This window comes from Saccharopolyspora sp. NPDC003752 (assembly GCF_053605825.1).
In genome coordinates, this window is sequence record NZ_JBSGJZ010000001.1 from 1 (window position 1) to 113,948 (window position 113,948).

At 71.5% G+C, this 113,948-nt stretch carries 102 protein-coding genes, 1 tRNA gene, 1 other RNA gene, 2 pseudogenes and 1 riboswitch (1 of these 107 running past the window's edge); of the genes and pseudogenes, 40 read left to right on the plus strand and 66 right to left on the minus strand.

The features are described from left to right. Window positions 1-71 precede the first annotated feature (71 nt). Both ACWEV3_RS00005 and ACWEV3_RS00010 read right to left on the minus strand, forming a co-directional pair. Window positions 72-1,415 (minus strand): glutamine synthetase family protein, encoded by a 1,344-nt coding sequence (locus ACWEV3_RS00005; protein WP_358389822.1) that lies wholly within the window; start codon window positions 1,413-1,415, stop codon window positions 72-74. Window positions 1,416-1,559: 144 nt separating this feature from the next. Then, window positions 1,560-3,146, minus strand: coding sequence for an alpha/beta hydrolase (locus ACWEV3_RS00010; protein ID WP_452611742.1), 1,587 nt, complete (start codon window positions 3,144-3,146; stop codon window positions 1,560-1,562). Between the two features lie 83 nt (window positions 3,147-3,229). Here ACWEV3_RS00010 and ACWEV3_RS00015 point away from each other — a divergent pair, with 83 nt between their 5' ends. The 3 genes from ACWEV3_RS00015 to ACWEV3_RS00025 all read left to right on the plus strand — a co-directional run bounded on the left by ACWEV3_RS00015 (window position 3,230) and on the right by ACWEV3_RS00025 (window position 8,901). After that, window positions 3,230-4,975 carry an NAD+ synthase gene (locus ACWEV3_RS00015; RefSeq protein ID WP_358579239.1) on the plus strand — a complete coding sequence of 582 codons (1,746 nt, stop codon included), beginning with the start codon at window positions 3,230-3,232 and terminating at the stop codon, window positions 4,973-4,975. Window positions 4,976-5,096: 121 nt separating this feature from the next. Beyond that, on the plus strand, window positions 5,097-8,084 hold the full coding sequence (locus ACWEV3_RS00020) for an SNF2-related protein (protein ID WP_452611743.1): 2,988 nt from the start codon (window positions 5,097-5,099) through the stop codon (window positions 8,082-8,084). Next, complete coding sequence (locus ACWEV3_RS00025; protein ID WP_452611744.1) at window positions 8,077-8,901, plus strand: SWIM zinc finger family protein; 825 nt, start codon at window positions 8,077-8,079, stop codon at window positions 8,899-8,901. The genes ACWEV3_RS00020 and ACWEV3_RS00025 overlap by 8 nt, the downstream gene beginning before the upstream one ends. Window positions 8,902-9,131: 230 nt before the next feature. Here ACWEV3_RS00025 and ACWEV3_RS00030 read toward each other — a convergent pair whose 3' ends face one another. Further along, a complete protein-coding gene (locus ACWEV3_RS00030) occupies window positions 9,132-9,581 on the minus strand; it encodes a VOC family protein (RefSeq protein ID WP_452611745.1) in 450 nt (149 codons plus the stop codon). 282 nt (window positions 9,582-9,863) lie between these two features. Next, the gene (locus ACWEV3_RS00035; protein ID WP_452611746.1) at window positions 9,864-10,133 is read right to left on the minus strand and encodes a DUF1905 domain-containing protein; all 270 of its coding nucleotides are present in this window, start codon (window positions 10,131-10,133) and stop codon (window positions 9,864-9,866) included. A 124-nt stretch (window positions 10,134-10,257) separates the two neighbouring features. On the opposite strand from ACWEV3_RS00035, the gene ACWEV3_RS00040 reads away from it, so the two are divergent. Then, on the plus strand, window positions 10,258-11,058 hold the full coding sequence (locus ACWEV3_RS00040) for a transporter substrate-binding domain-containing protein (RefSeq protein ID WP_358579174.1): 801 nt from the start codon (window positions 10,258-10,260) through the stop codon (window positions 11,056-11,058). 122 nt (window positions 11,059-11,180) lie between these two features. Then, window positions 11,181-12,035, plus strand: coding sequence for a 3-methyl-2-oxobutanoate hydroxymethyltransferase (gene panB, locus ACWEV3_RS00045; protein WP_452611747.1), 855 nt, complete (start codon window positions 11,181-11,183; stop codon window positions 12,033-12,035). A 40-nt stretch (window positions 12,036-12,075) separates the two neighbouring features. Here panB and ACWEV3_RS00050 read toward each other — a convergent pair whose 3' ends face one another. Then, the gene (locus ACWEV3_RS00050) at window positions 12,076-13,029 is read right to left on the minus strand and encodes a helix-turn-helix transcriptional regulator (RefSeq protein ID WP_452611748.1); all 954 of its coding nucleotides are present in this window, start codon (window positions 13,027-13,029) and stop codon (window positions 12,076-12,078) included. Window positions 13,030-13,346: 317 nt separating this feature from the next. Between ACWEV3_RS00050 and ACWEV3_RS00055 the strand changes: the two genes are divergently transcribed. Beyond that, on the plus strand, window positions 13,347-14,231 hold the full coding sequence (locus ACWEV3_RS00055) for an NmrA family NAD(P)-binding protein (protein WP_452611749.1): 885 nt from the start codon (window positions 13,347-13,349) through the stop codon (window positions 14,229-14,231). A gap of 51 nt (window positions 14,232-14,282) precedes the next feature. Here the strand turns inward: ACWEV3_RS00055 and ACWEV3_RS00060 are convergent, their stop codons facing one another. Then, complete coding sequence (locus ACWEV3_RS00060) at window positions 14,283-15,260, minus strand: glutathione S-transferase family protein (RefSeq protein ID WP_452611750.1); 978 nt, start codon at window positions 15,258-15,260, stop codon at window positions 14,283-14,285. A gap of 174 nt (window positions 15,261-15,434) precedes the next feature. Here ACWEV3_RS00060 and ACWEV3_RS00065 point away from each other — a divergent pair, with 174 nt between their 5' ends. After that, complete coding sequence (locus ACWEV3_RS00065; protein ID WP_452611751.1) at window positions 15,435-16,181, plus strand: SDR family NAD(P)-dependent oxidoreductase; 747 nt, start codon at window positions 15,435-15,437, stop codon at window positions 16,179-16,181. Window positions 16,182-16,299: 118 nt separating this feature from the next. Here ACWEV3_RS00065 and ACWEV3_RS00070 read toward each other — a convergent pair whose 3' ends face one another. From ACWEV3_RS00070 to ACWEV3_RS00125, 12 genes are all read right to left on the minus strand, one after another. Beyond that, on the minus strand, window positions 16,300-16,686 hold the full coding sequence (locus tag ACWEV3_RS00070; RefSeq protein WP_452612220.1) for a DUF4326 domain-containing protein: 387 nt from the start codon (window positions 16,684-16,686) through the stop codon (window positions 16,300-16,302). Between the two features lie 162 nt (window positions 16,687-16,848). Continuing rightward, entirely contained in the window at window positions 16,849-17,514 is a 666-nt protein-coding gene (npdG, locus tag ACWEV3_RS00075; protein ID WP_452611752.1) for an NADPH-dependent F420 reductase, read from the minus strand. 78 nt (window positions 17,515-17,592) lie between these two features. Next, window positions 17,593-19,056, minus strand: coding sequence for an RNB domain-containing ribonuclease (locus ACWEV3_RS00080; RefSeq protein ID WP_452611753.1), 1,464 nt, complete (start codon window positions 19,054-19,056; stop codon window positions 17,593-17,595). Between the two features lie 4 nt (window positions 19,057-19,060). After that, a complete protein-coding gene (locus ACWEV3_RS00085; RefSeq protein WP_093272913.1) occupies window positions 19,061-19,246 on the minus strand; it encodes a hypothetical protein in 186 nt (61 codons plus the stop codon). A 70-nt stretch (window positions 19,247-19,316) separates the two neighbouring features. Beyond that, the gene (locus ACWEV3_RS00090) at window positions 19,317-19,775 is read right to left on the minus strand and encodes a hypothetical protein (RefSeq protein ID WP_397526294.1); all 459 of its coding nucleotides are present in this window, start codon (window positions 19,773-19,775) and stop codon (window positions 19,317-19,319) included. A gap of 43 nt (window positions 19,776-19,818) precedes the next feature. Then, a complete protein-coding gene (locus ACWEV3_RS00095; RefSeq protein WP_452611754.1) occupies window positions 19,819-20,913 on the minus strand; it encodes a C40 family peptidase in 1,095 nt (364 codons plus the stop codon). A 1-nt stretch (window position 20,914) separates the two neighbouring features. After that, window positions 20,915-21,493, minus strand: a complete 579-nt coding sequence (locus tag ACWEV3_RS00100; RefSeq protein WP_452611755.1) for a hypothetical protein — start codon at window positions 21,491-21,493, stop codon at window positions 20,915-20,917. Window positions 21,494-21,596: 103 nt separating this feature from the next. Then, window positions 21,597-23,528 (minus strand): hypothetical protein, encoded by a 1,932-nt coding sequence (locus ACWEV3_RS00105; RefSeq protein WP_452611756.1) that lies wholly within the window; start codon window positions 23,526-23,528, stop codon window positions 21,597-21,599. Beyond that, window positions 23,525-26,410, minus strand: a complete 2,886-nt coding sequence (locus tag ACWEV3_RS00110) for an ATP-binding protein (protein WP_452611757.1) — start codon at window positions 26,408-26,410, stop codon at window positions 23,525-23,527. Before ACWEV3_RS00110 ends, ACWEV3_RS00105 begins: the two co-directional genes overlap by 4 nt. After that, complete coding sequence (locus tag ACWEV3_RS00115) at window positions 26,385-26,891, minus strand: hypothetical protein (RefSeq protein ID WP_452611758.1); 507 nt, start codon at window positions 26,889-26,891, stop codon at window positions 26,385-26,387. The genes ACWEV3_RS00110 and ACWEV3_RS00115 overlap by 26 nt, the downstream gene beginning before the upstream one ends. Before the next feature lie 6 nt (window positions 26,892-26,897). Then, window positions 26,898-27,191 carry a hypothetical protein gene (locus ACWEV3_RS00120; protein WP_132488124.1) on the minus strand — a complete coding sequence of 98 codons (294 nt, stop codon included), beginning with the start codon at window positions 27,189-27,191 and terminating at the stop codon, window positions 26,898-26,900. 547 nt (window positions 27,192-27,738) lie between these two features. Further along, entirely contained in the window at window positions 27,739-29,955 is a 2,217-nt protein-coding gene (locus tag ACWEV3_RS00125; RefSeq protein ID WP_452611759.1) for an ArnT family glycosyltransferase, read from the minus strand. Between the two features lie 344 nt (window positions 29,956-30,299). Here ACWEV3_RS00125 and rnpB point away from each other — a divergent pair. Beyond that, window positions 30,300-30,694: RNase P RNA component class A (rnpB, locus tag ACWEV3_RS00130), an RNA gene on the plus strand. Between the two features lie 64 nt (window positions 30,695-30,758). On the opposite strand, the gene ACWEV3_RS00135 is transcribed toward rnpB, so the two are convergent. From ACWEV3_RS00135 to cobC, 10 genes are all read right to left on the minus strand, one after another. Further along, window positions 30,759-31,754 (minus strand): N-acetylglucosamine kinase, encoded by a 996-nt coding sequence (locus tag ACWEV3_RS00135; protein WP_452612221.1) that lies wholly within the window; start codon window positions 31,752-31,754, stop codon window positions 30,759-30,761. Next, on the minus strand, window positions 31,751-33,004 hold the full coding sequence (locus tag ACWEV3_RS00140) for a 6-phospho-beta-glucosidase (RefSeq protein ID WP_452611760.1): 1,254 nt from the start codon (window positions 33,002-33,004) through the stop codon (window positions 31,751-31,753). Before ACWEV3_RS00140 ends, ACWEV3_RS00135 begins: the two co-directional genes overlap by 4 nt. 6 nt (window positions 33,005-33,010) lie before the next feature. Next, a complete protein-coding gene (locus tag ACWEV3_RS00145; protein WP_452611761.1) occupies window positions 33,011-33,835 on the minus strand; it encodes a carbohydrate ABC transporter permease in 825 nt (274 codons plus the stop codon). Then, a complete protein-coding gene (locus ACWEV3_RS00150) occupies window positions 33,835-34,812 on the minus strand; it encodes a carbohydrate ABC transporter permease (protein ID WP_452611762.1) in 978 nt (325 codons plus the stop codon). Before ACWEV3_RS00150 ends, ACWEV3_RS00145 begins: the two co-directional genes overlap by 1 nt. A gap of 4 nt (window positions 34,813-34,816) precedes the next feature. Continuing rightward, a complete protein-coding gene (locus ACWEV3_RS00155; protein WP_452611763.1) occupies window positions 34,817-36,190 on the minus strand; it encodes an extracellular solute-binding protein in 1,374 nt (457 codons plus the stop codon). Continuing rightward, window positions 36,187-37,422, minus strand: a complete 1,236-nt coding sequence (locus ACWEV3_RS00160) for an ROK family transcriptional regulator (protein WP_358579130.1) — start codon at window positions 37,420-37,422, stop codon at window positions 36,187-36,189. Before ACWEV3_RS00160 ends, ACWEV3_RS00155 begins: the two co-directional genes overlap by 4 nt. A gap of 622 nt (window positions 37,423-38,044) precedes the next feature. Further along, entirely contained in the window at window positions 38,045-39,178 is a 1,134-nt protein-coding gene (locus ACWEV3_RS00165) for a bifunctional RNase H/acid phosphatase (RefSeq protein ID WP_452611764.1), read from the minus strand. Then, window positions 39,175-39,906: a zinc ribbon domain-containing protein gene (locus ACWEV3_RS00170; protein ID WP_452611765.1), complete on the minus strand. Its 732-nt coding sequence runs from the start codon at window positions 39,904-39,906 to the stop codon at window positions 39,175-39,177. The genes ACWEV3_RS00165 and ACWEV3_RS00170 overlap by 4 nt, the downstream gene beginning before the upstream one ends. Beyond that, on the minus strand, window positions 39,903-40,757 hold the full coding sequence (locus ACWEV3_RS00175; protein ID WP_452611766.1) for a Nif3-like dinuclear metal center hexameric protein: 855 nt from the start codon (window positions 40,755-40,757) through the stop codon (window positions 39,903-39,905). Before ACWEV3_RS00175 ends, ACWEV3_RS00170 begins: the two co-directional genes overlap by 4 nt. A gap of 7 nt (window positions 40,758-40,764) precedes the next feature. Beyond that, entirely contained in the window at window positions 40,765-41,814 is a 1,050-nt protein-coding gene (gene cobC, locus ACWEV3_RS00180) for an Rv2231c family pyridoxal phosphate-dependent protein CobC (RefSeq protein ID WP_452611767.1), read from the minus strand. A 210-nt stretch (window positions 41,815-42,024) separates the two neighbouring features. Between cobC and ACWEV3_RS00185 the strand changes: the two genes are divergently transcribed. The 3 genes from ACWEV3_RS00185 (at window position 42,025) to ACWEV3_RS00195 (ending at window position 44,478) form a co-directional block, all read left to right on the plus strand. After that, the gene (locus tag ACWEV3_RS00185) at window positions 42,025-42,483 is read left to right on the plus strand and encodes a low molecular weight protein-tyrosine-phosphatase (protein ID WP_452611768.1); all 459 of its coding nucleotides are present in this window, start codon (window positions 42,025-42,027) and stop codon (window positions 42,481-42,483) included. Window positions 42,484-42,488: 5 nt separating this feature from the next. Then, complete coding sequence (locus ACWEV3_RS00190; RefSeq protein ID WP_452611769.1) at window positions 42,489-43,358, plus strand: fructosamine kinase family protein; 870 nt, start codon at window positions 42,489-42,491, stop codon at window positions 43,356-43,358. Between the two features lie 187 nt (window positions 43,359-43,545). Then, window positions 43,546-44,478, plus strand: coding sequence for an SURF1 family cytochrome oxidase biogenesis protein (locus tag ACWEV3_RS00195; RefSeq protein WP_452611770.1), 933 nt, complete (start codon window positions 43,546-43,548; stop codon window positions 44,476-44,478). 160 nt (window positions 44,479-44,638) lie between these two features. On the opposite strand, the gene ACWEV3_RS00200 is transcribed toward ACWEV3_RS00195, so the two are convergent. Beyond that, entirely contained in the window at window positions 44,639-45,595 is a 957-nt protein-coding gene (locus ACWEV3_RS00200) for a cobalamin biosynthesis protein (RefSeq protein WP_452611771.1), read from the minus strand. Between the two features lie 276 nt (window positions 45,596-45,871). Here ACWEV3_RS00200 and ACWEV3_RS00205 point away from each other — a divergent pair, with 276 nt between their 5' ends. From ACWEV3_RS00205 to ACWEV3_RS00220, 4 genes are all read left to right on the plus strand, one after another. Beyond that, window positions 45,872-47,524, plus strand: coding sequence for a TIGR02677 family protein (locus tag ACWEV3_RS00205; RefSeq protein WP_452611772.1), 1,653 nt, complete (start codon window positions 45,872-45,874; stop codon window positions 47,522-47,524). Next, a complete protein-coding gene (locus ACWEV3_RS00210; protein ID WP_452611773.1) occupies window positions 47,521-48,738 on the plus strand; it encodes a TIGR02678 family protein in 1,218 nt (405 codons plus the stop codon). The genes ACWEV3_RS00205 and ACWEV3_RS00210 overlap by 4 nt, the downstream gene beginning before the upstream one ends. After that, window positions 48,735-52,838: a TIGR02680 family protein gene (locus ACWEV3_RS00215; protein ID WP_452611774.1), complete on the plus strand. Its 4,104-nt coding sequence runs from the start codon at window positions 48,735-48,737 to the stop codon at window positions 52,836-52,838. Before ACWEV3_RS00210 ends, ACWEV3_RS00215 begins: the two co-directional genes overlap by 4 nt. A gap of 254 nt (window positions 52,839-53,092) precedes the next feature. Beyond that, window positions 53,093-54,361: a TIGR02679 family protein gene (locus ACWEV3_RS00220; RefSeq protein ID WP_452611775.1), complete on the plus strand. Its 1,269-nt coding sequence runs from the start codon at window positions 53,093-53,095 to the stop codon at window positions 54,359-54,361. Window positions 54,362-54,461: 100 nt separating this feature from the next. Here ACWEV3_RS00220 and ACWEV3_RS00225 read toward each other — a convergent pair whose 3' ends face one another. Further along, window positions 54,462-54,947: an N-acetyltransferase family protein gene (locus tag ACWEV3_RS00225; RefSeq protein ID WP_452611776.1), complete on the minus strand. Its 486-nt coding sequence runs from the start codon at window positions 54,945-54,947 to the stop codon at window positions 54,462-54,464. A gap of 96 nt (window positions 54,948-55,043) precedes the next feature. On the opposite strand from ACWEV3_RS00225, the gene ACWEV3_RS00230 reads away from it, so the two are divergent. Next, window positions 55,044-55,604, plus strand: coding sequence for a VOC family protein (locus ACWEV3_RS00230; protein ID WP_452611777.1), 561 nt, complete (start codon window positions 55,044-55,046; stop codon window positions 55,602-55,604). A gap of 30 nt (window positions 55,605-55,634) precedes the next feature. On the opposite strand, the gene ACWEV3_RS00235 is transcribed toward ACWEV3_RS00230, so the two are convergent. Then, window positions 55,635-56,690, minus strand: coding sequence for a saccharopine dehydrogenase family protein (locus ACWEV3_RS00235; RefSeq protein WP_452611778.1), 1,056 nt, complete (start codon window positions 56,688-56,690; stop codon window positions 55,635-55,637). Window positions 56,691-56,799: 109 nt separating this feature from the next. Continuing rightward, entirely contained in the window at window positions 56,800-57,546 is a 747-nt protein-coding gene (locus ACWEV3_RS00240; protein ID WP_452611779.1) for an IclR family transcriptional regulator, read from the minus strand. A gap of 330 nt (window positions 57,547-57,876) precedes the next feature. Between ACWEV3_RS00240 and ACWEV3_RS00245 the strand changes: the two genes are divergently transcribed. Continuing rightward, a complete protein-coding gene (locus tag ACWEV3_RS00245; RefSeq protein ID WP_452611780.1) occupies window positions 57,877-58,263 on the plus strand; it encodes a hypothetical protein in 387 nt (128 codons plus the stop codon). A gap of 359 nt (window positions 58,264-58,622) precedes the next feature. Here the strand turns inward: ACWEV3_RS00245 and ACWEV3_RS00250 are convergent, their stop codons facing one another. From ACWEV3_RS00250 to ACWEV3_RS00280, 7 genes are all read right to left on the minus strand, one after another. Beyond that, window positions 58,623-59,090: a hypothetical protein gene (locus tag ACWEV3_RS00250; RefSeq protein WP_452611781.1), complete on the minus strand. Its 468-nt coding sequence runs from the start codon at window positions 59,088-59,090 to the stop codon at window positions 58,623-58,625. A gap of 336 nt (window positions 59,091-59,426) precedes the next feature. Then, window positions 59,427-60,965 (minus strand): alpha/beta hydrolase, encoded by a 1,539-nt coding sequence (locus ACWEV3_RS00255; RefSeq protein WP_452612222.1) that lies wholly within the window; start codon window positions 60,963-60,965, stop codon window positions 59,427-59,429. Between the two features lie 227 nt (window positions 60,966-61,192). After that, the gene (locus tag ACWEV3_RS00260; RefSeq protein ID WP_452611782.1) at window positions 61,193-61,975 is read right to left on the minus strand and encodes a putative hydro-lyase; all 783 of its coding nucleotides are present in this window, start codon (window positions 61,973-61,975) and stop codon (window positions 61,193-61,195) included. A gap of 148 nt (window positions 61,976-62,123) precedes the next feature. Beyond that, window positions 62,124-62,999: a 5-oxoprolinase subunit C family protein gene (locus ACWEV3_RS00265; protein WP_452611783.1), complete on the minus strand. Its 876-nt coding sequence runs from the start codon at window positions 62,997-62,999 to the stop codon at window positions 62,124-62,126. After that, complete coding sequence (gene pxpB / locus ACWEV3_RS00270; RefSeq protein WP_452611784.1) at window positions 62,996-63,607, minus strand: 5-oxoprolinase subunit PxpB; 612 nt, start codon at window positions 63,605-63,607, stop codon at window positions 62,996-62,998. Before pxpB ends, ACWEV3_RS00265 begins: the two co-directional genes overlap by 4 nt. After that, window positions 63,607-64,368 (minus strand): LamB/YcsF family protein, encoded by a 762-nt coding sequence (locus ACWEV3_RS00275; RefSeq protein ID WP_452611785.1) that lies wholly within the window; start codon window positions 64,366-64,368, stop codon window positions 63,607-63,609. The genes pxpB and ACWEV3_RS00275 overlap by 1 nt, the downstream gene beginning before the upstream one ends. Before the next feature lie 7 nt (window positions 64,369-64,375). Continuing rightward, complete coding sequence (locus ACWEV3_RS00280) at window positions 64,376-65,596, minus strand: NRAMP family divalent metal transporter (RefSeq protein ID WP_452611786.1); 1,221 nt, start codon at window positions 65,594-65,596, stop codon at window positions 64,376-64,378. 177 nt (window positions 65,597-65,773) lie between these two features. On the opposite strand from ACWEV3_RS00280, the gene ACWEV3_RS00285 reads away from it, so the two are divergent. Then, entirely contained in the window at window positions 65,774-66,475 is a 702-nt protein-coding gene (locus ACWEV3_RS00285) for a GntR family transcriptional regulator (RefSeq protein ID WP_452611787.1), read from the plus strand. A 41-nt stretch (window positions 66,476-66,516) separates the two neighbouring features. Then, the gene (locus ACWEV3_RS00290) at window positions 66,517-67,233 is read left to right on the plus strand and encodes a maleylpyruvate isomerase family mycothiol-dependent enzyme (protein ID WP_452611788.1); all 717 of its coding nucleotides are present in this window, start codon (window positions 66,517-66,519) and stop codon (window positions 67,231-67,233) included. A 112-nt stretch (window positions 67,234-67,345) separates the two neighbouring features. Here the strand turns inward: ACWEV3_RS00290 and mshB are convergent, their stop codons facing one another. Continuing rightward, window positions 67,346-68,170 (minus strand): N-acetyl-1-D-myo-inositol-2-amino-2-deoxy-alpha-D-glucopyranoside deacetylase, encoded by an 825-nt coding sequence (gene mshB, locus ACWEV3_RS00295; protein ID WP_452612223.1) that lies wholly within the window; start codon window positions 68,168-68,170, stop codon window positions 67,346-67,348. Between the two features lie 176 nt (window positions 68,171-68,346). On the opposite strand from mshB, the gene ACWEV3_RS00300 reads away from it, so the two are divergent. After that, complete coding sequence (locus tag ACWEV3_RS00300; RefSeq protein WP_452611789.1) at window positions 68,347-69,264, plus strand: endonuclease/exonuclease/phosphatase family protein; 918 nt, start codon at window positions 68,347-68,349, stop codon at window positions 69,262-69,264. 111 nt (window positions 69,265-69,375) lie between these two features. On the opposite strand, the gene ACWEV3_RS00305 is transcribed toward ACWEV3_RS00300, so the two are convergent. The 6 genes from ACWEV3_RS00305 to ACWEV3_RS00330 form a co-directional block, all read right to left on the minus strand. Continuing rightward, window positions 69,376-70,113: an SRPBCC family protein gene (locus ACWEV3_RS00305; protein ID WP_452611790.1), complete on the minus strand. Its 738-nt coding sequence runs from the start codon at window positions 70,111-70,113 to the stop codon at window positions 69,376-69,378. 5 nt (window positions 70,114-70,118) lie between these two features. Then, the gene (locus ACWEV3_RS00310) at window positions 70,119-70,529 is read right to left on the minus strand and encodes a VOC family protein (protein WP_452611791.1); all 411 of its coding nucleotides are present in this window, start codon (window positions 70,527-70,529) and stop codon (window positions 70,119-70,121) included. A gap of 2 nt (window positions 70,530-70,531) precedes the next feature. Then, window positions 70,532-71,125, minus strand: coding sequence for an ArsR/SmtB family transcription factor (locus ACWEV3_RS00315; protein WP_452611792.1), 594 nt, complete (start codon window positions 71,123-71,125; stop codon window positions 70,532-70,534). A gap of 71 nt (window positions 71,126-71,196) precedes the next feature. Next, a complete protein-coding gene (locus tag ACWEV3_RS00320) occupies window positions 71,197-72,165 on the minus strand; it encodes a DUF3048 domain-containing protein (protein ID WP_452611793.1) in 969 nt (322 codons plus the stop codon). A gap of 72 nt (window positions 72,166-72,237) precedes the next feature. Further along, window positions 72,238-72,807 carry an NADPH-dependent FMN reductase gene (locus ACWEV3_RS00325; RefSeq protein ID WP_452611794.1) on the minus strand — a complete coding sequence of 190 codons (570 nt, stop codon included), beginning with the start codon at window positions 72,805-72,807 and terminating at the stop codon, window positions 72,238-72,240. 63 nt (window positions 72,808-72,870) lie between these two features. Beyond that, the gene (locus tag ACWEV3_RS00330) at window positions 72,871-73,704 is read right to left on the minus strand and encodes an arylamine N-acetyltransferase family protein (protein WP_452611795.1); all 834 of its coding nucleotides are present in this window, start codon (window positions 73,702-73,704) and stop codon (window positions 72,871-72,873) included. 317 nt (window positions 73,705-74,021) lie between these two features. Between ACWEV3_RS00330 and ACWEV3_RS00335 the strand changes: the two genes are divergently transcribed. Beyond that, window positions 74,022-75,557 carry a UxaA family hydrolase gene (locus ACWEV3_RS00335; RefSeq protein WP_452611796.1) on the plus strand — a complete coding sequence of 512 codons (1,536 nt, stop codon included), beginning with the start codon at window positions 74,022-74,024 and terminating at the stop codon, window positions 75,555-75,557. 143 nt (window positions 75,558-75,700) lie between these two features. Continuing rightward, window positions 75,701-76,459, plus strand: a complete 759-nt coding sequence (locus ACWEV3_RS00340; RefSeq protein WP_452611797.1) for a hypothetical protein — start codon at window positions 75,701-75,703, stop codon at window positions 76,457-76,459. 4 nt (window positions 76,460-76,463) lie between these two features. On the opposite strand, the gene ACWEV3_RS00345 is transcribed toward ACWEV3_RS00340, so the two are convergent. Together ACWEV3_RS00345 and ACWEV3_RS00350 are read right to left on the minus strand one after the other, a co-directional pair. Next, complete coding sequence (locus tag ACWEV3_RS00345) at window positions 76,464-76,802, minus strand: hypothetical protein (RefSeq protein WP_452611798.1); 339 nt, start codon at window positions 76,800-76,802, stop codon at window positions 76,464-76,466. A 167-nt stretch (window positions 76,803-76,969) separates the two neighbouring features. After that, window positions 76,970-77,419, minus strand: a complete 450-nt coding sequence (locus ACWEV3_RS00350; protein WP_358581579.1) for an Lrp/AsnC family transcriptional regulator — start codon at window positions 77,417-77,419, stop codon at window positions 76,970-76,972. A 150-nt stretch (window positions 77,420-77,569) separates the two neighbouring features. Between ACWEV3_RS00350 and ACWEV3_RS00355 the strand changes: the two are divergent. Next, window positions 77,570-81,016: pseudogene (locus ACWEV3_RS00355) on the plus strand (indolepyruvate ferredoxin oxidoreductase family protein); the annotation flags it as partial. A gap of 60 nt (window positions 81,017-81,076) precedes the next feature. Here ACWEV3_RS00355 and ACWEV3_RS00360 read toward each other — a convergent pair. From ACWEV3_RS00360 to ACWEV3_RS00370, 3 genes are all read right to left on the minus strand, one after another. Beyond that, the gene (locus tag ACWEV3_RS00360) at window positions 81,077-81,535 is read right to left on the minus strand and encodes a GreA/GreB family elongation factor (protein ID WP_452611799.1); all 459 of its coding nucleotides are present in this window, start codon (window positions 81,533-81,535) and stop codon (window positions 81,077-81,079) included. A gap of 129 nt (window positions 81,536-81,664) precedes the next feature. Further along, window positions 81,665-82,390 carry a Clp protease N-terminal domain-containing protein gene (locus tag ACWEV3_RS00365; protein ID WP_452611800.1) on the minus strand — a complete coding sequence of 242 codons (726 nt, stop codon included), beginning with the start codon at window positions 82,388-82,390 and terminating at the stop codon, window positions 81,665-81,667. Between the two features lie 21 nt (window positions 82,391-82,411). Beyond that, a complete protein-coding gene (locus tag ACWEV3_RS00370; protein WP_452611801.1) occupies window positions 82,412-82,978 on the minus strand; it encodes a hypothetical protein in 567 nt (188 codons plus the stop codon). A 14-nt stretch (window positions 82,979-82,992) separates the two neighbouring features. Between ACWEV3_RS00370 and ACWEV3_RS00375 the strand changes: the two genes are divergently transcribed. Beyond that, entirely contained in the window at window positions 82,993-83,196 is a 204-nt protein-coding gene (locus tag ACWEV3_RS00375) for a cold-shock protein (protein ID WP_093273004.1), read from the plus strand. A 240-nt stretch (window positions 83,197-83,436) separates the two neighbouring features. Here the strand turns inward: ACWEV3_RS00375 and ACWEV3_RS00380 are convergent. Further along, window positions 83,437-83,685: pseudogene (locus ACWEV3_RS00380) on the minus strand (hypothetical protein); the annotation flags it as partial. Between the two features lie 159 nt (window positions 83,686-83,844). Then, entirely contained in the window at window positions 83,845-84,150 is a 306-nt protein-coding gene (locus tag ACWEV3_RS00385) for a hypothetical protein (protein ID WP_452611802.1), read from the minus strand. Window positions 84,151-84,406: 256 nt separating this feature from the next. Between ACWEV3_RS00385 and ACWEV3_RS00390 the strand changes: the two genes are divergently transcribed. Together ACWEV3_RS00390 and ACWEV3_RS00395 are read left to right on the plus strand one after the other, a co-directional pair. Continuing rightward, window positions 84,407-85,072: a response regulator transcription factor gene (locus tag ACWEV3_RS00390; protein ID WP_452611803.1), complete on the plus strand. Its 666-nt coding sequence runs from the start codon at window positions 84,407-84,409 to the stop codon at window positions 85,070-85,072. Then, window positions 85,069-86,208 carry a sensor histidine kinase gene (locus ACWEV3_RS00395; protein ID WP_452611804.1) on the plus strand — a complete coding sequence of 380 codons (1,140 nt, stop codon included), beginning with the start codon at window positions 85,069-85,071 and terminating at the stop codon, window positions 86,206-86,208. The genes ACWEV3_RS00390 and ACWEV3_RS00395 overlap by 4 nt, the downstream gene beginning before the upstream one ends. Window positions 86,209-86,333: 125 nt before the next feature. On the opposite strand, the gene ACWEV3_RS00400 is transcribed toward ACWEV3_RS00395, so the two are convergent. From ACWEV3_RS00400 to ACWEV3_RS00410, 3 genes are all read right to left on the minus strand, one after another. Next, window positions 86,334-86,408, minus strand: a tRNA-Val gene (locus tag ACWEV3_RS00400). 95 nt (window positions 86,409-86,503) lie between these two features. Further along, the gene (locus ACWEV3_RS00405; RefSeq protein WP_093273006.1) at window positions 86,504-86,968 is read right to left on the minus strand and encodes a peroxiredoxin; all 465 of its coding nucleotides are present in this window, start codon (window positions 86,966-86,968) and stop codon (window positions 86,504-86,506) included. Window positions 86,969-87,094: 126 nt separating this feature from the next. Next, window positions 87,095-87,529 (minus strand): DUF3052 domain-containing protein, encoded by a 435-nt coding sequence (locus ACWEV3_RS00410; RefSeq protein ID WP_093273008.1) that lies wholly within the window; start codon window positions 87,527-87,529, stop codon window positions 87,095-87,097. Between the two features lie 310 nt (window positions 87,530-87,839). On the opposite strand from ACWEV3_RS00410, the gene aceE reads away from it, so the two are divergent. After that, entirely contained in the window at window positions 87,840-90,578 is a 2,739-nt protein-coding gene (gene aceE / locus ACWEV3_RS00415) for a pyruvate dehydrogenase (acetyl-transferring), homodimeric type (protein WP_452612224.1), read from the plus strand. 63 nt (window positions 90,579-90,641) lie between these two features. Here the strand turns inward: aceE and ACWEV3_RS00420 are convergent, their stop codons facing one another. Together ACWEV3_RS00420 and ACWEV3_RS00425 are read right to left on the minus strand one after the other, a co-directional pair. After that, complete coding sequence (locus ACWEV3_RS00420) at window positions 90,642-92,207, minus strand: alkaline phosphatase D family protein (protein WP_452611805.1); 1,566 nt, start codon at window positions 92,205-92,207, stop codon at window positions 90,642-90,644. A gap of 143 nt (window positions 92,208-92,350) precedes the next feature. Continuing rightward, a complete protein-coding gene (locus tag ACWEV3_RS00425; protein WP_452611806.1) occupies window positions 92,351-92,998 on the minus strand; it encodes a nicotinamide mononucleotide transporter family protein in 648 nt (215 codons plus the stop codon). A gap of 98 nt (window positions 92,999-93,096) precedes the next feature. Beyond that, a riboswitch (FMN riboswitch) is annotated at window positions 93,097-93,232 on the minus strand. A gap of 170 nt (window positions 93,233-93,402) precedes the next feature. Here ACWEV3_RS00425 and ACWEV3_RS00430 point away from each other — a divergent pair. The 3 genes from ACWEV3_RS00430 to ACWEV3_RS00440 all read left to right on the plus strand — a co-directional run bounded on the left by ACWEV3_RS00430 (window position 93,403) and on the right by ACWEV3_RS00440 (window position 95,710). Then, a complete protein-coding gene (locus ACWEV3_RS00430; RefSeq protein ID WP_452611807.1) occupies window positions 93,403-94,584 on the plus strand; it encodes an MFS transporter in 1,182 nt (393 codons plus the stop codon). Window positions 94,585-94,686: 102 nt separating this feature from the next. Further along, window positions 94,687-94,920 (plus strand): DUF3263 domain-containing protein, encoded by a 234-nt coding sequence (locus ACWEV3_RS00435; protein ID WP_132488029.1) that lies wholly within the window; start codon window positions 94,687-94,689, stop codon window positions 94,918-94,920. Window positions 94,921-95,092: 172 nt separating this feature from the next. After that, window positions 95,093-95,710 carry an SDR family oxidoreductase gene (locus ACWEV3_RS00440; RefSeq protein ID WP_452611808.1) on the plus strand — a complete coding sequence of 206 codons (618 nt, stop codon included), beginning with the start codon at window positions 95,093-95,095 and terminating at the stop codon, window positions 95,708-95,710. Here the strand turns inward: ACWEV3_RS00440 and ACWEV3_RS00445 are convergent. Together ACWEV3_RS00445 and ACWEV3_RS00450 are read right to left on the minus strand one after the other, a co-directional pair. Then, window positions 95,673-96,557 (minus strand): peptidoglycan recognition protein family protein, encoded by an 885-nt coding sequence (locus ACWEV3_RS00445; RefSeq protein ID WP_452611809.1) that lies wholly within the window; start codon window positions 96,555-96,557, stop codon window positions 95,673-95,675. The two genes, ACWEV3_RS00440 and ACWEV3_RS00445, sit on opposite strands and share 38 nt — an antisense overlap. A 136-nt stretch (window positions 96,558-96,693) precedes the next feature. Further along, window positions 96,694-97,452 carry a membrane protein gene (locus tag ACWEV3_RS00450; protein ID WP_452611810.1) on the minus strand — a complete coding sequence of 253 codons (759 nt, stop codon included), beginning with the start codon at window positions 97,450-97,452 and terminating at the stop codon, window positions 96,694-96,696. Window positions 97,453-97,748: 296 nt separating this feature from the next. Here ACWEV3_RS00450 and ACWEV3_RS00455 point away from each other — a divergent pair, with 296 nt between their 5' ends. The 6 genes from ACWEV3_RS00455 (at window position 97,749) to ACWEV3_RS00480 (ending at window position 104,188) form a co-directional block, all read left to right on the plus strand. After that, a complete protein-coding gene (locus ACWEV3_RS00455) occupies window positions 97,749-98,963 on the plus strand; it encodes a PucR family transcriptional regulator (protein WP_358581635.1) in 1,215 nt (404 codons plus the stop codon). 195 nt (window positions 98,964-99,158) lie between these two features. Then, window positions 99,159-100,079 (plus strand): ACP S-malonyltransferase, encoded by a 921-nt coding sequence (locus tag ACWEV3_RS00460; RefSeq protein WP_452611811.1) that lies wholly within the window; start codon window positions 99,159-99,161, stop codon window positions 100,077-100,079. After that, entirely contained in the window at window positions 100,076-101,056 is a 981-nt protein-coding gene (locus ACWEV3_RS00465) for a beta-ketoacyl-ACP synthase III (protein WP_452611812.1), read from the plus strand. The genes ACWEV3_RS00460 and ACWEV3_RS00465 overlap by 4 nt, the downstream gene beginning before the upstream one ends. Before the next feature lie 69 nt (window positions 101,057-101,125). Further along, the gene (locus tag ACWEV3_RS00470; protein WP_452611813.1) at window positions 101,126-101,365 is read left to right on the plus strand and encodes an acyl carrier protein; all 240 of its coding nucleotides are present in this window, start codon (window positions 101,126-101,128) and stop codon (window positions 101,363-101,365) included. After that, window positions 101,362-102,606, plus strand: coding sequence for a beta-ketoacyl-[acyl-carrier-protein] synthase family protein (locus ACWEV3_RS00475; protein ID WP_452611814.1), 1,245 nt, complete (start codon window positions 101,362-101,364; stop codon window positions 102,604-102,606). Before ACWEV3_RS00470 ends, ACWEV3_RS00475 begins: the two co-directional genes overlap by 4 nt. Before the next feature lie 145 nt (window positions 102,607-102,751). Further along, complete coding sequence (locus ACWEV3_RS00480) at window positions 102,752-104,188, plus strand: acyl-CoA carboxylase subunit beta (RefSeq protein WP_452611815.1); 1,437 nt, start codon at window positions 102,752-102,754, stop codon at window positions 104,186-104,188. A gap of 66 nt (window positions 104,189-104,254) precedes the next feature. On the opposite strand, the gene ACWEV3_RS00485 is transcribed toward ACWEV3_RS00480, so the two are convergent. Continuing rightward, a complete protein-coding gene (locus ACWEV3_RS00485; protein WP_452611816.1) occupies window positions 104,255-105,085 on the minus strand; it encodes an NmrA family transcriptional regulator in 831 nt (276 codons plus the stop codon). An 80-nt stretch (window positions 105,086-105,165) separates the two neighbouring features. On the opposite strand from ACWEV3_RS00485, the gene ACWEV3_RS00490 reads away from it, so the two are divergent. Further along, the gene (locus ACWEV3_RS00490; RefSeq protein WP_452611817.1) at window positions 105,166-106,107 is read left to right on the plus strand and encodes a cupin domain-containing protein; all 942 of its coding nucleotides are present in this window, start codon (window positions 105,166-105,168) and stop codon (window positions 106,105-106,107) included. A 15-nt stretch (window positions 106,108-106,122) separates the two neighbouring features. Here ACWEV3_RS00490 and ACWEV3_RS00495 read toward each other — a convergent pair whose 3' ends face one another. Then, window positions 106,123-106,695: a hypothetical protein gene (locus ACWEV3_RS00495; RefSeq protein ID WP_452611818.1), complete on the minus strand. Its 573-nt coding sequence runs from the start codon at window positions 106,693-106,695 to the stop codon at window positions 106,123-106,125. A 63-nt stretch (window positions 106,696-106,758) separates the two neighbouring features. Beyond that, complete coding sequence (locus ACWEV3_RS00500; protein ID WP_452611819.1) at window positions 106,759-107,235, minus strand: DUF3145 domain-containing protein; 477 nt, start codon at window positions 107,233-107,235, stop codon at window positions 106,759-106,761. 411 nt (window positions 107,236-107,646) lie between these two features. On the opposite strand from ACWEV3_RS00500, the gene ACWEV3_RS00505 reads away from it, so the two are divergent. After that, window positions 107,647-108,891: a hypothetical protein gene (locus tag ACWEV3_RS00505; RefSeq protein WP_452611820.1), complete on the plus strand. Its 1,245-nt coding sequence runs from the start codon at window positions 107,647-107,649 to the stop codon at window positions 108,889-108,891. A 346-nt stretch (window positions 108,892-109,237) separates the two neighbouring features. On the opposite strand, the gene ACWEV3_RS00510 is transcribed toward ACWEV3_RS00505, so the two are convergent. From ACWEV3_RS00510 to ACWEV3_RS00520, 3 genes are all read right to left on the minus strand, one after another. Further along, window positions 109,238-109,924 carry a hypothetical protein gene (locus tag ACWEV3_RS00510; protein WP_452611821.1) on the minus strand — a complete coding sequence of 229 codons (687 nt, stop codon included), beginning with the start codon at window positions 109,922-109,924 and terminating at the stop codon, window positions 109,238-109,240. A gap of 115 nt (window positions 109,925-110,039) precedes the next feature. Further along, window positions 110,040-111,068 carry a hypothetical protein gene (locus ACWEV3_RS00515; RefSeq protein ID WP_452611822.1) on the minus strand — a complete coding sequence of 343 codons (1,029 nt, stop codon included), beginning with the start codon at window positions 111,066-111,068 and terminating at the stop codon, window positions 110,040-110,042. After that, window positions 111,065-111,607 carry a SigE family RNA polymerase sigma factor gene (locus tag ACWEV3_RS00520; protein WP_235884220.1) on the minus strand — a complete coding sequence of 181 codons (543 nt, stop codon included), beginning with the start codon at window positions 111,605-111,607 and terminating at the stop codon, window positions 111,065-111,067. The genes ACWEV3_RS00515 and ACWEV3_RS00520 overlap by 4 nt, the downstream gene beginning before the upstream one ends. A gap of 329 nt (window positions 111,608-111,936) precedes the next feature. On the opposite strand from ACWEV3_RS00520, the gene ACWEV3_RS00525 reads away from it, so the two are divergent. Together ACWEV3_RS00525 and ACWEV3_RS00530 are read left to right on the plus strand one after the other, a co-directional pair. Further along, window positions 111,937-112,761, plus strand: coding sequence for an LLM class F420-dependent oxidoreductase (locus ACWEV3_RS00525; protein WP_452611823.1), 825 nt, complete (start codon window positions 111,937-111,939; stop codon window positions 112,759-112,761). Window positions 112,762-113,003: 242 nt separating this feature from the next. After that, on the plus strand, window positions 113,004-113,948 hold the 5' end (the start) of the coding sequence (locus ACWEV3_RS00530) for a carbon starvation CstA family protein (RefSeq protein WP_452611824.1). Its footprint extends 1,215 nt past the window's final position; the window shows 945 of its 2,160 coding nt (coding positions 1-945); its start codon is at window positions 113,004-113,006; the stop codon falls past the right edge of the window.

Consider the following 113,948-nt stretch of genomic DNA (forward strand, 5'->3'; position numbering starts at 1 on the left):
TGAGTACGTTGGATCGCCATGGCGATCCAACGTACTCACGACCCCATGAGCAGGCCGAACTCCTGCCCCGCTCAGAGCATCGGCATCAGGGTGCGGAGCTCGTACGGCGTGACGTGGCTGCGGTAGGCGTTCCACTCCTCGCGCTTGTTGCGCAGGAAGAAGTCGAACACGTGCTCGCCGAGGGTTTCCGCGACCAGCTCGGAGGATTCCATCTCGGCCAGCGCCTCGGTGAGGTTCTGCGGCAGGTTCGCGTAGCCCGCCGCCTTCCGCTCCCGTTCGGTCAGGCCCCACACGTCGTCCTCGGTGGCGGGCGGCAGCTCGTAGCCCTTCTGCACGCCGCGCAGCCCGGCCGCGAGGATCACCGCGTAGGCCAGGTACGGGTTGCAGGCCGAGTCCAGGTTGCGGACCTCGACGCGACGCGAGGACGCCTTGCCCGGCGAGTACATCGGCACCCGGACCAGCGCGGACCGGTTCGCGTGGCCCCAGCAGACCGCGGTCGGCGCCTCGCCGCCGACGACCAGCCGCTTGTAGGAGTTCACCCACTGGTTGGTCACGGCGCTGATCTCGCGGGCGTGGTGCAGGATCCCGGCCACGAACGCCCGGCCGATGTCGGACAGCTCGAACGGGTTCTCCGGGTGGTAGAAGGCGTTCTGGTCGCCCTCGAACAGGCTGAAGTGGGTGTGCATGCCCGAGCCGGGCTGCCCGCTGAAGGGCTTCGGCATGAACGAGGCGCGCACGCCCTGGGTGATCGCGACCTCCTTGACCACGTACCGGAACGTCATCACGTTGTCGGCCATGGTCAGCGCGTCGGCGTAGCGCAGGTCGATCTCCTGCTGGCCGGGCGCGCCCTCGTGGTGGCTGAACTCCACCGAGATCCCCATCGCCTCCAGGGTCTCGATGGCGTTGCGCCGGAAGTGCGGGGCGGCGTCGTGGCTGGACTGGTCGAAGTAGCCGCCGGAGTCGGCGGGTACCGGTTCGGTGCCGTCGTCCGGCAGGTTCTTCAGCAGGAAGAACTCGATCTCCGGGTGCACGTAGCAGGTGAAACCGGACTCGGTGGCCTTGGCCAGGGTGCGGCGCAGCACGTGCCGCGGGTCGGCCCAGCAGGGCGAGCCGTCGGGCATGTGGATGTCGCAGAACATTCGCGCCGAGTAGTGCTCGCCGTCCGGGGTCTCCCACGGCAGCACCTGGAAGGTGGCGGGGTCCGGCTTGGCGACCATGTCCGATTCGTAGACCCGGGCGAAGCCCTCGATGGCCGAGCCGTCGAACCCGATGCCCTCGGCGAAGGCACCCTCTAGCTCGGCGGGCGAGATCGCCACCGACTTGAGCATGCCCAGGACGTCGGTGAACCACAGCCGCACGAAGCGGATGTCACGTTCCTCCAAGGTGCGGAGCACGAACTCCTGCTGGCGGTTCATGCACGCAGCCTAAGAGTTCCGACTGCGAATTGCGTAACTGGTCCATGAACGCGGCGCTACCCGCTTCCGGCCGGCCGCGGTCCGGTGTGGCGAAGGGCATCCCGGGGCGACTTCACCGCCCGGAGATGCCCTTCGCCGCCGAGGTCACCCGTTCGAGGTGCAGCGGGTTCCTTCGGCCGGGAGGGTCAGGTCGACCAGGTACTTCGTGGTCGCGTCGTCGACGCAGGTGACGCCCTGCATGAAGACCGTGTGCTGGGTGCCCTCGAAGGTCAGCAGGCGGCCGTGCAGGGCATCCGCGAGCTTCACGCCGGCCTGGTAGGGCGTGGCGGGGTCGCCGGTCGTGGAGATGACCAGCGTCGGCGGCAGCGCCCCCACCTCCGGCTCGGTGGTCTCGCCGGTGACCGGGACCGGCCAGAACGCGCACTTGTCGCGCGCCGCGCTGGGCGGGTTCCCGTTGTCCAGGAACGGAGCCACCTCGCGGTAGCGGCGGTCCGCCTCGCGGAGGATCGCCGGGTCCTCGACGCGCTGGTCGTCGACGCAGTGCACGGCGTCGAACGCGTCGGTGGTGTTGGTGTACTGCCCGTTGCTCTCGCGGCTGAAGTAGTTGTCCGCGAGGGCCAGCAGCCGCCGGCCGCTGCCCTGCCGGAGCTCGTTGAGCCCGTTGTCCAGCTGGTCCCAGAGGCTCGGCGCGTACAGCGCCTGGATCGCCGCCATGGTGGCGTCCTTGTAGGACAGCTCACGGCCGTCACCGGCCGGGGCCGGGTGGTCCACCAGCGGGCGGGTGAGCTGCTGGAACACCGCGACGGCCTGCGCCGGGTCGGAGCCCAGGGAGCACCGCTGGCGCTTGGCGCACCAGGCGGCGAAGTCGTTGAAGGCGCGCTGGAAACCGGCGCCCTGGGCGACCAGCTGGTCGACCGTGGACTGCCCGGGGTCGACCGCGCCGTCGAGCACCATCGCCCGCACGTTGCCGGGGAAGGTCTCCGCGTACTCCGCGCCGATCCGGGTGCCGTAGGAGTAGCCGAGGTAGGTCAGCTTCTGGTCGCCGAGCACCGAACGCAGCACGTCCATGTCCTTGGCGACCTCGCGGCTGCCGACGTTGGCCAGCATCTGGGTACCGGTGCGCTCCGCGCACTTGCCCGCGTAGTCGCGCTCCTCCTGCTCGGTCGCGGCGATCCCGGCGGGCGAGGTGTCCGCGTCGGAGTCGAGCCGCTCGGCGTCGCGCTCCGGGCCGGTCAGGCAGCTCACCCTCGGCTCGGAGGCGCCGATGCCGCGCGGGTCGAACCCGATCAGGTCGAACCGCTCACCCAGGTCGGTCTGCTCGACCGACGAGGCGACGCTCGCGGCCGCGCTCATCCCGGACGCTCCCGGGCCGCCCGGGTTCAGCATCAGCGAGCCGATCCGGTGCCCCGGGTCGGTGCCCGGCTTGCGCAGGATGCCGAGCGTGATCGCCTGCCCCTGGGGTTCGGCGTAGTCCATCGGGACTTCCAGCCGCGCGCACTCCAGGCCGGTGTCGTCGAAGGCGGTTCGGTCGCTGTCGGACGTCGCGTACGGGGCGCAGGGCCCCCAGGACAATGTCTGCCCGTAGTACCGCTCCAAGCCCGCCGGCACCGGTCCGGCCGGGCCCTTGCGCTCGGTGTGCGGCTGCAGCGGTGCTGTATCTCGCGTGGGCGGGCTGCACGCGGCCGCGCCCAGCAGGGCCACCACGGACAGCACGGTCAGTAGGCGGTTCACTCACGAATCGTGACACGCATCGCGCGGCGCGGCTCACAGTGGGCAGCACGACGCAGGCGTGCGGCGTGCGCGAAGATGGGTGCATGCCCCAGCTGCGCATCGCACTCGCACAGGTCAACGCATGCGTCGGCGACATCGCCGGCAACAGTTCGATGGTCTTGGACTGGACCCGCCGCGCCGTGCAGGACGGCGCCCACCTCGTGGCCTTCCCCGAGATGGTGCTCTCCGGCTATCCGGTCGAGGATCTCGCGCTGCGCAAGTCGTTCGCTGCCGCGAACCTCTCCGAGCTGGAGGTGCTGGCCCGGCGCTTGCAGGACGCCGGCTGCGGTGACGCGCTGGTCGTCGTCGGGCACCTCGGTCGCGACGACGAAGGGCCGCGCAACTCGGCGTCGCTGCTCTACGGCGGCGAGGTCGTCACGACCTACCACAAGCACCACCTGCCGAACTACGGCGTGTTCGACGAGGCCCGCTACTTCGCGCCCGGCTTCGACCTGCCGATCGTGCGGCTGCACGGCCTGGACGTCGGCGTGGTCATCTGCGAGGACATCTGGCAGAACGGCGGGCCGGTGGCCGCGCTGGGCAAGGTCGGCGTGGACCTCGTGGTGTGCATCAACGGTTCGCCGTACGAACGTGCCAAGGACGACGTGCGCACCCCGCTGGTCATCCGGCGGGCCGCCGAGGCGGGCGCGCCGATGGCGTACGTGAACCTGGTCGGCGCGCAGGACGAGCTGGTGTTCGACGGCGATTCCATGGTCGCCACGCCGGACGGCGAGATCCTCGCGCGGGCGCCGCAGTTCGCCGAGCACCTCACGCTGCTGGACCTGGAGCTGACCGCGGGCGGGCACACCTCGACCACCGTGCCCGCCGAGCCGGGCCCGATGCGGATGCCCGCCTTCGACGTCCAGCGGATCGTGCTGCAGCCGGAGCCGCTGCCGCACTACGAGCCGGTGCCCGCGCTGCCGCCCGCCGAGCGGCTCGACGACGTGGCCGAGGTGTGGTCGGCGCTGGTCACCGGGCTGCGCGACTACGTGCACAAGAACGGGTTCCGGTCGGTGACCTTCGGCTTCTCCGGCGGGATCGACTCCGCGGTGGTCGCCGCGCTGGCCGCCGATGCGCTCGGCGCGGACGCCGTGCACGGGGTGTCGATGCCGTCGAACTACTCGTCGGAGCACTCGCGGTCGGACGCCGCCGAGCTGGCGAAGCGGATCGGCTGCCACTTCGAGGTGCACCCGATCGCCGACATGGTCGACGTGTACGTGCGGCAGCTGGAGCTGACCGGGCTCGCCGAGGAGAACGTGCAGGCGCGCGCCCGGGGCGTGCTGCTGATGGCGCTGTCGAACCAGCGGGGGCACCTGGTGCTGGCCACCGGGAACAAGACCGAGCTGGCGGTGGGTTACTCGACGATCTACGGCGACGCGGTGGGCGCGTTCGCGCCGATCAAGGACGTGCCGAAGACGCTGGTGTGGAAGCTGGCGAAGTGGCGCAACGCCGATGCGGAGAAGCGCGGCGAAGTGCCGCCGATCCCGGAGAACTCGATCACCAAGGCGCCGTCGGCGGAGCTGCGGCCGGACCAGGTGGACCAGGATTCGCTGCCGGAGTACGACGTGCTGGACGTGGTGCTGGACGGCTACGTGGAGGGCGACCGCGGTTACGCGGACCTGATCGCGGACGGGTTCGACGCCGAGCTGGTCGAGCGGGTGCTGCAGATGGTGGACCGGGCGGAGTACAAGCGCCGGCAGTACCCGCCGGGCACCAAGATCACGTTCAAGGCGTTCGGCCGGGACCGGCGGCTGCCGCTGACCAACCGCTGGCGGGAGATCGCGCCGTGACGGGCCCCGGTGTCCGCGGTTTCAATTGAAACTGCGGACACCGGGGGGATCATCCGCGGTGTCAGATGGAACCGCGGGCGTGGTCGGGTGACGTTTCGCGACCACCTAAGGAGGTTCGGCCGTGTGGGCCGTGCACGGATTGTGCACTGTGGATGGACGCCTGGTGCTGTGGGCGGAGGATTCCGGGCTTCCGGCACGGGTGGCCGGGCGCGCGCCGAGCGGCACCGTGGCACATCCCTTCGCCGTGCCCGGCGAGGCGCTTCGGGACGCGCTGCCCGGTGATCAGCTCAAGGTCGACTCCGTCCGGCTCCAGCTGCCCTCCTACGCCTCCGCGCCGGTCGCATCTCCCGAGCTGGTGCGGGATCCGCTGACGGCCGGGCCGACGCCGCGCGGCAAGCTGCGGCTGCGGGAATGGCTCGTTCCTGCCGTGTCGTGCAGCCCCGCGGCCGTGCTCGCGCTGCTCGATGAGGGCGTGCCTGGCGCCCGGTTGGGCGCGTCCGCGCATTTCCTGCACAGCGTCGCCGGATTCGCCGAGCAGGTGGTGTCGCAGGGTCGGGTGCTGCCCGCGCTGGTCTTCGAGGCCGAGCGGCCCGCAGCGCGCTGGCGTGCCGCGTTGTCCGGCACGGATTCGGCGCGGTTCGTGGCGCTGCGGGATTCCATGCCGCAGGCCTTCCGCTGCGAACGCGGCGACCCACCCGCCGACGTCCTGCGCACGGCTCTCGACTCGCTGGTCGACGGCATCGCCCGCGCCCGGGTCGCCGACGTCGGGATGCCCGGCGGCCGGACCGTCGCCGCGGCGTGGCTGAACGCGCTGGCCCACGAGCCGCGGTTCGACGGCGATCCCGCGCAGATGCGGAAGCTCGCCCGCCGGCTGGAGACCTGGCGCGCCAGTGGTGCCCGGGAAAGCCCGGTGCGGACCTGCTTCCGGTTGCACGCCCCGGAGGACGACGACCAGTGGCGGCTGGAGTTCCTGCTCCAGGCCGTCGACGACCCGAGCGTCCTCGTGTCCGCGAACGAGGTGTGGCGGGAGGAAAGCCGGGTCCTGCAGCGGTGGGTCGCCCAGCCGCAGGAGTTGCTGCTCGCCGACCTCGGCAAGGCGAGCCGGGTCTTCCCCGGGCTCGACGCGGCGCTGGTCGTCCCGCACCCCACCGAGTTGTTCCTGGACGCCGACGGGGCGTACGAGTTCCTCACCAGCGCGGCGCTGCTGGACCAGGCCGGTTTCGGCGTGCTCCTGCCGTCCTGGTGGGGCCGCACGCAGCAGCTCGGGCTGAAGCTGACCGCGACCAGTTCCGGCGCCGCCGGGACAGTGTCGAAGGAGTCCGGGCTCGGCATGGACGCCGTCGTCGACTACCGCTGGGACCTCGCGCTGGGCAACGAGCGGCTGACCGAGTCCGAGCTGGCGGAGCTGGCCGCCGCGAAGGTCCCGCTGGTGCGGGTGCGCGGCAGGTGGGTCCAGGTCGACCGCAAGCGGCTGGCCGCCGGGCTGGCGTTCCTGCAGCGCTCCGGCACCGGCCAGATGACCGCCGGCGAGGTGCTGCTGCAGGCCGGGACGCATTCCGAGGACGGCGACCTGCCGATGCCGGTGGTCGAGGTGAGCGGGCACGGGTGGCTCGGGGACCTGCTGTCCGGGCAGGCCGAGCAGTACCTGGAACCCGTTGAGCCGCCAGCGGGTTTCACCGCGACGCTGCGCCCGTACCAGCGCCGCGGCCTGGCCTGGCTGGCGTTCCTGGACCGGCTGGGCCTGGGCGCCTGCCTCGCCGACGACATGGGCCTCGGCAAGACCGTGCAGCTGCTGGCGCTGGAAGCGCTGGCTCGCTCGGAGGGCTCGCGCGGCCCGACGCTGCTGGTCTGCCCCATGTCGGTGGTCGGCAACTGGCAGCGGGAGGCGGCCAGGTTCGCGCCGGCGCTGAAGGTGCACGTCCACCACGGCGGCGGGCGGCTCGGCGGCGAGGACCTGATGGAGGAGGTCGGCGGGCAGGACCTCGTCATCACGACGTATCCGCTGGCCGCGCGGGATTCGGCCGTGCTGCGGGAGATCCGCTGGGAGCGGGTGGTGCTCGACGAGGCGCAGAACATCAAGAACAGCGCCTCCCGGCAGGCCAAGGCGGTGCGCGGCCTGTCGGCCCGGCAGCGGATCGCGCTGACCGGCACGCCGGTGGAGAACCGGCTCGCCGAGCTGTGGTCCATCATGGACTTCGCGAACCCCGGCGTGCTGGGCTCGCTGAACACGTTCCGGGCCCGGTTCGCGGTGCCGGTGGAACGCGACGGCGACACCGACGCCGCGGCCCGGTTGCGGCGCATCACCGGGCCCTTCGTGCTGCGGCGGCTGAAGACCGACCCGGCGATCATCGACGACCTGCCGGACAAGATCGAGATGAAGCAGCTGTGCAACCTCACCGCCGAGCAGGCGTCGCTGTACCAGGCGGCGGTCGACGACATGCTGGCGCGCATCGACGACAGCGTTGGCATGGAGCGCCGCGGGCTGGTGCTGGCGACGATGTCCAAGCTCAAGCAGGTGTGCAACCACCCGGCGCAGCTGCTCGGCGACGGCTCGCCGCTGCCCGGCCGGTCGGGGAAGTTGTTGCGGCTGGAGGAAATCCTCGAATCCGTGCTGGCCGACGGCGACAAGGCGCTGTGCTTCACGCAGTTCGCCGGGTTCGGCGGGATGCTGGTGCCGCACCTGTCGGCGCGGTTCGACACCGAGGTGCTGTTCCTGCACGGCGGCACGCCGAAGAAGGCCCGCGACGAGATGGTCCGACGGTTCCAGGAGGCCGACGGGCCGTCGATCTTCCTGCTGTCGCTGAAGGCCGGCGGCACCGGGCTGACGCTCACCGCCGCCAACCACGTCATCCACCTGGACCGGTGGTGGAACCCGGCCGTCGAGGACCAGGCCACCGACCGGGCGTTCCGCATCGGCCAGCGCCGGGACGTGCAGGTCCGCAAGCTGACCTGCATCGGCACCCTGGAGGAGAAGATCGACCGGATGATCGAGGACAAGAAGGCGTTGGCGCAGCTGGTCGTCGGCTCCGGCGAGAACTGGCTGACCGAGCTGTCCACCCGCGAGCTGCGCGACCTGGTCGCGCTGGAAGCGGAGGCCATCGGTGAATGAGTGGCGCCGGTTCCCGCCCGGCGCGAAGCCGATCCGCGTCGAGGGCGGCATCAAGGCGCGCAGCAAGCGCGGCGAGATCGCGCAGACCTGGTGGTCGCGGCGGTTCATCGAGGTGCTGGAGTCCTTCGGCATGGGCGGCCGGCTGCAGCGCGGCAAGCGGTACGCGCGCGCCGGGCAGGTGCTCAGCCTGACGCTGTCGACCAGCCTGGTGGTCGCGCTGGTACAGGGTTCCCGCCCGGAGCCCTACCGGGCGCGGATCGCGATCAAGGCGTTCACCGCGGACGAGTGGGAGCGGATCGAGCGGGCGCTGGCCGGGCAGGCGCTGTACGCGGCGAAGCTGCTTGCCGGGGAGATGCCGACGGACGTCGAGCGGGTCTTCGACGAGCTCGGGCTGCAGCTGTTCCCGACGACGATGCGGGAACTGACGATGGATTGTTCCTGTCCGGACTGGGAAATTCCGTGCAAGCACCTGGCGGCGGCCTGCTACCTGGTGGCCGAGTCGTTCGACGAGGACCCGTTCCAGATCCTCGCCTGGCGCGGCCGGGGGCGCGAGGAGCTGCTGGACCGGCTGCGAGCGCTGCGCGGCAGCGTGTCGGGTCCGGCGGCGGAGGGGCCCGACGAGGCGGCGCCGCTGTCGGAACGCCCGGAAACCTTCTGGGGCGCACCGGAATCCCCGGCGGCGCCTGCGACTCCCGGCACTGAGTCGACCGCGCCGGACGCGCTGCTCGACGAGCTCGACCCGCTGCCGGTGCAGATCGGCGGGACGGATGCGACCGACGCGCTCCGCCCCGCCTATCGCGCGATGCGGGGCTCGTGAGCGTTCGTTCCGGTCCTGCGAACGTCCACAGAGGACCGGGTTTCGGCCCTTCTGGTCCTCGTCCGTCATCGGCGGCCCGGCCGCCAGCGGAAGATCCCGGATTCGGCGAAGGGGTGGGAGGGGATCGAGCGAAGCCACCCCGCCGACCACAGGAAGCTGACCGCATCCACCAAGATCGCTACCGGCGCGGACAACCACAGGTGCCGGGCCCGAGGGGCACCTTCATCTCGTCAGGGATGTTCGTCGATGGCGGGCATCGGGGCACCGGTCGGGTTCCACGCCTGCAGGAACTGCGGCTGGCGGGATGCGTCGACGAGCTCGATGCGGGCCCCGATCGAGTCCATCCGGTGGTACGCGAAGGCCCTGCCGTACGGGCAGCCGGAGAACTCCTCCGGCAAGCCCTGGTCGGCGAGCCGGCGCGCGCCGGCCTCCAGCGAACTCGTCCAGTAGCCGAGGTGGTCGAACCTGGCGCCCGCGGACGCGTCCCACGGGCTGCCCGGCGGGCCCTCGATCAGCTCGATGAACGGCGCCCCGCCCTTGGTGAAGACGATCCGGTAGTCCCAGTCCCCGAGCCGGGCGGCCTGCGGTTCGTTCCACTCGACGCCCGCGGACGACTCGAAGTCGCGCATCGCCTTCTCGACGTCGGGCACGACGAAGCACACGTGGTAGAAGGCAGTCACCGGGGCAGTATCCCCTCGAAGAGCTCGGCCGGCGGGAGGGAGGCACCCCCAGTTGCCTCCCTCCCGCGCTCCCACGCGCTCCCGGTCATTAGACGCCCGGAAGGCCGTTTGGTTGCATCGTTGTTTTTCCCGTTATTGCCGGAGGTCGAGCCTCAGAAGCCGCCGGTGCCGAGGTCGCGGCAGGTCGTCGGGTAGTCGCCCAGGCCCAGGCCGACTTCGTCGCTCCATTGCGGTCACGTCCGTGGGACGGTGCGAGCCGAGGAGCGGTTGTGCCGACCGGCCTCAGTCGAAGATCCGCTCCAGCAGGCGGACGGTCACCTCGGCGCCGGCCTCCTTCCCGATCGCCTTGCGGACGTCGGCCTTCACCGGAAGTTTGTGCGTGCCGTCGCCCAGCGCCATGAACGAGCTGCGGAACGGCCGGCCGTCGATCGCGCCCCGGACCTTCACGAGGCCGCGGGTGCCGAAGTACTCGGCCGAACGCGGCCAGACCACATAGGTCCAGCCGCCCCGGTTCGGGCTCTTCTGCAGCGTCGCGGTGAACTGCTCGTCCATCGTGTGCTCCTCTCGCGAACCGCTCCTGGAGGTGCAGACCGCGCGGTGCCGCGGAACTCATCGCTCTGGTCTTCCCGGGTCCGAGCGGTTATGCATGTTCCGCGAAGATCGAAAGGCGGACGTCATGCAGTGGAAGAAGTTCGGTTCCGGGTTGGCCGCGGCGGCCGTCGTCGCCCTGAGCACGGCGTGCTCCGCGACGCCGGTCGAGCCGGCGAAGCCCGCGGCGAGCCGGCTGGACGACGTCGTCCAGCGCGGTGAGCTGCGGGTGTGCAGCACCGGGGACTACCGGCCGTTCACCTACCGGGACGCGGCGGGCGCCTGGAGCGGCATCGACATCGACATGGCGCACGACCTCGCGGGCAGGCTCGGCATCAAGGCGACGATCGTGCCCACCACCTGGAAGACGCTGGTCGCCGACTTCAACGCGCAGTGCGACATCGCCGTCGGCGGCGTGTCGATCACCTTGGACCGCGCGAAGCAGGCCTTCTTCAGCACCGCTTACGTGGTCGACGGCAAGACGCCGATCACCCGCTGCGAGAACGCCGCGCGGTTCCAGACGTTGCAGCAGATCGACCAGCCCGGCGTCCGCGCCGTCGTCAACCCCGGCGGCACCAACGAGCAGTTCGCCAAGCAGAACCTCAAGCAGGCCACCATCGTCGAGCACCCGGACAACAACACGATCTTCCAGCAGATCCTCGACGGCAAGGCCGACCTGATGATGACCGACGCCGCCGAGACCAAGTGGCAGGCCAGGCAGCACCCGGAGCTGTGCTCGGTGCACCCCGACCAGCCGTTCACCTTCAGCGAGAAGGCGTACCTGCTGCCGAAGGGCGACGTCGTGTTCCAGCAGTACGTGGACCAGTGGCTCAACCTCGCGCTGCGCGACGGCACCTACGCGCGCATCGCGGAGCCCTGGATCGGCTGAACTGTGATGTTGGCCCTCGGGGTGTGTCGGCGGGGTTGAGCGCGTGCGACGCTTTTCCCCGCAACCATCCGCAACTACCCGGGGACCCGCGATGCGGGCCTCGAGGAAAAGGACGGTCAACGATGACTGCTGCCCAGAACCAGGGTGAGACGGCGGCGCCGTACGGATCCACGCCGGCCAAGCGGCGCGTGCGCATCCACCACCTCCAGCAGCTGAAGGAGCGCGGCGAGCCCTGGCCGATGCTCACCTCCTACGACATGTACACCGCGCGGATCTTCGACCAGGCCGGCATCCCGGTGCTGCTGGTCGGCGACTCGGCCGCCAACAACGTCTACGGCTACGAGTCGTCGCTACCGGTGACCGTGGACGAGCTGCTGCCGCTGGTCCGCGCCGTGACCCGGTCGGCGGAGCGGGCCCTGGTGGTGGCAGACCTGCCGTTCGGCTCCTACCAGGCGTCGCCGGAGCAGGCGCTGGCCACCGCGACGCGGTTCATGAAGGAAGGCCGCGCGCACGCGGTCAAGCTCGAAGGCGGCCGCCGCTACGCCCCGCAGATCGAGGCGCTGGTATCGGCGGGCATCCCGGTGATGGCCCACATCGGTTTCACGCCGCAGAGCGAGCACGGCCTCGGCGGCTACCGGGTGCAGGGCCGCGGCGACAAGGCCGACGAGCTGCTCGCGGACGCGCTCGCGGTGCAGGAGGCCGGCGCGTTCTCCGTGGTGCTGGAGATGGTGTCGGCGGACGCCGCGAAGCGGGTGACCGGGGAGCTGCGCATCCCGACGGTCGGCATCGGGGCCGGGCCCGACTGCGACGCCCAGGTGCTGGTCTGGACGGACATGTCGGGCATGAACACCGGTCGCACGGCGAAGTTCGTGAAGCGCTACGCCGACGTGGGCGGGATCCTGGCCGACGCCGCCGGCCGCTTCGCGGACGAAGTCCGCGGCCACGCCTTCCCCGCCGAGGAGCACTCCTTCCACTGAGGTGACACCGGGGTGCGCGGCGTCGGTCGCGCACCCCGGATCAGCCGCCGGCGGCCCGGGCGATGCGATCGGCCAGCTCCCGCGAGTAGTCGATGAGCTCGGGCGGGGACTCGATCGTGTAAGGCACGCCGACGGTGGCGAGGGCGACCGACAACCACTCCCAGGACTCGACGCTGGTGACGTAGCGGCAGCTGGTGTCGTCGATGGCTTCGAGCGATCCGGCTTCGGCGATCAGCCGATCGGAGACCACCGAGACCGGCGCCGCGAAGCGCACCACGCCGCGCCGCCCGCGGGGGAACCGGGCGCTGTCCTGGACGAAGCTCACCGGATCGTCGGCGGGCAGCTCGCGCGGAGCGAAGGTGGTGCCCGGAACGCCGAGCTCGCCGATCCGGTCGATGCGGTAGGTGCGCCAGTCGGCGCGATCGCGATCCCAGCCCAGCAGGTACCAGCGGCGGTCGAACAGCACCTGGCGGTAGGGCTCCACGCGGCGTTCGGTGTGCTCCCCGCTGCGGCTCGTGTAGTCGAATCGCACGTCCTGGTGCATGTGCGCTGCGGTCGCGAGCAGCTGCACGGTTCGCAGATCCAGTGCCTGGGTGGCGCGGGCGGTCGTCTCGGTCGCCGAGGTGAGCGCCTGAATCCGGGCGCGCAGCCGGGTCGGCACGACGCGTTCGAGCTTGCGCAGGGCACCTTCGGCAGCATCGTCGGCCCCGCCCATCTGGGTGAGCGCGGCGATCCGCAGGCCGACGACGGTGGCGACCGCCTCGTCGTCGGTGAGCAGCAGCGGCGGCATGGCCCGACCGGCGACGAGCTGGTAGTTCCCGCCCGGTCCGCGCGTCGAGGAGACCGGGTAGCCGAGCTCGCGCAGGCGGTCGAGGTCGCGCCGCAGGGTGCGCGGTGATGCGCCCAGCCGCGCGGCCAGTTCAGCCCCGGGCCAGCTCCGGCCGCTCTGCAGCAGCGAGAGCAACTCCAACAGCCGTGTGCTCGGATCCGTCATCGCATTGATTGTTTTTCATCCTAGTCGGCCCGCAGCTGCGGGCCGCAAAGTTTCACGTCGATGGGGTGTCGCATGCGCCGCAGGCGCATAGCCCACCTACGACACCCGCACCGCCGCGGGTTCTCAGAGGCTTCCTGGCGAGGACGGCCCCTCCGCCGTGTATTGGGGACATACATCAGGAGGGGCACCCACAGACCAGGGAGCCTCTGAGGTTCCGCCACCCGCACCGCCATCCAAATTGAGGCTGGAAAACCTCATTCGAACCTAACCGGAATTGTGGCCAGGATTCGACCACAACCGGCCGTAGCGTCCCTGGCATGGCACATGAACCCGAGAAGATCGTCGTCACCACACCCACCGGACACGTGGGATCCCGAGTCGTGCAACTGCTCGTGCAGGCGGGCGTGCGCCCGACGTTGCTGATGCGCGAACCCGCCAAGCTCGACGCGGCGACGCGCGACCGGGTCGACGTCGTGCAGGGCGACCAGGGTGATGCCGATTTCGTCCTCCGCGCGACGAAGGGCGCTGACCGCCTCTTCTGGGTGGACCCGCCCACCCTGGACGACGACCCGGCCGCCGGCTACGCCCGCATGGGCGCCAACGCGGCGCGAGCGGTGCGGGAGAACGGCATCGCCCGCACCGTGTTCCTCAGCAGCGTCGGCGCGGAGAAGCGCCACGGAGCCGGCGAGATCGATGGCCTGGCCCGGACCGAGGAGCAGCTGGATGCCACCGGCGCCGACGTGCTGCACCTGCGCTGCGGGTACTTCTTCACCAACCTGCTCATGGAGCTCGACGGCTTGCGAGAGGGCGTGCTCCGCACCACGTGGCCCCTCGACTTCTCGATGCCCTGGGTCGATCCCCGCGACATCGGCGAAGTGGTGGCCGCTCGGCTGCTCTCGGACGGTTGGTCGGGACGCCACGTGCAGGCCGTGCACGGGCCCGAAGACCTGACGTTCCCGCAGGTGGCCGAAATCCTGAGCCACGCGGTGGGACGCGAGGTGCGCGCCGAGCGGATCTCCGATGACGAGTTCCGCGCCTCGCTGCGATCAGCAGGCTTGAGCAACGGACAGGTTGAGGGCGTCGTCGGCATGTCGACCGGGCTGCGCGAGAACTTCGTCCCCGAGAACGAGCGCAGCATCCTCACCACGACGCCGACCGCTCTCGCCGCCTGGGCCCACGCGCACCTCCGGCCCCTGCTCTGATCCGCGCGTGTGCAGGGGGCTGTGCGCACGGCTCCCTGCACGCCTGCGGCTCTAGGCGGGCGGAGTGCCGGTGCCGAAGGGCTTGCTGCCCAAGGCTTCCCGGCCGTGCGGCGTGCCCCAGCCGGACAGGTCCGGGCCCGCCGGGACGATGCCGGTCGGGTTGATCTGGTGGTGCGTCGCGTAGTAGTGGCGCTTGATGTGGTCGAAGTCGACCGTGTCGCCGAAGCCCGGCGTCTGGAACAGATCCCGGGCGTACGCCCACAGGACCGGCATCTCGGCGAGCTTCTGGCGGTTGCACTTGAAGTGCCCGTGGTAGACGGCGTCGAAGCGCACCAGCGTGGTGAACAGCCGGACGTCGGCCTCGGTGATCGCGTCGCCGACCAGGTAGCGGCGATCCGCCAGGCGCTCGGAAAGCCTGTCCAGGCGCGCGAAAAGCCGCTCGAAGGCCTGCTCGTAAGCCTGCTGCGAGGTGGCGAAGCCGCAGCGGTAGACGCCGTTGTTCACGTCGGCGTAGACGCCCGCGTTGACCTCGTCGATCTCCGCGCGCAGGTGCTCCGGGTACAGCTGCGGCGCGCCCTCGCGGTGGTGCGCGGCCCATTCCGTGGACAGGTCGAGCGTCAGCTGCGGGTAGTCGTTGGTGACCACCTTGCGCTCCGCGACGTCCAGGACCGCGGGAACCGTGTAGCGGCCGGCGAACTCGGGATCGGCGGTCAGGTACGCCTCGGAGAGGAAGGCGATCCCGGTCGCCGGGTCCTTCTCCCCCGGATCGAGGGTGAAGCGCCAGCCGCGCTCGTCGCGGATCGGGTCGACGATCCCCAGCGACAGCACGTCCTCCAGCCCGAGCAGGCGGCGCACGATCACCGACCGGTGCGCCCACGGGCATGCCAGGCTCACCACCAGCCGGTACCGGCCCGGCTCCACCGGCCACCGGGACGAGCCGTCCGCGGTGATCCGCTCGGTGAACCGGTTCGCCTGCCGCACCCACTCGCCCCGAGTCGAGGTCTCCGCCGCGAACTGCGCTTCGGCCATGCACCCACCCTAGGCCCGGCGCGGACCCGGTTCCGGTTGAAACCGGGGTTTCCCAGCAAGTGGACGCGCCCGTCGGGGTTCCGGCGCAGTTTCAATTGAAACCGCGGGTCACCGAGCCCGGTTCCGGATGGTGGAATATTCCGGTTTCCGGCGGTGCGGATTAGGGTGCCGGGCATGGATCTCGATCTCTCCGGCCGCTGCTTCCTCGTCACCGGCGCCAGCAAGGGGCTCGGCTTCGCCACCGCCCGCGCGCTCGTCGACGAGGGCGCCGACGTCGTCGTGTCGTCCTCGTCCGAGGACAACACCGCTGCCGCAGTCGACGCGCTCGGCGACCGCGCTCGCGGGCTCGCCGCCGACCTCACCGACCCCGCCGCCCCGCGCCGCCTGATCGACTACGCGCGGGAGCAGTTCGGACGGCTGGACGGCCTGTTCGTCAGCCACGGCGGCCCGCCCGCCGGGCTGCCCAGCGGGCTCGACGACGACGCGCTGCGCCGCGGCCTGGAGATCGCCACCATCGCCCCGATCCGGATCGCCCGCGAGGTCGCCGCCGAACTCGGCGACGGCGGTTCGATCGTGGTCCTGACCTCCACCTCCGGCGCGGAGCCGCTGACCGGGCTGGCCAGCTCGAACGTCGCCCGGCCCGCGACGCAGGGCTTCGTGAAGGACCTCGCCAACGAGGTGGGGCCGCGCGGGATCCGGGTCAACGCGCTGCTGCCCGGCCGCTTCGAGACGGAACGAGCCCGCGAACTGGCCGCGCAGAACCCGAAAGCCCAGGAGCAGGCCGAGCAGGCGGCGGCGCTGCGCCGGTCCGGCGACCCGGCGGAACTGGCCGCCGTCGCCGCATTCCTGTTGTCCCCCAAGGCTTCCTACGTCACCGGCGCGGCCTGGACGGTGGACGGCGGGCGACGCGCCGAGATGTGATCAGACGACGCCGTGCTCGTCGAGCCCGGATCCGGCGGGGCCGTGCGCCCTGCGCCCAGCCGAGGCGGCTATGCGCGGGACCGCCCGGTCAGCCCGCGCTATGCGCGGGACCGCCCGGTCAGCCCGCGCGTTTGGCGAGCACGTCGGCGTGGCACGGCTTGGGCGCGCACCAGCAGCCCAGCGCGCGGCCGTTCAGCACGCCCTCGCGGAGCTCCGCGAGCAGTTTCGGCTGCTCGTCCAGCCACTGCTCGTAGTGCCGGACCATCGCCTCGCGATCGATCTTCGCCTCCTTGAGGAACGGGCTGGCGAACTCCGACTCCGGCCAGTGGTGCCGCGGTCCCGCGTGCCCCACGTAGGTCAGCAGGCCCTGCTCCTCCAGCCACGGCACCAGGTGCTTGTGCGGGCCGTCCTTGCGCACGTTGACCACGATGGTGTGCCCGTCGAGCAGGGCGTCCGCCCGCTCCCGCTCGTCGTCGTTCCAACTGCTCGCCTCGTCCGGCAGCACCACGAACCACCTCCGCCGCTCAGGGTGCCGTGCCCGGCGGCGGGGGACAATTTCGCGCCGCACGACGCCGATCACCCGGAGCCGGCGCGACTCCCGGGGAATCGCGCCGGCTCCGGGTGATCGAGGCCGATGGTGGTGACGCGCGGTGGGCGCGTCGCCCGATCAGACGTCGGTGATGCGGAGGCCCGCGTGCGCCTTGTAGCGGCGGTTGATCGCGATCAGGTTCGCCGTGAGCGCCTCCACCTGGTGGGCGTTGCGCAGGCGCCCGCCGTAGATGCCGCGCACGCCCGGGATCACGTCGGCCAGCTCGCGGACCACGTCGGTGGCCTCCCGGTCGTCGCCGAGCACCAGGACGTCCAGGTCCACGTGGGTGACCGCGAGATCGGCCAGGGTCACCGCGGAGACGTGGTGGAACGCCGCCGTCACCCGGGACTCCGGCAGCAGCTGCTCGGCCTGCTGCGCCGCACTGCCCTCCGGCACCGGCAGCGCGTACGGCCCCAACTTGTCGAAGCCGAGCGGGTTGACGCAGTCGATCACGATCTTGCCGGCGAGCTCAGCCTGCAACGACTTCAGCGTCTCCGCGTGGCCCTCCCACGGCAGCGCGGCCAGCACGATGTCCGATGCCGCCGCGCAACCCGCGTTGTCCTGGCCGGAGACGTCGCCGCCCGCGATCTCGACGATCTCGGCCGCCGCCTGCTGGGCGCGCTCGGCGTTGCGCGAGCCGATCACGACCTTCAGGCCCGCCTTCGCCCACCGGATCGCCAGCCCCCGGCCCTGCGCACCGGTGCCGCCCAGCACTCCGACCGTCATCTCCCGCACCTCAGCCACCCTCGGCCCCTTTCGTCGCCATCGACCGTGCTCGATCCACGATCGACCCGAGGAGAGCAATTCGCCACGGGGTGTGGGTCAGGCCACTTCGAACGCGACGTCGCGGCGCACCGGATCGGCCTCCACGAGCCGCACCCGGACCTGCTGGCCCTCGCCGAGGCCGGTGCCGCTGCACCGCGCGATGACCGGCGGATCGGCCACGAACACCTCGCCTGCCGTGCCGTTGGGCACCCGCAGCACCGTCGCGGCGAACTCCTCGCCCACCCGCGGCGCCAGCGACCAGGCCTGCGCCTGCGCGATGCAGGCCCGCTCCACCTGCCCGGCCACCCGGTCGGAGCTGCCCATCGCCGAAGGCAGCCCGGCCAGCGCCTCGTGCACCCACTCCGGTACTTCCCGGTCCGATGCCACCGCCAGGCAGACCTCGGCGCTGTAGCGATCGACCAGTCGCCGCAGCGGGGCCGTGACGTGCGCGTACGAGGCTCCGATGCCCGCGTGGTTGGCCTTCGCCGGCGCCCCGTCGCCGAAGGCGGTGTAGCCGGCGCCGCGAAGCAGGCGGGTCGCCGCCACATGCACGGCCAGCGCCTCCGGGCGGATCGGGTCGAGCCCGGCGAGCGCGGCCGCGGGCGGCGTGTCCACCGGCCAGTGCACGCCGAGCCGGGTCGCCGACCGGCGCAGCCCGGCCACCGTCTCCGGCTCCGGATCGGGCACCGTGCGCAGCACGCCGATCCCGGCCGACAGCATCATCTCCGCCGCGCACATGCCGGTGAGCAGCGAGATCTCGGCGTTCCACGCCTCGACCACCAGCCGCGGCCGCAGCACCAGCCGCCACCCACCGCCCCCGTCGGATTCCACCTGCTGCTCGGGCAGGCCGAGTTCGATCGCGCCGCGCAGCACCGCCTGCTCTCGGCGCAGCCGCCCGACTTCCGGCAGCAGCTCGATGGACGGATGCGGGACACCGAGCCGCAGCGAGCGCTGCACCCAGTCGTAGTCCAGCTGCGCGACCGACCGCACCAGCGCCCGCCGGACGTCCACGCGCACCGGCAGACCGCCGGAATCCAGATCGATCGTCCACAGCACCGCCGCTCGCACCTGATCGGGCAGCAGGCTCGCGGCGTCTTCGGACAGCCGCGTCGGGTGCAGCGGGATGTTGCCGTCCGGCAGGTAGAGCGTCTGCCCGCGCCGCCGCGCCTCCACGTCCAGCGCGCCGCCGGGCACCACGAACGCGGCCACGTCGGCGATCGCGTAGTGGATCCGGTAGCCGCCGCGCCGCCGCCGGACCAGCACCGCCTGGTCGAGGTCCTTCGCGCCGGGCGGATCGACCGTCACCAGCGGGAGGTCGGTGGCATCCACCCGCGCGCCGGTCGGCACCTGCTGCGCGACGGTCTGCTCCACCTCGGCCAGCGCGGCGGTCGGGTAGTCGACGGGCAACCCCAGCTCGGCGCGGATCGCCGAGAAGTCCAAGCCCAGTTCCGGCCGGCTTCGGCCGGTCGGTAAGGCGGCGGCAACTCCGGTGCCACCCGGTGAGGTCCCCGCCGCCGCCACGAGCTCAGTCCTCGCTGTTCCAGCGCTGGTCGGCCTCGTCGGCCGCCTTGGTCCGCTCCTCGGCTATCTCTAGCGCGCGAGCCGCGGTCTCCCGGTCCGGGTACGGCCCCAGGCGCTCCGCAGCCCGGCAGCCCGCCTTCGGCTCGACCTGCCGATGCGTCAAACAGAAGTACCAGCTTCCGCGCCCCATGCATCGAGCCTCGCACGACGGCGCGCACCTGTCACGCGCCAGGCGGCGACACGACCGGTATGTCCCAACCTCACCAGGCCGGCGGTGGCGGCGCCGCCGGGGTCGGCTGCGAGCCGCCGGGAGTCTGGCGCGGGATCGGGTCCAGGCAGGACACCAGCACCTGGTGCGTCTCCGGGTTGTCGATGCGGCGCCCGTCCCGCATCCGGTACTCCAGCTCGCCGTTGTCGTCGACCTCGACGGTGCACCCGACCTCGGCGAGCTGGTCGTCGTCGAGATCCACCAGCCGCTCGTAGCGGGACGGGACCACCCGGTACACCGGCCACTGCAGGTGCCCGAACGCCTGGTGGAACTCCGCCAGCAGGTTGCTCATCTGGTGCTGCCACGGCAGCGGCATCGCCTCGGCCAGCGATCGCGGCAGGACCGCGTACCCGGCGTCCACGCCGGGCAGGGGCCGGGCCAGGTAGTCCCCGAGCGGAGTGCTCGACGCGGGCGGACCGGACGGCCGCGGAATCGGGTCTGGTGTGAACATGGTCAACCCTTTCCGAAGGTCAGCAGGCCGCCGCCATTCTTACCTACCGCGCACCCCCGGCGGCAGGAGCTTGCACGCCCGTCGACGGCGTGTCGGCAGGCGGTGCGGGCCCGTCGGCAGGCGGAACCGGCGCGGTCGACGGCGGCGCGGTCTGGGCCGCCGGCGGTGGATCGGTGGCCGGGCGCACCACCGTGGGCAGCAGCTGACCGCCGTCCCACAGCTTCGTCACCTCGACCGATTCGCCGGGCTGCGGCGCGTGCAGGACCTCGTTGTCGCCCAGGTAGAGCGCCACGTGGTGGATGCCCTTCGGGTCCCGGCCGTAGCCCCAGAACACCAGGTCACCGGGCTGCGCCTGGGCCAGCGGGACGTGCACGCCGCCCTGGAAGTACTGCGTCTGCGAGTACTTCGGGATCTCCACCCCGGCCGCCTTCCACGCCTGCTGCGTCAGGCCCGAGCAGTCGAAGGAGTCCGGCCCCGCCGCGCCCCACACGTACGGCTTGCCGAGCTGGGTCTGGGCGTACTTGATGGCCTGATCGGCGAGCACGCCCGCGCTGGGCAGGTCCTCGCAGCCGCTGATGCCCTCGACGTCGCCCTCCACGCTCACCAGGTGCGCCGCCATCGGCTCCCACTTGTGGTAGCGCAGCGGGAACGCCGAGCGCTCCACCCGCTGGGCGGCCTCGCCGAACCGCATCTCCTCCCAGCCGGGCACTTCGAGCAGCACGTCGTAGAACTTGTTGATCTGGTAGTCCACGTCGGTGACCTGCTGCACCGTGCCCCAGCCCATGGACGGCCGCATCTGGAAGATGCCCAGCGAGTCCCGGTCGCCGTGGAACAGGTTCGCCAGGTTCGACTCGGTCTTGCCCGCCTGGATGGCGATCTGCCAGGCCCGCGGCGGCAGGCCGCGCTGCTTGCCGATCTCGATGATGCGCTGGGCGATGCCGACCGACTCGTCGGTGAGCGTCGAGGCGTCCCGCTCCCCGCGCCCCTCGCCGTCGCCCCACGGCCCCAGGTCGGCGCTGCAATTCGACCAGCCGGCGCCGCGACCGCCGCTGCCGACCAGCAGCGCGGTCACCGCGCCGACGCCGATCAGACCTGCGAAACCCGCGAGCACGACGACCGCAACCACGAGCTTCCGCATGTCAGCCTTCCTTGTCGTACTGGGCGACTCGCCAACCGGCCGGCGTCTTGTTCACGGTCACCGCCAGCGCGCCGATGTCGGTCGGCAGCCGCACCACCATCGAGCCCGAGGTGGAGCTGATCGCGCTGGCCGCGCCGGTGATCACGTTGCCCGCGTTGCTCGGGTCCACCGACGACATCTCGGTGAGGAACTCGTCGGTGGTGTACGGGCGGAGCTTGGCCAGCCACTGCTGGCGGTCGGCGCCGACGGGGTGGTCCACCCACGCCTTGCCCCACTGCTCGACGACGACCAGCCCGGCCGGGTCCGGGGCGACGGGAGTCGGGGCGGCCTGCGGCACCGAGATCGTCGGCGGCGCCTTCGTCCGGGTCGGCGGCGGCACGACCGCCGAGTGCTCGGCGGCCCTGGTGCGGGAGGCGGCCATGTTCGTGCTCGGCGCCGGCTCGGGCAGCAGGTAGCCGACGACGGTGGCCACCGCGGCGAGCGCGACCACCGCGCCCACCAGGTGCTTCGGGGAGCGCAGCGGCCAGCCCCACAACCTGCGGTACACCGCGGCCCGCCCGCGGTGCGTGCGGATCGGCATCAGCTCCCCCTCCTGCGCCAGGTGCCACCTTCGAAGCGGCGAAACCGCTTGGCCCGCCTACGCAACTCGCACCGCCGCGCAAGACGAGCCCGTCGACAATTCCTCAGCCATCTGCGACCTCCAGGCCTCTGGACGGCCGGTAGACCACGTAGACCGGACGTCCGGCCACGACCTCCATCTCCGCTCGGCGCGGTCCCGGTGGCTCCGCCGCTGGGCCGGGCACCGGGGAGCCCGCCGTGCGCGACGGGATCAGCACCGGATCTTCGTCGATCCCATCCCATTTGGCATCCGCCACCGGGTTGGTGTCGACGACCCGGCTCGTGCTCCGCGCCTCCGGCAGCGCCGCCGCACCACCCGGTCGGCGCACCGCGCCTCCGATGGGCAGAGCGGCGCTCGCGCCCGGCGCGACCGCCGCCGGCGCGTCGCGATCCAACCGCTGCGCGGTCGCGACCGACATGTGCTGCGCCTCCGGCCGGCTCCGCCAGCGGCCGCGCTGCGGCGTCCCGGACTCCTCGTCGGGGTCCATGCCGCGGACCTGCTCCCAGAAGTTGCCGCCCTCTTCGTCCTGCTTGGGGCGCCCGCGGAACCGCGAGAACAACCCCTGCGGGGCGCGCGGCACGGCGCGGCTGACGGTGCCCACCGACAGCTGGACCATCTGGCCGATCCGCCGCACGGGCTTGGCGACCAGCAGGAACACGATCGTCACCAGCGCGGCGAGCAGGATCTGGGTCAGCGCGGAGAAGTTGCGCAGCGGGTCGAAGACCCAGGTCAGGATGAGGGTGTGCAACCCGGCCAGCGCCGAGATCATGACCACGTTGAGCAATGCCGCGCCGGCGACGCGGCCGATGGTGCGCAACACTTGGTGGTAGATCAACGCCACCAGGCCGATCAGCGGCCCGGCCAGGATCAGCACCCGCAGCAGCACTTGGGCGAGCAGGATCGTCGCCTTGGCCAGCAGCTGGAACGCCGCGTAGGAGAAACCCTGCACCAGCGCCAGCACGCCGGCGCCGACGCGGCTGCCGTCGACGCCCTGGAAGTAGCCGTAGGAGCTGCCCATCTTCCCGGCGACGTCCTCGAACGCCTGCTTCTTCGGTTCCGGGGAGCCTTCATCTGCTCCGGCGTCGGCCTCCTGCCTGCTCCACGCCTGGGCCCGCAACAGTTCCCGGCCGAGTTCCTTGGCCTGGGGCGAATCGGGCGAGCCGAATTCCCCGCGCAGCCAGTTGCGGTAGACGACCTGGTCGTGCAGCAGAGTGGGCAGCGCATGCCGCTCATCGACGCCGACTTCCCGGAGGAACCCGGCCTGCACCGCCGACGTTCCCTTGATCACCACGTCGTCCAGCGCGTGCGTGTAGACCAGCGGTGTCAGGTAAGTCGCGGAGGCGAACCAGAGCCCTGCCAGCGCCCACATGCCGCGCTTGCCGATGGAGGCCAGGTCGCCCGACCAGATGTAGCGGAACAGCACTATCGCCAGCACCAGCGCGACCAGTCCGAACCACGGGGTGAACACGCTGTCGTAGAGCGCGACGGTGCCGGTGGCGATGACGTCGTCCAGCGGGGTCATCAGGTCGCGGTCGAGCAGCGCGTAGTGCAGGCCATTGGTGGCGCCGACGAGGTTCTTGGCGATGTTGAACATCTCGTTGCCGAGCCACGTGTCGACCAGCGCGTTCGGGTTCGTCACGCCCTGCGGGCCGCAGCCGAGGTCGTAGGTGTGCCAGACCAGCCCTGCGTACCCGACCTCGTTGTAGGCACTGCCCGGATACCCGGTGCCGAGCGAGCCCGGATCCAGCGCGCCGACCATGCCCGAGCCGGGGCGCTCCGGGTTCGGCGCTTCCTTGCAGTCCAGGCCCTGACCCCAGGCCGGGGCCCCGATCAGCGCCTGGATGGCGATCAGCCCGGCGACGAGCGCGAACGCGCGGCGCTTCGGAGCTCCCGCGGCGAGCCGCTCACGCCGCTTCCGGTGGCGGCGGAACAGCATCGCGACCACCAGCGCGAACAGCGCGGTCGCGAGCGCAGCGCCGCTGATCTGGCCGTTCACCGCGCGTCTTCCCCACCCCGCTCGCCCGGCCGGCCGGTCGAGCGCTCGCTGCCGTCCTCGGCGTAGCCGATGCCGACCGTTTCGAGCTCGAACTCGTCGAACGATTCGTAGTCGTCCGGGTATTCGTCGCCCGACCCCAGCGCGGGGACGCCGGAGTCGGAGTTCGCCCCGTCGGCGGCGGGCGCCAGGGACCGGTGCTCGGCGTAGTCCTCGGCGGCCGGCGTGGTGTCCAACGCGTCGCGCAGGTGCTCCAGGTGGGGGCCGGAGAAGTCGATGCGGATCTTCTCCACGCCGCCGGCGCCGTCACCGAAGATGAACTGGCGCGGCGAGCGGTCGCGTTCGGTGGCGTTGCGGGCCGGGCCCGGCCGGCGGCCGAGCGCCGCCACCACCTGCTCGTACCCGGCGCCGACCGGCACCTTGAGCAGCCGCAGCGCGTCGGCTTGCGCTTGCTCGTCGTCCAGCCGGCCGATGAACACCGAGTCCAGCAGGGACACGAAGCCCTGGATGCGCAGGAAGTCGGCCGGGATCTGGCTGGACAGCAGGACCCGGACGTTCCACTTCCGGGAGTCGCGGGCGAACCGGTTCATCAGCACGCGGCCGGTCGGCACCTCGGAGAGGAAGAACGCCTCGTCGATCCACACGCCCTTGCGCTCGTTCTTGGGCCGCTCGTAGATCGACCGCTGCGTCAGCCAGGCGGCCAGGTTGAGCATCTCGACGCCGAGCGCCTCCGCGTCGGTCCAGTGCTCCCGGCCGACGCCGTCCTTCGGCAGCGTCAGGCCGGCCATGGTCAGCACCGTGAGCCGGTCCTCGCGCCGCTCCGAGTACGGGTCGGCGTTGACCTCGGGGATCAGCAGCGACATCCGTTCCCGGATCTCGTCGAGGAAGTCGGCCACCACCACCGCGTGCTCGTGGTGCTCGCTCGCGTCGCGGCGCAGCGCCTCGAAGACCATGCCCGGGTGGGCGTCCGGCCGACCGCCGACGGCGCGGACCGCGCGCAGCAGCACGATCCGGGTCTGCGGCAGCCTCGCCACCTCGTACGGCAGCAGGCCGGTCAGCACGTCGAGCACCAGGCGGCGCCGGGTGGCCGCGGCCAGCGCGCGTTCGCGGCGCCAGCTGCGCTCCGGATCCTCCTCGTCGACGAAGTGCTCCAGGTCCGGTTCGGCCACCACCCGGTACGGGTTGAGGATGCCGGGCTGGGCGTTGAGCAGGTTGATCGGCCGGGCGTAGGGCCGCAGCTCGGGCAGCGTGCACAGCTCCGCGAGCGGGCCGGACGGGTCCAGCAGCGTCCAGTGCGCTCCGGAGCGCAGCGTCTTGTAGACGATTCCGCCGCCCAGGAAGGACTTCCCGCCGCCGAGCCCGGCGACCATCGCGGTCAGGCCGGAGGCATCGCGGATCTCCTGCGCCATCCACGGGTCCCAGGCCACCGGACGCCGGGTCGCGGTGCAGGTCTCGCCGAGCAGCGCGCCGCGCCGGTCACCGACCTCCGCAGTCGCCTGCGGCACCGCGGACGCCGCCCAGACCACCGAGCCGCGGCGCAGGTAGGCGCTGTTGGCCAGCGGCTCGCCCGGGATGAATTCGCGCGCCATCGCGTACTGCGCTTCGGGATGCTCTATGGCGATCTTGGGCTTGTAGAGGTCGAGGATCTGCTGCGCCAGCCGCAGCGCGTCCCGCTCGGTGGGGCCGGACACCGCCAGCCGCCACCAGGACTTGACGCGCGTGGCCAGGGCGGTGAAGCCGGAGGTCATCTCGTCGTCGACCTCGAGCACCCGGCCCGCCTGCCGGGCCAGCGAGGTCGGCGGCTCCAGGCCGTGCTCCTCGGTGTAGTGCCGGACCTGGGAGCGCACCTTGTTCATCTGCCGCTGCAGCTCGCCGCCGACGTCCTCGGGACGGCGCACGTAGATCCGCGCGGACCACTCGACCGGCGCGGGCAGCCGGTCGGAGTGCTGCACCCACGGGTCGTCGATCTCCGGGATCTGCAGGCCGTGCGTCTGCCCGACGGTGAGCACCGCGAGGTGGCGGGTGACGCCCGCGTTCGAGCCGGTGCGGCCGCGCACGGTCACCGTCGGCGCGTACGGGTCCTGGTGCATGTCGGAGGCGTCGGTGAAGGACGCGAGGTCTTCGGGTTCCCACGGCGCGCCGGGCACCGCGGGCAGGTTGCGGGGCGCGGGCAGTCCCAGCGAGCACGAGCGGTGCATCAGCCAGGAGATCTCCTCGGCGGTCACCGGGCGCCCGTCGAGCCCGGCCGAGCCGATCACCTGGTCCAGGTGCTCGACCTCGCTGTCCAGCGCGACGAGTTCGGCGTCCACCGCCTCCGGGAACACCCGGCGCAGCAGCGGCGCGGCGCGCTCCACGGCGCGGTCCACCACGTTGCGGGTCTGCACCTGGACACCCAGGTAGACCTCTTTCTCCGCCATCGAGCGGCCCATCAGCTGCTGCTGCTCGCCGACCATGTAGTCGTCGAAGGACAGCGCGCCGGGCGTGTCCGGCAGCGGGTAGCGCGAGTTGTGCACGTGCGCCTCGGCCCACATCCGGATCGGATACGGCCGGTTGGTCACGCGCAGGTGCATCCAGCGGCCCTGCAGCTCGGCGTACTGGCCGGCGATCGCCGCGATCAGGTCCTGGCGCTGCGAGTCGGAGCGGAAGGACCAGCGCTGCGGGGAGAGCCGGTACCAGGCGAACACGTCCTGACCGGTGCGCAGCAGGTGGCCGTCGATGGACCGCGCGGCGATCGACGGCGTGTAGTTCGGGATCGACTGCTCGTCGCCGGGCCCGCGGCCGCGTTTGCCCGGCTTGGCCTTCGCGCTGCGGACCTTGCCGTTCGAGCCGCGGGGACCCGGAACCTGGTGCGTGTTGCGCTCACGGCCTGGCCGGCGACCGAACACCGCGAACCTCCTTGCTACGCGTGCGCCTGCTGGGAACCGTGCTGCGGGCGGCCGGCTGCTGCCTGGGCCGGGCGGGCCGCTGCTGCGGCACCGGGCGTCCCCGCTTGGACTTCTTGGGGCGAGGCCGCTGCGCCCGCACCTTGATCCGGGCGGCGCTGGCGGCGCCGCCCGTGCCGGACGTCTTCTCCCGGGGTGCGGTGAGTTCGCGCAGCCACATCACCAGCACCGCGCCCAGCGGTCGTTCGTGCCCGATCCGGGAGCAGATGATCCGGGTCACGACGATCGTGATGATCACGGCCCACGCGGTGGAGAAGAAGTCGAAGCCGATGTTCATCCGGCGTTCCACGGCGAGCACGAGCAGGAACACCACGAGGCCCACGCCCCAGGCGACGTAGCGGGCGCGCCACGGGAAGGTCGCCTTGGGCGGGCCGAGCCAGACCGCGTCGACCCGGTAGATCTCGTCGTCGGTCCGTATTCGCACGCCGGATCACCCGCCGGTGGTGCTGAACAGGCCCGCGATGAACGTGCCGATGTTCACGCCCGCCCCGTTCACCGCCAGGCCGATGATCGCGAGCGCGACGATCACCCCGCCGACGCGGCGCATGACGCCCGCGTTGTCGCCCTTGCCGCCGCCCAGCCAAAGCAGCAGGACCGCGACGGTGAGCAGCAGGAGCGGCAGCAGGTTCTCGAGGATCCAGCTCTGAATGCCTCCGGTGCCCACCTGCGTCTGCTGTGCCAGTACGTCCAGTTGCGCCAGTGTTTCCAGCGGCATGGCGGTCATCTCTTTACCCCTGATTGCGCGGAGTGTCGTCGGGTCGGTACCTCAGCCCGCCGGGCCCGGCCCGGCACGCAGGTACGAGTAGAACATGACATGGTCACCAGAAGTAGTGGTTGCGAGTTCCGGTGTGGCGGAAACGGTGTCGCGGAGTCCTCGCCGTCACGCCGCGAATAGGCCGTTCGGGCAGGCCGCTTTCGGCAGATCACCGGGAAAAGGTCGCCCACCAGGCCGGTTCTGGTCTGGATTCGTGTGGCTGTTCACCCGCTTGCGAGCCCCTTCGTAACACACCGTGCATGACTCCGGTGAGCCAGTGGATTTCCGCACATCGCGTCATGATGCACCCGACCGGATCACGCGAATGTGAAGCCACGGAGCCGGATCGAAACAAGGTGATCTTGACGCGCCAACTCAGGGTAGCGGTTCGGGTACAGCGCCCGACGGGCAGGGCGGCCGCTGCGACCGGCAGGATTGTGCACAGTGGACGCTCCACCGGCCGGAATGCCGAAACGCCCCAGCCACGACGGCCGGGGCGTTGGCATCCGCGAGTCGGCTACTGGCTCACCCAGTAGGCGTAGGACTGGTAATCCGGGTAGGGGCCGAGGAAATCCTGCAACGGGCCCAGTTCGACGGTCAGCGTCGAGTCGGTGACCAGCTCGGCCGGGATCTCGAAGGTGCTCTCGACCCAGCCGCGCGGGTCGGCGTCGAAGTTCCAGACGCCCGCGACCTCCCCGTGCACCGAGACCTGGACGGCGCGGGAGCCGGTCGGTTCGGCCCCGAGCGGCTCGGTCGCGTCGACGCGGCCGGTGATCGTCACCGCGCGGCCGGGGATCAGGTCGTGGAAGGCGAAGGTCTCGCCGCCGACGACGTGCCGCCCGCTGTCGACGACGTCGCCGCCGTCGGGCCCGGTGACCGTCTTGACGTGGGTGCGCGGCTGGAAGCCCTGGTGCGCCGGGACGACCTGGTAGTCGTGCCGCTCCTCGTCGCGCAGGTCGGCGACGTTGAGCCGGTCGCGGATCTGCCCGTCGACGGCCAGCAACGGCTGGTCGCCGGAGCCCAGCGCGTTCCAGTCGGCCTGGTAGATGGTCACCTTGCTGCAGGTCCGCGCGGCCTGGCAGGCCGACATCCCGCCGAGCGTGGTGTGCGAGAACGTCGGCGACTTCAGCTCGAAGGTGATCAGCTCGCGGCCGAACAGGCCGGCCTCGCCGAGGCCGTGCACGCTCCACGAGTCGAAGATGGCGAAGTAGTCCGGTCGCCGATCCTCCGGCAGGTACCGCAGTTCCTCGTAGAGGCTGCCGGCGCCGTGCAGGTTCGGGGTGGCGAACCCGGTGGTGGCCAGCCCGATCAGGTCGACCACGTAGCGGTCCGACAAGTAGGTGATGGCGCCGACGTCGTTGACCGCGACGTTCGCCCCGCGCGGCAGGTTCCCCTTGATCCAGTGGGCGATGCTCACCTGCTGGTCCCGGATGCCGGCCGCCTGCTGGGCCTGCCGCAGGCTCCACGCGGGCAGCTGGGAGACCGTGAACAGCAGCGCCAGCACGACACCGCCGGCCAGCACGGAGCGCCGGGCCCCGCCGGTGAACAGCTGGGCCGCGGTGTGGATGCCGACGACGGCGAACAGCAGCAGGATCGGCATCAGCGGCTGCACGTAGCGCATGTGGTGGACGTCGGCGAACTCCAGCGTCGACACCGAGGCCAGCACCAGCACGACGCCGATCCCGGCGGCCAGCGCCAGGCCGCGCCACTGCGGGGACCGCCGGAACAGGCCGATCACGCCGATCACCGCGAGCAGCAGCGCGCCGGGGAAGACGTAGTCCTGAGTGGACAGTCCCGAGAAGGCGGTCAGGAAGGTGCGGAAGTTGCTGAACACCTTGTCCGCGACTTCCAGCGGGTACACCGCGGGCATGTGCAGCAGCGACTTGGCGAGCACGCCGTTCTGCTCCGCCGAACCCGTCACCGCCCAGTAGAACGCGTAGAGCCCGGCGGCGGCGTAGACCGGCAGGCCGATCCAGGCGATCCGCCCGATCACGCGCGGCCAGGCGGCGCGGGTGCCGCGGGCGTGCGCGATCACGTGCCAGATCATCGCCAGGCTGAGCACGCCGGCGAACAGCAGCGCCTCGGTCCGGGTCAGCGCGGCCACCACCGCGACCAGCGGCGTCCACAGGAACCGGTTCGTCGCGCGCTCGGCGGTGAACACCAGCAGCAGCGCGACGAGCAGGAGGGCGACGAACGCGATCTCCATGCCGCTGGTGGCACCCCAGGCGAGCGGGCCGCTCAGCGCGACGAGCAGCCCGGCCCAGATGCCGACCTGGCGGCCGGCCAGCCGGGTGCCGAGCCGGTAGGTGAGCGCGGCGGTCAGCGCCATGCACAGCGCGCCGAACAGCATCGCGAACGGCAGGAAGGCCCCGCCCGGCAAGCCCAGCGCGTAGGCACCGCCGAGGATCAGCACGTAGAGCAGGCTGCTCGCGCCGGTGCTGATCGGATCTCCGGTGTTGTACTGCAGGAAGTGCCCGGTGCCGATCTGCCGCGCGTACTGCAGGTGGATGTACGCGTCGTCGACGGGCGGGATGAAGTGCCACTGGTTGTAGGCCAGGTTGACCACCAGGAACAGCGCGGTGACGAGTAACGACAGCCCGCCGATGAGCCACGCGGCGGCGTCCCGCAAGGGCCGGCCGGCCGGACGGGCGGTCGTCCCGGCCGCGGCTTCGGCGGGTGCCCCGGCCGGTATCTCGTCGTGTTCGTCGGCGCTGGGCGCCACGAATCTCGTCATGCTCGCTCCGAACGGTGGATCAGCGCGTTCCGATTTCGACGCGCGAGAAGAAAGGAGGACGCCGGCTGGCGGCGCGAAGCGCGGCGCGGCGACTGCGGACTCCCGAGGAACCGACGCCGGACCGGCACCGATTCGCCCCGACCTCAAGAACCCAACGCCGTCACCCTCCGCAACTGAACGCACACGCTGGGGACCTTCGCAAAACGCCCATCCGCGTGCACCCAGAGATTAGCCCTCCCGGGGGATCCGCCGATTGCCGGGTCGATCTTGTGCGGCGGCGTCCGGCCCCGCGTCGACCACCTGCGCGGAAAGCCCTCCGGACCCTCTAGACTCGAATGCGCGGATGAGTCGGCCGGGTGACCGCGGCGGGAGCGATCTCGTCGAGGAAAGTCCGGACTCCACAGAGCAGGGTGGTTGCTAACGGCAACCCGGGGCGACCCGCGGGACAGTGCCACAGAGAACAGACCGCCCGGCGTTTTCGCCGGGTAAGGGTGAAACGGTGGTGTAAGAGACCACCAGCACCCCGGGTGACCGGGGTGGCTCGGTAAACCCCACCCGGAGCAAGGCCAAGAGGACGCCTTCGCGGCGTCTGCGCGGACGTTCGAGGGCTGCTCGCCCGATGTTCGCGGGTAGGCCGCACCGAGCCTGCCGGCGACGGCAGGCCCAGATGGATGGTCACCGACCGGGCCGGCCGCAAGGCTCCCGAGAACAGAATCCGGCTTACAGGCCGGCTCATCCGCCCACGTCTTCCCCGGGATCGGTGGGTCCGTCAGTTTCAATTGAAACTGCGGACCCACCGGTGCTCAGGTGCCTTGGTCGACGGGCCGGGGCTCGGCCCGGGCCAGGCTGCGCAGGGCGGCCGGGCCGGCGCCGATCCGGTCGAGGCCGAGCAATCCCGCGCCGATCACCGGTGGCGCCTCGACGACCCGGACCTCCACCTCCGGCGAGACCTTCGCGCAGCGCCGCGTGATGTCCGGCAGCAGCCGCCGCCCGGCCCCGGCGAGCACCCCGCCGCCGAGGACCACCACCGCGGGCCCGCCGAGCAGTCCGAGGCGGCGCAGCGTCACGGTGGCGAGCAGCCCGATCTCCTCGGCGAGCCGGTCGACCAGCGCGCAGGCGATCGCGTCGCCGCCCTCGGCGACCTCGAACAGCACCGGGCACAGCCCGTGCAGCGCGGTCGCGGGCAGTTCGTCGAAGTGCAGCGCCTCGACGACCTCCGCGGCAGTGCGCGCCCCGAAGTGGGCCAGCACCGCGGGCAGCAGCTCGGTCGGTGCGCCGCGACCGTCTTCGGCGCGCACCGCCCACCACAGCGCCTCCTGCCCGAGGAACGCACCGCCGCCCCAGTCGCCGGAGATCCGGCCGATCGCCGGGAACCGGGAGGTCCGGCCGTCGGGCGCGACCCCGACGGCGTTGATCCCGGCGCCGCAGACGACCGCGACGCCGACGCCGTCGTCGGTACCCGCGCGCAGCAACGCGAAGGTGTCGTTGTCCACCGTCGCCGAGTCGGACCAGCCGCGTTCTTCGATCGCCCGGCGGAGTTCGGCTTCCTCCCGGGGCAGATCGGCCCCGGCCAGGCATGCCGCGGTGTGCACCGCGAACGGCTCCGCGGCCGGCAACCCGGCCAGGGCGGCGGCCCGTCGCGCCAGGTCCGCGAGGCTGTCCAGGCACCGCCGCACGCCGACGTGCTGGGGCGATGCGCCGGGCCCGCGCACGGCGGCCAGCACCGAACCGTCGGCCGCGACGAGCAGCACGTCGGTCTTGCTGTTGCCGCCGTCGATGGCCAGCACCGCGGGCTTCATCGGGTCCACGGCAGGAACGGTGCGTTGCGCCGGACGAGTTCGTCCGCCAGCTGGTCGGCGACGGCGTGCTGGCCGATCAGCGGATGTGCGAGCAGCGCATCGGCGACCCGGTCGCGGCCGCCGCGCAACGCGGCGTCCAGGGCCAGCTGCTCGTACCCGGCGACGTGGCCGATCAGGCCCGCCAGCGAGGGCTCCACCGGCCGCACCGGCAGCGGCCCGGCCCCCGTGGAGTCCACAGTGGAGTTCGTTTCGACCACCATATCGTCCGGCAGGAACGGCAGCGCGCCGTCGTTGCGCACGTTCACCACGTGTTCCGCCGGGCCGCCCGCGGTCAGGGCGTGCACCAGCTGCACCGCGGCCTCCGAGTAGTAAGCCCCGCCGCGCTTCGTCAGCTCCTCCGGCTTCCGCGTCACCGACGGGTCCGCGTACCGCTTGAGGAGGTCCCGTTCGACGTCGGCGACCACCGCCGCGCGGGGCGGGGATTTGCGTTGCTGCGCCAGCACTTCGTCGTGGGCGTAGAAGTACTTCAGGTAGTAGGACGGCACCATGCCGAGCCGCCGCATCAGGCCGGGCGGCAGGCCGATGTGCCCGGCCAGCGCGTCGGCGTGCTCGGCCAGCAGCTCCGGCAGGACGTCGCGGCCGTCGACGCGGACCCCGCGCACCCAGGTGAGGTGGTTCAGGCCGGTGTGCTCCAGCCGGACCGCGTCGGGCGTGACGTCGAGCAGCTGCGCGATCCAGCGGCTGAAGGTGATCGCGACGTTGCACAGCCCGACCGCGCGATGTCCCTCCGCCAGCAGGGCGCGGGTGACGATGCCGACCGGGTTGGTGAAGTTGACGATCCAGGCGTCCGGCGCGACGGCCCGCACGTGCTCGGCGATGTCCAGCACCACCGGAACGGTCCGCAGCGCCTTCGCGAGGCCGCCCGCCCCGGTGGTCTCCTGCCCGATGCAGCCGCAGTCCAGCGGGAACGTCTCGTCCCCGAAGCGCGCTTCCTGGCCGCCGACGCGCAGCTGCAACAGCACGGCCGATGCCCCGCTGGCGGCTTCCACGACGTCCGGCGTGGTGCGCAGCCGCGCCGGGTGGCCCGCCTCCTGCAGCAGCCGGCGGCAGAACGCGGCGACGACCTCCAGCCGCTCCGCGTCCGGATCGACCAGCACGATCTCGTCGATGGCCGGCTCCCGCCGGACCGCGAGACCGTCGATGAGTTCGGGCGTGTAGGTGGAACCGCCGCCCACCACGGTCAGTTTCATCGCTCGCTACCCCTTGACTCCGGTGAAGGTGATACCGCGGACGAAGGCTCGTTGCGCGAACAGGAAGAGCACGATGACCGGCAGCATCACCAGCACGGTCGCGGCCATCGTCAGGTTCCACTCCACCCGGTGCATGCCGCGGAACGACGCCAGCCCGATCGACAGCGTCCAGGACTGCTGGCTCTCGCCGGCGTAGAGCAGTGGGCCGAAGAAGTCGTTCCAGGTGTAGAGGAAGCAGAACAGCGCCGCCGCCGCGATGCCGGGGCGCGCCATCGGCAGCACGACCCGCAGCATCGCGGTGAACTCGGAACAGCCGTCCACCTTCGCGGCGTCCACATAGGACTGCGGGATGGTCAGGAAGAACTGGCGCAGCAGGAAGATGCTGAACGCGTCGCCGAACAGGTACGGGATGATCAGCGGCCAGATCGTGCCGGTGAGCTCGAAGCGGGTCCACACGATGTACAGCGGCACCGCGGTGACCTGCGGCGGCAGCATCATGGCCGCGATCACCAGCACGAACGCGGCGTTGCGGCCCCGCCAGCGCAGCTTCGCCAGCGCGTAGGCCACCGGGATGCTGGAGATCAGCATGAAGACCGTGGCCAGCACCGAGTAGAGCAGGCTGTTGGCCAGGTACTGCAGCATCGGTGCCTTGGTGAAGACCTCGCCGAAGTTCTCCCAGTGCCACTCCCGCGGCCACAGGTCGGCGGTGAGCGCCTGCTGGTCGGACATCGCCGCGGTGAGGAACACGAAGACCAGCGGCAGCAAGAACATCAGCCCGAGCGCGATCCCGATGCTGTGCACCGCGACCCAGTACAACCGCCCGTGCGACATCAGCTCACCTCCTCGGCGTTGGTGCCGCCGCGCATCCGGCGGATGAGCAACGCGGTGAAACCGAGGGAGAACACGAACAGCACGACCGCCATCGCCGCCGCGTAACCCATGTTGTAGTAGTGGAATCCCTGCTGGTAGAGCCAGGCCGGGAAGGTCAGCGTCGCGTTGTCCGGGTAGCCCAGGACCTTGCTGCTGCCCACCACCTCCGCCTGCCCGGAGGCCACCGAACCGGCGACCACGGCCTGGGTGAAGTACTGCAGCGCGAAGATGATCGAGTTGACCACGCCGAACAGCAGCACCGGCGCGATCGACGGCAGCGTGATGTGCCAGAACCGGCGTGCCGGGCCCGCGCCGTCCAGCGCCGCCGCCTCGTGCAGCTCGTGCGGCACGTCCAGCAGCGCGGCCAGCATGATGATCATCAGCTCGCCGCTGCCCCACAGCGTGAGCAGCGTCAGGGCGGGCTTGGCCCACGCCGGGTCGTTGAACCACAGCGGTCCGTCGATGCCCAGCAGCCCCAGCAACCCGTTCACCGGCCCGGTGCCGGGGTTGAACAGGAAGGTGAAGGCCAGCGTGGCCGCCACCGGAGGCGCGAGCGCGGGCAGGTAGCAGAGGGTGCGCAGCAGCCCGACGCCGCTGCGCACCCGGGCGAGCACGGCGGCGACGCCGAGCGCGAACACCACGCGCAGCACCGTGAGGACCACGACCAGCCAGATCGTGTTCACCGCGGCGATGCGCACCACCGGGTCGCCGAAGAGCAGGTACGCGTAGTTGCGCAGCCCGACCCATTCCGGCGGGGTCAGCAGGTCGTAGCCGGTGAACGAGAAGAACACCGTGGCCAGCAGCGGATACGCGAAGAAGCAGCTGAACCCGATGATCCACGGAGCCATGAAGCCCAGCACCCGCAGGCGGTTGCGCGCCGTGCGGGCGCGGGCCGGGGCAGCCCGCCCCGGCCGCGTCCGTTCCAACGTCGCCACCATGCCGTCAGCCGCCGCCCAGCGCCTTGGCCGCGTCGATCTGGGCGTCCAGTTCCCGCAACGCCCCGCCGAGATCGGTGACCTGACCGCTCTGCCACTTCACCGAGAAGTCCTCGGTGGACTTCATGTAGGCGCCGCCGTTCGGGCTGGGCGGGCTGGCCACCAGCTGCGGGTTGTCGAACAGGTCCAGGAAGGTCTGGTACTGCTCGCTGCTCTCCAACCGGGGATCGTGCAGCGCCGCGGTGGTGGTCGGCACGTTCTTCAGGCCGTTGGCCAGGTCCACCAGCGCCGTCGTGTCGGTGGTCAGGTAGCGGACGAGTTCCCAGGCCGCGCCGGCGTTCTCCGCGCCGCGCGGGATGCCGATGATCGTGCCGGTCACGAAGCCGGTGCCGTAGAGCTCGGGCTTGTTGTCCGAGACGGGGAACGGCGCGGTGCCGAAGCGCAGGTTCGGCGCGTCGTCCTCGATGAACCCGGTGCGGTACTCGCCGTCGATCATCATCGCGACCTTGCCCTGCTGGAAGGCGTTGTCCGCGGAGTACTGCTGGCCGAGACCGGCGGTGAACTGCACCAGCTTGTCCCAGCCGTAGAAGTCGACGAGTTCCTTCTGCCAGCGGTACATCTCCTGCCAGGCCGGGTCCTGGCCCAGCACCGACTTGCCCTGCGCGTCCATCCACGTCGCGCCGAAGTGCGGCGCCCAGTTCCACGGGTGGTTGGCCTGCGAGGTCAGCACCGGCAGGAAGCCGGCGACCTTGATCGAGCCGTCCGGGTTGAACTCGGTGAGCCGCTTGGCGAGATCGGTCAGCTCGGACGTGGTCTTCGGCGGCGCGGTGATGCCCGCCTTGGCGAACAGGTCGGCGTTGTAGTACATGCCGTAGACGTCGGCCAGCAGCGGCATCGCGCAGCGCTTGCCCTGGAACTGCGTGTACTCCTGGACGACCTTCGGAATCTGGTTCAGGTCGACCTGGTCGCGCTGCAGGTAGGGGCCGAGGTCCTGCCAGGCGCCGCTGGAGCAGAACTGGCCGAGGTTGATCGTCTCCGCCGAGAGCGCCACGTCCGGCGGGTTGCCGCCGCGGATGGCCTGGGTGATCTTGTCGTCGTCCTGGTTGCCCTGGCTGTTGATGGTGATGTTCGGGTGCTTGGCGCGGAACCCGTCGAGCACCCGGTTGAGCACGTCGAGCTCGCGATCGGTGAACTGGCTGGACACCGTGACGGTGACCTGCTGGTCCGGTCCCGGCGCGGGCTGCGGACCGTCCGATGTGGAGCCCGCCGTGCAGGACGCGGCGACCAGCGCCGCCACCGCCGTTCCCGCCGCCGCTAATGCTCGTGAGCGATAGTTCCGGTTCTCACCGGAACGGCCGCTCACGACCGTTGACCGTCTCATCGCGCCTCCTCCAACTGGACTTCCGGGTCGGATCGGATTCCCACCGCCGTGGCGGGCAGGCCGAAGACCTGCTCCCGGGCGAGGCCGAGGGCTACTTGCAGGGCACCCGCACGCACCGCGCGCTCGGTGCACTCCGCCGGTTCCACGGGGGTGCGCGGCACGACGAGGCGGTGCAGCTCGGCGGCGACCAGGTCGGCGAACTGCCGGCCGCCGACCTGCGCGATCTCGGCGGTCAGCAGCACGAGTTCGGGATCGAGGACGCTGACGACCCCGGCGACGCCGGTGGCGACGCGGCGCGCCAGGTCGGCGAGGAACGCCTGACCGGCGGCGCCCGCGGCGTGCGCCGCCTGCACGGCCGCCGCTCCGTTGCGGGCCTTCAGGCCGTGCGCGCGGGCGAGCTTGTTGATCGACCGGTAGCTCAGCAGGCCGCCCAGCCGCGAGCCGGTGCGGTCCACGCCGGTGTCCAGCCGGGCCCGGTCGGGCGCGCGCATCCAGTCGATCTCGCCCGCGCCGCCGGTGACCCCGCGGTGCAGCACGCGGTCGATCACCACGGCGGCGCCGAGCCCGTCGCTGAGCCAGACCAGCACGAAGTCCCGGACCTGCTGGGCCCGCCCGGCGGTCATCTCCACGAGCGCGACCAGGTTGACGTCGTTGTCGACGATCACGTCGGTGCCCAGTTCGGCGCGCAGCCGGCCGGGCAGGTCGAAGCCCTCCCAGCCGGGCAGGTGCGGGGCGAAGCCGAGGTGCCCGGTGGCCGGGTCGACCGCGCCCGGCGAGCCGATCACGACCTTGGCGAGCTGGTCGGGGCGCAGCTCGGCGCGGGCGGCGGCCTCGGTCATCGCGGTGGCGAACGCCAGCGGCGCGTCGTTGCCGGACGGCAGCGCGCTGCGGTGCTCCACGCGGATCTCGCCGGTGATGTCGGCGATCACGATGTCGACCTCGTCGGGGGTCAGGCTCACGCCCGCGACGTGCGCGAGGGCGCCGTTCACCGACCACATCTGGGCGGCGGGCCCGCGATTCCCGCCGCGCAGCTTGCCGCGGCGCACCATGCCGGCCTTCTCCAGCCGGGCGAGCAGCGCGACGGTCGCGGGCTTGGACAGGCCGATGACGGCTTCGAGCTCGGCCCGGGTCAGCGCGCCCCGCCGCAGCATCGCCTCGATCGCGGCCCGATCGTTGATCGCCCGCAGCAGCCGCGGGCTCCCGTCCCGCGCCGCCCCTGCTTCCCGCGCCACCGAAACCCCTATCCGTTAACTTCCTATACGGTTTCAGGGCACGCTAGTAACCCACCTCACACATGTCAATGGTCTGAACCAGGGACGCTGCGGGACGGCTCAGCTGCGCCGGGTGATCACACGGCGAGCGCACACCCACCCAGCCCAACCCCTTCGGCGCCGCACAACCACGAGGCGACGCTGGAACCAGTCGAGTGCCCGTGTGCATTTTGTGTTGCTATGGCGACACAAAATGCACACGGGAGAGCCGCCTTCCACACCGGTGCCGGTGCCGGAACGCCGCAATTTCAATGGAAATCGAACCTCTGATTTCCATTGAAATTGCGGACCTCCGGGTCAACCCGCAGCCGCGGGTCGCAAAGCCGCATGTCGATGGGGTGTCGCATGCGCCGCAGGCGCATAGCCCACCTACGACACCCGCACCGCCGCGGGTTCTCAGAGGTTCCCTGGCGAGGACGGCCCCTCTGCCGTGTATCGGACATACATCAGGAGGGGCACCCACAGACCAGGGAGCCTCTGAGGTTCCGCCACCCGCACCGCCACGCAAAACGAGGATGGAAAAACCTCATTGAAATTGCGGGACGGACAGCGGCGCCCACGGGGTGCGGCGGTGGGGAGGTCGTTACGACCAGTGGGAGATGTCGTTGACCAGGCGGACCGATGCGTTGCCGTCCGGGTAGAACTCCACGATCGACAGCGACGCCAGGTCGAGGTGCAGCCGGTAGAACATCGACGGGCCGACGTCCAGGGCGAGGCGCAGCAGCGCCTTGATCGGCGTCACGTGGCTGACCACGATGATCGTCTGCCCCGCGTACCGGGCCACGAGGTCGTCGCGGGCCGCCGTGACCCGCTCGAAGACCGCGTCGAGGCTTTCGCCGCCCGGCGGCACGATGCTCGGGTCGCCGAGCCACTTCCGGTGCAGCTGCGGGAACTGCTCGGAGGCCTCCCCGAAGGTGAGGCCCTCCCAGTCGCCGAAGTCGGTTTCCAGCAGGCCGTCGTGGAAGTGCAGTTCGCCGCCGGTCGCGTCGGCCACGGCCTGCGCGGACTGCCGGGTCCTGGTCAGCGGCGAGGCGATCACCGGTGCGATGCCGTCCGGCGTGATCACGCCGTCCATCGCGGCCAGGCGCTTGCCCGCCGCGCGCACCTGCCGCTCCCCCAGCGGGGTCAGCGCGACGTCGCCCCGGCCGGAGTAGCGCCGGTCCACCGACATCGGCGTCTGCCCGTGGCGCAGCAGCAGCATCTTCGTCGGCGTGCCGTCGGCGCCGAGCCATCCGGACGGCCGGATGCGCGCGGAGCTCGTGCTCGCCTCACCCGACGTCGACGTGCCGCTCGACCGCTCGGCACCGCCGGCCTGCCGGTCCATCGCCTCGTTGGCCAGCCGGTCGGCGTGCGCGTTCTGGGCGCGCGGCACCCACTGCAGGTCCACGCGGCCGAACCCGGCGATCAGCTGCCGCGCCTCGGCGGCCAGCGGCTGCAGGTTGACGTGCTTGACCTTCCAGCGCCCCGCCAGCTGCTCGATGACCAGCTTGGAGTCCATCCGCACCTCGAGCTCGGCGGCGCCGAGCTCGGCGGCGGCCCGCAGGCCCGCGATCACGCCCTGGTACTCGGCGACGTTGTTGGTCGTCACGCCCAGCCCGATGGAACGCTCGGCGAGCACCTCGCCGGACTCGGCGTCGCGAACCACCGCGCCGCATCCGGCCGGGCCCGGGTTGCCGCGCGATCCGCCGTCGGCCTCGACGACGACCCGCGAGCTCACCGGTTCTCCCCGGTCCGCACCAGGATCGCGCCGCACTCCTCGCAGCGGACCACATCGTCGGCCGCGGCCTCGCGCACCTCGGTCAGCGCGGAGCGGTCGAGCTCGATCCGGCAGGCGCCGCACCGGGCGCCCTGCAGCAGCCCGGCCGCGACGCCGCGCTGCGCGCGGATGCGCTCGTAGAGCGCGAGGAGGTCCGCCGGCATCGCCTTGGTGATCAGGTCCCGCTCCGTCTTGCGGCGAGTCTCCGCCACCTCCAGGTCGGCGAGCGCCTCGTCGCGGCGGGACTGGATGTCCGCGAGCCGCTCCTCGGCGGCGGCGACGGCCTCGCGCGACTTCGTCACGTTCGTTTCGAGGGCCTCGCGCTGCTCCATGACCTCGAGCTGCTCGTCCTCCAGGATGCCCTGGCGGCGGGCGAGCGTCTGCAGCTCGTGCTCCAGGTCTTCGAGCTGCTTGGCGGACGCCCCGGCCGCCATCAGGTCGCGGTCCCGCCGCTCCCGGGCGCGCACCTGGTCGACCTCGTTCTCCAGCCGCTTGACCTCGCGGTCCAGGTCGCTGAACGCGGTCTGGGCGACCACCAGCTCATCGCGCTTGGCGCGCACCTCGCCCTCGGCCTGGCCGATCTGCTCCAGCTCCGGCAGCGTGCGCCTGCGGTGCTCGACGCGGTTGAGTTCCGCGTCCGCCTCCGCGAGATCGAGCAGCCGTCGCTGAACGGCGGGGTCGGCTTTCACGCGAGCGCCCTCCCTGGGTCGGATGCCGCGCCGGCGTGAACGGTCCACGGGTCGGTGCGGCGGGTGGAAACGAGGACTTCGACTGTATCCGGCAGCGCGGCGGCGACGATGTCCGCGGCCTGTTGGCACCACGGCCACTCGCTCGCCCAGTGCGCCACGTCCACCAGGGCGGGCACCTCCGCACCGGGCACGTCGGCCCGGGCCAGGTGCTCGCCGGCCGGGTGGTGCCGCAGGTCGGCGGTCACGTAGGCGTCGACGCCCGCCGCGGCCGCGGTCGCCAGGTAGGAATCGCCCGCACCGCCGCACACCGCGACGGTGCGGATCGGCCGCTCCGGGTCGCCCGCACCGCGCACGCCCCAGGCCGTGGTGGGCAGGTTCTGCGCGACGCGGTTCACGAAGTCGCGGAACGGCTCGGCCTCGGGCAGCTCGCCGATGCGCCCGAGCCCGGTCTCGGCGCCCTCCGCGCGCGGCACCAGCGGCCGGCGCACGGTCAGGCCGATCGCCGCGGCCAGCGCATCCGACACGCCCTGCACCGCGCTGTCGGCGTTGGTGTGCGCGCAGTACAGGCCGATGCCGGAGCGGATCAGCCGGTGCACGATCCGCCCCTTGGGGTCGTCCGCGGGCACCCCGTGCACGCCGCGCAGCAGCAGCGGGTGGTGCGAAACCACCAGCTGCGCGCCGAAATCCACCGCCTCGTCCACAGTGGCCTCGACCGGGTCCACGCAGAACAGCACCCGCTGCACGACCGCGTCCGGGTCGCCGCACGCCAGGCCGACCGCGTCCCAGCTCTCCGCCAGCTCGGTCGGATACGCCTCCTCCAGCGCGCCGATCACCTCTCGAAGCCGCACCACCACCGGCTCACCCCCGTCCCAAGATGTCGCGTAATGCCTTCACCAGCAAAGCGTTCTGCGCCGGATCGCGAACCGCGACCCGGAGGTGATCGGGTCCGAGACCGGGGAACGTGTCACCCCGGCGGACCGCGATTCCGTGCTGCCGCAACGCCTCCCGCACCTCCGCCCCGCCGGCCACCTGCAGCAGCAGGAACGGGGCGCGGGCGGGCAGCGCGATCCGCAGCCCCGGGATGCCGTCGAGCTCCGCGACCAGCCCGGCGCGGTGCTCGTCGAACTCGGCCGCCGCCTGCTCCGATTCGGCCAGCGCCGCCGGCTCGCAGCAGGCGATCATCGCCTCCAGCACCAGCGCGTTGACCGGCCAATGTGGACGATAACGGGACAGCCGCCGCAGCAGCTCCGGATCCCCCAAGGCATACCCCGCGCGCAGCCCCGGCAGCCCCCACATCTTCGTCAGGCTGCGGAACACCAGCAGCCCCGGTTCCCGGCAGCCCGCGAGCGACTCCGGCTCGCCCGGCACGGTGTCGGCGAACGCCTCGTCGACGAGCACCACCCGGCCCGGCCGCAGCAGCCGTCGGATCTCCGCCGCCGGATGCAGCACCGACGTCGGGTTGGTCGGGTTGCCCAGCACCACGAGATCCGCCTGCTCCGGCACCGCGGTCGCGTCCAGGCGGTAGCCGTCCGCCGGATCCAGCTGCACCCGAGCCACCTCGACACCGGCGGTGCGCAGCGCCAGCTCGGGTTCGGTGAACGAAGGGTGCACCAGCGCGGCGAGGCGGGGGCGCAGCGACGGCAGGAGCGCGAAGCCCTCCGCGGCCCCGGCCAGCGGCAGGACCTCGTCGGCGGTGCGGCCGTGGCGGGCGGCGGCAGCCGACCGAGCGGCCAGGTCGTCGGCGGCCGACGGGTAGCGGCCGAGGCGGTCCAGCGCCGCCGCGAGGCGGTGGCGGAGCCATGCCGGGGGGCGGTCGAGGCGGACGTTCACCGCGAAGTCGAGCAGGCCGTGCTCGGCGTCGACGTCGCCGTGGTGGCGCAACGAATCCCGGTCGTCCCCGCTGTTCATCCCGGGCAGTCTAACCAGGACCGACTCGGGGCCGTGCGCCCCGAAGGCAGCGGTGATCCGACCGTCCCCCGGCGAGTGCGCCGCGCCGGGCGGGGCGAGGCCCGCGAGGTGAACGGACCGTTCGTCCCGATAGGCGGAGCGAACGGTCCGTTCACTCCTCCGGTCCCTGCGGCCCCGGCCGGGCGCGGGCGATCCGTACCCTCGGGAAACGTGCACATCTCCTTCATCTGTACCGGCAACATCTGCCGTTCCCCGATGGCCGCCCTGGTGTTCCGCGAGCAGCTGCGGCGGGCCGGGCTGGACGGGCAGGTCGAGGTCACCAGTGCCGGGACCGGGCCGTGGCACGTCGGCGAGCCGGCCGATCCGCGCACCGCGAAGGTGCTCGCCGACCACGGCTACCCCACCGAGCACGTCGCGGCCCAGGTCGACGACCACCACCTGGACGCCGACCTGCTCGTCGCGATGGACGCCGGACACCTGCGCGCGGTGCGCCGCCTCGTCGACGGCTCGACCGAGGTGCGGCTGCTGCGCTCCTTCGACCCGGACTCGTCCGACGACGCCGAGGTCCCGGACCCGTACTACGGCGGGCCGAACGGGTTCGACGACGTGCTGGCGATGATCGAGGCCGCGGCGCCGGGCCTGCTGGCCTGGGTCCGCGAACGGCTGTGACTGCCATGCGCGACCAAGCCCGGGCGGTGGCAGCGAAGATCACCGGGCGGACACCGGCCGACGTGCGCCGGCTCAGCGGCGGCGACACCTCGGCCGCGTTCGCGATCCGCCTCGACGACGGCACGACGGTCTTCGCCAAGACCGCACCGATGCCCGGCGCCATCGCGGCCGAAGCGGCATCGCTGGCCTGGCTCGCCGAGCCCGACGCCATCGCCGTCCCCGAGGTGCACGGCCACGACGAGAACTGGCTGGTCACCGAGCACATCCCGGCGGCGGCGCCGAACGCGCTCGCCGCCGAGCGCCTCGGCCGCGAGCTCGCCGCGCTGCACGCGGCCGGTGCGCCCGCCTTCGGCGCAGCGCCGCCGGGTGGTCCGGCGGACGCGTGGATCGGCCTCGCCCGGATGCGCAACGAACCGGACGAGCAGTGGCCCGCGTTCTACGCCCGGCACCGGGTCGAGCCGTACCTGCGCCGCGCCGTCGACGCGGGGACGCTCAGCGCCGAGGGCAGCGCGGTGATCTCGCTGGTGTGCGCGCAGGTCGACGAACTCGCCGGACCAGCCGAGCCGCCGGCGCGGCTGCACGGCGACCTGTGGAGCGGCAACGTGCACTGGGGTGCGCAGCGGGCTTGGCTGATCGATCCGGCCGCGCACGGCGGGCACCGCGAGACCGACCTCGCCATGCTGCGCCTGTTCGGCTGCCCCCACCTGGACCGCGTCGTGGCGGCGTACCAGGAGGTCAGCCCGCTGGCCGAGGGCTGGGAGCACCGGATCGGACTGCACCAGCTGTTCCCGCTGCTGGTGCACGCGGTGCTCTTCGGCGGCAGCTACGCGGGCCAGGCCGTCGCCGCCGCCCGCTCCGCCCTCCGCGCCAGGTAGGCGGTACCCGAAGACGGCCACCGCGTCCCACGCGCTTCGGCCGACGACTACGTCACACCGGCAGGACCGGCCGTCCGGGCGGCGCCCGGTCGTGCGCGCGTCCCGGGCAAAACGGGCGCTGACCTGCCACGATCCGGCTCCCACAACCGAAAACCGCAGGTCAGATTGCTTCGGTTACCGTGTAGGAGTGCGCCTGAAGTTCTTGCTACGACCCGGTTGGCTCGGCCTGATCGCACTGGTCGTGGTGTTCGCGTCGCTGTGCTTCACGCTCCTCGCCCCCTGGCAGTTCAGCCGCAGCGACGAAGCGCAGACGCGCAACAACGCCATCGCCGAGTCGTTCCACGCGCCGCCGAAGCCGCTCGCGGAGGTGCTGCCCGCAGGGCAGGCGCCGGACCAGCGGACCGAGTGGTCGCAGGTCGTGCTGCGCGGCCAGTACGTGCCGGAGGGCGAAACGCTGGCCTGGCAGCGCACGGTGCTCGGCGAGCCCGCGTTCGAGGTGCTGACCCCGTTCCGGCTCGACGACGGCACGACGGTGCTGGTCGACCGGGGCTTCATCCGCCCCGTCGACGGCACCCGGGCACCGGACTACGCGGCCGCGCCGACCGGCGACATCTCGGTGACCGCCCGCGTCCGGACCGACGAGCAGGACAGCAAGCAGCGCCCGCTGTTCGAGCACGACGGGCACCGCTGGGCCTACGCGGTGAACGCGGAGACCATTTCGAACGGCACCGGCCTCGCCCTGCGGCCGGGTTACGTGGTGCTCAACGAAGGCCAGCCGGGCGTGCTGGGCGCCATGCCGCTGCCGCGCCTGGAATCGGGGCCGTACTTCTCCTACGCCCTGCAGTGGATCGCCTTCGGCATCATGGCGATCATCGCCATCGGCTACCTGGTGTACTCGGAGCTGCGCCCCGACGCCCGCCCTGCCTGGCAGAACGCACCGGCCGGGGAGAAGTCCGCCGGCGGGCCGGAGCCCGGCGCGAAGGGCGGCCGCCGCCGGAAGATCTCGGTGGCCGAGGCGGTCGCCGAGGAAGAGCGCCGGGAACGCGAAGAAGAGGCCCGCCGCAAGGCCGAATCCCAGGCCCCGGCCGACGACGCGGCCCACCAGACCAACCACGCCTGACGACGCCACGAGGCCCGCCCGATTTCGCCTGGAATCGGGATCCGGCCCACCCATCGAGGGCATGCGCTCAGATCTTCGCATTTCCGCAGGTCAGCTCCCGTGAGCACTTTGGGTCGCTATAACAGCACAAAACACTCACGACGCCTGACCAGGCGGAACGTCAGCGGTTACGGCGGTCCTTTCGGATGCCGCGGGTCAGGGCGAACGCCGCCGTCAAGACTCCCGTGACCGTGCCGATCACCCGCGAGAGCTCGACGCTGCGGGTCACGTCGCCCGCGTCCGCCGTCCGGCCCTCCCCCAGCACCGGGCGCTGCTCCACCACATGGCCGTAAATCGTCCGGCCGCCGAGCCGGATCTGGAGGGCACCGGCGAACGCCGCCTCCACCTGGCCCGCGTTCGGGCTCGGGTGCGCCGAGGCGTCCTGCCGCCAGGTCCGCCACGCGCCGCCCGCCGAGCCACCGACCACCGGCGCGCACGCCGAGGTCAGCACGGCCGCCAGGCGCGACGGCACCAGGTTCAGCACGTCGTCCAGGCGCGCCGACGCCCAGCCGAAGTTGCGGTAGCGCGGCGAGCGGTGGCCGACCATGGCGTCGAGCGTGTTGGCCGCGCGGTAGCCGATCAGCCCCGGCACCCCGGCGATCGCTCCCCACACCAGCGGCGCCACCACCGCGTCGGAGGTGTTCTCGGCGACCGACTCGACCGTGGCCCTGGCCAGGCCCTGGCCGTCCAGCACCGCCGAGTCCCGGCCGCACAGGTTGCGCAGCCGCACCCGTGCCGCGTCGATCTCGCCCGCGTCGAGCATCCGGGCCATCGCGGTGCCCTCGTCGGCCAGCGACGAGCCGCCGAGCACCACCCAGGTGGCCAGCCCGGTGACGGCGGCCTCCAGCACCGGGCTGCGCCGGGACAGCCGCTGCGCCAGGACCCCGACGCCGACCGTGCCGCCGACCAGCAGGCCGGTGTAGGCAATGCCGGCCAGCCGCTGGTCCCGGTGCAGCGCCCGCTCGGCGGCCTGGGCGGCCTTGCCGAAGAGCGCGACCGGATGCCCGTCCTTCGGGTCGCCGATCGCCGCGTCCGCGGCCACTCCGAGTAGCAGTCCGACCGCACGTCCCGCGCTCACCGGTGCCGTTCCTCCAAATCGATCCGATGCCCACCAACAAGCCCGGAAACCCGGCGTTCGCGCTGGTGATCGGTCGTGAGCGCGGCTGGTCGCCAGGACGGCCAAAGGCGCTCACGAGCCCCGCTCACCGCGGGTTCCCGGCATTGCGAGTGGCCCGGTCACGGGCACCCCCGACCTCGCAAAGCTCCCCGGAACGCTACCGCTGGGGCTGGTGGGGCCGGTCACCGCATGCCAGGTGACCAGCCGTGTCGGCCGGACGGGATATCGTGGCGGACCGTGACGGCCCCGGACCACGAAGCCGATGTGCTGCGCGCGGGCGTCGCGGGAACCACCGCGACGGACGCGCCGGCCACGCAGGCTCCCGAGCAGACCCGCGACGGCGGGCAGCGCCTGCAGCTCTTCGCCTACCTGCAGGCGCCCGAGCACCGCACCTACCTGGCGATCATGCGGCTGTTCACCTCGACGCTGCTGGCCGACCTGTCCGCCGGCGAGGTGGGCGCGGCGCTGGCCGCCGCCGAGCGGGAAGGCCGGGTGGCCGCCGGGGAGTCCGATGTGGACACCGTGATCGACCGGCTCAAGCAGCTGGTCAAGTGGGGCAACCTGGTGGTGGGCCGCCGCGAGACGATCGCGTCGAGCATCGCCGAGTTCCAGCACGGCAGCGTGCGCTACCAGGTCAGCAAGCTCGCGGTCCGGGTGCAGCGGGACGTCGACGCGCTGCTGCGGGTCCCCGAGGGCGCCCGCGAGGTGTCGCGCGAGCTGCTGCCCGCCATCGACCGCGGCCTGTCCGGGATCGGCGAGGCGCTTTCCGCGGCCCTGACCGCCGAGAGCCGCGATCCGCGGGCGAAACCCGCGCGGCAGGCGCGGGAACGGCTCGCCGAGCAGGTCACCACGGTGTTCCTGCAGCACGCCGAGCTCGCCGCCACGGTGCGCGACTTCTACGCCTACCTCGGCCAGGTCGTCACCCGCCACCAGCTGGCGCCCGACGAGATCTCCGGGTTCCGGAACCTGCTGGTCGAGTACATCCAGATGGTCGTCGAGGACGTGCTGCGGCACACCGGGACGATCGCGGGTTCGCTGGCCGGGCTGGCCGGCGTCCGCGGCGAGCTGCTCCGGCTGCTGGGCCCGGCCGACCAGCTGGGGATCGACGTGGAGCGGGCGCGGGGCCGCACCGCCGCGGACTGGCAGGAGCTGACCGACTGGTTCGTCGACTCGCCGGGCCGGCCGAGCCAGGTCGCGGCGCTGCGCGAGGCCACCGCCCGCGCGATCGGCTCGCTGCTGGCCAGCGTCAAGCGCGCCACCTCCGGCGGCGGGCTGGTGCCGGGGCGGCGCGGCGAGCTGCTGAAGCTGGCGAAGTGGTTCGACGGCGCCGACGAAACCACCGCCCACCAGGTGTATTCGGCCGCGTTCGGCCTGCACTCGGCGCGGCACCTGCTGCCCGCGCCGGACTACGACAGCGACAACGACAAGGTGTCGTGGCGCGACGGCCCGGTGCTCGACGTGACGGTGAGCGTGCGCAGCCGCGGAGATCGCGGAGCGCGCGGGCGGACCTCGCGGGTGCTCGACGACCCGATGACCGAGGAAACCCTGCTGGCACAAGCCCGGCAGGCCGACGAGCGGCGCTCCACCGCGGTCGCCGAGCTCGCCGCGGCGAGCTCTCGGCTGGACGAACAGCGGCTGTCGGCCGATGCTCTCGGCGTGCTGTGCGAACTGCTGACGCTGGCGATGGCGCAGCGCGACGGCTCCGACGACGCGGGCACGGCGCTCGACCCGGTGCACCGGCTGCGCGTCACGGTCCGCCCCGAAGCGGGCCAGGAGACCCGGATCTCCAGCGCCGCAGGCACTTTGACGCTCCGGGACACGGTGCTCGAAGTCTCCGGCGACGGCGCCATCCCGGACACCTCGGAGCCACTGCCCGGAGCCGCCCGATGATCAAGACCTTCGACGAACTCCCGGACATCGACGCGGCGAACGCGGTCCGCTGCGCGCGCGTGCTGCTGCGCCGACCGCTGCTGCGACCCGGTGGCCCGGACGGCGACCTGCTGCCGATGATCTACCGGCAGCGCGTGGTGCTCCAAGAGATCTTCTCGTCGCTGCTGGGCTACCGCCTGGTGGTGGAGCGCCGCTTCGCGCGGCTGTACAAGTCCGGGCCGGGCGTGGACGCCACCCGCGGTGAGGCGTCGTTGTCGCCGCGCGGCTACGCGTACCTGGCGCTGACGCTGGCGGCGCTGACCGGAATCGGCCGCCAGGTGCTGCTGTCGCGCCTGGTCAGCGATGTCCGCGCGGCCGCGGCCGAGGCCGGGATCCAGGTGGTCGACGACCCGGCGGACCGGCGCGCCCTCACCGCGGCGCTGCGGCACCTGGTGGCGCTCGGCGTGATCACCGAAACCGAGGGCTCGGTGGCCGCGGAGGCCACCGCCGAGGCGCTGATCACCATCGACACCGACCTGCTCGGCCAGCTCGTCTCCGGGCCGCTCGCCGAGGCGGAAAGCCCCGAGCAGCTGGTCGAGCTGGCCTCCGCCGCCGGGCCCCGGAACCTGGAGCACGCGGTGCGGCGCCGGCTGGTCGAGGACCCGGTCGTGCTCTACTCCGACCTGCCGGCCGAGCACTCTTCGTGGCTGCGCGAGCACGTGACCGGCGAATCCCGCCTGCTGGAGCGGTTCTTCGGCCTGGTCAGCGAGTGCCGCGCGGAGGGCGTGGTGGTCTGCGACCCGGAGGACTACCTCACCGACCTGGTCTTCCCCGGCCCCGGCACGGTCGCGCGCATCGCGCTGCTGGCGCTGCCGGAGCTGCTGGGCCGCGCGGAGCCGGACGCGGCGGGCAAGCATCCGGTGACCTGGCAGGACTTCGTCGACGTCTGCCAGGAACTGGTCGACTCCTATCCGGCCGCCTGGTCCCGGCAGGCCACCGAGGACCACCAGGCGCTGGTGCACTCGGTGGTCGCGCTGCTGCGCCGGCTCGGCCTGCTGCGGGAGCTCGACGGCCGATGGCTGCTCAGCCCGGCGGCGCACCGCTGGCTGCCGCAGCCGGACGCCACCCCGGCCCCGGGCCGGGAGCCGGAACCGGCGGCCCCGGAGCCACCGGGCTGGTCGCTGTTCGACGAGATGACGGTGTTGGACGAGATGCAAGGGGACGGTCAACGGTGAGCGCGGACAGCACGGAATCGGTGCCCACTGCCAACCGCTGGCGGCTGCACCGCGGCGGGATCGTCAACATCTGGCAGTACGCCGAGACGACCTTCGACCTGGGCGGCGGCCGGGCGATCTTCCAGGGCACCAACGGTTCCGGCAAGTCCCGCACCCTGGAGCTGCTGCTGCCGCTGTGCCTGGACGGCGACCTCCGCCAGCTGGGTTCGAAGGGCTTCGACACGGTCAGCATCCGGCGCCTGATGCTCGACGAGTACCCGGGCGGGCCGAACCGGATCGGCTACGCCTGGATCGAGCTGCACCGCGAAACCCCGGGCGGCGGCGAGGAATTTCTCACCTGCGGCATCGGCGTGAAGGCGTCGAAGACCTCGCAGTCGATCAGCGACTCGTGGCGGTTCATCACCAGCCGCCGGGTCGGCATCAACCTCTACCTGGTCGGCGCGGACCGGGTGCCGCTGGGTTCGGCGCAGCTGCGCGAGCTGCTCGGCGCCGACTGCGTCCTCGACGACCAGGCGTTCCGCGCGAAGGTCGCCGCCTCGGTCTACGGCGTGCCCGCCGCGCGCTACGGCGACCTGCTGCACCTGCAGCGCACGCTGCGCAACCCCGACGTCGGCCTGAAGGTCCTGGAAGGCCAGCTGGAGCAGATCCTGTCGGACGCGCTGCCGCCGCTGGACCCGGGCCTGATCGAGCGGCTGGCGACGTCGTTCGACGACCTGGAGTCGATCCGGGAGAACATCGTCCGGCTGACCGGCGCGGACAAGGCGCTGACCGCGTTCTTGTCCACCTATTCCGGCTACGCCTTCGGCGCCCTGCGCGACCGCGCCGATGCGATGCGCACCGCGCAGGACAGGCTGCGTGCGCTGCGCAAGGAGCTGACCGGCCTGGAGAAGCAGGTGGCGGGCAAGCAGCAGGACCGGGAGAGCGCGCAGGAGACGATCGCCGAACTCGAACGGCGCGAGGCGGAGCTGGAATCCAGCATCGACGCGTTGCGCTCCCACCCGGCGTATTCCGAGCTGCAGAACCTGCGCGACCGCGAGCGGCTGGTGGAAAGCGCCCGCGCCGCAGCGGTTTCCGCGCTCGACACGGCGAGCAAGCACCGCGCGCAGGAGCACCGCTCGGCGGAGTCGGTGGTCGGCATGCTGCGCCGGTTGACCGGCGATTCGGAGGCCGCCGGGCAGGCCGCGGCCCGCGCCGCGCAGCAGCTTTCGACGGCGGGGCTGGACGGGGCGCTGGTGCCGCGGCCACCGGCGATTCCGGCCGCCGAGGTGCGGTCCGAGCAGACGCGGGTGCGCACCTCGCCGGAGCCGGACGCCGAGCCGCTGCCCGTCGACCGCTACGCCGCGCCGCAGCTGGACACCGATGCGCTGGCCGCGGAATTCCGCGCCGCCATGGGAACTTCCGAGGAGGTCTCGGCGGTCGCCCGGCAGCGTTCGGCGCTGACGCTCGCGCTGCACCAGCAGGCCCAGGAGCTGGACGGGGAGCAGGACAAGGTCGTCGAGCTCCAGCGGCAGGCCCGGCAGGCGCAGCTGACCTCGACCGAGGCGGCCGGCCGGCGCAACCAGGCGCAGCAGGAACTCGCCGACGCCGCGGCGGTGTGGGTGGAGCGCGCGCAGAAGTGGGCCGTCGCCTGGCCATCCACTGTGGACGACCAGCTGCCGGAGCCGCCGTCGGCGGAGGACCTCGTCGCGGACCGGTCGGCGACGCGGCAAGCCCGCGAGCAGGCACGCCGCTGGGCCAAGCCGCAGCTGCACGAGGCCCGCCGCCAGGTTGCCGAGGTGGAGCAGGAGATCACCGAGCTCCACGCGGAATCCCGGTCCCGCGAACAGGAACTCGCCGAGCTCCGCGCCGGGCACGAGCAGACGCCGAACCGCCCCGCCTGGGCCGACGCCGAACGCGACACCGCCCGGGGCCGGGCCTTCTACGAACTCGTGGACTTCCAGCCGTCGCTTGACGAGTCCGACCGGGCCGGGCTGGAGGCGGCGCTGCAGTCCAGCGGGCTGCTCAACGCCTGGGTCACCGCCGAAGGCGAGGTCCCCGGCCTCGCCGACCTGCTCGCCGCGCCGGCCGAGCCGGGCTCCGGCGGCACGCTGGCCGAGCTGTTGTCGCCCGCCGCCGAGGCCGACTGCCCGGTGCTGCCGGAGCGGGTCGCGGCCCTGCTGGCCTCGGTGTCGATCGACGGCGGCGCCGGGCTTTCGGTGTCGGTCACCGGCGCCTGGCGCGCGGGGGTGCTGTCCGGCTCCTGGCGCAAGGAAGCCGCGGAGTACGTCGGCGCGGGCGCCCGCGAAGCGGCCCGGGCCCGGCGCATCGCGGAGCTGGAGGAAGATCTCGCGCGGCTGCGCGCGGAGACCGGCGAAGCCGAGCGGCGGCACCGCGAGGCGAGCGAGGACACCGCGGAGCTGGAGCAGCACCTCGAGTCCTACCCGGACGACAGCGACCTGCTGACCGCGCACGCCAAGCTGACCACGGCGATCGAGTCCGCAGAGGACGCCGACCAGAAGGCCGTGCAGCTGCGCGAGCAGCACGAGAGCGCCGATCAGCGCTGGCAGGCGGCGCAAGCCGAGCTGGTGCGCTCGGCAGGCGAAGCCGACCTGCCCGCCGACACGCAGGCGCTCGACGCCGCCCACCGCGCCGCCCTCGACGCCCGCGCGGGCATCGACGCGCTCCGCGAGGCGATCGAGTCGCGCTGCCTGCCGACGCTCACCGACCTGCGGGAGCTCTCGCTGCACCACGACGCGGCGGTGGCCGACCGGATGGAGGCCGAGTCGCAGGCCGAGCAGCGCTGCGCCGAGTACGCGGAGCAGGCCACCGGTCTCGCGGAGCTCACCTCCGCCGTCGGCGGCGAGGCGCAGCAGATCGCCGACAAGGTCGGCGCGTTCGAGCGGGAGCGGGCCGAGCTGCGCACGCAGCTGCCGCAGGCGCGGGAGAAGATCAGCTCGCTGCGGGAGTCCTCGGCGCGGTTGGAAACCCAGCTGGAGCACAAGCAGTCCCAGCTCGCGGGCCGCGAGCAGGATTCGTCGGCGGCGACCGAAGCCTTCCAGCAGGCGCTGCGGATCCCGGGCCTGTGGTCGGCAGCGGACGTCGGCGAGACCGCGCCGGACGACCTGGCCGATGCGGCGCGGGTGCTCGCCGAGGCGGACCGCCGGGGCTCGTCGGAGGCCACGGTGCTCAACCGGCTGCAAACCCTTCAGCACTCGCTGAGCGGCAACTACGACATCACGGCCGCCGACCAGCACGGCCTGCTCACCGTGACCGTCACCGGCGAGGAGGGCCCGCAGCCGGTGGCCGATGCCGCGCGGCGGGTCGGCGAACGGCTCGCCGAACAGCGCGGCTACCTCAACGAGCGCTACCAGTCGATCTTCGCCGACTACCTGATCCGCGACCTCGCGGAGCGGCTGCGCGGCCAGGTCGGCATCGCCGAAGACCTGTGCAAGCGGATGAACGAGGTGCTCGACGGCGCCCGCTCCAGCCAGGGCGTGCACGTCCAGCTGGAATGGCAGCCGTCGGCGGCGCTCGGCGACGACATCAAGCAGGCCATCGACCTGGTCCGCACCCCGTTCGCCAGCCGCAGCGACGACCAGGACGCGCTGCTGCGCCGGGTGTTCACCGACCTCATCGAGTCCGAGCGGGACAGCACTTCGGGCGGCTACGCGGAGATCCTGGCGCGGGCGCTGGACTACCGGTCGTGGTTCGCGTTCACGGTGCGGGTCCGCGACATCGGCCCGGACGGCAAGCCACGCGTCCGACGGCTGCGGCAGCTGTCCTCCGGCGAGACGCGGCTGATCTCCTACGTGACGCTGTTCGCCGCGGCGGCGGCGTTCTACGACGCGGTCAGCGTGTCCTCGGACGGGCGCGGGCCGCTGCGGCTGGTGCTGCTGGACGAGGCGTTCGAGCGGCTGGACGACCCGACGATCGCGCGGATGCTCGGCCTGCTGGTGGACCTGGACATGGACTGGCTGATCACCTGGCCGAGCGGCTGGGGCGTGTCCCCGAAGATCCCGAAGATGCACATCTACGACGTGCTGCGCCCGCGCAGCGGCCACGGCATCGCCTGCACCCACACCACCTGGGACGGCGCCGCCCTCGACCGCACCGACGGATGATCCCGGCGCGGCGGGGCGTGGCTCCGGGCCGTTGATGCGGCAGCGGTTCCGGCGAGGCCGACAGGCGCGAAACTGGCACCACCTGCGCAAACGGAGCAGGGTGATCACGGACGGGCGCATGTTCTCGCGAAATTGCGCCCATGCCGGGTGACGGTGGGCCTCGCCGGAGCCCTGCCTCGGGATCCGGCGGAGGTGGGGTTGTCAGCGGGCGTCCTTGACGCCGCATACTTCCGAACGAATGGGGGCGAACTGACGTGAGTGCCGAGGACGACGTCCGCGCGGCGTGGGGCGTCGAGCCGCTGCGCGGACTGTGGGAGAAGGCCCGGGAAGCGCTGGAGGCGGCGAGCCCGCCGGCGACGTTCCGGCTGGAGCTGCCCGATGCCGAAGCCCAGCGAGCCGTCGGCGAGCTGTACGGCCGCCCGATGTGGGGCCAGGGCACCCGGATCAGCCTGTCCAAATTGGACGAAGCGACCCGGCGGAGCCGGTTCGCGTTGGGGCTGGCGGAAGTCCTGGAGATCCTGCACGAGCGGCCGCTGGGGCGACGTGAGGCCGCGGAGCGGGACGAACGGCGCGAGCGGACCGCGGAGACCGTGCGAGCGGCACTCGCGGAGCGAGGGCTCGCGACGGCCGCATGGGCGGAGCCGTGGACGCAGTGGCTCCAGCAGTACGGGCGAGTCGGCGACGACGAGCTACCCGCCGTCGCGCGGAGCGCGGCCAAGGCGCTGGGCGCGCTAGCGCTGGCGGAGCCGCCGGAGGCGTGGACGTCGCGCAGCGAGCTCGCGGCGAGCGTTGGCGGAGCGCATGCGCTCGACAACGGCACGGCGTTGAGCCGGGTCGTGCTCAAGGCGGCTGCGCTGGCGCACGGCGTGGAGACGCCGGGCAACGAGCGCGAGCGCCGGGCTTTGTGGGAGCGCTGCGGGGTCACGCTCGATGCCGTGTCCGCGACCGTGCTGTGCTGGGCCTTGCCGCTGGTCGGCTCCGACGACTGGTCTCAGGGCGTCCGGCAGCGGACCGCGCTGGGCCTGCCGACCCACCTGACCCACCTCGACCTGCGCGCCGCCCCGGCCCGGCTCGTCGAACCCGGCACTGCGGTCGCGGTGTGCGAGAACCCGCGAGTCCTCGAATCGGCCGTGGAAGAGGGCATCTCGCATCCCGTGGTCTGCGCGTCGGGCCGCCCCTCGACCGTCACCCGGGCGCTGTTGCAGCGCCTCGCGGACTGCGGTGCCGTTCTGCACTACCACGGCGACTTCGACTGGCCGGGCGTCAGCATCACCAGCTCGCTCCTGGCGCACCACGGCGCACGCCCCTGGCGGATGTCCGCGGCCGACTACCGCGAAGCCCTCGACCATGCCGCCGCGACCCGCACCGACCTGCCCAACCTGGTCGGCGCCCCGCTCGAAACCCCCTGGGATCCGCAGCTGTCCGAGCTGATGAGCACGGCGGCCCGGGCGATCGAAGAGGAAGCGGTGCTGCCCACCCTCCTCGCCGACCTCCGGAGCGGGCTGAGCACGTCGCGCACCTGACCCCGCCCACCGGCCAGGATCGACGGTTTCCTCCGGTCAGGGACCGTGAGTGGTTCGGGGTGCGATGGCGCCCCGAACCGCTCACGGGTACTTCCGCGCCTCAGAACAGCTGGTACATGACGTGCAGGCCGACGTAGCCGTGGGCCGGGTGCTGGAACGCCTCCGGCAGGGTCGCCACGATCCGCATGCCGAGCGACCGCCAGAGGGCGACGGCCCGGTCGTTGGTCTCGACGACCGCGTTGAACTGCATCGCGCGGAAGCCGTCCGCTCGCGCCTGGTCCAGGACGTGGCGGCCCAGCGCCCGGCCCGCGCCGCGCCCGGCGTGTTCGGGGTCGACCATGAAGCTGGCCGTCGCGACGTGCGCGGCCGGCCCCTCGTGGTTCGGGCCGGACACCGCGGTGCCGACCACTCGGCCGTCGTCGACGGCGACGACCGTCCGGCCCGGCGGCCGCGGGAACCAGCGCTGCCTGGCGCGCTGCTCGTCGATGTCGCGGTCCCAGGAGAACGTCTCCCCCGCCGCCGCGATCTCCCGCATGAACGACCAGATCGCCGACCAGTCGTCGGGGTGCGCTTCGCGAATCCGCATGGCCCGGAAGCTAAGGCCCCGGGCCGTCAGGTCGCCACCCGTTTTCGGTCCCGGATGAAGTTGTGCGAAGCCCGGGAGTGCCCTTACTTTCGCCGCATGGCGTCGGTCGTCGTGGAATTCTCGGCGCGGGAGCCGGAGCGGCTCGCGCGGTGGTGGGCCGACGTGCTCGGCTGGCGGCTCGACACGGCGTGCGGGATCGTCGTCCAGCCGACCGGCCCCGGGGTGCCGTTGCGGTTCGTCGCCAGCGCTCGCGTCAAGAGCCGCAAGAACGGCGTGCACCTGGACCTGCGCAGCGAGACGCACGACGACCAGAACCGGATCGTGGAGCGGTTGTTCAACGCCGGCGCCCGGTTCGCCGACATCGACCAGAGCAGCGAAGTGCCGTGGGTGGTGATGGCCGACCTCGAAGGCAACGAGCTGTGCGTGCTCGAACCGCGCAAGGTCTACGCCAACACCGGATCGGTCGCCGCGGTCGTGGTCGACACCCAGGACCCGCGCTCCGATGCCCGGACCATGGCGGCGGCGACCGGCATGGAGCTGGCGGGCGAGCGCGCCGAGTTCGCGTCCCTGCAGCCGGTCTCGGGCGAAGGGCCGTTCCTGGAGTTCCTGGAGAACGACGACGGCCCGGAGGGCATGCTCCGCGTCCTCGTCGAGTGACCCGCGCGCCGCTGGCCGGGCGCGACCGGTTCAGCGGTGGGCAGGTTCGATGATCTTGACGCCGTGCAGGCGCCGGATGAAGTCCGCGCCGAACGCCGTGGCCGGGGTGTGGGCGCCGGGGGCCGGCGGTTCGGAGCGCAGGGCGCCGACCGCCCGCAGCACCGCGTCCGCCGTGAGGTCGTAGGTGTCCGGGCCGATCAGGGCCGCCGACACGCTCGTGCCGTCCGGCGCCGTCGCCTCCGCGTACACCTCGACCCAGCTGCGCGAGCGGGTCGCCCGCCCCGGGCCGCGCACGGCCGCGCCGATCGCCGCCCGGCCCAGCCGCTGCACGATGTGCGACCCCATCACGACCTGCGACAGCCTGGCCGAGCGCGGGCCGGTCCGGGTGAGCCCGGGCAGGTGCGCGAAGGTGGTGATGTTGCCGATCCCGGTGCTGCGGTAGGCCGTGCTGACGTCGCCCCAGGGCAGCGAGGCGACCCGGCGCGGCCCGGACGGGAACGGGATCTCGCGCCGCCGCCACGCCATCGGCACGGAACGCACCTCGCCGTCGATGCGCGCCCGACCGCCCAGCGCGGCTCCCTCCAGCGCGCTCTTCAGCGTCCCGCCGCTGATCCCGCCGCTGGAGTGGAAGGCGAGATCGAGGTGCGTCGCCGTCGGCAGCTCGGCGGCGACCATCGCGGCCAGGCAGTCGGTGGGCACCACGTCGAAGCCCGAGCCCGGCAGCAGCACCACCCCGGCGCGCCGGGCGTCCTCGTGGCGCTCGAAAACCGCCTCGAACACGTCGATCTCGCCGGTGATGTCGAGGTAGTGCGCGCCGGCGCGCAGGCAGCCCTCGACCATCGGCGCCGACGTCGCGGAGAACGGCCCGGCGCAGTGCGCCACGACGTCGACATCGCGCAGCGCGTCGGCGACCGCGTTCGGGTCTGCGAGGTCGAAGACCCGGTAGGGCAGGCCGCGAGGCGTGGCGAAGGCCGCGACCTTGCCCGGATCGCGTCCGGCCAGCACCGGCCGCTCGCCGCGGTCGAGCGCCAGGTCAGCGATCAGCTGACCGGTGTAGCCGCTCGCTCCGTAGATCATCCAGGTCATCGCAATCCTCCCGGTCACGCCGAACACCCTGGTAACGAACACCCCTGGGAACGGTCACGGGTTGCCCCGAGTTGTTCCGATCACCCCAGATCGCCGCGCGCCCGCGCGATCAGTTCGCCGAGCGGCCGAGGGCGGCGGCGATCGCGCTCGCCGTGTCCCGGACCTGACCGAGGAGGCGTTCCAGCTCGGGCAGGTCGGCGTCCGCTCGCACCGTCGTCAGCGAGACGGCCGCCGCGAGCTGCCCGGTGGCGTCCGGGATCCCCACGCCGATGCAGTGCACCAGCGGCTCGAACTCCGCCTGGTCGGTGGCGTAGCCGAGCCGCTCGACCTCGGCGAGGTGATCGCGGAACTCGGTCTCGTCGGTGATGGTGCGCTCGGTGTAGCGGGTGAAGGCGTGCGCGGCCAGCAGGCGGTCCCGGCGTTCGGTGGGCAGCGCCGCCAGGATCACCTTGCTGGCGGCGGCGGTGTGCAGCGGCACCGCCCGGCCGATCCGCGACCAGGTGCGGATCGACGCCGCGCCGTCGATCTTGTCGACGTAGACGATCTGACCGTCCACCAGCTGCGCCAGGTGCACCGTCGAGCGCGTGGCGTCCGCGAGCGCGATCAGGTGCGGCCGGGCGACGGCCCGCAGGTCCATCTCCTCCAGCACCTGCTGGCCGAGCTCGACCAGGCGGAACCCGAGGCGGTACCGGCCGTCCGGGCCGCGGGCGATCAGGCCGCCGTCGGCCAGCGGCTGCAGCATGCGCAGCGCGGTCGAGCTGTGCACGCCGAGCACGCGCGCCAGCTCCGCGATGGTCTTGGGCGCCGCGGCGAGGGTTTCAAGCACGTGGACCGCCTTGGCGACCGTCTTCGACATCGACACCCCCTCCATCGCGCTGCAACATTAACAGAAGAATTGCAAATATTGCAGCACGAGCCCGGGGCGACGCTCGCCGGCGCCCGGCCGAAACCCACTCCGGTAGCCACAAACCGACATGAATTCACTTTTCATAGAACCATTCCAATCCAATCCCATCCCTTCCGCCCGGACGCACGGGCGCGACAAGAGCACACCACCACAACTAATTGCGAAACTCGCTCGGGTGAAAGATCCCTCCCGGACCAGCCCCAAATTGACAGCAAACCTGGCGGGTGATCGACTTCTCGTTGCCCTGTCAGCAATTCGGTACATGAAAGAAGGCCCCGAATGCGACACTCGCCCCTCCTGCTCAGCGCCGCGTTGACGGCCGCCGCGTTCGCGATCGTGCCGACCGCCCCGGCGCTCGCGGCAGCCCAGCAAGCCCCGGCTTGCGCGCTGTTCGCGTACCAGCCGACGCGTGACGGCAACACCCTGACCGCCATCGGCGGGCGAACCGGCTGCCTGAACAGCGCGACGGTCACCGTGCGGATCGTCGTCGAGCAGAAGGACGCGACACCGAAGGCGATCGGCGAGTTGGCGCAGAGCGGCACCGAGATCAACCTGACCACGAAGGCACCGTGCAACTCCGGCGCCACCGTCAAGGTGCACACCGAGACGATCAGCTCGACGGGAGCCATCGCGCACTCCCCGACGACCACCTTCGAGAAGTGCTGATCCGGCTCTGAGCGGCTGCCGGGGTGCGGGCACCCCGGCAACCGGGCCGGCGGCGTCAGCCGCGGCCTCCCAAGGCACCGCCTCGCGTGGGCATCCCGACAGCGTGCATCGGGCCCCACCGAGGCGGTGTCTTCGTCATGCCGCCCGAAAATGTTCCTCCCGCGACACGGCGAATCTGCTGAACCGCCAACGCGTCGGCCCCGAAATTGCAGACCACTTCCGCCGCACTCCTCGAATCCCTCCTCCTTTCTCGCCGAAATCGCGATGTCATATTCCGTCGAATATTCCTCCGCTGCACCGGAGGAATTCCCCACCACTCGGCAAACCCGCATTCCGCGCCGGATTCCGCCGCGGCGAACTCAAGCCGCGGCGAGCACCCGGCCCGGCACGTCCGGGTCGCAGCCCAGCCGGGGCAGCTGCGCGCGAACGGCACCGCGGGTCCGGCCGAACTCCTCGCCGAGCTCCCCGATCAGCCGGCTCGCGGTTTCGCCGACCGAGCTCAGCCACCGCTCCCGGAGCCGCTCGCCGTCGGCTTCGGTCCACGGCCGGCCGGCGTTGGGCGGCCGTGGTCGGCTCCGCCCGCGCCCTGTCGCCCACGGCGAGTGCAGCGCGGCCAGACCGTCCAAGGTCTGGGCCAGGAACGCGCTCGCGTCGCCGAGACCATCGACGGCGATCAGCAGGTTGCCCTCGGCCACGACGCGGCCGTCGGCGTCCGCCCCGGTGAACTCCACCGCGACGGTGGCCGGCTGGTCTTCGCCGGCGGGCTCGCCCTTGGCGGTGACTCCGTAGATGTGCTGTCCGACTCGTACTTCGTTGCGAAAATCCATGCCTCGAAGCTAAGGGCCCCGGCGGGCGGACTCCGGGAGTCAAGCATCGAACCGGCGCGTGTCGGGACGAGATCTCGATCGAGTGAGGGGTGACTCACACCCGGGATCGGAACACCGCCGCGGGTCCGGCCGTTGAACAGTTCGGTCGATGCGCCCGTGTCCCCCGGGCCTCAATGACCGCCTTCGCGGAATACCGTTCGGCTGGAGCCGCGTCGCGCCAATCGCCGCAGAGGCGACCGGCGCATCGGCCACCAAACGAAGAAGACCCCCGCCTTTCTCCTCGGGCGGGGGTCTTTTCGCGTGTTCCCGGCTCGTGCCGTCAGGACACGAACCGCATCAGGCGAACGGTGGCTTGTCTGGCTGGCAGACCTGGCCCGGCTCCGGGACCTTCAGGTCCGTCAGGAAGTCCGCCGCGATCCGGTCCGTGCACGAGCTGTTCCCCAGGATGCAGTGGCCGAACGAGTCGACGCTCACCAAGCGCGCGTTGCCCAGTTCCTGCTCCATGCGGCGGGAGAACTCGTACTGGGTCGCCGGGTCGTAGAAGTTCCCGAACAGCAGCACCGGGTTCGCCGCCTGGTGCTGCCACGGACCGCGGTGCACGTCCGGGTCGATCTCCGGCCAGTTCGAGCACGCGGCCAGGTCGCTGAACGCCTGCGACCGGCCGAAGGTCGGCGATTCCGCCTCCCACTGCGCGGCGATGCCCGGAACCTGCTCGGGCTTCTTGGGAATCGGCTTGTCCGCGCAGTTCACCCCGTAGTAGGTGTCGTCCACGTAGCTGCTCTCCGCGGCGTCGGCGGGAGCGTCCAGGCGACCGATCGAGGTCGGCTTGTTCAGCAGGCCGAGCAGCTCCGGGACCAGCCCCGGCTTCGGGTGCAGCTGCCGGTGCAGCGACTGGAGGTCGGTGGCGAGCTGCCGGAACTGGTCCGGGGCGTACAGCGCGCTGCTCACGCTGTCGGTGAACTGGTCGAGCGTGATCTCCGAGCCGTCCGGCATGGCGATCGGCTCCTGCCGCAGGTGATCGCGGATCTCGTCGAACTTCGCCCGCGGATCGCCCTCGCCGAACGCGCACCGCTGCGCCTTCTCGCCGCAGAGCTTCAGGAAAGAGTCCAGCGCCAGCTCGAAGCCCTGCGCCCGCTCCCGGTCGTACTGGACGCCGTCGGCGGTCCGCAACTGCGGATCCACGTTGCCGTCCAGGATGATCGCGCGGCTGCGCTCCGGGAACATGTTCACGTAGGTCGCGCCCAGCAGCGTGCCGTAGGAGAAGCCGACGTAGTTGAGCTGCTCGTCGCCCACGCCCTGGCGCATCAGGTCCAGGTCCCGCGCCACGTCCTTGGTGGACATGTGGTGCAGCAGCTCACCCGCGTTGTCGTCGCAGGCTTCGCCGTAGTCCCGGAACGCGGCCATCGTGGTGCGGATCTGCTTGTCCGTGACCGGCACCGAGGAGAGCCGGCCCAGCACCTTCTCGGCCTGCTCGTCGGACTTGAAGCAGCGCAGCCGGGTGCTGCGATCGACCCCGCGCGGGTCGAAACCGATGATGTCGAAGCGGTTCAGCACCTGCGGCTCGAACTTCTTCACCGCGGTCACCGGCCGGTTGAACCCGGCGCCGCCGGGCCCGCCCGGGTTCAGGAACAGCGAGCCGATCTTCGCGTCCGGGTCGGCCGCCGCGCGGCGCATCATCGCCAGTTCGACGGTGCCCTTGCGCGGGTCGTCGTGGTCGATCGGCACCGGGTAGCTCGCGCAGCGGTAGAGGTACCGCTCGGTGATCGGCACCCCGGCCAGCGCGTCGCTGTCGCACTCGCCCCAGGCAACCGGTGCGGCACCAGGAGGTTGTGCCATCGCCGGCGATCCCGCCACCACCACTGTGCCCGTGACCATCGCGCACGTCGCGATGGCCAACGCTCGGCCTAATCGGCCGGAAAGCGCCCCCACCCGAACCTCCTTGTGTCGTCTGAGAACTCCGGCTTGGAGTCAACAGTCCGAAAAGGAGGGCGGACACCGCAGAATGCACGAACCTCCAGCGCAGGAGGCGTGCTCTTCGGACTAAGGGTCCGCACGTGCGGGTCGTCCGGGATGATGGCGGTTTCGCCCGATCCTGGAGGCGGTCACGGGACCAGGAAGCGGCTGTCCCGGGCGTCGGTGATCGCCATGTAGCCGGGCGCGTGGCCGATGGCGAACGGCGGCCTGGACCGCATCACTGCTGCCTGCGGCGTCACCCCGCAGGCCCAGAACACCGGGATCTCGCCGGGCCGGACCTCCACCGCGTCGCCGAAGTCGGGCCGGTCGATGTCCTTGATCCCCAACGCTTCCGGCGCGCCGATGTGCACCGGGGCGCCGTGCACCGCCGGGTAGCGGGAGGTCACGCGGACCGCGGTGGACACCAGTTCCGCGGGCACCGGCCGCATCGACACCACCAGCGGCCCGGCCAACCGGCCCGCCGGGCGGCATTCCCGGTTCGTCCGGTACATCGGGACGTTGCTGCCCGCCTCGATGTGGCGCACCGGGACCTCGGCCTCCAGCAACGCCGCCTCGAAGGTGAAGCTGCAGCCGATCAGGAACGACACCAGGTCGTCCCGCCACAGGTCGGTGACCTCGGCGCGCTCCTCCGCCAGCTCGCCGTCCCGGTAGACGGTGTACGCGGGCAGGTCGGTGCGCAGGTCCCCGGCGAAGATCGACATGCTGGTCTCGCCCGGCTCGGTCACGTCGAGCACCGGGCACGAGCGCGGATTCCGCTGCGCGAACAGCAGGAAGTCGTATGCGTACTCGCGCGGCAGCGAGATGAGGTTCGCTTGCGTCCAGCCCGCGCTGTAACCCGAGGTGGGCACGCGCAGGCCGGCGCGGAACTCCGCGCGGGCCTGGTCCGGCGACATCGCCTGCGGCTGCGTCATCGAATTCTCCCTACTTGAGCAGTGAAACTCCGCCCGTTCTTCATTTGTGGAGCGCCGAGGGCGCTTTGCAAATCCTCGAAACCTGCCCACCCGTCGAGGGCCGCGTACCGGACGGAGATCCCGCAGTCCGAGCTGTGGTTCCGCCCCGCTACGAAAGACGGGAACCCTTTTTCAAGCGGAAGCGGATCCGCTGCCCGGGACGCGCCTGGGCGGCCGCGTCGAGGTCGGCGGCGGCGACCACGGCGATCACCGGGTAGCCGCCGGTCACCGGGTGGTCGGCGAGGAACAGCGTGGGCCGCGCCGACGGCGGCACCTGCAGCGCACCGGCGACCATGCCCTCGCTGGGCAGCTCCTCGGTGCGGCTCCGGTCCAGCGCCGGGCCGTCCAGCCGCATGCCGATCCGGTTGCTGTCGGCGGTGACCTCGTACGGCTCGCTGACCAGGGTGGTCAGGGCGTCGTCGACGAACCAGTCGTTGCGCGGTCCCGGCGCCACGCTGAGCACGATCTCGTCGGCCGGGCACACCGCCACCGGTGCGACGTCCACCTGCGGGAACCGCTCCGGCGGCGGGCCGACCGGCAGCACCGCGCCGCAGGCCAGCGGCTGCGGCCCGAGCCCGGCGAGGACATCGGTGGCGCGCGAGCCGAGCACCGGAGGGACGGCGACGCCGCCGCGCACCGCGAGGTAGCTGCGGAGCCCGCAACCGGGCACGCCCATCCGCAGCTCGGCACCGGCCGGGATCCGCAGCACCGAGTTCACCGCCGCGCCGCGGCCGTCCACAGTGACCGGACAGGGCGCACCGGTCACCGCGGCCGTGAGGTCGCGGGTCGCGCGGACCGCTAGCCCGCCGAACGTGACCTCGATGGCCGCGGCGCCCTCGTCGTTGCCGACCAGCCTGTTGGCCAGCCGGAAGGAGCCGGCGTCGGCCGCGCCCGAGCGGCCGACGCCGATGCCGGCCAGGCCCGGTCGCCCGAGGTCCTGGATCGTCGCGAGCGGGCCCGTGGCCAGGATTTCCAGGCAGCTCATGCGACCTCCAGGAAGCGCACCCGCACGCCGGGCCGCAGCAGTGCGGGCGGATTTCGGTCGACCCGCCAGATCTCCAGGTCGGTGCGCCCGATCAGCTGCCAGCCGCCGGGCGATTCGCGCGGGTAGATGCCGCTGAACGCGCCCGCGAGGCCGACCGAGCCCGGCGGCACCTTGGTCCGCGACTCGGTGCGGCGCGGCACCACCAGCTCCGCCGGCCCCCCGGAGAGGTAGCCGAAACCGGGCGCGAACCCGCCGAAGGCGACCATCCACTCCACGCTCGTGTGCCGGTGCACCACCTCGCGCTCGGTCAGACCTGTCAGCGACGCGACTTCCGCGAGGTCGGCGCCGTCGTAGACCACCGGCACCTCCACCAGCTCACCGCTGGCGCGCGAGCCGTCGCGGGGCTCGGCCGCACGCACCGCCGCCTCGACCGCGCCGATGTCGGCGCGCTGCGGGTCCAGGTGCAGCAACAGCGTCCGGGCCGCCGGGACCAGGTCAGTGACACCCTCCGGCGGGTTCTCGGCGAGGACGGCGAACAGCGCCTGCACGGCTTCGAGATCGGCCAACTCGATGAGCAGCCCCGAATCGGCGCACCGCAGGAACCGCATCACACACCTCGCGCAACGAACGGCGCCAACGTCACTCCCCCGGCCACCAGCCGGTCCCGAACCGCCTCGGCGATGGCCACCGCGCCCGGGCTGTCGCCGTGCACGCAGATCGAATCGGCGTCGATCTTGATGTCGGAGCCGTCGATGGCCTTGATCGGCTCGCCGGCGGCCAGCCGCACGCAGCGGTCCGCGATGACGTCCGGATCGTGCAGCACGGCGCCGGGTTCGCGGCGCGACACCAGGGTGCCCTCGGGCGTGTACGCGCGGTCGGCGAAGGCCTCGCGGAACACCTGCAGCCCGGCCCGCTCGGCCCGGGCCAGCCACTCGGAGCCGGGCAGCCCGAGCACCGCCAGCGACGGGTCGTAGGCGCGCACCGCGTCGACCACGGCGGCCGCCTGGTCGGCGTGGTGCACGATCGCGTTGTAGAGCGCGCCGTGCGGCTTGACGTAGCCGACCTCGGTGCCCGCGACGCGGGCGAACCCGGCCAGCGCGCCGATCTGGTAGATCACATCGTTGGCCAGCTCCACCGGCGGCACGTCGATGAACCGGCGGCCGAACCCGGCCAGGTCCCGGTAGCTGACCTGGGCGCCGACCACGACGCCCAGCTTCGCGGCCTGCTCGACGGCCTGGCGGATCACCGTGGCGTCCCCGGCGTGGTAGCCGCAGGCGACGTTCGCGCTGGTGACGATCCGCAGCAGCGCCTCGTCGTCGCTGAGCTCCCAGCGACCGAAGCCCTCCGCGAGGTCCGAGTTGAGGTCCATGCCCACCTCACTTCCACAGTGCGGCGATGCCGCCGAGCGAGTTGTATCCCAGGTACAAGGTCAGCAACCAGGCGAGCACACCCACGACCAGCAGCCAACGCGGGTACCGGTATCCGCCGAGCAGGTCCCGCCGCTTGGCCGCCACGAACATCAGCACGCCGAAGCCGACCGGCAGGATCAGCCCGTTGAGCGCGCCGGCCAGCACCAGCAGCGTCGTCGGCGCCTGGTCCAGCAGCAGGAACACCACCGCCGACACCGCCACGAACGCGACGACCATCCAGTTGCGGGCGCGGGCCAGCTTCGGCGAGAAGGTCACCAGGAACGACACCGAGGTGTAGGCGGCGCCGACGACCGAGGTGATGCTGGCGGCCCAGAGGATCATCCCGAACAGCCGCAGGCCGACCTCGCCGGCCGCGTGCTGGAAGGCCTCCGCGGTCGGGTTCGACGAGGCCAGCGTGACGCCGCCGGCCACGACGCCGAGCACCGCGAGGAACAGCACCAGCCGCATCACGCCGGTCACCAGCAGCGAGACGACGGAGCTGCGGCTGACGTCGACGATCCGCTCCGGACCGGTCACCCCGGCGTCGACCAGGCGATGCGCGCCCGCGTAGGTGATGTAACCGCCGACGGTGCCGCCGATCAGGGTGGTGATGGACAGGAAGTCGACCTCCGACGGCCACACCGCCTGGGCCAGGGCCTGACCGACGGGCGGCTGGGAGGAGAAGGCGACGAACGCGGTCAGCAGGATCATGACCACGCCGAGGACCACGACGATGCGGTCCATCGCCACCCCGGCCTTCTTGCTCAGGAAGATCCCGATGGCGATGACGGCCGAGAGGGTGCCGCCGATCTTCGCGTCCAGCCCGAACAGGGCGTCGAGGCCGAGCGAGGTGCCGGCGATGTTGCCGACGTTGAACACCAGCCCGCCGAAGACCACCAGCGCGGCCATCACGTAGCCGAGGCCGGGCACCACGCGGTTGCCCAGGTCCTGCGCCCGCATGCCGGACACGCCGATGACCCGCCACACGTTCAGCTGCACCGCGATGTCGACCAGGATCGACACCAGGATGGCGAAGGCGAAGGCCGCACCGAGCTGGATGGTGAACTGCGTCGTCTGGGTGATGAAGCCGGGGCCGATGGCGCTGGTGGCCATCAGGAAGACCGCGCCCAGCAGGGTGCTGCGCTTCGCCGCCGACGACTTGCCGTCGGCCGTGGTCGTCTGGGCCATGGCACCTCCGATCAACTCAGAACACCGGCCGTTCGCCGGTGACAGGGGTCTCGCGTTCGGGCCGCTGAGCGGCAGTTCCGGTCAAGATAGTGAATTGTTGAACAATTCTGCAATACCTGATTTGAAGCTGCCTCGTTACACTCAGATCAACTGCCGGGCACGTCGTTGGGAGCTCGATTGACCACCGCGGACCCGTGGGCGGAACTGCTCACGGCCGACCGATCGCTGCTGGACCGCACCAGCACGGCCGAACGAGTCGCCGACGTGCTGCGGCAGCGCATCATCGACGGCGCGCTCGCCCCGGGCACCCGGCTTTCCGAGGAAACCGCGGGCAAGGCGCTGGCGGTCTCCCGCAACACGCTGCGCGAGGCGTTCCGGCTGCTGGTGCACGAGCGACTGCTGGTGCACGAGTTCCACCGCGGCGTGTTCGTCCGGGTGCTCAGCGCCGACGACGTGATCGACCTGTACCGGATCCGCAGGCTGCTGGAGACCAGCGCGGTGCGCCGGGCCGGCACCGCGGCGCCCGAGCTGGTGGCGGCCGTGGACCGGGCGGTGACCGATGGCGAGCGGGCGGCCGAGGACGAGCGGTGGAGCGACGTCGGCACCGCGAACATGCGCTTCCACCAGGCGCTGGCGGCGATGGCCGCCAGCCCGCGGGTGAACGAGACGATGGGACAGCTGCTGGCCGAGCTGCGCCTCGCGTTCCACGTGATGTCGCACCCGCAGGAGTTCTACGAGCCCTACCTGGCGCTCAACCGGGCGATCGCGGACCTGATCACCGGCGGCTCGATGGAAGCAGCGGCCGACCGGCTCGACGAGTACTTCGACGAGGCCGAGACGCAGCTCGTCGAGGCGTACAAGACCTACAACTCGCACTGACGACGTCCAGCGGCGCGACAGGTCTAGGATCCTGGCGCGTGATGCCTCCGTTGCACGCTGTCGCGCAGGGCCATCGTCGACTCCGCGAAGCGCTCGCCGCGCTGACCGATGATCAAGTCGCCGCGCCGTCGCTGCTCCCCGGGTGGAGCCGGGGCCACGTGCTGGCCCACCTGACCGACAACGCCCGAGCGTTCGCGCGGGTCTCCGAGCTCGCGTTGCGCGGCGAGCTGGTCGACGCCTACGACGGCGGGCAGGCCGAACGCGACGCGATCATCGAAGGCCTCGCCGCGAGCAGCGCCGACGAACACCGGTCCGCCATCGCCCGGCACTCCGCCGCGCTGGAAGCGGTGTGGTCGCAGGCCACCGCCGACGACTGGGCGCGCCCGGTGCGGTTCCGCAACGGCGACCTGGGCGGGCTCGTGCACATGCGCTGGCGGGAGGTGTGGATCCACCTGGTGGATCTCGACCTGGGCATCGGCCCGCGGGAGTGGAGCGACGAATTCTCCTGCCACGCGGTCGATTTCCTGATTCCGAGGTTGCCGGAGGGCGTCGTCCTGCGGCAGACCGACGGCCCGCGCCGGTGGACGACCGGCGACGCCGACGGGCGTCCCGAGATCAGCGGCCGGGCCCGCGACCTCGCGGCCTGGCTCGCGGGCCGGACGCCGGAGCACTCGCCGCTCGGTCCGCTGCCGGACCTCGGCCCCTGGCCCGCGCACCCGGCCCCGATCCCGGACCAGCAGCGCCGCGCGCTCCGGTGACCGCCCAGCGCCTGACGCCGGTGGCGATTTCGCGCGAAATCGCCACCCAGCACCAGATTTTCCGGGACGTGCGGCGTGGTTCTCGATTTCCCCGGAACATGGGGTTTCCTCGTCAGGTGAGGCCCGCGAAGAGGTCGGATTCCCAGCCGTAGGTGCCGGATCCGGGGCCTCGTTCGCCGCGGACCAGCAGGTAGTGCTCCATCGCGAACTCCGGGCGCGCCACCATCTGGGCGAAGAAACCGCCGTCGTCCAGGTTGACCTGGCTGCGGTAGTGCCGCAGGGCGGCGGTCTTGATCGCGTGGAAGTCGCGACCGTCGACCATCGCAGTGAGCTCCTCGTCGGGCACCGTGTACGGCTCGAAGCCCTCGACGCCGGCCTCCTCGACCTGCTTGAGGATCGAACGCGGCAGCGTCGTCCAGTACACCTTCGACACCTGCCACGGCTCGCCGAGCTCCGGCGCGTAGTCCGGGTCGGCCGCCGGGTCGATGGAGGTCATCACCGCGCGGTGCGCGCCGATGTGGTCGGGGTGGCCGTAGCCGCCGAACTCGTCGTAGGTGATCACCACCTGGGGCCGCTCCGCGCGCAGGATCTCGACCATCGCGCGGGTGACGTCCGCGGGATCGGCCTTGGCGAAGGAGCCGTCCGCGTCGTTGCCCGCCTCGCCCGCCATGCCGCTGTCCCGCCAGCGACCCGGGCCGCCGAGCCAGTGGTGCCGGACGTCGCCGTACTCCGCCAGCGCCGCGCGGATCTCCCCGCGCCGGTGCTCGCCCAGCGCATCGGGTTCGCCGCGCAGGTGCGCGAGATCGTCGACGATCACCTCGCCGAGCTCCCCGCTGGTGCAGGTCACCAGCGAAACCGATGCGCCTTCCGCGAGGTACCGGGCCATCGTGGCGCCGGTGGCGGTGGATTCGTCATCGGGGTGCGCGTGAACCAGCAGCAGGCGGCGATCGCTCATGAGCACGAGCCTAGCCACGGTCACCGACAGCAGGCGGCGATCGCCGACCTGGTCACACTCGCAACCCGCCGTGGAATTCGGGCAATGTTCGCCTTCCGGTCAACCATTCCCGGCCCGCCTGCGGCGAGGATCTCGGTCAGACGATCTAGGAGGCAGCAGTGTCTGGTGTTACCCGACGGGGAGTTCTCGGCATGGCCGGAGTCGCGGCGGTCGCCGGCGTGCTCGGCACCGGCGGTCAAGCGGTCGCGCGGCCGGACGGCGAGGCGCTGATCGGGCCCGCGCGCGGCGATCGGCTGCACGTGATGACGTTCAACATCCGCCTCGACACCAAGGCCGCGCCGCCGAACCCCGACGCCTGGACCACCCGCCGCCCGATCCTCGCGCAGCTGCTCAACACCGAGCAGCCCACCCTGCTCGGCGTGCAGGAAGCCTTGTACGGCCAGGTGAAGGAGGTCCGGGCGGACCTCCCGCGGCACTACGACTGGGTCGGGCTGGGCCGCGAAGGCGGTGGCCGCGGCGAGTACATGTCGATCTACTTCGACACCCGCCGGGTCGAGCCGCTGGACTACGACCACTTCTGGCTCTCCGACACGCCGAACGTGATCGGCTCGAAGAGCTGGGGCAACAACGTGATCCGGATGGTCACCTGGGTGCGCTTCCTGGACCGCCGGACCGGCCGCGAGTTCGTCCACGTCAACACGCACTTCGACCACCAGTCGGAGGAATCGCGCCGCCGCAGCGCGCAGCTGGTGCGCGACCGGATCGCAGGTTTCGACGCCGCGCTGCCGGTCGTGCTCACCGGCGACTTCAACACGCCCGCCGAGACGTCGGAGTCCTTCAAGATCCTGACCGGCGGCGGGCTGGCCGACAGCTGGGCGACGGCCGCCGAGCGGCTCACCCCGGCGTGGGGCACCTTCGGCGGCTACAAGGAGCCGGTCGAGGGCAAGGAGCGGATCGACTGGCTGCTGCACAACGGGCGCTTCCGGGTGCTGCAGGCCGCGATCAACACCTACCGCAGCGGCGGCTACTTCCCGTCCGACCACCTGCCGGTCCACGCGCTGCTCGAATTCGCCTGATCCGTTCAGCGCGCGAGGAGCACGGCCGTGAGTGGTTTGGGGCGCCATAGCACCCCAAATCACTCACGGTGGCCCTGAAGTCCCGCAGCCTGGTCGGCCTAAGACGGCCCTTCATCGCCCGGTGATGCGGTCGAGCCAGGACTGCCAGGCGGCGCTGCGGGACTCGCGGTCCACCGCGACGCCGTAGAAGTACTGGGTCGTGCTCACCATGTGGTGCAGATCGTCGGCTATGAAGCGGTAGAGGCCGTGCTCGGTGCGGATGCCGAGCAGCGACTCGTCGCGCAGGTCCACCACGCCCTCGATGGGTTCGAGCCCTTCCGGGGTGAGGCGCACCTGTTCGCCGAGGGCCGGATCCGCGCCGAGCCGCGCGATCAGGTCCGCCCACACCGCCTTTCCGGGCCGGTCGGTGAACCCGGTGGCGACCACGTTGGCCACCGGCAGCCCGGGGAAGTGCCGGAAGTACTCGGCGAGGTTGTGCAGGAACAGGTCCCAGCCCTTGCCGAAGCCGTCGTACTCGGCTTCCCAGTCATCGCCCCCGAAGAATCCACTTTGGACGAGACGGAGCACGGTGGTGCCGCCCGCCCTGCCCTCGACCAGGAACTCGATCGTCAACGGAGGTTCGCCGTCCGGGCCGGGCGCGCCGTAGACGACCCGCCTGCCCGGCTCCCGCTCCAGCACCTGGCCGGCCTGGGTGTTGCCGCCGCCGAAGTCCGCCTCGATCTCCCCGCCCGCGTGCTCGTGCGGCACGAACCAGACCGACATGCCCTCCGGGGTGGAGATCGCCTGCCAGACCTGTTCCGGGGTGGCGGCGAGTTCGATCTCCTTCGCCAGCCGCCGGCGCTCGTCCACCGCGATCAGTCCTGCTGGACGAGGATGATGAGGTTGCCGCAGGTGTCGTCGAACACCGCCTGCGCGCCGAAATCGGTCTTCACCGGCTCCTGGGTGAACTCGACCCCGAGTTCCTTCATCCGCGCGCAGTCCTTCTCCAGGTCCGCGCTGCCGAGCATGGTGAACGGGATGCCCGCGTCGTACAGCGTCTTCTTGTACACCTGCGCGGCCGGCTTGCCGTCGATCTGGATCCCGGGGTTGCCGTCCGGTTCGAGCAGCAGCTCGACGCCGTCCGGCGCATCGGGCGAGACGACGGTCAGCCACTTGGCGTCGCCGGCCGGGATGTCGGTCTTCTTCACGAAGCCCAGCACGTCGGTGTAGAACGCCAACGCCTTGTCCTGGTCGTCGACCAGGATGCTGGTAACCGGAACGAACATGATCAACTCTCCCCTTCTCGTCGAACCGTCGGATGCACAGCGACCACGATCCGGTGCGCCCGCCCATCGGCCGCGGACTCGTCGTGGTACTTCGAGATCAGCGATGTCACCGCCCCGGACAACTCCTCGGCGAACGCGGCGCGGTCGGCCGCGGAGGCGAACCGGACCTCGCCGTCGATGGCGAACGTCGCGAGCCGCTTGCGGGCCTTTGCCGCTCCCGCGATCAGCTCGCCCACGTCCCGCACCAGCCTCGCGGCCACCGCGAGCAGCCAGCGCGCGGACAGCCGGTCGCGGGACCGCGCGGGATCGGGCTCGACCGCCGCCAGGACGCTCGGCGAGATCACGTACGAGACCGCGGTCGCCCGCAGCACGCGCTCGGTGAAGTTGCCCTTGCGCCGCTCCTCGACCAGCTCGACCAACCCATGCCGCTCCAACTCGCGCAGGTGGTAGTTGACCTTCTGCCGGGTCAGCCCGACCTTCTGCGCGAGCGTAGTCGCCGAGCCGGGTTCGGCCAGTTCAGCGAGCAGCCGGGCGCGCACCGGGTCCAGCGAGACCTCGGCCGCCCCCGGATCGTCGATCACCGCCACATCGTGCATGTCAACACCGTCCCATTGACAAATTTTTTTGTCAAGGCGGGCGTCCGCTCTCACCAGCGCCTGCCGATCAGTCAGGAATTGCCCGCCTGGACGGGGACCAGGACGATCCAGACCTGGCCGGGCGCGAACGGGATCGGCTCACCCGCCGGTGTGGTGTAGGCGGTGCCCGCCTCGGAGATCGGCCGGGACCAGTGGGCCTCGAACGACAGGCCGTCGCGGAGCACCAGCGCGCGCCCCTGCCCGATGGTTTCCGCGAACGGCGACACGTTCCCCACCACGTCGCGGAACGGCGAGGCCGACACGGGGACTTCCTGGAGCACCACCGTGCTCGCGCCGAGTCGTCCGCTGTCGGCGGCCGAGTACGGGCGGCCGTCCATCGACACCAGCCATCGCCGATCACCCGGCGACCAGGTGAAACTCACGCGCGCGGCCCGGTAGGCGACCTCCTCCCGGTCGGCAGGCACACCGCCGGGAGGGGCCGCGCCGAACAGCAGCCGGGCGTCCGGCGACCAGCCCGCGCCGGCCGGAAGCCGGGCCGGGCGCACGAAGAGGTTGTGCGGCGCCTGGCCCGGTCCCCGGAAGTACGCACCGGGAACGCTCGCCTGCGAGGCGTCGTTCACCGGTGCCCGCCCGATCTCCGGCAGGAGTTCCGGTGCCGCACCGGAGAACGCCAGCGTCGGATGCCCGAACTGGGGCAGCAGGCGCAGGTCGGTCTGCCGGGCGCTGCGCACCGGGCCCACCACCGGCGGCAGGCTGGACGCGAAAACCGCTATCAGCCTGCTGATTCCCGCCTCGACCGGCTCGACGAAGATCACGTCTGCCGCACCGATCCCGGTCGGCGGGCGGGCCGGCGGCGAGTTGTCCACCTTGACCGCGAGCACCGGTGGCCCGGGCGGCGGAGGTGGTGGCGGCGGCGCGGGAGGTGGCGGGGCCGGCTCGGCGATCGGCACCGTCAGCGTTCCGGTGGGTTGCAGGGCCAACCCCCCGAGCACGACGGCCAGGACGGTGACCAGGGTTCCGAACACGCGCAACCACCACATCGCCCCTCCACGACGGCAGTCGTCCGCTGCCGGGTAGCTTCGCGCGCCCCGGCAGCCACGACAAGGGGCCGATCAGCGGTACGGACGCCGGTCCCGGGCCTCCTTCGTCGCGCGCGCCCACCAGACGACCTGGTCCAGCATCAGCTTCGCCGCGCCGGCCGGGCCCATCTCGTCCTTGGGGTTGCCGGACTCGTCGAAGCAGTCGTAGACGCCGTGGAAGCTCACGGTTTCGCGGACGGTCACGGTGTGCAGTTCGGCGAAGACCTGGCGGAGCTGCTCGACCGCCCGCAGGCCGCCGGAAATCCCGCCGTAGGAGACGAATCCGACCGGCTTGGTCTGCCACTCGGCGTTGGCGGTGTCGATGGCGTACTTCAGCGATGCCGGGTAGCCGTGGTTGTACTCGGGGGTGATCACGACGAACGCGTCCGCGGCGGCCAGCCGGCCGGCGTACGCCGTCAGCTGCGGGGTGAGGCCGGCCGGGTGCACCGCGGGGAGTTCGAGCTCGGCCAGATCGATGACGTCGACGTCCAGTTCCGGGTGCTGCTTCGCCAGCCCGGCGAACCAACCGGCCACCGTCCCGGCGAAGCGGCCCTCCCTGGTGCTGCCGACGATGATGCCCAGTCGCAAGAGGTCTTCGGACATTTTCGCTTTCCCTTCAGGATGACTGCCTTGCGGACCATCCTGAAACTTCGACATTACTCGAAGTCAAGGCTCATTGTCCGAAGTGGATCCATGCCGCGCCCGGAGCGCGTCGAACTCGGCGTCGCTCAGCCGCACGTCGAGGTCGCGCAGGACGGGTTCCAGCCGGTCGACGGAGATCTTGGTGACCGCCACATCGCCACCCGGGCGCTCCACCACGAGCTCGTCGCCGACCAGGCGGCGGCTGATCCCCCGGTCCAGCCGCATGACGACCAGCTTGCGACCGAACGGCGACCGCGGATGCGTCGAGATGAAGTGGTGCGCCACCTCGTAGTCGCTGAAGTGCTGCGGCATCTCGTCGGAGGAGTGCAGCGCTTCCCAGCCTTGCGCGGTCTCGATCTCCAGCGTCCACAGTGCACCCTCGCGGACCAGGCGGTGCTTCCAGCCGGCCTGGTCGGCCAACGCCCCGTCCGCGAACGGCATCGGCGTGAACAGGTTCGCGCCGAAGCCCACGTCGGCCAGGTGGTCGGTGCCGTCGACACGAACCCGGAGCATCGCGTGGGTCCGGAAGCCGAACTGCCGCGGCCGGGTCCGCGCCATCCGGCGCTCCACGTCGAACCCCAGGTTCTCCAGCACCGCCGCGAATAGCAGTGCGTGCTCGTAGCAGTAGCCGCCGCGGCCGCGCCGGACGAGCTTGTCGTTGATCTCGGGCAACGCGACCCCGGGGTGCTGCCCGAGGATCACGTCGACGTTCTCGAACGGGATGGCGCGCACGTGGGCCTCGTGCAGCGACCGCAGCGCCGCCGCCGACGGCTCCACCCGCGGGTGCCCGAGCCGGGCCAGGTAGGCGTCGACGTCGACGGTCCCGATCTGCCATTCGTCGTGCTCGTTCTCGCTCATGACTGGTCCGCCTCTCCGCGATTCACAGTTCCGCCTCTCCGCGATTCACAGCGGTGGTTGCGTCCGGGATCAATCCCGCGTTTCGCGGTTTCTTGTGGCTGGGTTACGTCACGGTCCCCTGGGGTGCGGTTCAGTAGGACTGAGGTTGAAACCGGGCTACTCATGCCCAAAGCCTGGCAATTCGACCGCGTTGGAGGTCAAGGCACAGATCCGGGATTTCCGGCGGAACGGGCGCGGATCCCGTGCCGTTGACACCGGACGCGAGCCGCAAATACGGTATATCAACCGGTGTTCGAAATACCAGACATGGAGCGGGCATGCCGAACATTCCGACCCTCATCCACCTGCGCGACGAGGACGACGTCGCCATCGCCGGCGCCGACCTGGGTGCGGGCGCCGAAACCAGGGTCGGCGGCGGCGCGGTCGTGCTGCGCGCGGACGTGCCGCGCGGGCACAAGGTGGCGGTGCACGACATCGCGGCGGGCAGCGCGGTGCGCCGGTACGGCCAGGTGATCGGCTTCGCGGGCCGGGACATCGCCGCCGGGGAGCACATCCACCTGCACAACCTCGAATACCGCGAGTTCGAGCGGGCCTACGAGTTCGCCGTCGACGCCCAGCCCGAACAGCTCCTGCCCGCGGACCAGCGCGCCACCTTCCAGGGCTACGTCCGCTCCGACGGCAAGGTCGGCACCCGCAACTACCTCGGCGTGCTCACCAGCGTCAACTGCTCGGCGACCGCGGCGAAGCTCATCGCCCAGCAGATGCGGTTCTCCGGCGTCCTGGACGACTTCCCGAACGTCGACGGCGTCGTCGCGCTCACCCACGGCACCGGCTGCGGCATGGCCCCCGACGGCGAGGGCATCGACGTGCTGCGGCGCGTCATGCGCGGCTACCTCACGCACCCGAACTTCGCGGGCTTCCTCGTCCTCGGCCTCGGCTGCGAGGACAACCAGATCGTCAAGCTCACCGAAGACGTCGAGCTGCGCAGCGGCCTGCCGGTCGTCACCGCGACCATCCAGGAACTCGGCGGCACCACCAAGACCGTCCGCGCGGGCGTCAGCCGGCTCACCGAGCTGCTGCCCGAGGTCGACAGGGTCGAGCGCACCGCGGTCCCGGCCAGCGAACTCGTCCTCGGAACCAACTGCGGCGGCTCGGACTCCTACTCCGGCATCACCGCCAACCCGGCGCTCGGCGCGGCGGTCGACCGGCTCGTCGCGCACGGCGGCACCGGCATCGTCGGCGAAACGCCCGAGATCTACGGCACCGAGCACATGCTCGCCCGCCGCGCCGCCAGCCGCGAGGTCGGCGAGAAGCTCCTGGACAAGATCGCCTGGTGGCAGGACTACACCGCCAAGAACGGCGGTTCGATGGACAACAACCCCTCCCCCGGCAACAAGGCGGGCGGCCTGACGACCATCCTGGAGAAGTCGCTGGGCGCGGTCGCGAAGGGCGGCACCACGACGCTGCGCGACGTCGTCGACTACGCCGCCCCCGTCACCAGCAAGGGCTTCGTGTTCATGGACACGCCCGGCTACGACCCGGTATCGGTGACCGGGATCGTGGCGGGCGGCGCCAACGTCGTCTGCTTCACCACCGGCCGCGGATCGGCGTTCGGCTGCTCCCCCGTCCCGAGCCTCAAGCTCGCCACCAACACCCCGCTCTACGAGCACATGAGCGAGGACATGGACATCAACGCGGGCAGCATCATCGACGGCGAGACCACCGTCGAGGAGCTCGGCGAGCAGATCTTCGACCACGTGCTGCGGGTCGCCTCCGGCGAGCACACCAAGAGCGAAGACCTCGGCTACGGCGAGGAGGAGTTCGTCCCCTGGCACATCGGCACCGTCATGTGACCGATGGCGGCGCACTGCTGCTGGGCCTGGTGCTGCTCGGCTTCCGCTCCCCGTGGGCGCAGCGCAGAACCGCCTGATCAGCGGCATCGCGTCGCACGGTTGGGCCTTACTCGGCGCGCCTCGCGCTGGCTAGATTCGAAAACATGAGCGAATTACCGCAGGCGGGTGGTCGCGAGCACGAGTACTGGTTCGACAGCGACTACGCCCAGTTGATCGAAGCGTTGCGGCAGGGCGACGCCCTGGCCGACATCGCCGCGGAGTTGCAGCGCAGCGTGCGCGCCGTCGAAGGCCGGCTCAGGTACCTGATCCCCGGCGATGCCGTGCGGGGCGCGCGGGCCAGGGAGGACTGGCTGCGCGCGAAGCTCGCCGAAGAGCCCGACTACGACTGGCGCGCCGTCGCGCTGCGGAACTACGCCGCCGAGGAACGGCGGTACTGGGCCGCGACCGACGAGCGCGAGCTCATCGCGGGCTGGCGGCGGCGAACGTTCCTGCCGGCACTCGCGGAAGGGCTGCGCGCCTCGGACTTCCAGGTGGCGCGGCACCTCTGCCGCCTCGGCCTGGCGGCTTCGGTGACGGACGTCGTCGAGCACCTCGGCGCCGCGCCCGGCAGCACCACCGAGATCCGCGCCCGGATGCACGCCGACCGGGCCGCGGCGGCGGTGTGGGTGCTCGTGGTGGACGGCGAGGGAACGCGGATCCCGCTGTTCGACGGGCAACGGCGGCACATCTCGCTGCACACCGGCTTCGACGACGCGCAGCGGCGCCTGGACCAGCTGCTCCGCCAGGCCGGACGCCGCCACCGCGACGAGCTCCGCTGGAGCCTCGCCGAGCGCACCATCGGCGAGGACGCGCACGGGGCCACCCACCACGACCTGACCCGCCCGCCGGCGGTGGCCGGCTGACGGCTCAGGCGAGCAGGTGAGGGCACTCCTCGGGTTCGCCGAGCGGGCCGGGCCAGTCGAGGGAGTGCCAGAAGCCCAGCGCCTCGGTGCTGCGTTCGATCGGCGCCGTGCTCCACCGGTAGTCCGGCCAGGTGCGCCGCAGGAGGTCGATCGCGAGCGTCGCCAGGCCCCGCCGCCGGCAGCGCCGGTCGATGCGGATGTACTCCACGACCGCGACCCGGCAGCCGTGGCAGATCCGCAGCTCCAGGTCGCCGACGACGAGCCCGTCCAGCCGGATCTCGACGCCCGGCGGACCGGTGGGCAGCAACGCCGGCACGGCGGCCAGCTCAAGATCCCCGACCATGTGATCAGGATGTGCGGTCCACGCCCGTTTGTCTCGCCGAACCGGGATTCCGGCGGAAGTCGGCGAGCCAGGCGGAGCGCGCCACCTGGTCACATGGGCCGTGAGTACTTCGTGTCGCTATGACAACCAAAAGTGCGCACGGGTACTGACCTGCGGAGATGTTCCGGTCAGCGGCGGCCGCGTTGCCAGGAGTCCAGCGCGATCAGGGTCTTGGTGCTGGTGACCCGGTGGCTCCGGCGGATCTCGTCGATGGTGCGCTGCAGGTGCGCCATGTCCCGGACCCGCAGCCACACCAGCGCATCCGGGTCGCCCGCGATCGTGAACACCGCCTGCGCCTCGGGCATCCGGGTCGTCGTCTGGATGATCTCGTCCACGCCGCTGGTGCCCAGGAACCGCAGCTCGATGAACGCCTCGACGGCCCAGCCGAGCTTCGCGTGATCCACCTGCACGGTGTACCCGCGGATCACGCCGGCCTCCTCCAGCCGGTCGATCCGCCGCTTCACGGCGGCAGTCGACAGCGTCACCCGGCCGGCGATGTCCGACAGCGTCCGCCGCGCGTCCTCGCGCAGCAGAGCCAGGATTTCGTGATCTGTCGCATCGAGCGTCGGGTCGGCCATGGATCGCGATGTTACGCAAAATTCGGGCGTCCGACGGCCTCTGCACCACCGAAGTTTGCGTGGTTCCCGCAGTTTCGGGTCTCGGTGTTGTGCGCCACACCGCGCATCCGCTGAAGTGTCGGCGATCACGATCCGCGTGCCCGAGCGAGGGAGTTCGACATGGCCGCCTTCACCCTGGACGACCGCTACCTCCAGGAGTCGGGGACCGTCTACGTGACCGGGGTGCAGGCCCTGGTGCGGTTGTTGTTCGACCGGATCCGGCACGACCGCCGCCACGAACTGCGCACCGCGGCGTTCGTCTCCGGCTACGAGGGTTCGCCCCTGGCCGGGTTCGACCTGGAGCTGGCCCGCCGCGCGAAGCTGCTCGCCGACCACGACGTGGTCCACCAGCCGGGCCTGAACGAGGAGCTGGCCGCGACGTCGGTGATGGGCAGTCAGCTCACCGAGGGGCTCGGCACGCAGCGCCCGGACGGCGTCGTCGGCGTCTGGTACGGCAAGGCGCCGGGCCTGGACCGGGCCAGCGACGCGCTGCGCCACGCCAACCTCGCGGGCACGAGTCCGCGCGGCGGCGCGGTCGCGCTGATCGGCGACGACCCGAACGCGAAGTCCTCGACGGTTCCGGCGGCCTCGGAGGCGGCGCTCGCGGACCTGGCGATGCCGGTGTTCTTCCCGGCGGACTCGCAGGACCTGCTCGACTTCGGGCTGCACGCGGTGGAGCTGTCGCGGGCCAGCGGGTTGTGGACGTCGATCAAGGTGGTCGCCAACGTCGCGGACGCGGCCGGCACGGCGGTCGTGACGCCGGACTGGGCCGCGCCCGAGATCCCGGCCGAGCTCAAGCCCTACTCGCACCACCCCAGCGCGCGCCTGCTCGGCGCCGAGCTCGCCGGGCTGGAGCACAGCCTGCACAACCGGCGCCTGCCGCTGGCTGTGGAATACCTCCGGCGCAGCGGCGTCAACCAGGTGGTGCGCTCGGGCCCGGCGGACCGGATCGGCATCGTGGCGGCCGGCAAGTCCTATTTGGACATCCGGCAGGCGCTGCGGGCGCTCGGCCTCGGCGAAGCGGAGCTGGCCGCCTACGGGATCCGGCTGCTCAAGCTCGGCGCGATCTACCCGCTCGACCCGCAGCTCATCCGGGACTTCGCGACCGGGCTGACCGAGATCGTCGTGGTCGAGGAGAAGCGCTCGTTCCTCGAAACGGCCATCAAGGAGGTCCTCTACGGCCGGCCCGACGCCCCGGCGGTCCACGGCAAGAAGGGGCCGGACGGCGGCACGCTGTTCACCGAGCTCGGCGAGCTCGACCCGGACCGCATCGCCAAGGGCCTAGCCGGCCGGCTGACCGCGCACGGCGAGATCGAGCCGGTCAACGCCTGGCGGCAGCGCCGCCGCCGCGAGCGCATCGCGGTCCCGCTGCTGGCGCGCACGCCGTACTTCTGCTCGGGCTGCCCGCACAACTCGTCGACGAAGGTGCCGGACGGGACGGTGGTGGGCGCCGGTATCGGCTGTCACACGATGGCGCTGTTCATGGACGCCGACCAGGTCGGCGACGTCGTCGGCATCACGCAGATGGGCGGCGAGGGCGCCCAGTGGATCGGCATGGCGCCGTTCGTCGGCACCGAGCACTTCGTGCAGAACATCGGCGACGGCACCTTCACGCACTCCGGCAGCCTCGCCGTGCGCGCGGCGGTCGCCGCCGGGGTCAACATCACCTACAAGCTGCTGCACAACTCGGCCGTGGCGATGACCGGCGGTCAGGACGCGGTCGGCGCTCTGCCGCTGGCGCGGCTGACCGAGGTTCTGCTGCTGGAAGGCGTCGCCAAGGTGATCGTCACCAGCGACGCGCCGAAGCGGCTGACCGGCAAGCTGCCACGCGGCGTCGAGGTCCGGCACCGCGATGATCTGCTGCGGGCGCAAGAAGAACTGGCCACCGTGCCCGGCGTGACGGTGCTGGTCCACGACCAGGAGTGCGCGGCCGAGAAGCGTCGCAAGCGCCGCCGCGGCAAGCAGCCGACGCCGCCGGAGAAGGTGCTGATCAACGAGCGGGTGTGCGAGGGCTGCGGGGATTGCGGCGCCAAGTCCAACTGCCTCTCGGTGCAGCCGGTGTCGACCGAGTTCGGCCGCAAGACGCAGATCCACCAGTCCTCGTGCAACGTCGACTACTCCTGCCTGGCCGGCGACTGCCCGTCGTTCCTGACCGTGGTGCCCAGCGGCCGCACGGTGCGCCGCGAGATCAGCGAGGTCAGCGCCGGCGAGCTGCCCGAGCCCCAGCGCGGGACCGGCGACTTCACCGTCCGCATCACCGGCATCGGCGGCACCGGCGTCGTCACGGTCACGCAGATCCTCGCGACGGCGGCGGTGATCGACGGCCGGCAGGTCCGCACGCTCGACCAGATCGGCCTCGCGCAGAAGGGCGGCGCGGTGGTCTCCGACCTCAAGATCACCGCGGAACCCGTCGCGCAGGCGCCGAAACTGGCCGCCGGCGAATGCGACCTGTACCTGGGCTGCGACCTGCTGGTGGCGGCCGACCCGGTGCACCTCGCGGCGGCCGACGCCGAGCGGACGACGGCGGTGGTGTCCACCACCGAGGTCCCGACCGGCCGGATGGTCGTGGACACCGCCGTCTCGTTCCCGGTGCAGTCCGGCATCCGCGCAACCCTCGACGACGCCACCGCGCGGGCGTTCTACCTGGACGCGCGCGGCCTCGCCGAGCAGCTGTTCGACGACGACCAGTTCGCCAACATCCTGCAGCTCGGCGCGGCTTACCAGGCGGGTTCGCTGCAGCTGTCGGCCGAGAGCATCGAGCGCGCGATCGAGCTCAACGGGACGGCGGTGGCGGCCAACATCCAGGCGTTCCGCCGCGGTCGCCAGGCGATCGCGGACCCGGACGCGCTGCAGGCCGAGATCACCCCGCCGCCGGCGGCGCCCCGCGAGCCCGGCGCGGCGGCGCGGCGGGTGCGGGCGCTGGTCAAGGCCGCGGAGGGCTCGGAACTGGCGCGGCTGCTGGACATCCGGATTCCCGACCTCGTCGACTACCACGACGAGAACTACGCGCGCGCCTACGCGGAATTCGTCGAGGAGGTGCGCGGCCGCGGGGAGGACGCGGTGACCGAGGCGGTGGCCCGCAACCTCTACAAGCTGATGGCCTACAAGGACGAGTACGAGGTCGCCCGCCTCTCGCTCGACGAGCGGCTGCGGGCCGACATCGAAGCCCAGTTCGGCGCGGGCTCCCGGTTCGCGTTCCGCCTGCACCCGCCGGTGCTCCGCGCGCTCGGCATGAAGCAGAAGATCAGCCTCGGCCCCTGGTTCGGCAACGTGCTGCGGGTGCTGCGCGCGGCGCGGAAGGTCCGCGGCACCCGCCTGGACCCGTTCGGCTACGCCGAGGTCCGCCGCGTCGAGCGAGAACTGGTCGGCGAGTACCGGACGGCGATCACCAAGGCCCTGGCGACGCCGGACCACCCGGCGGTCCTGGAGCTGGCCGAGCTGCCGGACGTCGTCCGCGGCTACGAGGAGATCAAGCTGGCGAACGTCGAGACCTACCGCCGGCGCCAGGCCGAACTGCTCAAGTCGCTGGAAACCGCCGAGGTCGTCGCCGCGTCATGAGCGGCGGAAGGGTGCCTCCCGCCCGGGCGGGAGGCACCCTTCCATCCACTGTGGATTCGCTCAGTCCGGCGGCCGGATGCTGACGACCTCGACGCTGGTCTTGCCTTCCGGAGTCGGGAAGCTGACCTTCTCCCCCGGGCGACTCCGGGCCACCGCCAGGCCCAGCGGGCTGTCGGAGGTGAACGTGGTGTCCTCCTCGCCGTCGGGGATCTCCTCCGGGATCGCCACGACGCGGTAGGCCTGCGTCGCGCCGTCGGGCAACCGCAAGGTCACCTCGGTACCGGCCGCCAAGCCCCGGACGCCGGACGGCCCGCCGGCGAGTATTCCTTCCAGTTCCGCGATGCGGTCGTCGATCGTGACGAGCTCGTCACCGCCCTGCAACTCCTGCGCGGCGTCGCCCCGGTCCCCGGACTCATCGCCCTGCCTCAGCTCGTCGACCAACTGCTGCCGCCGCGCGCGCAACGTGCGGATCTCCTCGGTCAACCGAGCCCGCCCCACCGCGGATTCCTCGCCACCCATGATCGATCCCTTCACCGGCACCCGACTGCCATCAGCGGTTGCCCGGCCGCGGGCGAGGCGAAACCGGCGGGCGCGGTTGCGGAGCCCGCCGGCATCCCCGCAGGCCAACGGGCTCCGCCGCCAGGCGGCTCACTCCTCCCGGGCGGCCACGATCGCGTCGAGCGCAGCGGTGATGTTGGCCTCGGCAGCGGCCTTCTCGATGCCCAGCCCGGAGAGCACACCGGTGCCGTCCTCGTTCTCCAACAGCGCGAGCAGGATGTGCTCGGTGCCGACGTAGTTGTGCCCCAGCCGCAGCGCCTCCCGGAAGGTCAGCTCCAGCGCCTTCTTCGCCGCGGCGTCGAACGGGATGAGCGCCGGCACCTCGTCGGCGGCAGGCGGCAGCGCCTCGGCCACGGACTCCCGGACGGCGTCCGGCGACACGCCCTGAGCGACGATCGCCTTCGCGCCGAGCCCGTTCGGCTCGCCCAGCAGCCCCAGCACCAGGTGCTCGGGCCTGATCTCGACGCTGCCCGTGGTGCGGGCCTCGGCCTGCGAGAGGACCACGACATTCCGCGCCCGGTCGGTGAACCGGGCGAATCCCTGGCTCATGTCGAGGCCGGCGTCGGTCTTCGGCACGAACCGCTTCTGGGCGGCCTGCTTCGAGACGCCCATGCTCTTGCCTATCTCGGTCCAGGAAGCGCCGGACCTCCGGGCCTGGTCGACGAAGTGCCCGATCAGGTGATCGGCGACCTCCCCGAGGTGATCGGCGGCGATGACGGCATCGGAGAGCTGGTCGAGGGCGTCGGGGCGCGCCTTCTTGATGGCCTGGATCAACGCGTCCAGCGAAACGTGGTTGGAAACCTGCACTTTGTCCATGCGTCAACCATAGGTTGACGTTCAGGTGTCGTCAACCACGAGTTGACGATAGTCCGGGAGTCGCCGCCCCAGGGCACGGGCGAACGCCAGGGCCTCGGCGTCGACGGATTCCGCCCGGGCGGCCGACCGGAGCCAAGCGGCGAGGGGCCCGGCCAGGGCAGGCGAAAGAGCGGCGATCCACCGAGCGCTCCCGGCCCGCGCCTCCGCGACGTGCTCGGTCGAGCCGCCACCGAGATCCGCAACGACATCCGGCCTGGTCGCGAGCAATCCCCCGACCAGCCAATCGCCACCGGTCGAAACGGCGGCAAGTCGCTCAAGCGCCTCGGCCGCCCCCAGCAGCTCGTCCCGCCCACTCGCATCCACGCCCACATCATCCAGCCATCCGCCGAACCTGTCGGTCGCCGGGCACACAGCGAGCCCCGGAGGTGCTAATCTGACCTCGGTCGTATTGAATTCTGAGTTCGTGTTCTCGGCACGCTCGCAGGACGAGTTGCGGGCGAGCTTCTCCCTTTGGTTCAGCTGAAGTGGTAGCCGTCTGAAACTACGGCCCGGGTTGCCGCACCGGCGGCGATCCGTCTTCAGTTCCACAGAGGAGACAGTAAATGGCACAGGGAACCGTCAAGTGGTTCAACGCCGAAAAGGGCTTCGGCTTCATCGCCCCCGACGACGGCGGCGCTGACGTGTTCGTCCACTACTCGGCGATCGACTCCAGCGGCTTCCGCACGCTGGAGGAGAACCAGCAGGTCAACTTCGAGGTCACGCAGGGCCCGAAGGGCCCGCAGGCCAGCAGCGTCCGCCCGCTCTGAGCATCCTCAGACGCTAGCGGTTAATAATACCGACGCGGCTCCTCCCGACGGGAGGAGCCGCGTCGCGTTTCCGGCGCCCAGGCATCCCTGCACGGAACGAGCCGAAACCGCTAGCGGCGCCCGACGGCGCACGCCGCAGTCACCGGCAGAGTCAGCCGAGCCGCACCGGCAGTTCACCGGGCAGGCTCGGTGAGCCGCCCGAGCAGGAACCGGCGCAGAAGAGATCCGGCTGCTGGGAGATCAGTGCGGCGCCTGCGCACCGAGTTCGACCACCAGCACGCCGCCGATGATGAGCGGCTCCGTCCCGGTCGCCAGCCGTTCGATCCGGTCGATGACCGCGGCCCGCATGGCCTGGTCGTAGCCGGAGGTCCCGCTCGCGTCGGCCATCCACAACCCGTCCGCCGCCAGCCGGGCCACGGCCATGTCGACGGACCGGGAGTCCGGAGCGGACGTGGGCTCTTCCAGCCACCGGCGCTGCATCGCGCGCCACGGCGCGAGCCAGTCCCAAGCTCCAGCACCCCGCCAGAACCACGGCGATCACGACGCGCCAAGCAGCAACGACGACACGGCTCGTGGGGCCGAGGTTCACCTGACCCCACGAGTCGTGTCGTCGGACGTCTGCCTCAAGCGGTCATCGTGACCGCTGTCCTACTTGTCGAGCTCGATAGGCGCGGTCGACACGTCGTCGGCCGGCTTCGCCGGCACGGTGGGCGTGCCGGGCGGCAACACCTCGGCAGGCTGGCATTCGATCGGCTCCCCCGGCAGCGACGGGATCGACACGTCGTCGGCCGGCACCGCCGGCACGGTGGGCGTGCCGGGCGGCAACACCTCGGCAGGCTGGCATTCGATCGCCGTGGCCTGCTTGCTCTCATTGGCCGGCGAGTTCGTGGTGCTGGCGAACGCGACTCCACCGGCACCGAGCATGATGGCCAGGCCGGCGACGACCGTCGCCACCTTCCGCGAGGACGACATGTGAGATTCCCTTCTGCATGCGGACAATCGCACTCCGGCGGTCGTACCGCCGGCGCAACCGCGGCATCGGGCCGCGGTCTGGTCCCATCCAGCCAGACCGCGGTTATCGCCAGCGTCTGATGATCTCCATATGCAGACCGTATGTCCCGGCGAGGATCATGTAGTCCTCGTGCCGGCCGGTGACCGGCCGGCGTAGGCGGGTGTACCAGGTGGCGCCTGGTGGCAGGAGGATGAACGCGTGCGGGTGCTGGTCGTGGAGGACGAAGCCTTCCTCGCCGAAGCATTGCAGGCCGGTCTTCGCCGCGAAGGCATGGCGGTCGACATCGCCGGCGACGGGGCAACAGCCCTGGAGAGCGTGGCGGTCAACGAATACGACGTGGTCGTGCTCGACCGCGACCTCCCCGGTGTGCACGGCGACGATGTGTGCCGACACGTGGTGGCCAGCCGACCCGGCTGCCGGATCCTCATGCTGACCGCGGCCGGCGGTCTGGCCGACAAGGTCGACGGGCTGCGTCTCGGCTCGGACGACTACCTGGTCAAACCGTTCGACTTCCCCGAACTCGTCGCCCGGCTGCACGCCCTACGACGACGCGCCGCCGCAGCGCACCCCCCAGTGCTGACCTACGCCGACCTCCGGTTGGACCCCGCGCGCCGCGACGCCCGCCGCGGCGACCACTCCTTGCGGCTGACCCGGAAGGAGTTCGCCGTCCTGGAACTGCTCCTGCGAGCGGACGGGGCGGTGCTCAGCGCGGAACACCTGCTGGAGAAGGCCTGGGACGCCCACGCCGACCCGTTCACCAACGCCGTCCGAATCACCATCTCCACGCTGCGGCGCAAACTCGGCGACCCACCCATCCTGCACACCGCTACCGGTGTCGGCTACTACCTCGCCGCCACCACGTGAGCATCCACGCCACGCTGCGAAATCGGCTGTCCATCCGGCTGCGGCTCACCCTGCTCTACGGGGGCACGGTGCTGGCCTGCGGCATCGCGTTGCTGCTCACCGTGTACGCGTTGATGCGGTACATCCCGAGCTACGAGCTGCAGCCCGCCACCCCCATGCCGGAAGCTGTGGTTCCGGCCATCCCCGCCGACGACATCGGGCCGGCGATCGTCACGATCACCAGCAAAGACGACATCTTGATGACGCTGCTGCAACTGTCCGGCGTGGCGCTGATCGGGTTGGCCCTGATCTCGTTCCTGCTCGGCTGGGTCATCGCCGGGCGCATGCTCGCCCCCATCCACCGCATCACCCGGACGACACGCACCGTCGCAGGCCACTCCCTGCACGAACGCATCCACCTCGATGGCCCCCAGGACGAGTTCACCGAACTCGCCGACACCATCGACACGATGCTCGACCGGCTGCACGCCAGCTTCCAAGCCCAGCAACGCTTCGCCGCCAACGCTTCGCACGAACTGCGCACCCCGCTGGCGATCACGCGCACCATGCTGCAGGTCGCCATCACGCACCCCCGCGACCACGATCTCGCCACCCTGGCACCCAAACTGCTGGCCACCAACGAACGCAGCATCGCAACAGTGGAAGCGCTGCTCGCCCTGTCCCGAGCCGACCACGGCATCCACGACGCAAAGCAGGTCGACCTCGCCTCGGTCGCGGCGCACGCGCTGGAACAGGTGCGAACCGAAGCAGGCGCCAGCCGGATCGCCGTGCACGACGAGCTGCACCCGGCCACCGTGAACGGCGACGAGGACCTGCTCCACCACTTGCTGACCAACCTGCTGCACAACGCCGTCCGGCACAACCACGCCGATGGCACGGCACGACTGACCACCACCGCCCGGGACGGCACCGCCATCATCACCGTCACCAACACCGGCGAGCCCGTCACATCCGAAGAAGCCAACCGGCTGTTCGAGCCGTTCTACCGAATCCGCGCCCGCACTCACACCAACGGACACGGCCTCGGCCTAGCCCTCGTCCGCGCCATCGCTCACAGCCACCACGGTGCCGCCACCGCCACCCCCAACCCCGGCGGCGGACTGACCATCACCATCGCCTTGCCCACCGCCAGATAACCCACCCGACCGGGTCCTGCCGACTGCGCAGGCGACCACAGTGGACGACCGGATCAAGATCATCCAGATGACACGCAAAAGCCCGCTGACCTGGTATTTCACCTCGGATCAACGGGCTGTGACGATGGTGGGCGCAGTAGGGTTCGAACCTACGACCCCTTGCTTGTAAGGCAAGTGCTCTTCCGCTGAGCTATGCGCCCCTTTGGTGGCCGTCCGGGTTCATCCGATCGGATCACTTCGAACACCCTACCGGTGTTTCACGCCACGCTCGGCACCCGGTCGGCCACCGCTTCGCTCAGGCCTTGAGCTCGGCGAGCGCCTTCTTCCAGACATCCTGGTCGCGGGCCTCGCCCGGCTGGTTCACCTCGGCGAAGCGGACCTTGCCCTCGGTGTCGATCAGGAACGTGCCGCGGTTGGCCATGCCGGCCGCCTCGTTGAACACGCCGTAGGCCTTGGCGATCTCGCCGTGCGGCCAGAAGTCCGACAGCAGCGGGAAGGTGTAGCCCTCCTTCTCCGCCCAAGCCTTGAGCGCGAACGGCGAGTCGACGGACACGCCGAGGACCTGGACGTCGTCGTTCTGGAATTCGCCGAGGTCGTCCCGGACCTGGCACAGCTCGCCCTGGCAGATGCCGCTGAACGCGAACGGGTAGAAGACCAGCAGCACGTTCTTCTTGCCGCGGAAGTCGGCCAGCGAGACCTTCTCCTTGTTGAAGTCCGGCAACGTGAAGTCCGGCGCCTGCGCGCCGACCTCGACCGTCATGAGGAATCCTCCTGATCGACGTGACCTTGTCATCGCCGAACCTACACCGAGCCGACCGCCGTGGGCACCGATGGCGAGCACCGGTGCCCACGGGGTGGACATGCGCACAGCACTAGCGACGGCCGATCAGCGCTTGGCCTTCGCCTTTCGGTAGGCCAACCTGGTACCCATCCATCCCTCGCCGAGGCTGACCTTCCCCGTCTGGGCGAGGTTCGCCGTCGATGCCGCCTCTGAGATGTCGGCCGGCTCGACGTAGCCCTCCCGGCCGGTCTTCGGGGTCAGCACCCAGATGACCCCTTCATCTGACAGCGGCGTCATGGCATCGAGAAGCGTGTCCGTCAGGTCACCGTCGTCTTCGCGCCACCACAGCAGCACGACATCGACCACTTCATCGGCATCTTCATCGAGGATTTCGCTCCCGCAGCGCTCCTCGATCGCGGCTCGGACGTCGTCATCGACGTCTTCGTCCCAGCCGAGTTCCTGGACAACCATCTCCGGCTCGATGTCGAGCCTCTCGGCGACGTCGGCTTCGCCTTTACCGGCGTCTCCCGCGGCGACCACGGTTTGCTCACTCCTCCAATGCACCGGTGCGACGACCCTTGGACGCCGCACACCTTCCAGATCTGGCGGATAGCGAACACTGCCGACCGCCATCCGCGCAACTGCTGACGGCACGACACGCCGTAGCAACGCGTTGGGATTCGACTCTAGACCGGCCGGCACGACATCAACAGCCTGGTTCTCCGCCGGTGTGCGCATCGGTGGCCGAGATGGTGGACCATGAGGGTGTCGGACATCACTGCCCGGCGCCCTGCCACGTCCACGACGTAGTCGAGGAGTTCCCTTGTCCCCGCTCAACAACGACGTCCCCATGCCCGCGCAGCGGGTGCGGGTCATCCGGGACGGTCTCGCCTCCCACCTGCCGGACATCGATCCGCAGGAGACCGAGGAGTGGTTGCAGTCCTTCGACTCGGTGCTGTCGGCCAACGGACAGCAGCGCGCCCGCTACCTCATGCTGCGGCTGCTCCAGCGCGCCCGCGAATCCGGCGTCGGCGTCCCCTCGCTGACCAGCACGGACTACGTCAACACCATCCCCACCGAGCAGGAGCCGTGGTTCCCCGGCGACGAGGAGACCGAACGCCGCTACCGGGCCTGGATGCGGTGGAACGCCGCGATGATGGTGCACCGAGCGCAGCGGCCGGGCATCGGCGTCGGCGGCCACATCTCGTCCTTCGCGTCCTCCGCCAGCCTCTACGAGGTCGGCTTCAACTGGTTCTTCCGCGGCAAGGACCACCCGGGTGGCGGTGATCACCTCTACATCCAGGGCCACGCCTCCCCCGGCATCTACGCCCGCGCGTTCCTGGAGGGCCGGCTGTCCGCCGACCGGCTCGACGGGTTCCGCCAGGAGTACTCGCACGCCGGTCCAGGCGGCGGCCTGCCGTCCTACCCGCACCCGCGGCTGATGCCGGACTTCTGGGAGTTCCCCACGGTCTCCATGGGCCTGGGGCCGATGAACGCGATCTACCAGGCTCGCTTCGACCGCTACCTGCACGACCGCGGCATCAAGGACACCAGCCAGCAGCGCGTGTGGGCGTTCCTCGGCGACGGCGAGATGAACGAACCCGAGTCGCGCGGGTTGCTGCAGGTCGCGGCCAACGACGGGCTGGACAACCTCACCTTCGTGATCAACTGCAACCTGCAGCAGCTCGACGGGCCGGTGCGCGGCAACGGCAAGATCATCCAGGAGTTGGAGGCGTTCTTCCGCGGCGCCGGCTGGAACGTGATCAAGGTGGTCTGGGGCCGCGAGTGGGACGCGCTGCTGCACTCCGACCGCGACGGCGCCCTGGTGAACCTGATGAACACCACCCCGGACGGCGACTACCAGACCTACAAGGCCAACGACGGGGCGTTCGTCCGGGAGCACTTCTTCGGCCGCGACCCGCGCACCAAGGAGATGGTCAAGCACCTCACCGACGACGAGATCTGGGGCCTGCGCCGCGGCGGCCACGACTACCGCAAGGTCTACGCGGCCTACAAGGCAGCAACCGAGCACCACGGCCAGCCGACCGTGATCCTCGCGAAGACGATCAAGGGCTACGGCCTCGGCCCGCACTTCGAGGGCCGCAACGCCACCCACCAGATGAAGAAGCTGACGCTGGACGACCTGAAGCTGTTCCGGGACAGCCTGCGGATCCCGATCAGCGACGAGGACCTCGACCCGTACCTGCCGCCGTACTACCACCCCGGGCAGGACGCGCCGGAGATCCAGTACCTGCAGGACCGGCGCCGGCAGCTGGGCGGCTACCTGCCGGAGCGGCGGGCGAAGGCCAAGCCGCTGGTGCTGCCCGGCGACAAGGTCTACGAGGTGGTCCGGCGCGGCTCCGGCAAGCAGGAGGTCGCCACCACGATGGCGTTCGTCCGGCTGCTCAAGGACCTCGCCAAAGACCGCGAGATCGGGCCGCGGATCGTGCCGATCATCCCGGACGAGGCCCGCACGTTCGGCATGGACTCGATGTTCCCGTCGCAGAAGATCTACAACCCGCTGGGCCAGCTCTACACGCCGGTGGACTACCAGCTGATGCTGGCCTACCGGGAGAGCGAGCAGGGCCAGATCCTGCACGAGGGCATCAACGAGGCCGGCTCGACCTCGTCGTTCACCGCTGCGGGCACCAGCTACGCCACGCACGGCGAGCCGATGATCCCGGTCTACATCTTCTACTCGATGTTCGGCTTCCAGCGCACCGGCGACAGCTTCTGGGCGGCGGCCGACCAGATGGCGCGCGGGTTCGTGCTCGGCGCGACCGCCGGGCGGACCACGCTGACCGGTGAGGGCCTGCAGCACGCCGACGGGCACTCGCAGCTGATCGCCGCGACGAACCCCGCGGTGGTCGCCTACGACCCCGCGTGGTCGTTCGAGGTGGCGCACATCGTCAAGGACGGCCTGCGGCGGATGTTCGGCGAGAACGCCGAGGACGTCTTCTACTACCTGACCATCTACAACGAGCCGTACCGGCAGCCGGCCGAGCCGGCGGACCTGGACGTCGACGGGCTGCTGCGCGGCCTGTACCGGTACCAGGCCGCGCCGGGCGGCTCGGGGCCGCGGGCGCAGATCCTCTCGTCGGGCGTGATCATGCCGCTGGCGCTGAAGGCCCAGCAGATGCTGGCCGAGGAGTGGGGTGTGCAGGCCGACGTGTGGTCGGCGACGTCCTGGTCGCAGCTGCGGCGCGAGGCCGAGGCCGCCGACCGGCACAACCTGCTGCACCCGGAGGCGGAGCCGAAGGTGCCGCACGTCACCCGGGCGCTGGCGGACGCCGCCGGCCCGGTGGTCGCGGTCAGCGACTGGATGCGTGCGGTGCCGGACCTGATCCGGCCGTGGGTGCCCGGCGACATGGTCAGCCTCGGCGCCGACGGGTTCGGGTTCTCCGACACCAGGCCGGCCGCGCGGCGGGTGTTCCTGGTGGACGCGGAGTCCACAGTGGTCGCGACGCTGGCGGCGCTGGCCCGCACCGGCCAGGTGGACAAGGCCAAGGTGGTCGAGGCGACCCGGCACTACCGGCTGGACGACGTCCAGGCCGCGGGGCCGCAGACGTCGGATCCCGGCGTCGCCTGATCGGGGACCGACCGCGGGGCGCTCGCCGGGTGGCGGGCGCCCCGCGGTGTGCCGGGCGCGGGATCAGACCGCGTGCAGGCCCGGGTCGCGGTCCTGGGTGACGAAGCTGGCCGCCGTCGTCGCCGGGGCGCCGGCGCTGGAGACGTACGGCAGCACCCGGTAGTCGGCGCGGACCAGGTTCGGGGTGATCCGGGTTCGCACGTAGCCGCGGCGGGCGCTGTAGAAGTGCACGTGCTCGTTGGCGGCCTTGATCTTGTCGCCGCCCGCGTTCGTCTCCGAGCCGTCCCGGCCGGAGGTGACCGACGTGGTGGTGAGCTCCACGGCGACGTTGCGCGAGTCCGGGTCGTCGAAGTCGGCCTTGATGTCGGCGGCCCAGTGCGAGTGCACGTCACCGGTCAGCACCACGACGTTGCGGGCGGCGTCGAAACCGGCCTTGACCCGCTGGCGCGATGCCTGGTAGCCGTCCCAGGCGTCCATCGGCAGCACCTTCGCCGGGCCCGGATCGTGGTCCATCTGGGCGAACCAGACCTGCTGGCCGAGCACGTCCCACCGAGCGCGGGAGTCGCGCAGCCCGTCCAGCAGCCACACCTCCTGGTCGATCCCGGTGATGGTGCGCTGCGGGACGTGCAGGTCCGGGCCGTCCGGCTTGTTGCCGTCGCCGTACGCCTGGTCGTCGCGGTACTGGCGGGTGTCGAGCATGTGGAAGTTCGCCAGCGAACCCCACGCGCGCCGCCGGTAGAGCTGCATGTTGATGCCGCTCGGCATCGACTCCCACCGCAGCGGCATGTTCTCGTAGTAAGCCTGCAGGGCGTCGCGGCGCCGCTGGAGGAACGCCTGCCCCTGCGTCTCGGACTTCGCCTCCGGGATCTCGTCGGCCCAGTTGTTCTCCACCTCGTGATCGTCGAAGACGACCAGCCAGGGGGCGACCGAGTGCGCGAGCTGGAGGTCCGGATCGGTCTTGTACTGGGCGTGCCGCTGCCGGTAGCCGGCGAGCGTGACCGTCTCGGGGCCGTGCACCTCGCGCACGTCCTTGCTCGGGTTGGCGGCGTACTCGTACTGGTAGTCGCCCAGGTGCAGGATCAGGCCCGGCTCGTCCTCGGCCATCCGCCGGTAGGCGGTGAAGTAGCCCTCGCCGTAGTGCGCGCAGGAGGCGAAGCACATGGTCAGCTCGCCGAGCGCGCCCGGCGCCGGGGCGGTGCGGGTGCGGCCGACCGGCGAGATCTCGCCCCGGGCGCGGAACCGGTAGAAGTACTCCGTCCCCGGGCGCAGGCCGTTGGCCTCGACGTGCACGCTGTGCGCCGACCGCGGTGCCGCGTCGACGTGCCCGCGCTGCACGACATGCCTGAACCGCTCGTCGGTGGCGACCTCCCAGTCGACCTTGATCTCCTGGTTCGGCATCCCGCCGAGACCGTCCTCGGCGAGCGGGTCACGGGCCAGCCGCGTCCACAGCACCACGCCGTGCGGCAGCGGCTCGCCGGAGGCGACGCCGAGGGTGAACAGCTGGCCGGGCCGGGTCGGCCTGCCGACACCGCGGAGATCCGTCGCCGAAGCCGGGAGGGCGGGCGCTGCTGCGGCGAGCACGGCCCCGCTCACCAGGACCGAACGACGGGACAACGGGCTTCCGGACACCTGGACTCCTCACCACGGGCGTTGATCGCCAGCGATCTTCGCCCGGGGAGTCGAACGGCCGGGCGCACCCGCATGGCCGCCGGATGAACACCCCACTCCGGTCCCGCACGGGTGATCCGTGGCAGTTTCAATTGAAACTGCGGTCAGCCCCCGACGGCGGCGCTCTCGCGGGTGCGCTGGACGCGTGCCGTGCGGTTCCAGCTCCACCAGCCGTGGACCACCAGCGCCGCGAAGACGACGTAGATCGCCGCGCTGAAGTACAGCCCGGAGGCGATCTGCAGCGGCACGCCGACCGCGTCGACGGCCAGCCAGACCAACCAGAACTCGACGAGGCCGCGGCCCTGCGCCCAGAACGCGACCAGGGTGCCGATGAAGATCCAGGCGTCCGGCCACGGTGCCCACGAGGCGTCCAGCGCGGACAGCAGCAGCGCGAACGCGGAAGTGCCCAGCGCCAGCGCGGAGATCAGCACGAGCCGTTCGACGACACCGGCCTTGCGCACCACGACGCCGTAAACCGGGTCGCTGCGCCGGTTCCAGGCCCACCAGCCGTAGACGGAGATCAGCAGGATCATCACCTGCCGGATCGCCAGCCCGCCCAGGTGGGCGGAGGCGTAGACGGCGAACAGCAGCACCGTCGCGGACACCTGCACCGGCCAGGTCGCGAGGGTCCTGCGTTGCGCGAGGAAGACGACGGCGAGCGCGCACAGCTGCCCGACCAGTTCCGCCCAGGAGATCTTCTGGCCCAGCACGGTGAACCCGTTGTCGAGCACCCATTCCGCGATTGCCTGCACGCCCGCTCCTCCCGCCGGATGCGAACGCACCGGGGTACACGCGGGAAGCCGACGTCGACGACCGCCGGCCGGACACGCCGACGGCCGATCGCGGCCGCCCGTGCGCTGCCTCTCATCCGGACTTTCACCGTCGGTCCCGGAATTCCACCGGATCGGCCGACACCTCCGCGTGGAGGCGCCGGTTCGCGGACTTTCACCGCCGGTTCGGATTTTCACCGACCCCGGAGCGCACGACTTCGTTCGATCTGCTCAACATCGTGCGCCCGGAGATCTGTTCCGCACCCGATACGTGGTTTGGATCACAGGATCGATCTACCCGGAAAACCGGTTGCGCCCGGTCGGCGCACCGATGATCGTTGCCTAGTGACAGCACTTCCCGGACGTCTGGAAGCAGCCCCGCCGGCATGAGTCGGCCGCTCGTCCTGCTGTTGGCGCTGACCTGCGGCGTGGCCGTGGGCAACATCTACTTCCCGCAGGCGATCAGCCCGCTGATCGCAGCAGGTCTGCAGGTGCCGCCGGAATCGGCCGCGCTGGCGGTGACGGCGGCGCAGTTGGGCTACGCGGCCGGGATCTTCCTGCTGGTTCCGCTCGGCGACCGGATCCCGCACCGACCGTTGATCGTCGCCCTGCTCGGGATCACCGGGATCGGCCTGCTCGTCGCAAGCGCCGCGACCGCGCTGCCGGCCCTGGTCGGCACGAGCGTCCTCGTGGGCGCGACGACCGTGATCGCGCCCATCATCGCTCCCATGGCGGCCGGGCTGGTGGCCGATGACCGGCGCGGATCGGTCACCGGCGTGCTGCTGAGCGGCTCGATCGGCGGGATGCTGCTGGCCCGCACGTTCGGCGGAACCATCGGGGAATGGCTGGGCTGGCGAGCGCCCTACGCGGTGGCCGGAGTGCTCGCGCTGCTCGCCGCGACCGCCTTGGCCTTCTCGCTGCCGACGACGGTCCCGGCATCCCGGCAGCGGTATCCGGCGCTGCTGGCCGAGTCGCTGCGACTGCTGCGCGCCGAGCCCGAGCTGCGCCGCTCCTGCTTCTACCAGGCGACGATCTTCGCCGGTTTCACCGCCGTCTGGACCGGCGTCGCGCTGCTGCTGACGGGCCCGGTGTACGGCCTTGGTACGTCGGCGGTCGGGGCGCTCGCCCTGGTCGGCGCGGCGACCATGATCTGCACGCCGCTCGCCGGGCGGCAGGCGGACCGCCGGGGGCCCGATCCGGTCAACCTCGTCTGCATCCTCGGCGTGCTCGCGGCCGCCGCCGTTCTCGCGGTCGGCAGCCTCGGTGGGGCGCTCGGCTTGGCGGCACTGGTGGTCGGCACGCTGCTCCTCGACGTCGCGATGCAGTCCGGCATGGTCGCCAACCAGGTGCGGATCTTCGCGCTGCGCCCCGAGGTGCGCGGCAGGCTCAACGCGGCCTACATGACGTGCGCGTTCCTCGGCGGCAGCTTCGGTTCCTGGCTCGGGGTGCGCACCTACTCCCGGTTCGGGTGGCCGGGTGTCTCGGTGCTCTTGGCGCTGCTGGCGGGGCTTGCGCTGACCCGCCACCTGTCGCACCGGCGACGCGCCGTCGCCGCTCGTTTGCCCTGAGTGACAACGAAATTCGCGCGCGACGAACCGGGATGGCCGATCGAACACGCGTGCCCCGGCCGGTAGACTCGATCGGCAGCAACTCGAAGGGGGCACGCCGGGATGAACGACACCGATCGCGCCATCCTCGACTTCGAGCTGGAGCACTGGCATTACCAGGGCAACAAGGAACGGGTCATCCAGGAGCGCTTCGGCTTCTCCCCGAACCGCTACTACCAGCGGCTGAATCGCCTGCTGGACGAGCCCGAGGCGCTCCAGCAGCAGCCGGCCCTCGTCAAGCGCCTCCAGAGCCGCCGCGACCAGCGGGCCCACCGCCGCATCGTTCGCGACGCCTGACCGAATCTCCGAGCCCTCCACATCGGCCCGCACGCCGACGGGGCGGATTGCCGCTTCCGCCTGAAATCGGGCTTCTCGCCCCCAGTCGCATCCATCGCCCGTGATCACGCTCATGCTCACCTAAGTACAACGAACGTTGCACTTATTGTCATAATCGTTGTACTTTTCATCCGTGATCAACGAGAAGATCCTGGTGATCGGCGCCTCCGGCAAGGTCGGACGGCAGGCCGTCACCCTCCTGCAGAACGCCGGCGCCGAAGTCCGCGCGATGGTCCGGAATCCCGCGGCCGCCAAGCTCCCCGATTCGACGGAGGTGGTGCGCGGCGATCTGCCCTCGCTGCACTCCACCCTGGACGGAATCGACTCCGCGTTCCTGATCTGGCCGATGGCCTCCGTTCCGGCAGATCCGGCCGTCGTCGAAGCGATCGAGGAGCACGCCCGCCGGATCGTCTTCCTGTCCTCGGCGGCGGTGCGCGACGACGTGGCGGAGCAGGTCGGCCCCATCGCCGGTTTCCACCACGCCGTCGAGCACCAGATCGAGCGCTCCGGTCTCGAATGGACATTCCTCCGCCCATACGCGTTCGCGTCCAACACGCTGGCCTGGACGCCGGAGATCCGCCGCGGCGACGTCGTGCGCGGGGCCTTCAGGGCGGCGTCCATGACGCTGATCCACGAGCACGACATCGCCTCGGTCGCGGCACACGTGCTCACCAACGGCGGATTCAGCCCACCGGTGGCGGACCCGCTGATCGCTACGCCTGCTGGCGCTGGGCGTACTGCTCCGGGGTGAGTTGGCGGTCCTGCTGGATCCGCACCAGTTGCGCCAGCAGCGGCGCGGCCTGGTCCGGCGGGAGCGCCTGGAACGCCGCCTTGATCGCTTCCGCGTCGGCCCCCTGCGCCGGAGCCGCGGAGGTCTGCTGCTTCGCCACCACCTCGTTGACGAGGTCGACGAGCATCGCGACGATCGTGCGCGGGCCGATCTCGGTCTGCCAGCCCTGGATCTCGCCCTTCGGCCCGCGGGGACCGAGCAGCTCGTGTTCCAGGCGGCGCAGAATCGCGTCCTGCTCCGGGTTCATCACGTCCTCCTGATCCCTCTTGCCGAGCTCGGCGCGGAACTGGTCCATGTCGACGTGACCTGGGTCGATCTTGCCGGTGACGCTGGTCTCCTTGTGGCCGCGCGCGGCGTCCATCGGGCGCCCGAGGTGGTTGAGCACCGCGGTGGTCGCCTTGAGCGCCGCCCGGTACTGCTCCGGGCTGGGCCCTTGGTCCACGCCCTGGTAGTCCCATTCGAACCCGACGTAGAGGGTGTTGCCGTCGCCCTCGGGGTTCGGCCCGGAGGCCTTCGCCTTGCCGGCGTGGTTGGCCCGACCGGCGGCGATCATGTGCACGACCCCGTCGAAGCCGATCACCGCGTGGCACAGCGGCCCCGCCAGGTCGGGGCGTCCGTCGATGCACAGCTGCACGCTCGGCGCGGGGTTCTCGTAGGACGCGGGCGTCGCGGTGTGGTGTTCCAGCACGCCGACCGGAGCGGGCTGCGACCCCGAGGTGGCGGTCCGGTCCCGCCAGCCGTCGGTCTCGACCACCGTCAGCCCGGCCGCGCGCAACACGTCCGCGAGCCAGACGAGAGGCAGAGCCACTACTGATCACCTCCCGGCTTGATCCGTTCTCCCATGGTGTCGCGACCGCGCGCGGGCGACCACGGCCAAGTGCGTGAAAAAGGCCGGGACCCACCCACCGGGTGAGTCCCGACCTTCGGCCAGGCGTGGCGCGCGGTCACGCGTGGCCGCTCACGCCCGCGTCGCCGGTCTCCGGCTTCGCGCCGTTCTTGCCGTTCTCCGCCGGGCCGCCGGCGGAGCCGGTGGAACCGGAAGAGCCGGAGAACTGGGCCTCGGCGCTGTCCAGCCACCGGCCCCAGCGCTGCTGCATCGGCTTGATCAGGCCGCCGCCGACGCCGACGATGATCACGCCGGCCAGCGCGGCCAGCGCCGCGATCAGCACCGGGGTGGTCACGGTGAGGGCGATGCCGAGCTGGTTGAGCGCGGCGATCACGCCGAGGGCGACGATGAAGCCGAAGGTGATCTTGGCCAGCACCGGCCCGATCGGGCGGCCGCCCAGCGCGCCGCGGATCAGGTCGCCGACGGCGCGGCCGATCGCCGCGGCCACCAGCACCAGCACGATCGCCACCACGATCCGCGGCAGGAACAGCACCACCGTGTCGATCAGGTCCTTGATCGCGTTGGGCCCGAAAACGCCCAGCGCCAGCTGCACGAAAATGAGCAGGATGAAGTAGTAGACCAGTTTCACCAGCAGGCCGGAGATGTCGATGTTCGATTTCGACGTCATTTCACCGAGCCCGGACTTCGCCAGCAGCCGGTTGAAACCGAGCCGGGCGAACACGATCTGGATCGCCTTGCCGATCGCCTTCGCGATCAGCCAGCCGACCAGCACGATGATGAGGAATACGACCAGCTTCGGGACGAAGGTCGCAATTGCGACCCACGCCTCTGCGAGTCCCTGCTGGAGAGCTCCCACTTGAATTCACCTCGATAGAACAAAACCCGATTCGCGTGTGCCGGAGATCGTTTCCTGCGACGGCTTTACCGGCAACCGCGACAGGCCCCTCGAAAGGGCGATTCATTTCCCTCGATCGGGTCGATGCCGACGAAGGAGGCCGCCCCGACCGTGGGATCAGCCGTCCGCGGCGGCCCGAGCCCCCGGCGGTACCGCAACGCCGTTCCCCGGGGCCCGGGCCCCGGCGCGCTGTGAGCCGGCCCGCACCGCCGGCCGCTGGCCGCCGGAGCTGATCGGCGGCATGCGATTCTGGAGGCATGAGTACCGAACGCGCAGGTGAGCGGGATACCGGTACGCAGCGTCAGCTCTCCGCCGCCACGCTCCGCCGCCTCGAACGGGGCACCGGCGGGCTGGCCAGCGCCAGCGTCAGCGCGATGGAACAGCGCCTGCCGTGGTTCCGGCGGTTGCCCGCCGACCAGCGGGCGAGCGTGCTCCTGGTGACGCAGACCGGCGCCACCAACTTCGTGGCGTGGCTGCAGGACCCGACCGAGGCGATCCGGCTGACCGCAGAGGCCTTCCGCGCCGCGCCCCGGGACCTGTCCCGGTGGGTCAGCCTGCGGCAGACCCTGGAGCTGGTCCGGGTCGCGATCGACGTGCTCGAACAGCAGCTGCCGGAGCTGGCCTCCGAGGAGCACGAACGCATCCTGCTGACCGAGTCGATCCTGCGCTACACCCGCGAGATCTCCTTCGCGGCCGCCACCTCGTACGCCGCGGCCGCGGAGGCCCGCGGTGCGTGGGACGCGCGGCTGGAAGCGCTGGTGGTCGACGGCATCGTGCGTGGCGACGCCGAGGAGTCGCTGCTCTCCCGCGCCGCCGCGCTCGGCTGGGAGCCCTCGTCAGAAGCGACCGTGCTGGTCGGCAACGCCCCGTCCGACGACCCGCCCACCATCGTCTACCAGGTGCGCAGCCGCGCGGCGCGGGTCGGCTGCCCGGTACTGCTCGGCGTGCAGGGCACCCGGCTGGTGGTGGTCTTCGGCGGCCCGGGCGACGCGCGCACCAACGAGGAGGCGGCCAAGCGGCTGTCCGAGGCGTTCGACGACGGGCCGGTCGTGGTCGGGCCGACCATGCCGAGCCTGGCCGAGGCGCACCGGTCGGCCGGCGATGCGATGTCCGCGCTGCGGGCCGTGGTGGCGTGGCCGACCGCGCCGCGCCCCGTGCCCTCCGGCGACCTGCTGCCGGAGCGGGCGCTGGCCGGCGATCCGGAGGCCGAGCGGCAGCTGGTCGAGCGGATCGTGCTGCCGCTGGTGGACGCCGGCGGCGCGCTGATGGAGACCGTCGACACCTACCTGGAGGTCGGCGGTGTGCTGGAGAACTGCGCTCGGCAGCTGTACGTGCACCCGAACACGGTCCGGTACCGGCTGCGCCGAGTGGCGGAACTCACCGGCCACACGCCGTCCAACGCCCGCGACGCCCACGTCCTGCGGGTCGGCCTCGCCGTGGGCAGGCTGGCCAAGTCCCGCGGCCTCTGGTGACGCGGTGATCACGCGCCGCAACAGGGCTTTACCGGTGTTCACCGATCGGTCACCAACCGGACACAGCCGACAACGATTCTCCTCCTGGCCGGGTTCCCCCATCCCCGCGCTTGTAGACACTCCACAACTTTGCGGTCCGGACTTCGTCTCTGTCGACATCACGTCGATCGCACCCGGACGTGTTCAGTAGCAAGGGTGATCGCGCTTCTAGCCCCCGGACAGGGGTCGCAGACCCCAGGGATGTTGAACCCGTGGCTCGAACTGGACGGCGTCGCCGAACGCATCGCCGCCTGGTCCGAGTCGACCGGCCTCGACCTGCTCCGCCTCGGCACCACCGCCGAAGCGGACGAGATCAAGGACACCGCGGTCACCCAGCCGCTGGTGGTGGCGCTGTCGCTGATCGCCGCCGACGAGCTGCGCCGCCGGGTGACGATCCCGGCGGACACGCCGGTCGCCGGGCACTCCGTCGGTGAGCTGGCCGCCGCCGCCATCGCCGGCGCCCTGACCTTCGACGACGCGGTCTCGCTCGCCGCCGTGCGCGGCCGGGAGATGGCCGCCGCGTGCGCGCTGGAGCCGACCAGCATGTCCGCCGTGCTCGGCGGGGATGCCGACGACGTGGTCGCCCACCTCGAGCGGCTCAGCCTGGACCCGGCCAACCGCAACGGCGCGGGCCAGATCGTCGCCGCCGGGCGGGTGCCCGCCCTCGAAGAGCTCGCGGCCGAACCGCCGGCCGGCGCCCGGGTGCGGCCGCTGCCGGTGGCCGGCGCCTTCCACACCCGCTTCATGGCGCCCGCGCGGGAAAGCCTGGCCCAGCACGCGGAGAAGGTGACCGCCACGGACGCGGCGCTGCCGCTGCTGTCCAACGCCGACGGCGCGGTCGTCACCGACGCCGCCGAGATCGTGAGCCGCCTCGTCTCGCAGGTGACCAGCCCGGTGCGCTGGGACAGCTGCATGGCGGCGCTGGCCGATCGCGGTGTCGAGGCCGTGGTGGAGTTCCCGCCCGCCGGAACCCTCAGCGGCCTGGTGCGCCGCGAACTCAAGGGCGTCAAGGCCGTCGCTCTGAAGACCCCTGCCGACCTGGACAAGGTCGCCGATCTGCTCGGGAGCGACGCGTGACGCGACCCCGCCTCACCCAGAACCCCATTCCGGCCGCCACCCGGCTGCTCGGCTTCGGGAGCACGCAGGGCAACCGGATCGTCACCAACGACGACCTGGCCAAGATCGTCGACACCAACGACGAGTGGATCCGGCAGCGCGTCGGCATCATCCACCGCCGCCTCGGCGACGACGACCAGACCGTGGCCAGCATGGCCGTCGAGGCGGGTGCCAAGGCGATCGCGGACGCGGGCCTGACACCGTCCGATGTGGACCAGGTGATCGTCGCCACGTGCACCATGCAGGGCGGCATCCCCAACGCCGCGGCCCAGGTCGCCGACCAGATCGGCATCAAGGCCAAGAGCGCCTACGACCTCAACGCCGCCTGCGCCGGATTCGTCTACGCGCTGTCCACCGCCTCGGACGCGGTGCGCTCCGGATCGGCCCGCAACGTGCTGGTGATCGGCTCGGAGCGGTTCCAGGAATGGCTGGACTGGGAAGACCGCGCGAACTGCATCATCTTCGCCGACGGTGCCGGTGCCGCGGTGGTCGGACCGGCCGAGGAGCCGGAGCTCGGCCCGGGCGTGCTGGGCAGCGCCGGCGACCTGGTGGACACCATCTACCTGCGCGACGCCAAGTACATCTACCAGGAGGGCCAGTCGGTCTTCCGGTGGGCGACCACGCAGATCGCGCCGGTGGCGGCCCGGGCCGTCGAGGCGGCCGGGCTCCAGATGTCCGATGTGGACGTCTTCGTGCCGCACCAGGCGAACCTGCGGATCGTCGAGGCGATCGCGAAGAAGCTGAAGTCGCAGGGTGCCCGTGACGACCTCGTGGTCGCGCGTGACATCGTCTACTCCGGCAACACGTCGTCGGCATCCATCCCGCTGGCCATCGACCACATGCGGGCGGCTGGGGAGATCCCCAGCGGTGCCGTGATGCTGCTCGTGGGCTTCGGAGCCGGGCTGTCGTACGCGGCCCAGGTCGCCATCTGCCCCTGAGCCCACCCCAAAGCTGCCGCAGGCCACCGGCTCGCGGTGCGGAACGCAAGAACCAGGAAGGAACTACCCGTGTCGAACGAGGAAATCACCACCGGTCTCGCCGCCATCGTCGAGGAGGTCGCCGGTGTCGACGCCGCCGACGTGACCGTCGACAAGTCCTTCGTCGACGACCTGGACATCGACTCGCTGTCCATGGTGGAGATCGCCGTGCAGGCGGAGGACAAGTTCGGGGTCAAGATCCCGGACGACGAGCTGGCCAACCTCAAGACCGTCGGTGATGCGGTGGACTACATCACGAACAACGCATGACCACGGATGTCGTGATCACCGGGCTGGGCGCGACGACACCGCTTGGCGGTGACGTCGCGTCCACCTGGGACGGATTCGTCAACGGCGCCAGCGGCGTCCGCCGGCTGGAAGCCGAGTGGGTGGACCGGCTCGAACTCCCGGCCAAGATCGGCGCCCCGCTGCTGGTCGACCCGAGCGAGGTGCTGCCCCGCGTCCAGCTGCGGCGCATGGACCGCTGCGAGGCGATCGCCGTGATCGCCGCCCGCGAGGCCTGGGCCGACGCCGGGTTCGAGCTGCCCACCGACGACGACGAGCCGGTCGACCCGGACCGGCTGGGCGTGTCGCTGGGCACCGGCATCGGCGGACCGGTCACGCTGCTCCAGCAGAACGAACTGCTGCAGCAGCAGGGGCTGCGCAAGGTTTCGCCGCTGACCGTGCCGATGCTGATGCCCAACGGCCCGGCCGCGATGGTCAGCCTGGACGTGCGGGCCCGCGCCGGTGTGCACTCCCCCGCATCGGCCTGCGCCTCGGGCGCCGAAGGCCTGGCCAAGGGCTTCGAGATGATCCAGCACGGGCATGCCGACGTGGTGGTGGCCGGTGGCGCGGAGGCCTGCATCCACCCGATCACCATCGCCGGCTTCGCCCAGGCCCGGACCCTGAGCACCCGCAACGACGACCCGGAGCGGGCCTCCCGCCCGTTCGACGTCGACCGCGACGGGTTCGTGATGGGCGAGGGCGCCGGCGTGGTCGTCCTGGAGAGCGCGGAGCACGCCAAGGCGCGCGGCGCGCGGATCTACGGCCGGCTGGCGGGCGTGGGCATCACGTCCGACGCCTACCACATCACCGGCAGCCCGCCGGACGGCCGCGGCCAGGTCGCCGCGATGCGCAAGGCCCTGCAGACCGCGGGCCTGCAGCCGTCGGACATCGGGCACGTCAACGCGCACGCGACGTCCACCGTGGTCGGTGACATCGGCGAGGCGAACTCGGTGCGCAAGGCGATCGGCGACGGTGCGGTGGTCACCGCGCCGAAGGGCTCGCTGGGTCACCTGGTCGGCGGGGCCGGCGCGGTCGAGAGCATCCTGACGATCCTCTCGCTGCAGCGCGGCATCATCCCGGCGACCCGGAACCTGGAAACGATCGATCCGAAGATCGAGATCGACGTGGTCGCCGACAAGCCGCGGCACGTCGAGCAGACGGCAGCGATCAACAACGCCTTCGGCTTCGGTGGGCACAACGTCGCGCTCGCCTTCGCTAGGGCATGACCGTTCGCGCATGGGACGGGCTGGGCGTCCGCTCAGCCCGTCCTTTAGCGCTCTGCGGTACGACAACCGCACGCGGTCGGCCGCCGTCAGCGGCGCCAACCACGCCCACGGCGGCCTTCCCCACACCGAACTTCCGGAGGAACCGATGACCGCAGTGGCCACCCGGCCGGAAACCGAGCAGGCGCAGCGGGATCCGCGCGACCCCGACGTGCGGCTGGAGCAACTGCTCGACCCGGAGTCGATCGAACCACTGCACCCCCGCGACAACAGCGGCATGTACGCGGTGCGCGGTCGCATCGACGGCACGAGGGTGATCGTCTACTGCAGCGACGCCACCAAGATGGGCGGTGCGCTCGGCTCCGAGGGCTGCGGGCACATCGTGGACGCCATCGACATGGCGGTGCGCGAGCGCTGCCCGGTGATCGGCGTGTGGCACTCCGGCGGCGCCCGCATCCCGGAGGGCGTGGAATCGCTGGACGGCATGGGCCAGATGTTCGCGGCGATGATCCGCGCTTCCGGCCGCGTCCCGCAGATCTCCGTCGTCGTCGGCCCGGCCGCCGGTGGCGCCGCCTACGGCCCGGCGCTGACCGACGTGGTCATCATGTCCCCCGCCGGGCGCGTGTTCGTCACCGGCCCGGACGTGGTCCGCAGCGTCACCGGCGAGCAGATCGACCAGGAGGGGCTCGGCGGGATCTCCGCGCACGGCGCCAAGTCCGGCGTGGTGCACGTGACCGCCGCGGACGAGGCCGACGCGTTCGTGCGGGCGCGCCGGCTGACCGGGCTGTTCGCCAAGCCGGGCCTGTTCGACCTGCACTCCGTGCAGGACGAGGACGACCTGCGCGCGTTGCTGCCGGACCGCCCGCAGCGCGCCTACGACGTCAAGCCGGTGATCCGCGGCATCCTGGACACCCGCTCCGATGGAACCCCGGACTTCGAGGAACTGCAGGCCAAGTGGGCCCCGAACATCGTGGTCGGCCTGGGCCGGCTCGGTGGCCGCAGCATCGGCGTGATCGCCAACAACCCGCTGCGCAAGGGCGGCTGCCTGGACTCGCTGTCGGCGGAGAAGGCCGCCCGTTTCGTGCGGATGTGCGACTCCTTCGGCGTGCCGCTGCTGGTGCTCGTCGACGTGCCGGGCTACCTGCCCGGCGTCGGCCAGGAGTGGGGCGGCGTGGTGCGCCGCGGCGCGAAGCTGCTGCACGCCTTCGGCGAGGCCGTGGTGCCGCGGGTGACGCTGGTGACCCGCAAGTCCTACGGCGGCGCGTACATCGCGATGAACTCCCGCGCGCTGGGCGCGACCACCGTGTTCGCCTGGCCGGAGGCCGAGGTCGCGGTGATGGGCGCCAAGGCCGCGGTCGGCGTCCTGCACCGCAAGGCGCTCGCCGCCGCTCCCGAGGAGGAGCGCGAGGCCCTGCAGGACGAGCTCATCGAGGAGCATGAGCGCGTGGCAGGCGGCGTCGGCCGGGCGATGTCGATCGGCGTGGTCGACGAGGTCATCGACCCCAAGACGACCCGCCGCCGCATCGCCGAGGCGCTCGCCGCGGCCCCCGCCGGACGCGGCTCGCACGGCAACATCCCCCTCTGACCTGCTGAATTGGACGAAAAGGGGCCACCTCCGCGATGGAGGCGGCCCCTTTCGTCCTCTGTGGACCTATGACCACACCCCGGTGGGAGCGGTCCGCTTCGCGTAGTCCCGGAAGTCGCGGGGCTCGCGGCCCAGCGCCCGGTGCACGCCGTCGGCGAGGTGGGCGTTGCGACCGTCGAGCACCTCGGTGAACAGGTGGCCCAGCATCGCCACGACCTCGGCCGGGACGCCCTGTTCGACCATCCCCGCGGAGAACTGCTCGACCGTCACCGGCAGGTACTCGATGTCCCGGCCGGTCGCCGCGGCGATCTCGCCGACCGCTTCGGCGAAGGTGAGCAGCCGCGGGCCGGTCACCTCGTACACCTCACCGGCGTGGCCGTCCTCGGTCAGCGCCGCGACCGCAACCTCGGCGATGTCCTCGGCGTCGACGAACGGCTCGGCCACCCCGTCTACCGGCAGGACGACCTCGCCGGCCCGCACGGACTCCACCAGGAAGTCTTCGCTGAAGTTCTGGTGGAACCAGCTCGCGCGCACCACCGTCCACTCCGCACCGGATTCCCGCACCGCTTGCTCGGCGCGCTGCGAGCCGATTTCCCCGCGGCCGGACAGCAGCACCAAGCGCCGGACGCCGTTGCGCACCGCCAGCTCGGCGAACGAGCCGACCGCCTCGGCGGCCTCCGGGATCGCCAGATCCGGCTGGTAGCTCACGTAGGCCGATCCGACGTCGCGCAGCACCGGCTCCCAGGTGCTGCGGTCCTCCCAATCGAACCGCGGCGTCGCCGAACGCGACCCGATGCGCACCGGGATGCCCTTGGCCGCGAGTCCCGCGGCCACCCGGCGGCCGGTCCGGCCGGTGCCGCCGAGGACGAGTGCTGTTTTCTGCGCCTTGTTCGTCATGGCTCCAGCCAAGCGGCAGATTCCGAGACTTCCCATAGTTCATCGGCTCGATTCCATAATCCAGAGTCTAAGATCGACTCGTGGACGCACTCGTGAACCTGCTGGACGGCCCGCGAGCCCGCGGGGCTTTCCTGCTCCGCGCGGTCCTGGATCCGCCGTGGTCGCTGCGGATCCAGGACCGGGCGCCGCTGACCCTGATGGCCCCGGTGCGCGGATCGGCCTGGGCGGTGCCGGACGCCGGTGACCCGGTGCGGCTCGAACCCGGCGACATCGCGATCGCCAGGGGCCCCGACGCCTACACGGTCACCGACGACCCGAGCACCCCGTGGCAAGTCGTCGTGCACCCCGGGCAGGGCTGCAGCACACCGTCCGGCGAACCGCTGCGCGACCTCACCGATGTCGGCGTGCGCACCTGGGGCACGGACCTGAGCGCGTCGATGAACATGCTGATCGGCACCTACCAGGTCACGGGCGAGATCAGCAGCCGCCTGCTCACCGCGCTGCCCGCGCTGGTCGTGGTCCGGCAGGGCTCGCTGGATTCTCCGCTCGTGGAGCTGTTGGCCGCGGAGATCGGCAAGGATTCACCTGGCCAGGAAGCGGTCCTGGACCGGCTGCTCGACCTGCTGCTCATCGCGAGCCTGCGGGCGTGGTTCGCCAGCCCCGACGCACAAGCCCCGGCCTGGTACCAAGCGCACCGCGACCCGGTGGTCGGCCGGGCCCTGCAACTGCTGCACCACGACCCGGCGTTCCCGTGGACGGTGGAATCGCTGGCCACGCGGTCCGGCGCGTCGCGGGCGGGGTTGGCCCGCCGGTTCACCGATCTGGTCGGCGAGCCGCCGATGAAGTACCTGACCGGCTGGCGGCTCGCGATGGCGGCCGACCTGCTGCGGGAGTCCGACGCGACGATCGCCTCGGTCGCCCGCCAGGTCGGCTACGGCAGCGCCTTCGCGCTCAGCAACGCTTTCAAGCGGCAGTTCGACGTCAGCCCGCAGGAGCACCGCCGCGCCGAGGCCGCGGTGTGATCGCGGGCGAGGTGATCACTCGCAGGGCTTGAACAGCGCGCTGTTCGGCAGCTTGCTGGTGTCCAGCCGCAGCCCCTGGCCCATTTCGTCCAGCACCAGCGGGTAGACCACGTTCCAGGTCACGCACGTCGACTTGGCCTGCGCCGGCGCGTCCTCCAGCGTCTGGTTGCTCCGGAAGGTCAGCATCACCAGCAACGAGCCGTCCGGTCCCGGATCGATCCGGTGCACCGTCCATTGGAAGTCGCGGGTGGTGTCGTAGTTGGCCATCCACTTGTCATGCGGCAGCTCCAGCCACTTCGAGCGGACCACTGTGGACTTCCACAGGTCGTAGCTCTTGTCGTTGATGGAGCGGAAGTGGTTGTCCAGCAGGGCCTGCACGGTCCGCCGGTCGGGATGAGCCGCGGCTTCAGGGGTGTAGACGATGCCCAGCGGCGACGTCATCCCGCCGCCCGGCTCCGTCGCAGTGTTGGAGAGCTGGTCGGCGGGCGTATCGCGGTAGACGTACTGCGACAGCAGCGCGCCGCCGCCCGCCGCGCCCAGCAGCACGACGATCGCGAGCGGAATACCCCATTTCAGCCAGGAACGCACGTCCCAAGCCTTTCACACCGCCACCGAGGCGATCACAGGTTCCGGGAGAAAGACCCGCGCGAGTCAGCCCACCCGGTGCAACCAGGTCACCGGAGCACCGTCACCGGCGCGGCGGAACGGTTCGAGGGCGTCATCCCATGCGGCACCGAGCAGCTGGTCCACGCGGTGGCCGAAGGACTCCGGTCCCTTGGCGTTGGCCGCGAGCGTCCGCAGCTGGTCCTCGCTCACCATGATGTCGCCGTTGGCGCTCGTGCAGGCCCGCCACAGGCCCAGGCCTGGCGCATGGCAGAACCGCTGCCCGTCCACCCCGGGACTGGGGTCTTCGGTGACTTCGAAGCGCAGCATCGGCCACGCGCGCAGCGCCGTGACCAAGCGTGCGCCGGTGCCCGGCTCGCCCGACCAGTTGCACTCCGCGCGGAGTTGCCCTGGTGCTGCCGGTTGTGCCGTCCAGCGGAGTTCTGTCCGAATGCCGAGTGCGCCAGAGATCGCCCACTCGACGTGCGGGCAGACCGCAGACGGCGACGAGTGAACGTAGACCACACCAATGGTGTGGCCACGGTCGCTGCCACGGGTGCTCACTGCTGACCTCCGCTGTTCGACGAGGGACGTCTTCCCCTACGACCTCGCGTACTTGGCGATCAACAGGTGCGGCGCCATTCTGCATTGCGGGCGGAGCGCTTCGCCACCAGAACGACGGCATCCGCCGCGGGCCCGCGGGCGCGCGGCGAAGCCGGACCCGCCCGGCGGCGACTGCCCCGAATAGCGGAAATCGCAGATCCGGGGCGTTGTCCGGGGTTTTCGCGCTAGCTCGAAAGCACCAACGCGATGGCGGCGGACGAGTGGTGGACACCACTCGATCGGACGAAAGTCGAAACCCCGCGACATTACTCGGACGCCCCGACTAACGTCTCTGCTCGAACGTGCGGTCCCCACCGGATCTTGGAGGTCGTCATGCGACTGGTGCGGCTCGGTGCGGAACCGGCCCAGGTCGGCGCCGACATCCGGGCGGCCATTTCCGCGTGGGGCGCCGGTTGCTCGGTGCTGGGCGGGGTCGCCGTGTTCGGTTGCCGCCCGCCCGGCAGCCCCCGGCCGCTGGACGCGGTGATCGTGCTGCCGCGCGGGGTGGTCGTGGTGCTCGGGGTCGACCTCCCCGAACCCGCGCTGAAGGTCGACGCGCCGTTGCAGACCCCGTGGACGATCGACGGCTGGCCGCTGGTGCGCACCGAAGGCGCGGTCAACCCCGGGCTGGAAGGTCTCGAATCGGCCGCCGCGCTGGCCCGCAGCCTGCAGTCGCGCGGGCTGGAGCCGCTGCCGGTGGCCGCGATCGTGGTGGTCGGCCCGTACGCCGGGCAGGTCACGCAGCCCACCACCGACCTGCACCGCGGGGTGCGGGTGGTGTCGCCGAACACGACCGCGATCCTCGCCGCCGCCCGCGAGCTGGCCACCTACGAACTGCCTTGCCCGGTCGAACCCGCCCAGCGGTTGCTGCGGGTGCTCGACGAGAGCTGCGAGCTCGGCCCGGCCGAGCTGGTCGCCGAGGGCTTCCCGGAGTCCGGGGCCACCGATCTGGCCACTGCGGACACCATGCTGATCCCGAAGTACACCGACCGGCCCGCGGCGGTGCGGCGATTCACGCCGCGCGGCAAGCTGATCGCGGCGGCCGCGGCGCTGGTGCTGGTCTTCGGCGTCCTCGGGACGTGGTTGACGCTCGGCCGGCCCGCCGCCAGCCCGCCGCCGCGGACCCCGCCCGTCCAGCGGGCCGACGGAGTCGAGTTCACGCAGCGGGTGGCCGCTCGCGACGCCTCCTGCGACCGGCACTCGTTCGGCGACGTGCAGCGCTGGTTCGAGCAGCGACCGTGCCGGGGCCTGACCCGCGCGGTGTTCGACACCCAGGTGTCGGGGCGACCGGCCGCGGTCTCGGTGGCCATCGTCGAACTGCCCGACGAGCAAGCCGCGCGCGAGCTGCGGGAAGTCGCCGACACCGCGGGCACCGGCGGCGTCACGGACCTGATCGCCGACGGCTTGGGCCGGCCCGGCGGTCCCGACGGGTTCGACAACGCCGCGCAGGCCGTGCAGCAGAACGGCAACCAGGTGCGGATCGTGCAAACCGCGTGGCGGGACCGCACTTCCAACCCGGATGACGTGGGCCTTCGCGCACTGGCCGAACGCGGCCTCCGCCTCACACCCCAACCCTGACGCACCGACCCGTCGCGTTCCGCCGCAATTTCCATTGAGCCTTTTTCATCCTGGTCGGCCCGCAGCCGCGGGCCGTAAAGCTGCACGTCGATGAGGTGTCGCATGCGCCGCAGGCGCATAGCCCACCTACGACGCTGGCACCGCCGCGGGTTCTCAGAGGTTTCCTGGCGAGGACGGCCCCTCCGCCGTGTATTGGACATACATCAGGAGGGGCACCCACAGACCAGGGAGCCTCTGAGGTTCCGCCACCCGCACCGCCACGCAGAACGAGGTTGGAAAAACCTCATTGAAATCGAAGGTTCGATTTCCATTGAAATTGCGGTAGGGGCGGTGGGTCCGGTCACGCCTAGTCCGGTTCGCGGGCTTCGGTTTCGCGGGCTTCGGCCGGTTTGGCCTGCTCCGGGATCCTGGACCAGCCGTCGCGGGCCGGGGCTCGGTCCGCGGAGAGGATCCTCGGGGTCTTGGTCAGGTACGGATTCCCCAGGCGGGCCAGGAACAACGCCGGTGCGTACAGCGGGACGACGGCCGACAGCGCCGCTGCGGTGACGCCCGCACGCAGCACGTCGCGCGGCAGCAGCGTGGTCCGCCGGTCGACGAACCGGTCGCTGGTCAGCGCCGCCAGCCACAGCACGACCACGAAGCCCACCATGGTCCCCACCGCCAGCAGGACCGCCGGCTGGTAGCCGAGCCGTTCCGCGCCGAGCATCACCGCGATCCAGCCGAGCAGCGCCGGCAGCTGGCCGCGCTCGGTCGTCGCCGCCCACAGCAGCCCGCCCAGGAGCGCGAACCCGCCGCCGCTGCTCTGCCAGGTTTCGGTGATGCGCTCGGCCCACTCGCCGCCGGTGAGGCCGAGCCGCGCGGCGAGCCTGCCCAGCACGTCCAGTGCGGTCGGGCCGTCATCCGGCGTGACGAACTGGCCGATGATCCAGGCCAGCGTCCACAGCGACACCGCGAACGCGAGCACCTGCTGCCACCTCGGCCGGTCCAGCGCGGTCCGGTACAGCCGCAGCAGTTCCCGTGGTTGCGCCTGCACGTCCACCCCTGTCCTCAGCGTCGGAAAGCCGCTGCCGATCGTCCGGCCGTTGTGATGATCAAGCCTGGCATTGATCAGATCAGGGGCGTGTCCGCACTGCGGAGCGTGATCGGACTCAGAACGTACCGGGGTCCGGCGCGCACTCCCCGGCGCCGGAGCAGGCGGGCGGGATCGGGCGGATCACCGAGCCGTCCACCAGCCACTGCCCCTGCTTCCCGGTGGACACCAGGAAACGGCCCAGCGGGTCCGCGGACAGCCGCGCCTCGCCCGCGGTCAGCAGCGGCGTCCGGAACGGCACCCCGGCGCCGATCTTCCGCCCGGTGTCCGCCGCGAAGGTGGCCACCCGTGCCTGCCCGCCGTCGCAGTCCACCGGTTCCAGCGCCGCGACGTCGAGCCCGGACCAGGCGATCGCCACCGGCCCGCAGGGCGCGTCCGGCGCCGCCTCGACGTGCCCGGCCAGCGAGTTCGCGTCCGGCGCGAGCAGCAGCACCGCGGCCCGGCGGCTGCCCTGTTCCCCGGCCAGGACGGCGAGCCGGCCGTCGTCGGCCAGCGCCAGGTCGTGCACCCGCAGCCCGGACGGGATCGCGATGGTCTGCCGGTTCTCGCCGCGCACGACCACCACGGCGTTCCCGTCCAGGTAGGCGACGCGCCCGCCGCCCGCGGCCAGCAGCCGGCCGTCGCCGGCCTCCCCGGGCAGCACCCGCTGCCCGCCCTGCGGGGTCACCTCGACGACCCGGCGTCCATCCACTGTGGACGCCATGGTGTAGATCCGGTCGTCGTCGGCGGCGAGGACGCCGGCCTCGGCGCCGTCGACGCGGGCGACCTCCCGGTCCTCCCGGCCCGACAGCACGTCGAAGGCGGCGATCACGCCCGGCTCCGGCGATGCGAGGTAGCTGTCCGGCCGGACGCTGATCGGTTCCGGGTCGTGCTGGCCCGGAAGCGCGAACATGGCCACGACGAATGCGGCCGCCGCGACCGCCGCCGCGCCGACCAGCACGATCAGCGGGCGGCGCGGCGATCTCCGGCGGCGCACGCCGGCCAGCAGCCGCGGCAGCGCGTCGGGCCTCGGCTCGACGTCTTCGACCAGGTGGTGCAGCTGCGCCCGCAGCAGGTCCACTTCCCGTGTGCTGTTCCCGTCCTTCACACCCGCTCCCCCAGCAGATCCGACAGTCGTGAGACGCCACGCGAGCAGTACGACTTCACCGCGCCCTGGCTGCAGCCCATGACCTCCGCGGTGCGCGCTTCGCTGAGATCGGCGTAGTAGCGCAGCACCACGGCCTCCCGCTGCCGGCGCGGCAGCTTGGTCAGCGCCGCGGCCAGCACCGCGCGATCGACCCCGCGGCCCGTGTCGTCGGGCTGGCGGTCCTCGACGGCGAGCTTCGGCTGGTACTTCTTGGCGATCAGCCGTCGCCGCAGCATCGATCGGGCCCGGTTGAGCACCGCCTGCCGGAGGAATGCCAGCGCCTTGTCCGGATCGCGCAGCCGCGAACGGGAGTCGAAGACCCGCACGTAGGCGTCCTGCACGATGTCCTCCGCGGTGGCGCGGTCGTCCACCAGCAGGATCGCGATGCGCAGCAGTTGCCGGTAATGCTCCTGGTAGAGGTCGGTCAGCTTGCTCGTCAGTTCATCCATTGCCGCCAGCCCGTCGCCCGGCCAGGCGGTCACGGGCAATGCGATCGACACCGTCACATATCTGCACGACGCCCAAGCCCCCCTCCTTGGTTGCGGCCGGGTTTCACTTGTAATCAATCGGCTGCACCCAACGGCGGCGAAGTTTACCGGCGGGTCCGCCGATGATGATCTCGTGGCGGCTTCTGCCAGCCCTGCCGCCAGATGGATCATGCCCGGTCAGCCCCACTGCACTACCGCCCCGCGCGACCGGGGTAAGCACCGTTCGGGTGTTGGGAGCTCTTGCCGGTCGCCAACCGGCGCGGTAGGCCTGTGGTGCCGCGCGGCGCCGAACCGCCGGATCGGCCGGGCGACCTTGCCGGACGCAGCTCTAGGAGGCGCTGATGAAGTTCGGGATCACCACGTTCATCACCGATGAGGGAATCGGCCCGGCGGAACTGGGCAGGGCCGTCGAGGAGCGCGGGTTCGACTCGCTCTTCGCCCCCGAGCACACGCACATCCCGGCGAGCCGGGAATCGCCCTATCCGGGCGGCGGCGACCTGCCCCGCGTCTACTACCGCACGCTTGATCCGTTCGTCTCGCTCACCGCGATCGCGGCGGTCACCGAGCGCCTGCTGGTGGCCACCGGGATCTCGCTGATCATCGAGCGCGATCCGATCACCACCGCCAAGGAGGTCGCCAGCCTCGACCTGGTGTCCGGCGGGCGCGTCATCTTCGGCGTCGGGGCGGGCTGGAACCGGGAGGAGATGCGCAACCACGGCACCGATCCGGCGACCCGCGGCGCGCTGATGGACGAGCGGATCCGGGCGATGCGGGAGATCTGGACGAAGGAGGCGGCCGAGTTCCACGGCGAGCACGTCGACTTCGACCCGATCTACGCGTGGCCGAAGCCGGTGCAGCAGCCGCATCCGCCGATCTACGTCGGCGGGGAGGGCGAGCGGGCCATCGCGCGGGTCGCCGAGTACGGCGGCGGCTGGTTGCCGCGCGGTGGCACCGAGAACCTCGGCGAACTGGTGCCGAAGGTGCGCGACCGGGCGGGTTGGCGGGTGCCGGTCTCGGTATTCGCGGCGCCGCGCGATCCGGCGGTCCTGGAGTCCTACGCGGCGGCCGGGGTGGACCGCGCGCTGTTCCTGCTGCCGACCCACCAGCGCGACGAATCGCTGCGCCGGCTCGACGCGCTGGCGGAACTCGCCGAACGCCACGGCTGATCGGCGAATCCGCTGGCCCGCCACGGCGGGCCAGCGGTGTTCACAGGTCCTCGTCTCGCGATTACCAGGCGTGGCTTACATCCTGGTTACTTCCATGCATCGGGCTGGACATTCGGGACATGCGCGCAGATCCTCGTGTCTGCTGTGCCCAGTCGTGTTGCACAGCGCATACGCGGGAATGGAGTCCGGGGACGGTGGCTACGAAAACAGCGCCGAGCGGTGGGGCGGCTCGGAAACGCAGGATGAGTCCCAAGGAAATCGCCATCTGGACGTTGGTGGCGGTCGTCGGCGCGATTTCGTGGGGCGTCATCGCGCTGTTCCGCGGCGAGGAGATCTCCGCGGCCTGGCTGGTGTTCGCGGCGCTCGCCTCGTACGCCATCGGTTACCGCTTCTACGCCCGGTTCATCGCCTACCGGGTGCTGAAGGTCGACGACACCCGCGCGACGCCCGCGGAGCGGCTGAACAACGGCACCGACTTCCAGCCGACCGACCGGCGCGTGCTCTTCGGCCACCACTTCGCGGCGATCGCCGGAGCCGGCCCGCTGGTGGGCCCGGTGCTGGCCGCGCAGATGGGCTATCTGCCGGGCACCATCTGGATCATCGTCGGCGTCATCTTCGCGGGCGCGGTGCAGGACATCGTGGTGCTGTTCTTCTCCACCCGGCGCGACGGCCGCAGCCTCGGGCAGATGGCCCGCGAGGAGATCGGGCCGATCGGCGGCATCGCGGCGCTGATCGCCGTGCTGGCCATCATGATCATCCTGCTGGCCGTGCTGGCGCTGGTCGTGGTCGGCGCGCTGAAGGGTTCCCCGTGGGGCACCTTCTCGATCGGCATGACGATCCCGATCGCCCTGTTCATGGGCTTCTACCTGCGCTACCTGCGGCCGGGCAAGATCGTCGAGGTCTCGGTGATCGGCGTGGCGCTGCTGCTGCTGAGCATCGTGGCGGGCAGCTGGGTCGCCGATTCGGCGCTGGCCGGGATGTTCACGCTCACCGGCAACCAGCTGACCTTCGCGCTGATCGCGTACGGGTTCATCGCCTCGGTGCTGCCGGTGTGGATGCTGCTGGCGCCGCGCGACTACCTGAGCACCTTCATGAAGGTCGGCGTCATCGTGCTGCTCGCGGTGTCGATCCTGATCGCGATGCCGATGATGCAGACCGAGGCGATCACCGAATTCGCGCTCAACGGG

What these genes read in the sequence shown, in the direction of transcription:
- ACWEV3_RS00290 (WP_452611788.1), top strand. Translation starts at nt 66,517, where the DNA reads ATGCCTCCGTTGCACGCTGTCGCGCAGGGCCATCGTCGACTCCGCGAA.
- ACWEV3_RS00055 (WP_452611749.1), top strand. Translation starts at nt 13,347, where the DNA reads ATGGCACATGAACCCGAGAAGATCGTCGTCACCACACCCACCGGACAC.
- ACWEV3_RS00240 (WP_452611779.1), bottom strand. Translation starts at nt 57,546, where the DNA reads ATGTCGAAGACGGTCGCCAAGGCGGTCCACGTGCTTGAAACCCTCGCC.
- ACWEV3_RS00505 (WP_452611820.1), top strand. Translation starts at nt 107,647, where the DNA reads ATGCGACTGGTGCGGCTCGGTGCGGAACCGGCCCAGGTCGGCGCCGAC.
- ACWEV3_RS00125 (WP_452611759.1), bottom strand. Translation starts at nt 29,955, where the DNA reads ATGACGAGATTCGTGGCGCCCAGCGCCGACGAACACGACGAGATACCG.
- ACWEV3_RS00350 (WP_358581579.1), bottom strand. Translation starts at nt 77,419, where the DNA reads ATGGCCGACCCGACGCTCGATGCGACAGATCACGAAATCCTGGCTCTG.
- ACWEV3_RS00230 (WP_452611777.1), top strand. Translation starts at nt 55,044, where the DNA reads ATGGCGTCGGTCGTCGTGGAATTCTCGGCGCGGGAGCCGGAGCGGCTC.
- ACWEV3_RS00040 (WP_358579174.1), top strand. Translation starts at nt 10,258, where the DNA reads ATGCAGTGGAAGAAGTTCGGTTCCGGGTTGGCCGCGGCGGCCGTCGTC.
- ACWEV3_RS00090 (WP_397526294.1), bottom strand. Translation starts at nt 19,775, where the DNA reads ATGTTCACACCAGACCCGATTCCGCGGCCGTCCGGTCCGCCCGCGTCG.
- ACWEV3_RS00140 (WP_452611760.1), bottom strand. Translation starts at nt 33,004, where the DNA reads ATGAAACTGACCGTGGTGGGCGGCGGTTCCACCTACACGCCCGAACTC.
- ACWEV3_RS00340 (WP_452611797.1), top strand. Translation starts at nt 75,701, where the DNA reads ATGAGCGAATTACCGCAGGCGGGTGGTCGCGAGCACGAGTACTGGTTC.
- ACWEV3_RS00265 (WP_452611783.1), bottom strand. Translation starts at nt 62,999, where the DNA reads ATGAGCTGCCTGGAAATCCTGGCCACGGGCCCGCTCGCGACGATCCAG.
- ACWEV3_RS00065 (WP_452611751.1), top strand. Translation starts at nt 15,435, where the DNA reads ATGGATCTCGATCTCTCCGGCCGCTGCTTCCTCGTCACCGGCGCCAGC.
- ACWEV3_RS00320 (WP_452611793.1), bottom strand. Translation starts at nt 72,165, where the DNA reads ATGTGGTGGTTGCGCGTGTTCGGAACCCTGGTCACCGTCCTGGCCGTC.
- ACWEV3_RS00405 (WP_093273006.1), bottom strand. Translation starts at nt 86,968, where the DNA reads ATGACGGTCGAGGTCGGCGCGCAGGCGCCGGACTTCACGTTGCCGGAC.
- ACWEV3_RS00150 (WP_452611762.1), bottom strand. Translation starts at nt 34,812, where the DNA reads ATGGTGGCGACGTTGGAACGGACGCGGCCGGGGCGGGCTGCCCCGGCC.
- ACWEV3_RS00275 (WP_452611785.1), bottom strand. Translation starts at nt 64,368, where the DNA reads ATGGACCTCAACTCGGACCTCGCGGAGGGCTTCGGTCGCTGGGAGCTC.
- ACWEV3_RS00235 (WP_452611778.1), bottom strand. Translation starts at nt 56,690, where the DNA reads ATGACCTGGATGATCTACGGAGCGAGCGGCTACACCGGTCAGCTGATC.
- ACWEV3_RS00335 (WP_452611796.1), top strand. Translation starts at nt 74,022, where the DNA reads ATGCCGAACATTCCGACCCTCATCCACCTGCGCGACGAGGACGACGTC.
- ACWEV3_RS00360 (WP_452611799.1), bottom strand. Translation starts at nt 81,535, where the DNA reads ATGGGTGGCGAGGAATCCGCGGTGGGGCGGGCTCGGTTGACCGAGGAG.
- ACWEV3_RS00210 (WP_452611773.1), top strand. Translation starts at nt 47,521, where the DNA reads ATGATCAAGACCTTCGACGAACTCCCGGACATCGACGCGGCGAACGCG.
- ACWEV3_RS00225 (WP_452611776.1), bottom strand. Translation starts at nt 54,947, where the DNA reads ATGCGGATTCGCGAAGCGCACCCCGACGACTGGTCGGCGATCTGGTCG.
- ACWEV3_RS00485 (WP_452611816.1), bottom strand. Translation starts at nt 105,085, where the DNA reads ATGACGAACAAGGCGCAGAAAACAGCACTCGTCCTCGGCGGCACCGGC.
- ACWEV3_RS00005 (WP_358389822.1), bottom strand. Translation starts at nt 1,415, where the DNA reads ATGAACCGCCAGCAGGAGTTCGTGCTCCGCACCTTGGAGGAACGTGAC.
- ACWEV3_RS00365 (WP_452611800.1), bottom strand. Translation starts at nt 82,390, where the DNA reads ATGGACAAAGTGCAGGTTTCCAACCACGTTTCGCTGGACGCGTTGATC.
- cobC (WP_452611767.1), bottom strand. Translation starts at nt 41,814, where the DNA reads ATGAACAGCGGGGACGACCGGGATTCGTTGCGCCACCACGGCGACGTC.
- ACWEV3_RS00085 (WP_093272913.1), bottom strand. Translation starts at nt 19,246, where the DNA reads ATGGGGCGCGGAAGCTGGTACTTCTGTTTGACGCATCGGCAGGTCGAG.
- ACWEV3_RS00330 (WP_452611795.1), bottom strand. Translation starts at nt 73,704, where the DNA reads ATGAGCGAGAACGAGCACGACGAATGGCAGATCGGGACCGTCGACGTC.
- ACWEV3_RS00260 (WP_452611782.1), bottom strand. Translation starts at nt 61,975, where the DNA reads ATGACGCAGCCGCAGGCGATGTCGCCGGACCAGGCCCGCGCGGAGTTC.
- ACWEV3_RS00035 (WP_452611746.1), bottom strand. Translation starts at nt 10,133, where the DNA reads ATGGACGAGCAGTTCACCGCGACGCTGCAGAAGAGCCCGAACCGGGGC.
- ACWEV3_RS00050 (WP_452611748.1), bottom strand. Translation starts at nt 13,029, where the DNA reads ATGACGGATCCGAGCACACGGCTGTTGGAGTTGCTCTCGCTGCTGCAG.
- ACWEV3_RS00435 (WP_132488029.1), top strand. Translation starts at nt 94,687, where the DNA reads ATGAACGACACCGATCGCGCCATCCTCGACTTCGAGCTGGAGCACTGG.
- ACWEV3_RS00345 (WP_452611798.1), bottom strand. Translation starts at nt 76,802, where the DNA reads ATGGTCGGGGATCTTGAGCTGGCCGCCGTGCCGGCGTTGCTGCCCACC.
- ACWEV3_RS00095 (WP_452611754.1), bottom strand. Translation starts at nt 20,913, where the DNA reads ATGCGGAAGCTCGTGGTTGCGGTCGTCGTGCTCGCGGGTTTCGCAGGT.
- ACWEV3_RS00455 (WP_358581635.1), top strand. Translation starts at nt 97,749, where the DNA reads ATGAGTACCGAACGCGCAGGTGAGCGGGATACCGGTACGCAGCGTCAG.
- panB (WP_452611747.1), top strand. Translation starts at nt 11,181, where the DNA reads ATGACTGCTGCCCAGAACCAGGGTGAGACGGCGGCGCCGTACGGATCC.
- ACWEV3_RS00325 (WP_452611794.1), bottom strand. Translation starts at nt 72,807, where the DNA reads ATGTCCGAAGACCTCTTGCGACTGGGCATCATCGTCGGCAGCACCAGG.
- ACWEV3_RS00310 (WP_452611791.1), bottom strand. Translation starts at nt 70,529, where the DNA reads ATGTTCGTTCCGGTTACCAGCATCCTGGTCGACGACCAGGACAAGGCG.
- ACWEV3_RS00475 (WP_452611814.1), top strand. Translation starts at nt 101,362, where the DNA reads ATGACCACGGATGTCGTGATCACCGGGCTGGGCGCGACGACACCGCTT.
- ACWEV3_RS00135 (WP_452612221.1), bottom strand. Translation starts at nt 31,754, where the DNA reads ATGAAGCCCGCGGTGCTGGCCATCGACGGCGGCAACAGCAAGACCGAC.
- ACWEV3_RS00525 (WP_452611823.1), top strand. Translation starts at nt 111,937, where the DNA reads ATGAAGTTCGGGATCACCACGTTCATCACCGATGAGGGAATCGGCCCG.
- ACWEV3_RS00480 (WP_452611815.1), top strand. Translation starts at nt 102,752, where the DNA reads ATGACCGCAGTGGCCACCCGGCCGGAAACCGAGCAGGCGCAGCGGGAT.
- ACWEV3_RS00060 (WP_452611750.1), bottom strand. Translation starts at nt 15,260, where the DNA reads ATGGCCGAAGCGCAGTTCGCGGCGGAGACCTCGACTCGGGGCGAGTGG.
- aceE (WP_452612224.1), top strand. Translation starts at nt 87,840, where the DNA reads ATGCCCGCGCAGCGGGTGCGGGTCATCCGGGACGGTCTCGCCTCCCAC.
- ACWEV3_RS00250 (WP_452611781.1), bottom strand. Translation starts at nt 59,090, where the DNA reads ATGGATTTTCGCAACGAAGTACGAGTCGGACAGCACATCTACGGAGTC.
- ACWEV3_RS00145 (WP_452611761.1), bottom strand. Translation starts at nt 33,835, where the DNA reads ATGTCGCACGGGCGGTTGTACTGGGTCGCGGTGCACAGCATCGGGATC.
- ACWEV3_RS00280 (WP_452611786.1), bottom strand. Translation starts at nt 65,596, where the DNA reads ATGGCCCAGACGACCACGGCCGACGGCAAGTCGTCGGCGGCGAAGCGC.
- ACWEV3_RS00255 (WP_452612222.1), bottom strand. Translation starts at nt 60,965, where the DNA reads ATGGTCACGGGCACAGTGGTGGTGGCGGGATCGCCGGCGATGGCACAA.
- ACWEV3_RS00100 (WP_452611755.1), bottom strand. Translation starts at nt 21,493, where the DNA reads ATGCCGATCCGCACGCACCGCGGGCGGGCCGCGGTGTACCGCAGGTTG.
- ACWEV3_RS00120 (WP_132488124.1), bottom strand. Translation starts at nt 27,191, where the DNA reads ATGACCGCCATGCCGCTGGAAACACTGGCGCAACTGGACGTACTGGCA.
- pxpB (WP_452611784.1), bottom strand. Translation starts at nt 63,607, where the DNA reads ATGCGGTTCCTGCGGTGCGCCGATTCGGGGCTGCTCATCGAGTTGGCC.
- ACWEV3_RS00015 (WP_358579239.1), top strand. Translation starts at nt 3,230, where the DNA reads ATGCCCCAGCTGCGCATCGCACTCGCACAGGTCAACGCATGCGTCGGC.
- ACWEV3_RS00375 (WP_093273004.1), top strand. Translation starts at nt 82,993, where the DNA reads ATGGCACAGGGAACCGTCAAGTGGTTCAACGCCGAAAAGGGCTTCGGC.
- ACWEV3_RS00315 (WP_452611792.1), bottom strand. Translation starts at nt 71,125, where the DNA reads ATGCACGATGTGGCGGTGATCGACGATCCGGGGGCGGCCGAGGTCTCG.
- ACWEV3_RS00430 (WP_452611807.1), top strand. Translation starts at nt 93,403, where the DNA reads ATGAGTCGGCCGCTCGTCCTGCTGTTGGCGCTGACCTGCGGCGTGGCC.
- ACWEV3_RS00245 (WP_452611780.1), top strand. Translation starts at nt 57,877, where the DNA reads ATGCGACACTCGCCCCTCCTGCTCAGCGCCGCGTTGACGGCCGCCGCG.
- ACWEV3_RS00190 (WP_452611769.1), top strand. Translation starts at nt 42,489, where the DNA reads ATGCGCGACCAAGCCCGGGCGGTGGCAGCGAAGATCACCGGGCGGACA.
- ACWEV3_RS00155 (WP_452611763.1), bottom strand. Translation starts at nt 36,190, where the DNA reads ATGAGACGGTCAACGGTCGTGAGCGGCCGTTCCGGTGAGAACCGGAAC.